The 113,493-nt window shown below is 68.8% G+C and carries 98 protein-coding genes and 1 pseudogene (2 of these 99 cut by a window edge); 41 read left to right on the top strand and 58 right to left on the bottom strand.

Going from position 1 to position 113,493, the window contains the following annotated elements:
- Positions 1 to 183 carry the end of a LysR substrate-binding domain-containing protein gene (locus tag LPA45_RS29825; protein WP_317921005.1) on the top strand. Its footprint begins 759 nt before the window's first position, so only the last 183 of its 942 coding nucleotides appear in the window; its start codon lies off the left edge, out of view; it ends in the stop codon at positions 181 to 183.
- Here LPA45_RS29825 and LPA45_RS29820 read toward each other — a convergent pair.
- The 7 genes from LPA45_RS29820 to LPA45_RS29790 form a co-directional block, all read right to left on the bottom strand.
- Positions 152 to 457 (bottom strand): DUF2917 domain-containing protein, encoded by a 306-nt coding sequence (locus LPA45_RS29820; RefSeq protein WP_317921003.1) that lies wholly within the window; start codon positions 455 to 457, stop codon positions 152 to 154. The genes LPA45_RS29825 and LPA45_RS29820 overlap by 32 nt on opposite strands.
- 112 nt (positions 458 to 569) lie before the next feature.
- Positions 570 to 1,604: a porin gene (locus LPA45_RS29815; protein ID WP_317921056.1), complete on the bottom strand. Its 1,035-nt coding sequence runs from the start codon at positions 1,602 to 1,604 to the stop codon at positions 570 to 572.
- A gap of 73 nt (positions 1,605 to 1,677) precedes the next feature.
- Positions 1,678 to 2,682 (bottom strand): tripartite tricarboxylate transporter substrate binding protein, encoded by a 1,005-nt coding sequence (locus LPA45_RS29810; protein WP_116321904.1) that lies wholly within the window; start codon positions 2,680 to 2,682, stop codon positions 1,678 to 1,680.
- A gap of 130 nt (positions 2,683 to 2,812) precedes the next feature.
- A complete protein-coding gene (locus LPA45_RS29805) occupies positions 2,813 to 4,012 on the bottom strand; it encodes an acyl-CoA dehydrogenase family protein (RefSeq protein WP_317921002.1) in 1,200 nt (399 codons plus the stop codon).
- 31 nt (positions 4,013 to 4,043) lie between these two features.
- Positions 4,044 to 5,267: an acyl-CoA dehydrogenase family protein gene (locus LPA45_RS29800; RefSeq protein WP_317921001.1), complete on the bottom strand. Its 1,224-nt coding sequence runs from the start codon at positions 5,265 to 5,267 to the stop codon at positions 4,044 to 4,046.
- A gap of 13 nt (positions 5,268 to 5,280) precedes the next feature.
- Positions 5,281 to 5,943, bottom strand: a complete 663-nt coding sequence (locus LPA45_RS29795; RefSeq protein ID WP_317921000.1) for an enoyl-CoA hydratase/isomerase family protein — start codon at positions 5,941 to 5,943, stop codon at positions 5,281 to 5,283.
- Positions 5,940 to 7,187 (bottom strand): CaiB/BaiF CoA-transferase family protein, encoded by a 1,248-nt coding sequence (locus tag LPA45_RS29790; protein ID WP_317920999.1) that lies wholly within the window; start codon positions 7,185 to 7,187, stop codon positions 5,940 to 5,942. Before LPA45_RS29790 ends, LPA45_RS29795 begins: the two co-directional genes overlap by 4 nt.
- A gap of 378 nt (positions 7,188 to 7,565) precedes the next feature.
- Between LPA45_RS29790 and LPA45_RS29785 the strand changes: the two genes are divergently transcribed.
- Entirely contained in the window at positions 7,566 to 8,819 is a 1,254-nt protein-coding gene (locus tag LPA45_RS29785) for an alkyl sulfatase dimerization domain-containing protein (protein WP_317920997.1), read from the top strand.
- A gap of 25 nt (positions 8,820 to 8,844) precedes the next feature.
- Here LPA45_RS29785 and LPA45_RS29780 read toward each other — a convergent pair whose 3' ends face one another.
- The 6 genes from LPA45_RS29780 to LPA45_RS29755 all read right to left on the bottom strand — a co-directional run bounded on the left by LPA45_RS29780 (position 8,845) and on the right by LPA45_RS29755 (position 16,724).
- Positions 8,845 to 9,846, bottom strand: coding sequence for a tripartite tricarboxylate transporter substrate binding protein (locus tag LPA45_RS29780; protein WP_376790685.1), 1,002 nt, complete (start codon positions 9,844 to 9,846; stop codon positions 8,845 to 8,847).
- Positions 9,847 to 9,848: 2 nt separating this feature from the next.
- On the bottom strand, positions 9,849 to 11,186 hold the full coding sequence (locus LPA45_RS29775; protein WP_317920995.1) for a DUF1254 domain-containing protein: 1,338 nt from the start codon (positions 11,184 to 11,186) through the stop codon (positions 9,849 to 9,851).
- Positions 11,187 to 11,199: 13 nt separating this feature from the next.
- A complete protein-coding gene (locus tag LPA45_RS29770; RefSeq protein WP_317920994.1) occupies positions 11,200 to 12,549 on the bottom strand; it encodes a DUF1254 domain-containing protein in 1,350 nt (449 codons plus the stop codon).
- Between the two features lie 46 nt (positions 12,550 to 12,595).
- Complete coding sequence (locus LPA45_RS29765) at positions 12,596 to 13,594, bottom strand: tripartite tricarboxylate transporter substrate binding protein (RefSeq protein ID WP_317920993.1); 999 nt, start codon at positions 13,592 to 13,594, stop codon at positions 12,596 to 12,598.
- A 93-nt stretch (positions 13,595 to 13,687) separates the two neighbouring features.
- Positions 13,688 to 15,865: an acetate--CoA ligase family protein gene (locus LPA45_RS29760; protein WP_317920991.1), complete on the bottom strand. Its 2,178-nt coding sequence runs from the start codon at positions 15,863 to 15,865 to the stop codon at positions 13,688 to 13,690.
- Positions 15,866 to 15,917: 52 nt separating this feature from the next.
- Positions 15,918 to 16,724 (bottom strand): IclR family transcriptional regulator, encoded by an 807-nt coding sequence (locus LPA45_RS29755; RefSeq protein WP_116321915.1) that lies wholly within the window; start codon positions 16,722 to 16,724, stop codon positions 15,918 to 15,920.
- Between the two features lie 163 nt (positions 16,725 to 16,887).
- Between LPA45_RS29755 and LPA45_RS29750 the strand changes: the two genes are divergently transcribed.
- From LPA45_RS29750 to LPA45_RS29740, 3 genes are all read left to right on the top strand, one after another.
- Positions 16,888 to 17,886, top strand: a complete 999-nt coding sequence (locus LPA45_RS29750; RefSeq protein WP_116321916.1) for a tripartite tricarboxylate transporter substrate binding protein — start codon at positions 16,888 to 16,890, stop codon at positions 17,884 to 17,886.
- Between the two features lie 22 nt (positions 17,887 to 17,908).
- Positions 17,909 to 18,907, top strand: a complete 999-nt coding sequence (locus tag LPA45_RS29745; protein ID WP_317920987.1) for a LysR family transcriptional regulator — start codon at positions 17,909 to 17,911, stop codon at positions 18,905 to 18,907.
- A gap of 160 nt (positions 18,908 to 19,067) precedes the next feature.
- Positions 19,068 to 20,585, top strand: coding sequence for a sensor domain-containing diguanylate cyclase (locus tag LPA45_RS29740; protein WP_317920986.1), 1,518 nt, complete (start codon positions 19,068 to 19,070; stop codon positions 20,583 to 20,585).
- A gap of 26 nt (positions 20,586 to 20,611) precedes the next feature.
- Here LPA45_RS29740 and LPA45_RS29735 read toward each other — a convergent pair whose 3' ends face one another.
- From LPA45_RS29735 to LPA45_RS29695, 9 genes are all read right to left on the bottom strand, one after another.
- Entirely contained in the window at positions 20,612 to 21,880 is a 1,269-nt protein-coding gene (locus LPA45_RS29735; protein WP_376790665.1) for a YihY/virulence factor BrkB family protein, read from the bottom strand.
- A gap of 296 nt (positions 21,881 to 22,176) precedes the next feature.
- Positions 22,177 to 23,211, bottom strand: a complete 1,035-nt coding sequence (locus tag LPA45_RS29730; RefSeq protein WP_116321920.1) for a LacI family DNA-binding transcriptional regulator — start codon at positions 23,209 to 23,211, stop codon at positions 22,177 to 22,179.
- 149 nt (positions 23,212 to 23,360) lie between these two features.
- Positions 23,361 to 24,344 (bottom strand): tripartite tricarboxylate transporter substrate binding protein, encoded by a 984-nt coding sequence (locus tag LPA45_RS29725; RefSeq protein ID WP_367395068.1) that lies wholly within the window; start codon positions 24,342 to 24,344, stop codon positions 23,361 to 23,363.
- A gap of 42 nt (positions 24,345 to 24,386) precedes the next feature.
- Entirely contained in the window at positions 24,387 to 25,490 is a 1,104-nt protein-coding gene (locus LPA45_RS29720) for a porin (protein ID WP_116321922.1), read from the bottom strand.
- A gap of 100 nt (positions 25,491 to 25,590) precedes the next feature.
- Positions 25,591 to 25,932, bottom strand: coding sequence for a cupin domain-containing protein (locus tag LPA45_RS29715; RefSeq protein WP_116321923.1), 342 nt, complete (start codon positions 25,930 to 25,932; stop codon positions 25,591 to 25,593).
- Positions 25,929 to 26,906 (bottom strand): zinc-binding alcohol dehydrogenase family protein, encoded by a 978-nt coding sequence (locus LPA45_RS29710; RefSeq protein WP_116321924.1) that lies wholly within the window; start codon positions 26,904 to 26,906, stop codon positions 25,929 to 25,931. The genes LPA45_RS29715 and LPA45_RS29710 overlap by 4 nt, the downstream gene beginning before the upstream one ends.
- 42 nt (positions 26,907 to 26,948) lie before the next feature.
- The gene (locus tag LPA45_RS29705; protein WP_317922402.1) at positions 26,949 to 27,833 is read right to left on the bottom strand and encodes a 3-keto-5-aminohexanoate cleavage protein; all 885 of its coding nucleotides are present in this window, start codon (positions 27,831 to 27,833) and stop codon (positions 26,949 to 26,951) included.
- Positions 27,834 to 27,880: 47 nt separating this feature from the next.
- Entirely contained in the window at positions 27,881 to 28,630 is a 750-nt protein-coding gene (locus tag LPA45_RS29700; RefSeq protein ID WP_116321926.1) for an SDR family NAD(P)-dependent oxidoreductase, read from the bottom strand.
- 41 nt (positions 28,631 to 28,671) lie between these two features.
- Entirely contained in the window at positions 28,672 to 29,607 is a 936-nt protein-coding gene (locus tag LPA45_RS29695; RefSeq protein ID WP_116321927.1) for a dioxygenase, read from the bottom strand.
- A 459-nt stretch (positions 29,608 to 30,066) separates the two neighbouring features.
- On the opposite strand from LPA45_RS29695, the gene cqsA reads away from it, so the two are divergent.
- A complete protein-coding gene (gene cqsA, locus LPA45_RS29690) occupies positions 30,067 to 31,371 on the top strand; it encodes an alpha-hydroxyketone-type quorum-sensing autoinducer synthase (RefSeq protein WP_116321928.1) in 1,305 nt (434 codons plus the stop codon).
- A gap of 3 nt (positions 31,372 to 31,374) precedes the next feature.
- Positions 31,375 to 32,712, top strand: a complete 1,338-nt coding sequence (locus LPA45_RS29685; protein ID WP_233528285.1) for a sensor histidine kinase — start codon at positions 31,375 to 31,377, stop codon at positions 32,710 to 32,712.
- A 19-nt stretch (positions 32,713 to 32,731) separates the two neighbouring features.
- Here LPA45_RS29685 and LPA45_RS29680 read toward each other — a convergent pair whose 3' ends face one another.
- Both LPA45_RS29680 and LPA45_RS29675 read right to left on the bottom strand, forming a co-directional pair.
- Positions 32,732 to 33,325, bottom strand: coding sequence for a uracil-DNA glycosylase family protein (locus LPA45_RS29680; protein WP_116321929.1), 594 nt, complete (start codon positions 33,323 to 33,325; stop codon positions 32,732 to 32,734).
- Between the two features lie 68 nt (positions 33,326 to 33,393).
- Positions 33,394 to 34,227 (bottom strand): IclR family transcriptional regulator, encoded by an 834-nt coding sequence (locus LPA45_RS29675; protein WP_376790684.1) that lies wholly within the window; start codon positions 34,225 to 34,227, stop codon positions 33,394 to 33,396.
- Positions 34,228 to 34,430: 203 nt separating this feature from the next.
- Between LPA45_RS29675 and LPA45_RS29670 the strand changes: the two genes are divergently transcribed.
- Complete coding sequence (locus LPA45_RS29670) at positions 34,431 to 36,089, top strand: GMC family oxidoreductase (RefSeq protein WP_116321931.1); 1,659 nt, start codon at positions 34,431 to 34,433, stop codon at positions 36,087 to 36,089.
- A gap of 116 nt (positions 36,090 to 36,205) precedes the next feature.
- Positions 36,206 to 37,522, top strand: a complete 1,317-nt coding sequence (locus LPA45_RS29665; RefSeq protein ID WP_317922397.1) for an MFS transporter — start codon at positions 36,206 to 36,208, stop codon at positions 37,520 to 37,522.
- Positions 37,523 to 37,547: 25 nt separating this feature from the next.
- Here LPA45_RS29665 and LPA45_RS29660 read toward each other — a convergent pair whose 3' ends face one another.
- The 3 genes from LPA45_RS29660 to LPA45_RS29650 form a co-directional block, all read right to left on the bottom strand.
- Positions 37,548 to 38,687: a DSD1 family PLP-dependent enzyme gene (locus LPA45_RS29660; protein ID WP_116321933.1), complete on the bottom strand. Its 1,140-nt coding sequence runs from the start codon at positions 38,685 to 38,687 to the stop codon at positions 37,548 to 37,550.
- 90 nt (positions 38,688 to 38,777) lie between these two features.
- Positions 38,778 to 39,524 carry a BON domain-containing protein gene (locus LPA45_RS29655; protein WP_116321934.1) on the bottom strand — a complete coding sequence of 249 codons (747 nt, stop codon included), beginning with the start codon at positions 39,522 to 39,524 and terminating at the stop codon, positions 38,778 to 38,780.
- Positions 39,525 to 39,662: 138 nt separating this feature from the next.
- Positions 39,663 to 40,322 (bottom strand): alpha/beta hydrolase, encoded by a 660-nt coding sequence (locus LPA45_RS29650; RefSeq protein WP_317922395.1) that lies wholly within the window; start codon positions 40,320 to 40,322, stop codon positions 39,663 to 39,665.
- A gap of 474 nt (positions 40,323 to 40,796) precedes the next feature.
- Between LPA45_RS29650 and LPA45_RS29645 the strand changes: the two genes are divergently transcribed.
- From LPA45_RS29645 to LPA45_RS29635, 3 genes are all read left to right on the top strand, one after another.
- Entirely contained in the window at positions 40,797 to 43,256 is a 2,460-nt protein-coding gene (locus LPA45_RS29645) for a DUF3772 domain-containing protein (protein ID WP_317922394.1), read from the top strand.
- 242 nt (positions 43,257 to 43,498) lie between these two features.
- Positions 43,499 to 43,855 (top strand): mechanosensitive ion channel protein MscS, encoded by a 357-nt coding sequence (locus LPA45_RS29640; RefSeq protein WP_317922393.1) that lies wholly within the window; start codon positions 43,499 to 43,501, stop codon positions 43,853 to 43,855.
- A 1-nt stretch (position 43,856) separates the two neighbouring features.
- Positions 43,857 to 44,441, top strand: a complete 585-nt coding sequence (locus tag LPA45_RS29635) for an SAM-dependent methyltransferase (protein ID WP_116319605.1) — start codon at positions 43,857 to 43,859, stop codon at positions 44,439 to 44,441.
- Positions 44,442 to 44,603: 162 nt separating this feature from the next.
- Here LPA45_RS29635 and LPA45_RS29630 read toward each other — a convergent pair whose 3' ends face one another.
- The 7 genes from LPA45_RS29630 to ilvC all read right to left on the bottom strand — a co-directional run bounded on the left by LPA45_RS29630 (position 44,604) and on the right by ilvC (position 54,988).
- Positions 44,604 to 47,720, bottom strand: a complete 3,117-nt coding sequence (locus tag LPA45_RS29630; RefSeq protein ID WP_116319604.1) for an efflux RND transporter permease subunit — start codon at positions 47,718 to 47,720, stop codon at positions 44,604 to 44,606.
- A 6-nt stretch (positions 47,721 to 47,726) separates the two neighbouring features.
- On the bottom strand, positions 47,727 to 48,887 hold the full coding sequence (locus LPA45_RS29625; RefSeq protein ID WP_116319603.1) for an efflux RND transporter periplasmic adaptor subunit: 1,161 nt from the start codon (positions 48,885 to 48,887) through the stop codon (positions 47,727 to 47,729).
- Between the two features lie 2 nt (positions 48,888 to 48,889).
- On the bottom strand, positions 48,890 to 50,368 hold the full coding sequence (locus LPA45_RS29620) for a TolC family protein (protein ID WP_317922392.1): 1,479 nt from the start codon (positions 50,366 to 50,368) through the stop codon (positions 48,890 to 48,892).
- 215 nt (positions 50,369 to 50,583) lie between these two features.
- Positions 50,584 to 50,985, bottom strand: coding sequence for a cobalt-zinc-cadmium resistance protein (locus LPA45_RS29615; RefSeq protein ID WP_233528123.1), 402 nt, complete (start codon positions 50,983 to 50,985; stop codon positions 50,584 to 50,586).
- A gap of 249 nt (positions 50,986 to 51,234) precedes the next feature.
- A complete protein-coding gene (locus LPA45_RS29610) occupies positions 51,235 to 52,203 on the bottom strand; it encodes a PDR/VanB family oxidoreductase (RefSeq protein ID WP_317922390.1) in 969 nt (322 codons plus the stop codon).
- Positions 52,204 to 52,286: 83 nt separating this feature from the next.
- On the bottom strand, positions 52,287 to 53,828 hold the full coding sequence (locus LPA45_RS29605; RefSeq protein ID WP_116319599.1) for a Rieske 2Fe-2S domain-containing protein: 1,542 nt from the start codon (positions 53,826 to 53,828) through the stop codon (positions 52,287 to 52,289).
- Positions 53,829 to 53,971: 143 nt separating this feature from the next.
- Complete coding sequence (gene ilvC / locus LPA45_RS29600; protein WP_317922404.1) at positions 53,972 to 54,988, bottom strand: ketol-acid reductoisomerase; 1,017 nt, start codon at positions 54,986 to 54,988, stop codon at positions 53,972 to 53,974.
- 90 nt (positions 54,989 to 55,078) lie between these two features.
- On the opposite strand from ilvC, the gene LPA45_RS29595 reads away from it, so the two are divergent.
- Positions 55,079 to 55,759 carry a GntR family transcriptional regulator gene (locus tag LPA45_RS29595; protein WP_116319598.1) on the top strand — a complete coding sequence of 227 codons (681 nt, stop codon included), beginning with the start codon at positions 55,079 to 55,081 and terminating at the stop codon, positions 55,757 to 55,759.
- A 44-nt stretch (positions 55,760 to 55,803) separates the two neighbouring features.
- Here LPA45_RS29595 and LPA45_RS29590 read toward each other — a convergent pair whose 3' ends face one another.
- Both LPA45_RS29590 and LPA45_RS29585 read right to left on the bottom strand, forming a co-directional pair.
- Complete coding sequence (locus tag LPA45_RS29590) at positions 55,804 to 57,120, bottom strand: MFS transporter (protein ID WP_116319597.1); 1,317 nt, start codon at positions 57,118 to 57,120, stop codon at positions 55,804 to 55,806.
- A 113-nt stretch (positions 57,121 to 57,233) separates the two neighbouring features.
- Complete coding sequence (locus LPA45_RS29585) at positions 57,234 to 58,076, bottom strand: class II aldolase/adducin family protein (RefSeq protein WP_116319596.1); 843 nt, start codon at positions 58,074 to 58,076, stop codon at positions 57,234 to 57,236.
- 162 nt (positions 58,077 to 58,238) lie between these two features.
- Here LPA45_RS29585 and LPA45_RS29580 point away from each other — a divergent pair, with 162 nt between their 5' ends.
- Positions 58,239 to 59,171 carry a LysR substrate-binding domain-containing protein gene (locus tag LPA45_RS29580; RefSeq protein ID WP_116319595.1) on the top strand — a complete coding sequence of 311 codons (933 nt, stop codon included), beginning with the start codon at positions 58,239 to 58,241 and terminating at the stop codon, positions 59,169 to 59,171.
- A gap of 6 nt (positions 59,172 to 59,177) precedes the next feature.
- Here LPA45_RS29580 and LPA45_RS29575 read toward each other — a convergent pair whose 3' ends face one another.
- The 3 genes from LPA45_RS29575 to LPA45_RS29565 all read right to left on the bottom strand — a co-directional run bounded on the left by LPA45_RS29575 (position 59,178) and on the right by LPA45_RS29565 (position 62,736).
- On the bottom strand, positions 59,178 to 60,806 hold the full coding sequence (locus tag LPA45_RS29575; protein WP_317922388.1) for a rhodanese-related sulfurtransferase: 1,629 nt from the start codon (positions 60,804 to 60,806) through the stop codon (positions 59,178 to 59,180).
- Positions 60,803 to 61,420, bottom strand: coding sequence for a cysteine dioxygenase (locus tag LPA45_RS29570; RefSeq protein ID WP_116319593.1), 618 nt, complete (start codon positions 61,418 to 61,420; stop codon positions 60,803 to 60,805). Before LPA45_RS29570 ends, LPA45_RS29575 begins: the two co-directional genes overlap by 4 nt.
- A gap of 104 nt (positions 61,421 to 61,524) precedes the next feature.
- Positions 61,525 to 62,736, bottom strand: coding sequence for an acyl-CoA dehydrogenase family protein (locus tag LPA45_RS29565; protein WP_116319592.1), 1,212 nt, complete (start codon positions 62,734 to 62,736; stop codon positions 61,525 to 61,527).
- Positions 62,737 to 62,974: 238 nt separating this feature from the next.
- Between LPA45_RS29565 and LPA45_RS29560 the strand changes: the two genes are divergently transcribed.
- From LPA45_RS29560 to LPA45_RS29535, 6 genes are all read left to right on the top strand, one after another.
- Positions 62,975 to 64,072: an LLM class flavin-dependent oxidoreductase gene (locus LPA45_RS29560; protein WP_317922386.1), complete on the top strand. Its 1,098-nt coding sequence runs from the start codon at positions 62,975 to 62,977 to the stop codon at positions 64,070 to 64,072.
- Positions 64,073 to 64,129: 57 nt separating this feature from the next.
- The gene (locus tag LPA45_RS29555) at positions 64,130 to 65,143 is read left to right on the top strand and encodes an ABC transporter substrate-binding protein (protein WP_116319590.1); all 1,014 of its coding nucleotides are present in this window, start codon (positions 64,130 to 64,132) and stop codon (positions 65,141 to 65,143) included.
- 3 nt (positions 65,144 to 65,146) lie between these two features.
- Positions 65,147 to 66,202, top strand: coding sequence for an ABC transporter permease (locus LPA45_RS29550; protein ID WP_116319589.1), 1,056 nt, complete (start codon positions 65,147 to 65,149; stop codon positions 66,200 to 66,202).
- The gene (locus LPA45_RS29545; RefSeq protein ID WP_317922403.1) at positions 66,196 to 67,185 is read left to right on the top strand and encodes an ABC transporter ATP-binding protein; all 990 of its coding nucleotides are present in this window, start codon (positions 66,196 to 66,198) and stop codon (positions 67,183 to 67,185) included. The genes LPA45_RS29550 and LPA45_RS29545 overlap by 7 nt, the downstream gene beginning before the upstream one ends.
- Before the next feature lie 31 nt (positions 67,186 to 67,216).
- A complete protein-coding gene (locus LPA45_RS29540; protein WP_367395067.1) occupies positions 67,217 to 68,392 on the top strand; it encodes a cytochrome c in 1,176 nt (391 codons plus the stop codon).
- Positions 68,393 to 68,523: 131 nt separating this feature from the next.
- Positions 68,524 to 69,435, top strand: coding sequence for a DMT family transporter (locus tag LPA45_RS29535; RefSeq protein ID WP_116319587.1), 912 nt, complete (start codon positions 68,524 to 68,526; stop codon positions 69,433 to 69,435).
- Between the two features lie 40 nt (positions 69,436 to 69,475).
- Here LPA45_RS29535 and LPA45_RS29530 read toward each other — a convergent pair.
- A pseudogene (locus LPA45_RS29530) lies at positions 69,476 to 70,321 on the bottom strand (sugar phosphate isomerase/epimerase family protein); the annotation flags it as partial.
- A gap of 134 nt (positions 70,322 to 70,455) precedes the next feature.
- On the opposite strand from LPA45_RS29530, the gene LPA45_RS29525 reads away from it, so the two are divergent.
- Entirely contained in the window at positions 70,456 to 71,223 is a 768-nt protein-coding gene (locus LPA45_RS29525) for an IclR family transcriptional regulator C-terminal domain-containing protein (protein WP_367395066.1), read from the top strand.
- A gap of 4 nt (positions 71,224 to 71,227) precedes the next feature.
- Here the strand turns inward: LPA45_RS29525 and LPA45_RS29520 are convergent, their stop codons facing one another.
- Positions 71,228 to 72,181 (bottom strand): LysR family transcriptional regulator, encoded by a 954-nt coding sequence (locus LPA45_RS29520; RefSeq protein ID WP_116319584.1) that lies wholly within the window; start codon positions 72,179 to 72,181, stop codon positions 71,228 to 71,230.
- A gap of 94 nt (positions 72,182 to 72,275) precedes the next feature.
- On the opposite strand from LPA45_RS29520, the gene aroQ reads away from it, so the two are divergent.
- Positions 72,276 to 72,749 (top strand): type II 3-dehydroquinate dehydratase, encoded by a 474-nt coding sequence (aroQ, locus tag LPA45_RS29515; RefSeq protein WP_367395120.1) that lies wholly within the window; start codon positions 72,276 to 72,278, stop codon positions 72,747 to 72,749.
- Between the two features lie 109 nt (positions 72,750 to 72,858).
- Here the strand turns inward: aroQ and LPA45_RS29510 are convergent, their stop codons facing one another.
- The 3 genes from LPA45_RS29510 to LPA45_RS29500 all read right to left on the bottom strand — a co-directional run bounded on the left by LPA45_RS29510 (position 72,859) and on the right by LPA45_RS29500 (position 76,258).
- On the bottom strand, positions 72,859 to 73,923 hold the full coding sequence (locus LPA45_RS29510) for a porin (RefSeq protein ID WP_367395065.1): 1,065 nt from the start codon (positions 73,921 to 73,923) through the stop codon (positions 72,859 to 72,861).
- Positions 73,924 to 73,987: 64 nt separating this feature from the next.
- Complete coding sequence (locus LPA45_RS29505) at positions 73,988 to 75,316, bottom strand: MFS transporter (protein ID WP_367395064.1); 1,329 nt, start codon at positions 75,314 to 75,316, stop codon at positions 73,988 to 73,990.
- Between the two features lie 108 nt (positions 75,317 to 75,424).
- Positions 75,425 to 76,258, bottom strand: a complete 834-nt coding sequence (locus tag LPA45_RS29500; RefSeq protein ID WP_116319580.1) for a shikimate dehydrogenase — start codon at positions 76,256 to 76,258, stop codon at positions 75,425 to 75,427.
- Between the two features lie 310 nt (positions 76,259 to 76,568).
- Between LPA45_RS29500 and LPA45_RS29495 the strand changes: the two genes are divergently transcribed.
- The 4 genes from LPA45_RS29495 (at position 76,569) to LPA45_RS29480 (ending at position 81,774) form a co-directional block, all read left to right on the top strand.
- Complete coding sequence (locus LPA45_RS29495) at positions 76,569 to 77,639, top strand: VOC family protein (RefSeq protein ID WP_317923070.1); 1,071 nt, start codon at positions 76,569 to 76,571, stop codon at positions 77,637 to 77,639.
- A gap of 372 nt (positions 77,640 to 78,011) precedes the next feature.
- Entirely contained in the window at positions 78,012 to 79,778 is a 1,767-nt protein-coding gene (xsc, locus tag LPA45_RS29490) for a sulfoacetaldehyde acetyltransferase (protein WP_317923073.1), read from the top strand.
- Between the two features lie 194 nt (positions 79,779 to 79,972).
- Positions 79,973 to 81,007 carry a phosphate acetyltransferase gene (gene pta / locus LPA45_RS29485; RefSeq protein WP_317923069.1) on the top strand — a complete coding sequence of 345 codons (1,035 nt, stop codon included), beginning with the start codon at positions 79,973 to 79,975 and terminating at the stop codon, positions 81,005 to 81,007.
- A complete protein-coding gene (locus tag LPA45_RS29480; RefSeq protein ID WP_116319577.1) occupies positions 81,004 to 81,774 on the top strand; it encodes a sulfite exporter TauE/SafE family protein in 771 nt (256 codons plus the stop codon). The genes pta and LPA45_RS29480 overlap by 4 nt, the downstream gene beginning before the upstream one ends.
- Positions 81,775 to 81,829: 55 nt before the next feature.
- On the opposite strand, the gene LPA45_RS29475 is transcribed toward LPA45_RS29480, so the two are convergent.
- The 10 genes from LPA45_RS29475 to LPA45_RS29430 all read right to left on the bottom strand — a co-directional run bounded on the left by LPA45_RS29475 (position 81,830) and on the right by LPA45_RS29430 (position 91,713).
- Positions 81,830 to 83,134 (bottom strand): MFS transporter, encoded by a 1,305-nt coding sequence (locus LPA45_RS29475; protein WP_116319576.1) that lies wholly within the window; start codon positions 83,132 to 83,134, stop codon positions 81,830 to 81,832.
- A gap of 42 nt (positions 83,135 to 83,176) precedes the next feature.
- Positions 83,177 to 84,625 (bottom strand): amidase, encoded by a 1,449-nt coding sequence (locus tag LPA45_RS29470; RefSeq protein WP_376790683.1) that lies wholly within the window; start codon positions 84,623 to 84,625, stop codon positions 83,177 to 83,179.
- 291 nt (positions 84,626 to 84,916) lie between these two features.
- The gene (locus tag LPA45_RS29465; RefSeq protein ID WP_147316210.1) at positions 84,917 to 85,153 is read right to left on the bottom strand and encodes a hypothetical protein; all 237 of its coding nucleotides are present in this window, start codon (positions 85,151 to 85,153) and stop codon (positions 84,917 to 84,919) included.
- 115 nt (positions 85,154 to 85,268) lie between these two features.
- Complete coding sequence (locus LPA45_RS29460) at positions 85,269 to 85,976, bottom strand: GntR family transcriptional regulator (protein WP_116319574.1); 708 nt, start codon at positions 85,974 to 85,976, stop codon at positions 85,269 to 85,271.
- Positions 85,977 to 86,046: 70 nt separating this feature from the next.
- Positions 86,047 to 87,057: a 2Fe-2S iron-sulfur cluster-binding protein gene (locus LPA45_RS29455; RefSeq protein ID WP_116319573.1), complete on the bottom strand. Its 1,011-nt coding sequence runs from the start codon at positions 87,055 to 87,057 to the stop codon at positions 86,047 to 86,049.
- An 8-nt stretch (positions 87,058 to 87,065) separates the two neighbouring features.
- Positions 87,066 to 87,545 (bottom strand): heme-binding protein, encoded by a 480-nt coding sequence (locus LPA45_RS29450; protein ID WP_013953475.1) that lies wholly within the window; start codon positions 87,543 to 87,545, stop codon positions 87,066 to 87,068.
- 27 nt (positions 87,546 to 87,572) lie between these two features.
- Positions 87,573 to 89,018, bottom strand: coding sequence for an aldehyde dehydrogenase family protein (locus LPA45_RS29445; protein ID WP_317923067.1), 1,446 nt, complete (start codon positions 89,016 to 89,018; stop codon positions 87,573 to 87,575).
- 25 nt (positions 89,019 to 89,043) lie between these two features.
- The gene (locus tag LPA45_RS29440) at positions 89,044 to 89,775 is read right to left on the bottom strand and encodes a TenA family transcriptional regulator (RefSeq protein ID WP_115690573.1); all 732 of its coding nucleotides are present in this window, start codon (positions 89,773 to 89,775) and stop codon (positions 89,044 to 89,046) included.
- A 177-nt stretch (positions 89,776 to 89,952) separates the two neighbouring features.
- Positions 89,953 to 90,894, bottom strand: coding sequence for an ornithine cyclodeaminase family protein (locus LPA45_RS29435; protein ID WP_116319570.1), 942 nt, complete (start codon positions 90,892 to 90,894; stop codon positions 89,953 to 89,955).
- Between the two features lie 63 nt (positions 90,895 to 90,957).
- A complete protein-coding gene (locus LPA45_RS29430; RefSeq protein WP_376790664.1) occupies positions 90,958 to 91,713 on the bottom strand; it encodes a sulfite exporter TauE/SafE family protein in 756 nt (251 codons plus the stop codon).
- 383 nt (positions 91,714 to 92,096) lie between these two features.
- Between LPA45_RS29430 and LPA45_RS29425 the strand changes: the two genes are divergently transcribed.
- From LPA45_RS29425 to LPA45_RS29410, 4 genes are read left to right on the top strand one after another with little or no spacing between them, the layout of a single operon-like run.
- On the top strand, positions 92,097 to 93,635 hold the full coding sequence (locus LPA45_RS29425; protein WP_317923066.1) for a hypothetical protein: 1,539 nt from the start codon (positions 92,097 to 92,099) through the stop codon (positions 93,633 to 93,635).
- Between the two features lie 58 nt (positions 93,636 to 93,693).
- Positions 93,694 to 94,029 (top strand): 2Fe-2S iron-sulfur cluster-binding protein, encoded by a 336-nt coding sequence (locus LPA45_RS29420; RefSeq protein WP_317923065.1) that lies wholly within the window; start codon positions 93,694 to 93,696, stop codon positions 94,027 to 94,029.
- 1 nt (position 94,030) lies between these two features.
- Positions 94,031 to 94,357, top strand: coding sequence for a ferredoxin (locus LPA45_RS29415; RefSeq protein ID WP_116319567.1), 327 nt, complete (start codon positions 94,031 to 94,033; stop codon positions 94,355 to 94,357).
- Between the two features lie 46 nt (positions 94,358 to 94,403).
- Positions 94,404 to 94,706 carry a 2Fe-2S iron-sulfur cluster-binding protein gene (locus tag LPA45_RS29410; protein ID WP_317923064.1) on the top strand — a complete coding sequence of 101 codons (303 nt, stop codon included), beginning with the start codon at positions 94,404 to 94,406 and terminating at the stop codon, positions 94,704 to 94,706.
- 2 nt (positions 94,707 to 94,708) lie between these two features.
- On the opposite strand, the gene LPA45_RS29405 is transcribed toward LPA45_RS29410, so the two are convergent.
- The 3 genes from LPA45_RS29405 to LPA45_RS29395 are packed head-to-tail and all read right to left on the bottom strand — an operon-like array spanning position 94,709 to position 98,370.
- Positions 94,709 to 96,454 carry a cobalt chelatase gene (locus LPA45_RS29405; protein WP_317923063.1) on the bottom strand — a complete coding sequence of 582 codons (1,746 nt, stop codon included), beginning with the start codon at positions 96,452 to 96,454 and terminating at the stop codon, positions 94,709 to 94,711.
- Positions 96,451 to 97,464: an AAA family ATPase gene (locus LPA45_RS29400; protein WP_116319564.1), complete on the bottom strand. Its 1,014-nt coding sequence runs from the start codon at positions 97,462 to 97,464 to the stop codon at positions 96,451 to 96,453. Before LPA45_RS29400 ends, LPA45_RS29405 begins: the two co-directional genes overlap by 4 nt.
- A gap of 57 nt (positions 97,465 to 97,521) precedes the next feature.
- Positions 97,522 to 98,370: an IclR family transcriptional regulator gene (locus LPA45_RS29395; protein WP_317923062.1), complete on the bottom strand. Its 849-nt coding sequence runs from the start codon at positions 98,368 to 98,370 to the stop codon at positions 97,522 to 97,524.
- Between the two features lie 334 nt (positions 98,371 to 98,704).
- Here LPA45_RS29395 and LPA45_RS29390 point away from each other — a divergent pair, with 334 nt between their 5' ends.
- The 8 genes from LPA45_RS29390 (at position 98,705) to pdeM (ending at position 110,223) form a co-directional block, all read left to right on the top strand.
- Positions 98,705 to 100,141, top strand: a complete 1,437-nt coding sequence (locus LPA45_RS29390; RefSeq protein ID WP_116319563.1) for an amino acid permease — start codon at positions 98,705 to 98,707, stop codon at positions 100,139 to 100,141.
- A gap of 60 nt (positions 100,142 to 100,201) precedes the next feature.
- Positions 100,202 to 101,773, top strand: a complete 1,572-nt coding sequence (locus LPA45_RS29385; RefSeq protein WP_116319562.1) for a PLP-dependent aminotransferase family protein — start codon at positions 100,202 to 100,204, stop codon at positions 101,771 to 101,773.
- A 161-nt stretch (positions 101,774 to 101,934) separates the two neighbouring features.
- A complete protein-coding gene (locus tag LPA45_RS29380) occupies positions 101,935 to 102,363 on the top strand; it encodes a nuclear transport factor 2 family protein (RefSeq protein ID WP_317923061.1) in 429 nt (142 codons plus the stop codon).
- 16 nt (positions 102,364 to 102,379) lie between these two features.
- A complete protein-coding gene (locus LPA45_RS29375) occupies positions 102,380 to 103,822 on the top strand; it encodes an FAD-binding oxidoreductase (RefSeq protein ID WP_317923060.1) in 1,443 nt (480 codons plus the stop codon).
- Positions 103,823 to 104,007: 185 nt separating this feature from the next.
- Positions 104,008 to 105,153 carry a ligase-associated DNA damage response exonuclease gene (locus tag LPA45_RS29370; protein ID WP_376790663.1) on the top strand — a complete coding sequence of 382 codons (1,146 nt, stop codon included), beginning with the start codon at positions 104,008 to 104,010 and terminating at the stop codon, positions 105,151 to 105,153.
- The gene (locus LPA45_RS29365; RefSeq protein ID WP_317923059.1) at positions 105,150 to 106,823 is read left to right on the top strand and encodes an ATP-dependent DNA ligase; all 1,674 of its coding nucleotides are present in this window, start codon (positions 105,150 to 105,152) and stop codon (positions 106,821 to 106,823) included. Before LPA45_RS29370 ends, LPA45_RS29365 begins: the two co-directional genes overlap by 4 nt.
- The gene (locus LPA45_RS29360; protein WP_317923058.1) at positions 106,820 to 109,519 is read left to right on the top strand and encodes a ligase-associated DNA damage response DEXH box helicase; all 2,700 of its coding nucleotides are present in this window, start codon (positions 106,820 to 106,822) and stop codon (positions 109,517 to 109,519) included. The genes LPA45_RS29365 and LPA45_RS29360 overlap by 4 nt, the downstream gene beginning before the upstream one ends.
- Positions 109,516 to 110,223, top strand: a complete 708-nt coding sequence (gene pdeM, locus LPA45_RS29355; protein ID WP_317923057.1) for a ligase-associated DNA damage response endonuclease PdeM — start codon at positions 109,516 to 109,518, stop codon at positions 110,221 to 110,223. Before LPA45_RS29360 ends, pdeM begins: the two co-directional genes overlap by 4 nt.
- A gap of 8 nt (positions 110,224 to 110,231) precedes the next feature.
- On the opposite strand, the gene LPA45_RS29350 is transcribed toward pdeM, so the two are convergent.
- The gene (locus tag LPA45_RS29350; protein WP_116319556.1) at positions 110,232 to 111,002 is read right to left on the bottom strand and encodes an SDR family NAD(P)-dependent oxidoreductase; all 771 of its coding nucleotides are present in this window, start codon (positions 111,000 to 111,002) and stop codon (positions 110,232 to 110,234) included.
- A 295-nt stretch (positions 111,003 to 111,297) separates the two neighbouring features.
- Between LPA45_RS29350 and tauA the strand changes: the two genes are divergently transcribed.
- The 3 genes in view from tauA to LPA45_RS29335 are tightly spaced (at most 35 nt apart) and all read left to right on the top strand, a layout consistent with a single transcriptional unit that may run on beyond the window.
- Positions 111,298 to 112,296, top strand: a complete 999-nt coding sequence (gene tauA, locus LPA45_RS29345; RefSeq protein WP_116319555.1) for a taurine ABC transporter substrate-binding protein — start codon at positions 111,298 to 111,300, stop codon at positions 112,294 to 112,296.
- A 35-nt stretch (positions 112,297 to 112,331) separates the two neighbouring features.
- Positions 112,332 to 113,108, top strand: a complete 777-nt coding sequence (locus LPA45_RS29340) for a taurine ABC transporter ATP-binding protein (protein ID WP_029044916.1) — start codon at positions 112,332 to 112,334, stop codon at positions 113,106 to 113,108.
- Between the two features lie 10 nt (positions 113,109 to 113,118).
- Positions 113,119 to 113,493 carry the 5' end (the start) of an ABC transporter permease subunit gene (locus tag LPA45_RS29335; RefSeq protein ID WP_116319554.1) on the top strand. Its footprint extends 510 nt past the window's final position, so only the first 375 of its 885 coding nucleotides appear in the window; its start codon is at positions 113,119 to 113,121; its stop codon lies beyond the right edge, outside the window.

The raw sequence follows: 113,493 nt of genomic DNA, 5'->3' as shown, positions 1-113,493 counted from the left end.
CTGATCGATGGCGGCCAGCTGGTGATCGTGCCGACGGCGCTGCAAGCGCCGCCGAGCCCTAACGCGTACTGGCTGGTCCATGCCTCGGACGATCCGCGCGAGGATGTCAGGCGCGTGGCCGAATGGATCTGCCTTGAAGCCGCGCACACCGTCAGGACGCCCGGGCGCTCCCCAGCCACCTGAATCGCCCGAGCCACGACGAACCGGCGCCGCGGGAGCGCGGCGGCGCTTCGATCTGGCACAACGCGGGGCCGGCGCCATGCAGCGCGGCGATGAACACGTCGGCGTCGCGATGCAGCCGGTAGCGCTCGCCGGGCGCGAGCATCACGTCAGGCGACGGCCGCTCCCCCGCTTCGAAGGTCAGCCACAGGCTGCCGCCGCGGCAGACCAGTTCCGCGCCGGCGCGCAGTCGCAGGCGCCGGCATTCCGCTTCCAGGAAAAGAATGCATGAGGACATGAAAGGCTCCGGTTGGCCTTTCCATTGTGCGAAGCGGCGTGCTGGCTTGCCATGAGCATTGTGTCGGCGTGGGATACCCGGACGGCATGCCATGCGCGCCGCCCGCCCACCCTCAAAACCGATGCCGCAACCCCACGCTCACCGACCTGGCATCGTCGCCACTGCCAGGATCGACCGCGATGCTGTTGATGCTGGCGCTGCCGCCCGGGCTGTTATGCACCCACACCGCCCGCATGTACGCCGTGGTGCGCTTGCTCAGGTCATGGTCCCAGCCGATGGTCATGGCCAGCGGCCGTTCCCCGCCGCCCAGGATCTGCCGCTTGATTGCCGCGGCCTTGAAGGTGTCGCGCGGCGTTACCGTCCAGCTGAAGGTCACGCCATAGTGGCGCGCCGAGCGGGTATCGGGACGGTTGCTGCTTGCCGCGCTGAACAGCAGGCCGACCTCCACCGGCCTGAAGCGGTAGGAGCCGCCGACAAAGTGGTTCGACGTCAGCGTCGGCGTGATCGGCAGGTTGGCGCCGGTGTACATGCCCTGGTAGCTGTAGAAGGCATAGGCATTGCCGGCCTCGTAGGTCGCGTTCATGCCGAAGTTCAGTCCCGAGCGCGGCGAGCCCGGCACCTCGCCCGGCGCCACCGCGGCGCCGAAAGCGAAGCCACCCCAGTTGGGCGAGAAGTACTGCACCGCGTTGTCGAAGCGCGCGCCGTAGGCCACATGGCCAGTGCCCTGCGATGCCGTGGCGCTGAGCAGGTTGAACGGCGACACCGCGCCGTTGAGCAGGAACGGGTCGAGCCGCAGCAGCGCATAGAACGATGGCGTGTACTGGCGGCCGAGGCGGAATTCGCCCCAGCCGTCGGACAGTCCCATGTAGGCCTGCCGCCCGAACAGCCGGTTATTGCCAAAGAACTCGGTGCCGTTGTCGATGTTGAAGCCCGACTCGACCAGGAAGTTGGCCTTCAGGCCGCCGCCCAGGTCTTCGATCCCGCGGATGCCCCAGCGCGACGCCGCCTGCTGGCCTTCGCGCATCCGCACCACGCTGTCGGAGCCCCTGGCATATTCGATCGACGCATCGACCACGCCGAACAGCTGCATCGTGCCCGCTGCCGCATTGCCGCCCGCCAGTGCCGCCCCTGCCATTCCCATTGCCATCCACTGTCTAGCCTTCACGCTGCTTGTCTCCCGTCCTCGTTGTTGTCCTCATTGTTGTCGTCGCGTGCGGCGTTCATTGCGCCTTCAGCCCCGCCACCTTCACCACCTCGCCCCACGCCGCCAGGTCCGCGCTGACGAGCTTCGCCAGTTCGGCCGCGCTGGCCGGCGTGGCCGGCTTCAGGTTCATCGCGGCGAAGCGCTCGCGGTCTTCAGGCGATTGCAGGATCCGGTTCACCTCGGCGTTGAGCCGCGCGACGATCGGCGCGGGCAAGCCCCTGGGCCCGAACAGCGCGACCCAGCTGGCTTGCTGGAACGGCACACCCTGCTCGGTCATGGTCGGCACATCCGGCGTGGGCAACAGCCGCTCCGGGCCGGAGACAGCGATGCCGCGGATGCGGCCGGATTTCAGGTGCGGGATGGATGAGACGGAATCGGTAATGCCGATGATCACGTGCCCCGCCGCCAGGTCGTTGCTGCACTGGGTAGCGGTCTTGTAGGGGATATGGCGCAGGTGGATGCCGGTCTTCGCCTTCAGGTACTCCATCGCCAGGTGACCGCCCGAGCCGACGCCCCACGAGCAGTACGCCAGCTCGGCCTTGCTGGCCTTCACATAGGCCAGCAGTTCCTGCAGGTTGCGCGCCGGCACGCTGGCGCTGACGGCAAGCAGGTTGCCGCCGGGCGCGCTGGGCCGCGCGATCGGCGTGAAATCCTTGACCGGGTCATAGGGCAGCGACGGCGTGGTCCAGGGGTTCACCGTCAGCGTGGCGGAATAGGTGAACAGCAGCGTGTAGCCGTCCGGCGCTGCGCGGGCCACGGTCTCGCTGGCGATGATACCGTTAGCGCCAGGGCGGTTGTCGACGACGACCGGCTGCTTCAGCGCCGTGGTCAGGCGCTCGGCGACCAGCCGTGCGGTCTGGTCGGTCACGGTGCCGGCGCCCGAGGGCAGCACCATGCGGATCGGTCGGTTAGGGTAGTTCGGGTAAGCGGCTTCGGCGTGCGCGCCAGTGGCGCCCGTCAAGGCCAGCGCCGCAACGAGGGCCGTGCCCGCCCGGCGGGCGCCAGTGTGATGGCTGAACATGCTGCTGTCTCCGTGCGGCGCATTGGCCGCGCTGTGCCGGTGCGTTGCCGGCTTTGCTGTGAACGGGCGCTCGCCGGCGCCCTGGGTAATGGTGCTCAAAGGGGGCTCAAATGGGGCTCAGGCTGGCGGCTCAGGCTGCGTGCGCCTGCGCCGCGTGATCGGACTTCGCGGACTTCGCGGACTTCGCGGACTTCGCGGAGTCCGCAAGCCGTTCGTAATGCCAGTCGGCATCGCCGAACAGGTTGGCCAGCGCGGCCAGCCGCTTGTAGCAGTGGCCGATTTCCATCTCGTCGGTCATTCCCACCGCGCCATGCAGTTGCACCACGTCCTCGCCAAGCGCCCTCGCCCCGACCGACACGAAGGCCTTGGCAAGCGAGACCGCGCGCCGGCGCGCGGGCGCGTCGCCGTGCAGCGCGGCGGCGGCGGCCTCGGTGATGGCGCGCGCCTGCTCGACGCTGACATACAGGTCCACCAGCCGGTGGCGGATCACCTGGTTGGCGGACAGCGGGCGGCCGAATTGCTCGCGCGTGGCCACGTAGTCGCGGGTCAGTTCGAAGGCGCGGGCCATGGTCCCGACGGCTTCGGCGCAGGCCATGGTGGTTGCATGGTCGATGGCGGCTTCGACAAGCGGCCAGGCACTGCCTACCGCGCCGATACGCGCGCTGTCCGGCACGCTGACACGGCGCAGCATCACCGTCGCGGTCTGGCGGCCGTCGTAGGTCGGCAATGCTTCGATGTGAATGCCGCGCGTGGCGGCGGGCACGGCGAACAGCGTCAGGCCGTCGCGGTCGCGGCGTGCGCCACTGGTGCGGGCCAGCACCAGCAGCACGTCCGCGCAGCCGCCGCCAAGGACCAGGGTCTTGCGCCCGTCCAGCATCCACTGGCCGTTGGCATCGTCGTGCTGCCGCGCGGTGGTGCCGACGTCGAAAGCGTCATAGCGCCCCTGCGGCTCCCATGCGGCCAGCGAGAGCAACGTGCGCCCCTCCGCCATCTCCGCGGCGGTGGCCGCATGCGCCGCATCGCCGCACGCGGCCAGCAGCGGCGCGCACAGCGCGGCATTGGCCAGCCACGGTTCGGCGGGCTGCGCGCGGCCAAGCTCCTCGGCCAGCAGGGCCTGATCGCCGGCATCGCCGAGGCCCCCGCACGTCTCGGGCAAGCCCACCGCCAGCCAGCCGAATTCGGCAAATGCCTGCCAGTGCCCGCGTGAAAAACCGCCCGGTTCGGCCAGCGCCGCGCCACGCTGCGCGAAGCCGTAGTCGCGTTCGACATAGCGCCGCACGCTTTCCTGCAGCATGCGGCGATCGTCCTGATTGTCCTGAAGGTCGCTCATGGGGTTGTTCCTGTTGTCGGCGGTGCGGGGACTAGAGCCCCAGCACCTGCTTGGCCAGCAGCTCGTGCTGGATCTCGCTGGAGCCGCCGGCGATGGTGTAGCCGCGGGTAACGAAGCGCCGTGCGGAAGCCGCCGGCGCATAGGCGGAATGCCCGGGCTGCGGCGCCGCCGGCTCGAAATGCGCGGCGCGGTCATAGGCCAGCGTGCCTGGCCCGATTGCGTCGACGGCCAGGTTCTCGATGTCCTGGATCAGCCGGCTGCCCAGCAGCTTGAGCATGCCGGTCTCCGGGCCCAGCCGTTCGCCGGCGCGCGCCCGCTGGCGGAAGCGCAGCACGGTCGCGGCCAGCGCCTCAAGACGCACCTCCAGTTCGCGGAACCGGCGCGCAAACCACGGCCGCCGCAGCAGCGGCTGCCCGCCCTCTTCCAGTTCGCCGGCGATGGCGCGCACCTTGGCCAGCCGGCGCCGGTTCTCGGCGACGCGCGCCAGGTTCAGGCGCTCATGCTCCAGCAGCGACTTGGCGATGGCCCAGCCGGCGTTCTCGTCGCCGACGCGGTTGCCGACGGGCACCTCGACATCATCGAAGAACACCTGGTTGAACAGGTGCCAGCCGTGGATGCCCACCAGCGGCCGCACGCTGATGCCGGAGCTGCGCATGTCGACCAGCAGGAAGCTGATGCCCTGCTGCGCGCGCGCCCCGGTGTCGGTGCGCACCAGGCAAAAGATCCAGTCCGCGTACTGCGCATACGATGTCCAGATCTTGCTGCCGTTGACCACGTACACCTCGGTGCCGTCGGGACGGGTCTTGCGCACGGCGCGGGTCTTCAGCGAGGCCAGGTCGGAGCCGGCGTTGGGCTCGGAATAGCCCTGGCACCACCAGTGTTCCAGGTTGAGGATGCGCGGCAGGAAGTATTGCTGCTGCGCCGGCGTGCCGTAGCGGATCAGGACCGGTCCGATCATCTCGATCGAGATGCCGCCGGTCTCCGGCGCGTGGGCGAGCACCAGTTCCTCCTGGAACACGGCGCGGCGCTCGGCGCTCCAGCCCTGGCCCTGCCAGTCGCGCGGCCAGTGCGGCGCGAGCCAGCCGCGTCCGGCCAGCCGGCGCTGCCAGTCGATCATCTCGTCCTTGCTCACTTCCAGGCCCAGGCGCACCTTCTCGCGCACGCCATGCGGCAGCGCCTGCGCGACGAAGGCGCGCACCTCGCGGCGGAAGTCCTGCAGCGAGGCTTCGCTGTCGGGGATATGGGAATCGCTCATGCGGGGTCTCCCTTCAGTGATGGATGTTGCGGCGGGTGGTGGCGGCGCGCATGCCGCCTTTGATCGCCGCTACGCCGTCGGCCGGGAAGCCGGCGATGGTCGCGGCGAGTTCGCGCGCGCGGCCAAGCACCTGCGCGTCGTCGGTGACTTCGGTGGCAATGCCCAGCCGCAACAGGTCGGCCGCTGGCACCCGGTCGCCCAGCAGGCACAGCCGCGCCGCCACCGCTTCGGAGTGCCGCAGCGCCAGCCACGCCGCGTTGCGCGGCGCGGCCATGCCGAGGCGGATTTCGCCGATCTGCAGGAAGGCGCCGGCGCCGCAGACCATCAGGTCGCCGGCCAGTGCCAGCGCCGCGCCGCCATTGACCGCATGGCGCTCCAGCGCGACGATCCAGGCCTTGCGGCTTTGCAATAGCGACTGGTGTACCCGTTCCCAGACCCGCGCAAACCCGGCCATGCCTTCGGGCTCGGCCTGCAGGGCCTTCAGGTCGAGGCCGGAACTGAAGGCACCATCGGCACCGCGCAGGAGCACCGCGCACGTTTCGGAGTCGGCATTGATCGTGTCGATGGCTTCGGCCAGCGCACGGGCCAGCGCACCATCGATGGCGTTGCGCAGCGCGGGCCGGTTCAGCACGATCTCGGCCCAGCCGGCATGGCGTACCAGCAGCACTTCGCTCATGCCGCCCCCCGTTGCCCGCAACCAAGGTCGATTGCACCGGCGCTGGCCAGCGCGTCGATCTGGGCAGCGTCGTAGCCAAGCTCGGCCAGCACCTCGGCGGTGTGCTGGCCGAGCCGTGGCACGTCGGGCACGTCGGGCATGTCGTCGGCCTTCATGTCGTCGGCCTTCATGCTTGCCAGCGTGAACGGCAGTCCCGGCAGCTCCAGCTGGCCGCCCTCGCCGTTGCCGACCACGCGCAGGATGCCGCTGGCGCGCACGTCGCCGCTGGCGCTGACCTGGTGGTAATCGCGCACCACGCCGACGACCACGTGATGGCGCTCCAGCAACGCACGCGCGGCATCGCCGCTGAGGTGGCGCAGCGCCGCGTGCAGGATCGCCAGCAGCGCGGGCCGGTTCTGCACGCGCAGCGCATTGCCGGCGAAACGCGGGTCATGCGCCAGCGCGGGCTGGCCGATGGCCTCGCACAGGCGGCTGAAGTGCTCGTCCAGGTAAGCCGACAGCACCACGTGCCCGTCCGCCACCGCGATCACGTCGGCCGCGGGCGCGGCCTTGGGCTGGCTGTTGCCGCTGCGCACCGGCAGCGCGCCGGAACACTGGTACTCCGCCCACAGCTGCGCCTGCAATTGGACGCCGACCTGCAGCAGCGAGGTCTCGATGCTCTCGCCCATGCCGGTGCGCAGCCGGCGGAACAGCGCCGCCAGGATGGCATTGGCGGCCGCCAGCGCGGTGGCCGCGTCGATCAGCGCGAAACCCGCCTTCAGCGGCTGTCCGCCGGCCTCGCCGGTGACGGACATCATGCCGCTTTCCGCCTGCGCGGCGATGTCGAGCCCGGGCCGCGAGCGCGATGGCCCGCGCGTGCCGAAGCCGCTGATCGACGCATAGACCAGATCTGGCTTCAATGCGCGCAGCGTGTCAGCGTCGAGACCAAGCGCTTCCATCACCCCGTGGCGGGTGTTGTGCAGCACCACGTCGCTGCCCAGTGCCAGCCGGCGCGCCGCCTCCGCGCCGCCGTTGGTGCGCAGATCCAGCGCGATGCCGCGCTTGCCGCGGTTGTACGCCAGGAACATCGGGCTCTGCGGGCTGGTGCCGTCGAAGCGCCGCGCGCTGTCGCCGCGCAGCGCTTCCACCTTGACCACGTCGGCGCCCAGGTCGGCCAGCATCATGGCCGCGCCCGGCGCCGCGATGAACTGCCCGAACTCCACTACCCGAATGCCTGCCAGAGGCAGGTCTTGCCGGCTTGCCATGCGATCCACTCCCGTTGCGATGATGCGAAAGGATCATGCGGCAGCCGCGCCTTTTGCGGCAGATGCCAGGATCGCGGGGGCGTAAACCCACGGTTAGCACCGGGGGTTATCCCGGGCATCGCTGCCGCCTTAGCGCGCCGCGCGACAACCGGGAACTGCCGCGCAACGCTGGCTGCTAACCACGGGTTCACACCGCGCCAGCGTGGTCGGCTCCCGCGCCGCGCCGGCGCTGGCCCGACGGGTGACGGGCGTCGGCTTGCGGGGAGTTTCCCCAATCCCCATGCGCCGCCCGTTTGCGCGACATTGCCGCTGAGGGCAAGCCGTATCCGTCCAGCGGATGGCGGCCTGCCGGACCCATTTTTTCTCAGGGAGTCACGCATGCAGGATCTCGAGGACAAGGCCGTCGCGCTGGTGACCGGCACGGGCATCGAACCGATCGACGACGGCGTCTGGCTGTTGCACGGGCAGGGACAGAGCTTTGTCGCCGACGTCGGCGGCGGACTGCTGGTGGTCGACAGCGGCCCCGGCGGCCGCGTCACCGCCGGCATGATCGAGGCGCTGCGCACGCAGACCAGCCTGCCCGTGCTGGCGATCTGCTACAGCCACGGCCATATGGGCTACAACGCCGGCGTGCAGCAATGGCTCGACCATGCCGCCGCGCGCGGCGAGCCGGCGCCGCGCTTGCTGGCCCACGTCAACGTGCTGGCACGCCAGGCGCGCTACCGCGACACCGCGCGCATGCAGGAGCGCATGGCGGAAATCCAGTTCCGCCGCCCGGCCGGCGCGCTGGCCGGCAAGCTAGGCCACACTGCGCCGACCGAGACCTTTGCCGAAGGCCTGACGCTGGGCCACGGCGAGCGCCGCGCTGAACTGCTGTGGGCGCCCTCGGAGACCGACGACGCGATCGCGGCCTGGCTGCCGGGACGGCGCGTGCTGTATGGCGGCCCTGCCGTGATCGACTCCATCCCCAATATCGGCACCCCCTTCCGCACGCTGCGCGATACCGTGCGCTGGGCCGAGACGCTGGAGCGCATGGCCGCGCTGCAGCCGCGTACCGTGGTGCGCGAGTTCGGGCCGACGTTGCAGGGCGCGGCGGAATGCGAACGCGTGCTGGGCCAGACTGCCCGCGCGCTGCGCTGGCTGCGCGCCGAGGTGGTGCGGCTGATGAACGCCGGCTGCAACGAGCGCCAGATGCTGGCCGCGCTGAAGCCGCCGGCGGAGCTGTTCGACCAGCCGTGGATGCGGCCGACATACGGGGATCCCAGCTATATCGCCCGCGATATCTACCGCTCGGAGAACGGCTGGTGGGACCGCAACGCGACCACGCTGCATCCGGCCGCGCCGCAGGATGCCGCCGCGGAAATCGCGGTGGCGGTGGCCGACCACGGCGCGCTGATCCGCCACGCGCAAGCCCTGGCCGGGCGCGGCGAAACGCAGCTGGCGCTGCATGTGATCGACGTGCTGGCGCTGGCGCCGGGCGACGCCCCCACGCTGGCCGAGGCGCGCCGGCTCAAGGCCGGGTGGCTGCGTACGCGCGCCGGCCAGGTCAGGAGCTATGTCTCGCGCAGCCTGTACGGCGCCGCCGCCGACATGCTGGAGCACGACACAGCCGACACCTTCGGCATCCAGTAAGCGCGTGCATGTGGCGTGTGTGCCGCTACTCCAGCACCACGCCACTGGCCTTGATCACCGCGGCCCACTTGCGCACTTCCGCGTCGATGAACCGCGCAAAGCCGGCGCTGTCCACCGGCTCCGGCTGCAACCCCAGCGCCGCCAGCTTGTTGCGCACCTCCGTGCCGGACAGCACGGCGCTGGCATCCTGGTTGAGCTGGCGCACGATGGCGGCGGGCGTGCCGGCCGGCGCCATCAGGCCGAACCAGCCGGAGCCAATCACGCCGGGAAAGCCCTGCTCGACGAAGGTGGGCGCATCGGGATAGACCGGCGTGCGCTGTTCCGACGCGACCGCCAGCACCCGCAGCTTGCCTGCCTTGATAAACGGCAGCGCCGTCGTGATGGCAGTCAGCGTGGCATCGACGCGGCCGGCCAGCAGCTCGGTGTAGGCAGTGGCATCGCCGCGGTAATGCACGTTCAGCACCTTGAACTTCGCCTGGGCACCGAACAGCTCCGCCGTCAGGTGCGGCCCGGAACCGGCGCCCGGCGAGGCGAAGGTCACGCCTTCCGCCCTGGCGCGCGCCAGCTTCACGAAATCCGCGACCGAACGCGCCGGCGAATCCGCCTTGACGATCAGGAACACCGGGCCGGCCACGCGCGGCCCCACCGCGACGAAATCCTTGTGGATGTCGTATTGCTGCGGCAGCCCGGCCGCCGTATTGATGGCAAACGGCGCGGCCGCCCACAGCAGCGTGTAGCCGTCGGGGGCGGCGCGCGCCAGCGTTTCATTGGCAACCCGGGTGCCGGCGCCGGGCTTGTTCTCGACCACGAACTGCTTGCCGTACTTGCGGCTCAGCGCTTCGGCCAGCAGCCGCGCCGAGGTGTCGTTGGACCCGCCGGGGCCATACGGGGAAATCAGCCGCACCGTGCGCGCCGGATACCCCTGCGCCAGCGCGGCCAGCGGCGCCAGCGCCGGCGCCGCGCCCAGCAGCATCAGGCCACGCATGCGGGCCAGCATGGCCCTGCGCGATATCGTGTCGGCGGTCATCGTCATGCCTCCGCGGACTGGATGCCCGGATACGGGAAGGTCTTGCCGAGGTGCGCCTCGCCTGGCACGTAGAGCCGCAGGGCCACGTAGAAGGGCCCCGCCGGCGCCGGCAGCCAGTTGCCGTGGCACGCCGCGTCGCGCGGCGCTGCGGCGCCCAGGCGCAGGCGCAGGCTGCCGTCCGGCTCATAGCGCAGGCTGGGCGAGCGGTCGCCCAGCGAGTAGCGGCCGATCGGGTTCTCCACCAGCATGCAGTCGCCCTTGCCGTACATGGTCAGCGACCAGAAGGCGCCCACCTGCGGCAGCTGGCCGGCTGGGAACACCAGCTCGTGCGGCTCGTTGCCGTCGAGCGGACGGCCGTGCGCGTCGCAGTCGGCGATGATGTACATGGCCTCTTCCATGCCCAGCGCGCCGATGTAGTTGCGCGCCACCTGCGCGCGCTCGGCATAGCGCGCGCCGAACGACGCGCCGATCTCGACCGGCAGGCTCCAGCCGCCGCCCAGCGCGGAAGGCATCGGCCGGGCCAGTTCAGCCAGCACCTTTTCCATGGCAGCGGCCAGCAGCATCACCTGCGTGTCGTCCAGCGCCACACCCTCGCACGCGGCACCGAGGCCCAGCGGCGCGAAGGCTTGCACGGTCGCCGCCTCGTCCGCAGGCGGCGGGTTCTCGCGCAGCGCGCGGTTCACCACTTCAGCGTAGCGCCGCACCTGCTGCGGCGACGCGCCGAGGTGTTCGTTGGGCTGCATGCCGACGTCGCAGGCGCGCACGGGGTCGCCGCCATCCGGCAGCGTCAGCCGGATGCGGTCCTGCAGCGCATGCACCGCGGGCAGGTCGTCCGCGCCGTCCACCAGCAGACGGCCCAGCAGCCACACCGCATCGGTCGGACAGGCGATGGCGGTGGCGCCAGCCGGTGCGTCGCCGTGCCAGCCGGGGCCGTGCAGCAGGAAGCGACCGGCCTGCGTGCCCGTGGTGCGGCTGCCGATGTAGGCAAAGGGATTGGTATAGAAATCGAGCAGCCCGAGCACGTAGTAGCGGCCGGCGCTGTCCGGCACCTCCAGCAGCAGCGGTCCCTGCGACAGGTCCAGCCACGCGTTGCTGTACAGCGTGTCGTTGTTGGGCGTGACCACCTGCCGGTGTTGCGGGCCAAGCAGCTGGCGCGTGTGGAAGAACTGGTTGACCCAGCGCAGCGTGCCGTCCGGGCGCCCGTCGGCAAAAGCGCCTTCACGCCGGCGGCGCGGGCAGGTGGCGGCGCGCATGCGCGCCATTTCGTACAGCGGCAGCGTGTACAGCACGGCCTCGCGGGCCAGCGCGGGCGTGCGGGAGTCAGCGTGGGATGGCGTCATGGGATCTCGCTCCTCAGGCAATGCGGCGCACCGGCGGAATGCGGTACTCGCCCGCGATAAAGGCCGGCGCGGGATGGTACAGGCGCAGGATCAGGTAGAACGGGCCCGCGGGTGCCGGCAGCCAGTTGTCGGCGTGTTCGGCGTGTTCGGCCTGTTCGGCCTGTTCGGGCCGGCGGTGCGAGATCGGGATGACCAGGCTGCCGTCGGCCTCCATGCGCAGGCCCGGCGTGCGGTCTCCCACGGCGTAGCGGCCGATCTCGTTGGCGCTGAAGAAGCGGTCCTCGCCGTACAGGGAGACCGACCAGAACGCCTGCGCCGGCGGCAGCATGCCGGGCGGGAAGCGCAGCTCGTACGCGTGCGCGCCATGCAGCGGCGCGCTGTCGGCATCGAAATCGGCCATCGCATAGATGGCTTCGTCGGCGCGCAGCGCGCCGAGGCCCTTCATCGCGGTGCAGGCGCGCTGCAGCCAGTCGTCGCCATAGAGGCCCAGCTTCAGGCTGTAGCCCCAGCTCTTGCGGCCCTGGCTGCGTGTGTGCGCCTCGATCAGCTGCATGGCCTGCCGATATGCGTTCTCCAGGCCGGTGCGGATCTCCGCGCGCAATGCCGTCACGTCAATATCAGCTTCCAGCTTCAGGCCGGCCTTGCGCAGCAACGTGAACGCGCCCAGTTCGCGCTCGGTGGGCGGATACTCGTGCAGCGCGTTGAACAGGTTCTGGAAGAAGTCGAGCGCCTCGCTGCCCGTGTGGCGCCAGTCGCGCACGCATTGCGGCATCGCCTTGCCCGGGGCGTCGAGCGCGAAGCCGCTTTCGAACGCATGGGCCGCGGCGAGGTCGTCAGGGCCCTGCACCAGCACGCGCCCCAGCAGCCACACCAGCGAGGTCGGGCAGGCCACCACATGCTCGCCTTCGGCGTGCTGGCCGGGTCCGATCAGCGTCACGGTGCCGCCTTCGGCCGGTACGTTGCGCGGCCCCAGGTTCTCGAAGTTGTTGGTATAGGCATCCAGTAACTCCACCACGTAGTAGCGGTCGCGCTGTGGGTCACACTGCGGCAGCGGCGGCACGCGCAGCGTGACCGGTCCGTCGGCCAGGTTGGCCCAGCCGCAAAAGTACAGCAGGTCATTGGCGGGCGTGACCACGTCGCGGTCTTCATGCGTCCACTGGCGCTCGCTCGCCGACAGCGTGTTGACCGGGGCGCGGCCATAGCCGGTGGCCTCGCTGACCGCGGTCTGCACCTTGCAGGTACGGATCGTCTCGACCAGCGGATAGCCGTAGATCACCAGCGGGATGGCTGCGGCGGCGACCAGCGCTTCCTGGCTGGAGCCGTAGACGGGTGCGGAGAAGAACTGTGGCGCGGGATGGTTCATGCAAGAGCTCCGAAGAATGTGAAGGAACAGGGCAACAGGTAGCGGCTCATTCCTGCGCCGCGCCGCTCGACTTGACCAGCGCGGCCCATGCGGGCACATCGCTGCGCATCTGCGCGGCGAAGGCGCTGCGCGGCTGGTGGGTGTAGCGCATGCCGAGCGCCTCGGCCTGCGCCTTGATGGCCGGGTCGCGCATGACGGCGTTCGTGGCGCGTTCGAGCTTGTCGACGATCTCGGCCGGCGTGCGCGCGGGAGCGAACAGCCCGAACCAGCTGTCGACACCGAACGCCACGCCGGCTTCGGTAAAGGTCGGCACGTCGGGCAGCGCGGGCGAGCGCTCGGAGCCGGTGACCGCCAACGCCCGCACCTTGCCGCTACGGATCAGCGGCAGCGTGCCGGCGAGGTCGGACATGGCCACGGGCAGCGTGCCGCCCATCACGTCGGTCAGCATGGGGCTGACACCTTTGTAGGGGATGTGGCGCAAGTGGATGCCACCCAGCACGTTGAGGCTTTCGCCGGCGAGATGGCCGCCGGAGCCGTTGCCCCACGAGCCGTAGGTCAGGTCGGCGCCGGGGCGCCTGGCCGCGGCGATCAGCGCGGGCAGGTCGCGGCCGGTAAAGCCGGGGCCGGCGATCAGCACGTTGCCGCCGTAGAAAAGCCGGCTGACCGGCACGAAGTCGCGCAGCGGGTCATAGGGCAGCCTGGGGAAGATCGCCGGCGCGATCGCATGCGTGGCGGAGATGCCCAGCACCAGCGTGTAGCCGTCGGGCGCGGCGCGCGCGACCTGGGCCGAGCCGATGGTGCCGGTGGCCCCGGCCACGTTCTCCACCACCACGGTCTTGCCAAGCTCCTTCGACAGGCCCGCCGCCAGCAGCCGGCCGACCACGTCGGTGCCGCCGCCCGGCGGGAACGGAACGACCAGCCGGATCGGCTTGTCGGGATAGGAGCCGGCGTGCGCGGGGGAAGCCACCCCGCACAGCGCCACGGCGAGCGCGCCCAGTGCGCGCAGCGCCATGCGCCGTGACGGCAAGTGCATGTGCATTTGCATGCTTGTCTCCAGTCTTGTTAGAGGTACTGCGTCCTGCCGCGGCGGCGGCGCCCGTCTGTGCGGGCATCCTGTCCACCGCGCTGCGCGCCGTCGCTATGCCGCGCTGCGGCGGTCCGGGCGAAGCGTGACCACCGCGTCGGCGGCAACCAGCCCCTGCGCGGTGACGATGAACGGATTGATTTCGAGCGTGTCCAGGCGCTCGCCCAGTTCGGCGGCCAGTTGCGATACCGTGGCCAGCACCTGCGCGGCGGCATCGAGGTCCACCACGGGATTGCCGCGATGCCCTTCGCACAAGGCGGCGGCACGGCTGTCGCGCAGCATCGCGCGCGCCTGGGCGTGTGACAGCGGCGCCAGCCCGCACGCGGTCTGGCGGAAGATCTCGACGGCGGTGCCGCCGATGCCCGCCAGCGCCACCAGCCCGAACACCGGATCGCGCCGCACGCCGACCATCACCTCGCCCCAGCCGCGCACCATGCGCGCCACCAGCACGCCTTCGAACGGCACCGGCGCGCCGCCATCGGTACGTGCATGCGCCACCGCTTGCGCCATGCGGGCGAAGGCATCGCGCACCGCCTGCGCATCGGCGAGGTTGAGGGCCACGCCGCCGACGTCGCTCTTGTGCAGGATCTCGCGCGAGCACAGCTTCACCACCACCGGATAGCCAAGGCGCCCGGCAATGCGCACGGCCTCGTCGACATCGTGTGCCAGACCATGCGCGGCTACCGGCACCCCTGCATCGGCGAGCAAACGCATCGCCTCGTATTCGGACAGCGCTGTCGCTTCGGGCGGCAGGTCGCGCAGCAGTCCATCGCGCATGCGCTGCCGCCCGGCGTCTGGCGACGTACCCGCACCACTGGCGGCCTCCAGCGCCGCCGCATGCGCCAGCGTGGCGACGGCCTCGACCGCATGGCCCGGTTCGCGGAACACCAGGCAGCCGCGTGCTTCCAGCCATGCGCGCTTGTCGTCGTCGACGATGCCGGCCAGCAACAGCGGTACGGCATTCGCGTCTTCGCTCAACGCGCCGACGGTCTGCTGCAGCTCCGGCCACAGCCGCGGCGCATTGGCGCCGCCAGCCAGGAAGGCCGCCACGCAGCCATAGGCGCCGCTGCGCGCCACGCCCGCGATGGCATCCATGAACACGCGCGGCTGCGCCACAACCTGCCCGGTCACGTCGATGGGGTTGGCGGTGCTGGCGAACGGGATCGCGGTGCGCAGCGCCCCGGCCGCGTCGTCCGGCATCGGCGGCAGCGGCAAACCCAGCTGTTCGGCGCGGTCGGCCATCATGATGCCCACCCCGCCCGACACGGTGACGATCGCCAGCGGCGTGGCGGCACCGGCGCCGTCCCCATCCGGGCGCTGCCAGGCCGCCGGCCACCGGCCGCGGGACAGCACGTAGCCGAGCCGGAAGAATTCTTCCAGCGTATGGGCCCGGTGCACGCCGTAGGCATTGAACACCGCCTGGTACACCGCGTCCTCGCCGGTCAGGCTGGCCGTGTGCGACTGCGCCGAGCGCGCGCCGGCTGCCGTGGTGCCGACCTTGGTCACGACCACCGGCTTGCCCGCCGCACGCGCCGCTGCCAGCGCCTGGCGCAGGCGCGCGCCGTCGCGGCAGCCTTCGATGTAGGCGAGGATCACGCGGGTGTTGGGGTCATTGGCCAGCCACTCGATCACGTCGGCCACCTGCAGCCCGGCCTCGTTGCCGGTGGTGACCCAGTGGCTCAGCCCCAGACCCGCCTCGCGCGCCAGCGCATACGCATAGGCACCGAAGGCGCCGCTCTGGCTGACCAGCCCGACTTCTCCGACCGGCGGCACCCCGCCCAGCGGGATCGGCGAGAAGGTGGCGAACATGCGTTCGCGCAGGTTCATCGCACCCAGGCAGTTGGGGCCCAGCAGCGTCACGCCGCCATCGCGCGCGCTGCGGGCCAGCATGTCCTGCATGCGCACGCCGCCCTCCCCGGCTTCCGCGAAGCCGGAAGTGAAGACTACCGCGGCGCGCGTGCCGTTGCCCGCAAGCTGCGCCATCACGTCCTGGCTGGCGCTGGCCGGCACCGCCACGATCGCCAGGTCGACGGGTTCGCCGATCTCCGCCAGCGAGCCATAGGCGCGCAGGCCCTGCACCTCGGCAGCGGACGGGTTGACCGGATAGAGGCGTCCCGCGTAGCCCAGTTCGCGCAGCAGCCGGATCGGCATCCCGCCCACCTTGTCTGGCTGGGTGGAAGCACCGACCACCGCGATCGAACGCGGGTACAGCAGGGAATTCAGGTCAACCATGTGGCAGTCTCCGGATCTTGTTTTCTGGATAGTTTCGGCCGGGCCTGGCCGGCTATTGCCGCAGGCCGGTGGCGGCCTCGATGGAACGGACCATCTCCATCAGCAGCGGCGCCACCTTCTTTTCCATCATTCCGCGCTTCACCTGCGAGCCGGGCACGGCGCAGTTGAACAGCAGCGGGCGGTTCAGGTACCTGATGCGCGAATAGACGCCCACGCCGTACACGCCGATGCCGGCATCGCCCTCGTTGAGCGCGAAGCCGCGCTTGGGGTAGTGCGCCACGTTGTGGCACAGCGTGTCGTAGAACGCCGCGTATTCCTCGGGCCGCTCCTCGCGGGCGGCCACCATCAGGCCTTCGAACTCCGCCTTCGACAAGGTGCACAGGTAAGCCCGGCCCATGGCCGTGCTTAGCACCGAGCGCACGGCGCCCGTTCCCGGCCGCGCCGGGGTGCCCTCGTTGTGGGTGCAGGACTGCAGGTAGGTCACGTCGAGCCGGTGCGCCACGCCCATCGACGCAGCGCCCTCGATACGGTCCGCCAGTGCCTGCATCAGCGGCCGGGCCACGTGGCGCACCTGCAGCCCGGCCAGGTACGGGTAGCCGAGCGCCAGCACCTGGGCGCTGACGAAGTACTTGTCGAGCTTGGGATCCCAGTCGAGGTAGCCCAGCTCGAACAGCGTGCGGCAGATGCGCGAGACGGTGGCGCGCGGCAGCTGCAGCCGCTGCGCCAGCTCGCCGTTGCCGAGCGGGCGCGGCTCGTCGATAAAGCAGCGCAGCAGGGCGAAGCCCTTGGCCAGCAGGCCGCCGAAGGACGGGTCCTCGCGGCGGCGTTCGGCGATGAATTGTTCGACTGGCAGGTTCATGGCGTTTTTCCTCTTTACCCAGTCTGGACAGCGCGCCATCCAGTGTCAAAAGGCGGAATCAATTTCCAAATATTGGAAATATAGGCCATCGTGTTGACCCTCACGGCGCACCGCCCATAAGGTTCTCCGGCATCGGGCACAGATTCGAAAAGGAGACAAGGACATGAAGAACCGCACCCTGGCCCGCCGGCGGCGTGCCTTGCTGATCACAGCCGCGGCGCTGAGCCTGCTGCCGTTTGGCGCAAGCGCCGACGATGCTTACCCGGCCAGGCCCGTGCGCCTGGTGGTGGCGTACCCCGCAGGCGGCCTGACCGACACGCTGGCTCGCGCGCTGGCGGAAGGTCTCGGCAAGCGGCTGGGCCAGACCATCGTGGTCGAGAACAAGGGCGGCGCGGGCGGCATCATCGGCACCGACCAGGCAGCCAAGGCGGCGCCCGACGGCTACACCCTGCTGCTGACCATCCCCGGCCCGGTCACCTCGAACCTGGCGCTGTACAAGAAGCTTCCCTACGATCCGCGCACCGACCTGCGCCCGATTTCGGACATCGCCACCGCGCGCACCGTGCTGGCGGTCAACGCCGGCGTGCCGGTCAAGACCGTTGCCGAACTGATCGACTACGCGAAGAAGGAACCCGGCAAGCTGCGCATGGGCTCGTGGGGACCGGGCACCCAGCCGCATACCATCCAGACCTACATGGGCAAGAAGTATGGCGTCGACATCCTGCACGTGCCGTACCGCGGCGAAGGACCGATGGTGACCGACCTGCTGGCCGGCCAGGTCAATGTGACCGTCGGCTCGGTCACCGCGCTGCAGCAACACTTCGCCGGCGGCAAGCTGCGGCCGATCGCGGTGACCGGCCCGCGCCGCGCCAGGTCGCTGCCCGACGTGCCCACCTTTGCCGAGGCGGGCTTTCCCGACGACGCCTACCGGCTGACCGGGCCGATCACGCTGATGGCCCCGGCCAGGACGCCCCAGCCCATCATCGACCGCCTCGGCCGCGAGGCCAGCGCGCTGGTGAAAAGCCCGGCCTTCGCCAGGCGCGTCGAGGACATGGGCGCCGAGCCCATCGGCAACACCCCGTCGGAGGCAGCCAGCGCCTACACAGCCTACCTGCCGGTGGTGCTGAAGCTGACCGCCGACACCGGGGTCACGCTGGACTGACGCCCCGACCGGAGCTCCTGCCATGCGCCTCAGCCAGATCCAGGACTTCATCGCGGTGGCGGAAGGCGGCAGCATCCGCGCCGCGGCCAGGACGCGCGACGTGTCGGCGCCCGCGCTGACCAAGAGCATCCGGCAACTCGAGGACGAGCTGCATGTGCCGCTGCTCACGCGCACCACGCGCGGCGTCGTGCTATCGAGCTACGGCGAGGCTTTCCTGCGCCGCGCGCGCCTGATCGCGGCCGAGGCCCGCAGGGCAACCGAGGAGATGACGCAGATGCTGGGCGCGCGCACCGGCACGGTCCGCCTCGGCGTCACCGGCGGACCGGCCCACCTGCTCGTGCCCGCGGCACTGAACCGCTTCCGGCGACAACACCCAGAGGTGCAGGTCTGCATCGACAGCGGCCGGTACGCGGTGCACCTGCAGGATTTGCGCGCGGGCCTGATCGACATGGCGGTGAGCCCGGTGCCAGACGAAGGCATCGACAACGACTTTATCTGCGAGCCGCTCTACAACAACGACTCGGTGGTGGTGGCGCACCAGGAACATCCGCTGCGCCATGCGCGCTCGCTGCGCGAGCTGGTGGGATCGGAGTGGATCCTGACGACCACCCGCATGCACGGCCCCGGCGCGGCCATCATGGATGCCTTCCGGGCACGGGCCCTGCCGTTGCCGCGCGTGGCGGTGCGCTGCGACACCTTCGGCATGATCCAGTCGCTGCTGCAGGACCGCAAGCTGCTCTGCATGGTGGCGCGCCAGCTGATGCAAGGCCGCGCGTCGGCATCGACCGGGCTCGCCGTCCTGCCGATCGAGGACGTCCTGCCCAGCCACACGGTATGCCTGATCTACCGCGCCGATTCGCCGATGCCCCCGGTCGTCGCCAGCTTCGCCGCGCAACTCAGGCGCGAGGCGCACTACCTGATCAACATGCCCGACAGTCCGCTGCGGCGTCCCCTCCCCCAGCCTCCTTCGCCATGCCAGGCGCCGCAGGGAAGTGACCGTATCAGTACTCCGGCATCCTGAACCGTCTCCATTCGCAAACGGTTGGCGAACTGCACGCGATTAACACCAGCAGTGACTCTTTTTTCACCCGGCCAACCTGGGGGGCCGCGGGCACTACAATGCTGCAAAAAATGCAACGGCAGCGCCCGCGTGTTCCATGATCGACTTTGCAAGACAACGCTTGCCTGTACGCCTGAATCCCGCCGGGATGATCGTTGCGGTGACCATCGCACTGGCCTGCGCCATCGCCGGGCTGGGCGCCGCGGCGCTTGCGCGGATGCGCAGCGACGCCCTCGCCAGCGCCAGCGAAGCCTCGGCCAACCTGGCGCTGACGCTGGAGCGCAGCATCTCGCGCAACCTGCATAGCTACGAGTTCGCCATTGCCGGGGTTGCCGATGCCATCCGCGCCCCCGAGGTGATGCAGCTGCCCACGGCATTGCGCCAGCGCGTGCTGTTCGACCGGTCGCTTAATGCCGAGGACATGGGTTCGCTGCTGGTGGCCGACGCCAGCGGCAACCTCGTGCTCGATTCGCACAAGTGGCCACCCCGCGCCGTCAACGTTGCGGACCGGGACTATTTCCAGGCCCACGCACACGACGCCCACGCCGGCACCTTCCTCAGCCAGCCGTTCCAGCCCCGAATCACGACGGAGAACAAATCCATCGGCCTGAGCCGCCGGATGCCGGCGCCGGATGGCAGCTTCGGCGGCATCGTCGTCGGCACCCTGCGCATCAATTATTTCCGCAAGCTGTTCAACGGCGTCAGTCTCGGCTCCGGCGGCACGCTGACGCTGCTGCGCACCGACGGGACCATCATCATGCGCCGCCCGTACGAAGATTCGTCGATCGGCCGCAATATTTCGGGTAGCTCTTCCTTCACGCCACTGCTGCGCGGCACCGAAGGCAGCTTTATCGGCGTCGCGGCAGTCGACGGCGTGCAGCGGCTGTACAGCTACCGGCGCCTGCCCGGCTTCCCGCTCATGGTGGTGGTCGGACTCTCGGTCCGCGACGTGCTGGCGCCCTGGTACAAGCGCGCCTGGTGGTTTGCCGGGCTGATCGCCGTGGTCGATGCGCTGCTCGTGGGACTGGCGGTGCTGCTGTCGCGCCAGTGGCGCCGCCGCCTTGCCATGGAAGCGCACCTGCGCCTGATGGTGAATACCGATGGCCTGACCGGCCTGGGCAGCCGGCGCGCACTGGATGACGCTGCCGACAAGGAATGGCGGCGCTCACGGCGCGACGGCCTGCCGCTGTCGCTGCTGATGGTCGATGTCGACCACTTCAAGCAGTTCAACGACCGCTACGGCCATCTTGCCGGCGACGATGCGCTGGCCGCGGTCGGCGACTGCATCCAGAGACATATCCGCCGGCCGGGCGACTATGCCGGCCGCTATGGCGGCGAGGAATTCGCGATCCTGCTGCCCGGCACGCCTGCCGCGGGCGCCGCAAGGGTCGCCGAGGCCATCTGCCATGCGGTGCAGGCGCTGGAACTGCCGAACGCGGCCAGCCCGCTCGGCGCGGTGACGGTCAGCATCGGCATTGCCACCAGCTCGGCCCGCGAGGGGGATGGCCCTGCGTTCGCGGACCTGCGCGCCTTCCTGCATGGTGGCGACCAGGCGCTCTACCTGGCCAAGCGCGACGGCCGCAACCGTGTGGTGGTGTTCGGCGAGACGGGGGAGACCGCGCCGACGTTGTCCGTCTGAGGCGGCGACGGCGTTTGCACAGCGCCTCAGCGAGTCCGGTGCAGACAGGCTTCGACGTAGCTCACGCCGAACTTGATCAGGTCGCGGGTATCGCCCGAGTGGTGGCCCGCCTCGGCGGACACCACCAGCGCCTGCGCCAGTTCGCGCAGGCGGTTTCGCAATGCCTGCTTGTCCGAACCCGCTGCGCTCCTGAAGTGAATGAAGGCCTTCTCCCCCGCATCCGCGATAGCGACCGCCGTTGCCTGCCCTTGCTCTCCCGCCTTGACGGCAGCCTTCACGATCTCGTCGACGTACAGCGCCACGATGGGCGTCACGCCCTCGTCGCCGGTCTTCACCGGATGGCGCGTCGCCTCGCCCCGGGCATGCTCGTCCACGACCACCTGCGCCCGCCCGCGTATCGGCGCGGTCGGCGGCGCAGGCTGGCCGCTGTGCCGCAGCGAGCCGAAGCGCTGGGCAAAATGCCAGGTAAATTCGGCACCCAGCAGGAAAATCTGCGCGGCGTAGTACACCCATAACAGCAACACCACCAGCGACCCGGCGGCGCCATAGCCGCTGGCCACACCGCTCTTGCCGATGTACAGGCCGATCAGGAACTTGCCCAGCGTGAACAGCAGCGCCGTGACGACGGCGCCAAGCCAGACGTCGAACCAGCGGATCTTGGTGCGCGGCATGATCTTGTAGATCATGGCGAACACCACGGTCGTCAGCACCAGGCTGATAGCGGTGTCCAGCGCGTGCCCGAACGCCTCGTCGATCCCCAGCAGCGGCCCCCACTCACGCCCCATCGCCGAAATGCCGGCACTGAGCAGCAGCGAGACGACCAGCAGGAAGCCGATGCCCAGGATCATGCCGAACGACAGCAACCGCGCGCGCAGCAGCGAAAACAGCCCCGAGCTCTTCTGGCGCTCCGGCACGCGCCAGATGCGGTCGAGCGCCGACTGCAGCTCGGCGAACACCGTGGTGGCGCCCACCAGCAATGCCACCACGCCAAGGACGGCGGTAATCGTGCTGGCGGCGGGTTCGCTGACCGCGATCAGCATCTCTTCGACCACCTCGGCCCCTTCGGCGCCGATCAGCCCGTTCAACTCGCCGACCACCTCGCCGCGCGCCGCTTCCGCGCCGAATATCACGCCCGCCACGGTGATGACGATCATCAGCAACGGGGCAATCGAGAAGACGGTGTAGTACGCCAGCGCCGCGCCCATGCTCGGGGCATAGTCGTCGATCCAGGAGTTGATGCTCTCCCGGACCAGCTCGAAGGCGGCACGCGGCGACACGGGGCCAAGGGATAGCATGCGAGCTCCTGTCGCAGGGTGTCCTGCTTGGCAACAGCAAGACCCATTCCAGAGCCATGGCGACGGCAATGCCGTGTCCGGCGGCCCTGCGTGGCGTGCGAACCCTGCAATGGGGTGCTGCCACATTTACCAGGCTTTGCCGTGCCTTCAGAGGTAGATGTATCCTCCGCTGCCTGCTTCGACTGGTTCTAGGGTGATTTACGCGCCCCTCATGCAGCCAAATCTTCGAACCGCAAAGCGGAAGGTCCTGGCCGGCAAGCGAACGTGGACGAGACGCGTCCTTACACCGTGGCCTGCTATGGCCTATCGGGTGGCGCCGCGGTGGAGCCGCGCACGATCAGCTGCGGCGTGAGCTGCACGGTGACCGCATCCGATCCCGGCTTGTCGATCTGCCGGAGCAGCAGCCGTGCTGCCTCCTCGCCCATTTCGTGGACGGCGATGCGCACCGTGGTCAGCGGCGGGGTCAGCGCATCGGCGAACGGCATGTCGTTGTGGCCCACCACCGAGATGTCGGCGGGGCAATCCAGGCCGCGTTCGCGCAGCAGGTCATAGCAGCCCATCGCCACCAGATCGTTGCCGGCGGCGATGGCGGTGACCGCCGGAAAGGCTTCCAGCAGTTGCGCGCACGCCAGCTTGCCGGCCTCGCGCGAATAGCTGGCGGCCTCGATCACATGCCAGGCGTCGCGGCGCAGGCGGTGCCGCTTGACCGCCTGGATAAAGCCCTCGCGCCGCAGGAAGCCGGTGGACAGCGAGGCCGGACCGGCGATATGGCCGATATGGCGATGGCCCAGGCCGGCCAGGTGGTCGACCGTCAGCCGCATCGCCAGCAGGTTGTCGCTGACCACGCACGAGACCCGTCCCGTCTCTTCGCCGCGGTTGACCGTGACGACCGGGATATGCTGCCGGATGCAGTAATCCAGGACCGCGTCTTCGCGCTCCGCCGTCGCCAGCACCAGCCCTTCGACCTGCCGGCCGATCATCTGGTCGATGATGAAGCGCTGCCGGCTCTTGTCGGTGCCGGCGTTGACGACGATGGGCACGTAGCCCTGCTGCGCCAGCACCGACTCGATCCCCGCCAGGATCGGCGGAAACACCGGGTTGGCGATATCGGGCAGCACCACGCCCACCAGCCCGGAGCGCTGCGTGCGCAGACCCGCGGCGATACGGTTGGGGCGGAAGCCGCGCGCCTCGGCCACCTCCAGGATGCGCGCCGCCACGTCCTGCGCCACCAGATGCCGCGTGGCCGGGTTCATGACCCGCGAGACCGTCGAGTAATGCACGTCGATCTCGGCGGCCAGGTCTTTCAGGGTAAGGCGCTTGCGCTCTGGCATGACGGCGGGTAGTGGGGCGGCGGCCCGGGAATGGGGGATGCGACATTTTAAGGTGCATTGCCCCTGGAGTTCCCGTTCTCCCCTCTCCGCTCGCGGGAGAGGGGCCGCGGGAGAGGGAGCACCCCAGCGGCGGTGCCACGGCCATGCCCCTACTCGCCAGCCCTGACGCCGGATTGCCGCACCACCGGCGCCAGCTTGCCGATTTCCGCCTGGATATACGCGGCAAATTCCTGCGGTGACGAGCGCCGGGGCTCGGCGCCCTGCGCGGCCAGGCGCTCGCGCACGTCGGGGGCGGACAGCGCCTTGCCGATCTCGGCATTGAGCGCGTCGACGATCTCGCGCGGCGTCCCGGCCGGCGCGAGGATGCCGAACCACGAATCGAAGGCATAGGCAGGGAAGCCCGACTCCGCGACGGTCGGGATATCCGGCAGCGCGCTGGCCCGCTTCGCCGTGGTCACCGCTAGCGCGCGCAGCTTGCCTTGCCTGACAAAGGGCAAGGCCGAAACGGAAGGCGCGAACATCATGTCGCCGCGGCCGGCCATGACGTCGGTAAGCGCTTCGCCGGTACCCTTGTACGGGATATGCGTGATGTCGATGCCGGCCTGCATCTTGAACATCTCGCCGCTCAGGTGCGTGGAGCTGCCGGAACCCGCGGAGTCGAAGTTGAGCGCGCCCGGCGTGGCCTTGGCCGCCGCCACCACATCGCGCACCGACTTGTACTTGCTGGCCGCGTTGACCACCAGCACGTTGGGCACGCTGGCCACCAGCGAGACCGGCGCGAAGTCCTTCACCGTGTCGTAGCCGAGCCTGGGATAGAGCGTGGCATTGATCGCGTGCCCGACCGACACCAGGATCAGCGTGTAGCCGTCCGGCGCCGCCTTGGCCACGCCGGTGGCGCCGACGGTGCCTCCCGCGCCGGGCCGGTTGTCGACGATCACCTGGTAGCTGCCGCCTTCGGCCATCTTGCTGCCGAGGATGCGCGCCAGGATATCGGTGGCGCTGCCGGCCGAGAACGGCACCACCAGCCGGATCGGCTTGCTGGGGTACTGGGGCTGTGCACTGGCGGCGGGGGCGGCCGCCAGCATCAACGATGAAGTCAGCGCCAGCACGGCGCCCTGGATGGATCGAATCATTCCTTGTCTCCTCACTTCCGGTCGGGACGCGTGTGCCGCGCCTCAGAAGAAATGCCGCATGCCGAGCGCGACGGTCTGCGGGTCGGCGCCCGCGCTCACGCCCAGCTCGTTGATGGCGAAGTCATAGATCGCGTTGCGCTTGTTGTTGATGCGGCTGTAGTACGCATACAGCGCCGTGCGCTTGGATAGCGGATAGTCGTAGCCCACCGTGACCTGCGTCGCGCCTGTCTCCGCGCCGCTGCGGAAGAAACCGACGGTCTCGGTGGCATTGCCGGCGCCGTTGCTGGCCAGGCCAAAGCCGACCCGCACGCTGCCCGGCCCCAGCTTCTGCACCACCGACGCGTAGTACCCATTGCGCGTCAGGTCGCCGGTGGCGGTGCGGTAGTGCAGCCGTTCATAGAGCAGCGCTACGGTGGTGCTGGGGAACTTGTAGGAAACGCCCGCCTTCATGGCATCATCGTTGCGCCCCGCGGTCTGGTAGTGCTGGTGGATTTCGTAGGCCAGCACCACGTTGAGCGGGCCGTTGTCATAGGCGGCGGAGAACGAGTACAGCCCCGGGTTGCGCGGCACCGTGGTCTTTTCCTCATTGACGCCCCACGCGGCCGCGCCGCTGAAGCCCGCCAGCGACGGCGTCTTGTAGACGATGATGTTTTTCTGCCGGCGGTCGAACGCGCTGGTGTCCTGCACGTTGTCAGAGCTGGACGTGGAGCCGTTGCCGATCAGCGCCATATAGCCCGCCGTGGTCGGGTAATACGGGTCGTAGGTCAGGGTCGCCTCGGTATAGGGCGTCTGCCAGTGCCCCATGAACAGCGTGCCGGCGCTGCCCTGCAGCCCGATGCGCGAGTTGCGCCCCGCGATCTGGCCCTGGCCGGTGTCGAGCGAGACGTTGCTCTCGATCTGCCAGATCGCCTTGAGACTGCCGCCCAGCCCTTCCTCGCCGCGCATGCCGAACACGGAACGGTTGTTGGTCAGGCGGCCGACTCCGCCCAGGCGCGTGCCGTCGGTCGCCGTATTGGCATAGGAATACTCCAGCGCGGTGTTGAGGCGCCCGTACAGCGTCACGGACGACTGCGCGCCCGCGTGGCCGCTGCAGGCCGCGCCCACCGCCAGCAGCAGCAAGCGGCACCGCTTGGGAACGGATCTCATTGGTCTACCCCTGTGGTTGTGATCATTCTTTTTGTAGTCACTTTTGTGGTCAGCGCCGTGCATTTCAGCGCTGCAATCGTTTGCATTCCAACGCAAGGAATCAGGCCTTCGGATACGGCATCGCCAGCAGCAGCAACGCCGGCCGGTTGCCCGGATTCGACACCTGACGCGCCTCCCCCGGGGCAAGCCGCACCGAGTCGTACTGTCCCAGCGTCACGGCCTGGTCCGGCGTGCGCACGCAGACTTCGCCTTCGAGCACGACGTAGTGCTTTTCCACCGGCGAGGCATCCAGCGCGGTATGGCCGCCGGGCAGCAGCACCGAGACCCCGAGCCACAGCGCCTCGGACGGCCCGGCCTCGTGTCCCTGCAGGCGCAGGCAGTGCATGCCGTCGTGGTTGGCCGGGAAATACGCCGGCGCCTGGGCAAAGCGGGTCGTGTTCATGGCTTGAGCACCACGCGCTCGGTCGCGCCTTGCAGGACCGCGCGGTAGGCGTCCTTGGCATTGGCCAGCGCATAGGTGTAGCCGGACAGCACCGGGAACGGCCGCAGCGCGCCCGAGGCAAACATCGGCGCAAGCTGGTCAAGGATCCTGGCGCAGGCGCCGCTGTCCAGCGCCAGCGTGTCGACGCCGACGTACGTATGCTGGCCGCGATAGAAGGCAAAGATGTCGAACGGCACCGGCTTCTCGATGGTCGAGATAAAGACCTGCGCCGCGCCGATCGCCATCGCCTGGTTGGCCTGCTCGAAGTACGGGCTGCCGACGGTGTTGTAGACGATGTCGGCGCCATGGCCGCCGGTCTCGTCGCGCACCACTTCCGCGATTGCTTCGCGGCTGGCGTCGATCATGCGCACCGCGCCGCTGGCGTGGCCGCGGTAAGCCTCGGCCGCGCGCTCGACGGCAAAGACGCGCGCACCGAGCGCCGTGGCGATCTGGATGGTGGCCTGCCCCACCTTGCCATTGCCGCCACAGACCAGCACGGTGCTGCCGGCCTGCGGCATGCCGGCGCGGCGCAGGCCTTCATACGCGGTGATGAACGGCACGCCGACGGCGCCGGCCTCCAGCAGCGACACCGACGCCGGCTTGGCGCGCACCGCGCTGGCCTGGATGCGCAGGTACTTGCCATGCGTGCCGTCGCGGCGGATGCCAAGCTCGCCGCCGCTGCCCCACACCTGCAGGCCCAGCAGCGCGGCGGGACCGTCGACCACCAGGCCGGCATAGTCGCGGCCCGGCGTGCGCGGCCAGATTGCATGCGGCATCAGGCCCAGCGTTGCCTTGACGTCGCTGGGGTTGACCCCGGCACTGGCGACTTCGATGATGCATTGGTCCGCCGCGGCATCGGGGCGCGGTACGCCGAGCAGTTCAAGTTGCAGCGCTTCGATATCGGCGGCTTTCTGGTTCACGCGGATGGTGTTCATGAGGTTTGTCCTTTCAGGAATCGGCAATACGGTTGGCGGGGCTCAGGCTTCGCGCAGCCCCAGCGTGCGGCGCGCCTCGGCCGGCGACGCGGTCTCGCCGCCAAGCGAGCGCACGATGTCGCGGGCCTTGGCGACCAGCGCGGCATTGCTCGGGGCCAGCACGCCCTTGTCCAGGTAGATGTTGTCTTCCAGGCCGACGCGCACGTGGCCGCCGGCCAGCCATGCCTGCGCCACGATCGGGAACTCGGCGCGGCCGATGCCGAAGGCCGACCAGTGCGCGCCGGCGGGCAGCATGTTGCGCGCGTAGAAGATGGTCTCGGGCGTGGGCGCGAAGCCGTACTTCACCCCCAGCACGAAGGTCCACAGGCCGGGCCCGTCAAGCACGCCGTCGCGGATGAAATCGAGCGCCATGTTGAGGTCGCCCGAATCGAAAATCTCCAGTTCCGGCATGACGCCGGCGGCGCGGATCGCGGCGGCCATCTTGCGCACGTTGGCGGGCGTGTTGATGACCACGTCGCCGCCGGAATTCATGGTATTGAGGTCGAGCGAACACACGTCCGGGCGCAACGCGGTGATGTGCTCGACGCGCTTGCCCGGAGGCAGCAGCGTGGTGCCCGGCGCCGACACGCGCGGCTCGTCTTCGCTTGGTACGAAGCGGCCGCCGGGACCGGTGGTGAGGTTGATGATCAGCGTGCGGTTGCGCGCGCGGATGCGGTCGATGACGTCGGCGTAGTACTCGAGCGCCATCGACGGGCGGCCGGTCTCGGGATCGCGCACGTGGATATGGGCGGCGGCAGCGCCAGCTTCGGCGGCTTCGAGCGCGGCGTCGGCGATCTGCGCGGGCGTGACCGGCAGGCCGGGATGCTGCTCGGGGGTGACGATATTGCCGGTCACCGCGCAGGTGATGATGGTCTTGCGTGCGTGCATGAGAGAACGTTGGTTAAGAACAAGAGGAAAAGGAGCGCGGCGCGGGGCTAGCCGAGCTGCCGGCCGCCGTCGACGACGATGGTGGTGCCGGTGGCAAAGCGCAGCGAAGTCGCGCACGCGGCGATGGCGTCGGCCACGTCCTGCGCCTGGCCGATGCGCTGCAGCGGCGTCGTCCTGGCGGCGCGCTCGTTGAAGCTGCTGTCGCGGCCGGGCACGAAGGCGCTGTCGACCACGCCGGGCGAGACGTTCAGCACGCGGATCTGCGGCGCCAGTGCGCGCCCGAGCGACATCGCCATGACGTCGAGCCCGGCCTTGGCCGCGCAGTACGCCACGTTGCTGCCCTGCCCGTTTCTACCCGCGATGGAGCCGACATTGACCACCAGACCGTCGCCGCTGGCGCGCAGGTGCGGCGCGAAGGCGCGGATTGCGGCGAACTGGCCGCGCCAGTTGATGGCGAAGAGTTCATCGATCAGCGCGTCGTCGAGTGCGTCGAGGTCGGCGTGCGGGATCGCCCGCGTAAAGCCGGCGGTATTGACCAGCATGTCGACGCGGCCGTAATGGCAGATGACTTCGTCGGCCAGCGCGCGCAGCGAGGCGCTGTCGGCGACTTCCGCGACGGCGGCAAGATGGTTGCCGGCCGGCAGCGCGGCCGCGGCGCTCGCCGCCTTGTCGGCGTCGCGGCCGGTCAAAACGATGCTCGCGCCGAGGCGGGCCAGCGTTTCACCGGCGGCAAAGCCGATGCTGCCGGTGCCGCCGAGGATCACGGCAACCTTGCCGGAAAGAGGAGATGCGCTCATGTTCGGAGTTGGAATTTGCGTAAAAGGAATTCGGCCAGTGTTCAGTCGATCGGCGGCTTGGGAAAGGTCTGCTGCCCCGGTTCCAGCGTGAAGTCGAAGTCCAGCGTGTAGAACGGCGCCGGCACGTCGCCCCACGGGCTGCGGCCCTGCTCGTGCAGTTGCAGCGTGCCGACCAGTTGCCGGTGCACGCCAAAGGTGACGTCCGAGGCCAGCTTGTCGGCCTCGTCGGCAAACACCTGCGTCACCAGCGTCCGGTATCCCGGCGCCGCGACGATGAAATGGATATGCGCCGGCCGGTACGGATGGCGCTGCTGCGCGGCCAGCAAGGCGCCGACCGGGCCATCGGTCGGGACGGGGTAGCCCGCCGGGCGCACCGTGCGGAAGTGGTAGCCACCGTCCGCATCGGTATGGAAGCACCCGCGCAGGTTGCGGTCGGGCTGGGTCGGATCCTGGTTGTCGTACAGGCCGACCGGCGAGGCCTGCCACACCTCCACCAGCGCGCCGGCCAGCGGCGTGCCGTCGGTGCCGCGCACGGTGCCGCTGACCAGCAGCGGCAGGCCGGGCGCGTCGTCCTGCACCACGCAGTCGCCGCAGGCATAGCGCGGCGCATTGGCGCGGTAGAACGGGCCGAGCAAGGCACCGGGCGTGCGGCCGTCGCGGGTGCTGTTGTTCATCACCGTCACCAGCGTCGACAGGCCCAGCACATCCGCCGCTAGCACGACTTCGTTGTGCTTGGCATGGGTCGCGTGGCCAAGGCTGGCGAGCCAGCCCAGCGCAAACTCGAACTCTTCGTCGGTCAGGCGCACCTCCCGCAGGAAGCCGTGCAGGTGCCGGACCAGCGCATCCATGACCAGGTGCAGGCGCGGGTTGGCGGTGTCCGCCATCGCGGCCTGGACGATGCCGGTGACCGAATGTTCGTCGTCTATCAGCGTGGGGCGCGGGGCCGGCGATACCGGCCGCGCGATCGATGTTTCCATGTCATGCCTCCTTTGCAAACGTTTGCAGTATTATCGGCGGCCGGCGCGGCAGGTCAAGGTGAAAGTTCGGACCAGCAGCCGCCCGATGCGCCACTCCCCGTCCGAAATCGCAATCAAAACAAGCCGCTAAGCCACGTATTCGGGACAAACCCTAGGCCGTCTCCGCCCACGCGGAGGGTGGCAAATGGCGTTCTGATTACCTATATATGCCTCAACAGGCACTAATTGGCGGCACCTGACATGCCGGCGAGCGCTGGCCGCGCCACAATGCATCCGCGGCGTGGCCCTTTGCGCTCACACAAGCGTTGAACTGGTGGAAGCCCGGTCACAATCGACACCCCGGACTTGGCACAGTGATCGCTACCGTGCGGACGCCCCGACTTGCCTGCCATGCCCAGGGACCTGGCAATGCTGCCAGCGATCCCCCCATCGACCCGCCTTACTACGCAAGGAAAACCGATGTTCTCCGCCGCCCAGCGTCCGCAGCCGACGCCCTCCGTTCCCTGCTTCCCCCGCAGCGTGGCCACGCCGCCGCTGCCGCAGTGGATCGCAGCCCGCATGTCTGAGCACTTCGATGCCCGGCTGGGCCAGCTCTGGGGCGGCGACCACCTCTTGCACGGGCGCAAGCCGGGGCCCGACGCGCTGCACCTGAGCAGCAACGACTACCTGTGCCTGCTGGGCGAGCGGCCATTGCTGGAAACGCAGGCCCGTGCCCTGCTGGACGAGCAGCCCGAACTGCTGATGTCGTCAGTGTTCCAGTACGGCGAGACGCCGCAGCGCCACGTCGAACGCAAGCTGGCCAACCTGATGCAGGCCGAGGACGGGCTGATCGCCCAGTCGGGCTGGGCCGCCAATGTCGGTCTGGTGCAATGCATCGCCGGGCCGGGCGTGCCGGTCTACATCGACATGAACGGCCACGCCTCGCTGTGGGAAGGCATTACCGCGGCAGGCGCGCAGGCCGTGCCGATCCGCCACAACGACGTGGCCCATGCGCGCCGCCAGGCCGAACGCTTCGGCCCCGGCGTGATCATGGTCGACGCGGTCTACTCGACCACCGGCAGCGTGGCGCCGCTGGAGCAATATGTCGCGGTGGCGGAGGCGTCGGGGTCGGTGCTGGTCGTGGATGAGTCGCACTCGCTCGGCACCCATGGGCCGTCGGGCGGCGGGCTGGTGCCGGCGCTGGGGCTGTCGGAGCGGGTGCATTTCCGCACCGCGTCGCTGGCCAAGGCTTTTGCCGGACGCGCGGGCTTCGTCACCTGCTCCAGCAGGTTCAAGGACTTCTTCGCGGTCGAGTCGCGGCCGGCCATCTTCAGTTCGGGGCTGCTGCGCCACGAGATTGCGTGGTTCGACGCCGCCATCGATTTCATCGCGGCGGCGGACCACCGGCGCGAACAACTGCATGCGATCACCCGCGAAACCCGCGAAGCGATCAGTGCGCTCGGCTACAACATCAGCGACGGCTCCGAGCAGATCATCGGGCTGGAGGCCGGCACCGAGCCGCAGGTGATGGTCCTGCGCAACGCGCTGCAGCGGCGCGGCATCTTCGGCGCGGTATTCTGCTCGCCGGCAACCCCCAAGAATCGGGCATTGATGCGACTTACCCTGCATGCGAAACTTAGCGCCGGTGAAATCGACCGGCTGGTAAGCGTCCTCGCCAGTATCCGCGACGAGGTACGTCTGGAAGAATGGTCATCGACGCGCCGCAGCCGGCGCAAATCCCTCAATCCCAAAGAGGAGCTCGCCGCAAGCTCCCGCGAGGAGTAGCCGTTGGAGATGGAAGCAGAGTTGGCCGACACAGGTGGCCGCAAGCGCCGCACCGGCCTTTCCGGTCTTTCCGGCCTTTCCGGGCTTGCGCGCCGGGCCTGGCAGGCGGTGTTCGATACCGCGGCGCGGGCCATCCTGCTTGACGAGGAAAGCGTCATCCGCCTGCGGCGGATCCAGATGGTGGGCGCGCTGGGGGTGATCGGGCATCCGCTCTACTACCTGATCTGGTCCTACGTGTTCCCGCAGCCCTACGAAAACCTGTGGCTGCGGCTGGTCTGCACCGCGCTGTTCGTGCCGCTGCTCTTCGCCAGCGCGTTCTCGCACCAGCGCTGGCTGCCGCCCTACGCGCTGTTTGCGATCACGGTGGGGATGCCGTTCGCTTTCATCTTCCTGTACCTGGAGAACGGCGGCTCGATGGCCTGGGCCGAGTCGGTCATCATTGCCGTGGTGATCCTCTACCACTTCAATACGGCGTTCGCGACCATCTCGCTGCTGTCCGGCGCGGCGGCGGCGGTCGCGCTGTTCGTGCTGGCCGGCAATTCCATGGGCGGGATCCCGTGGGAGCCGGTGCTGCTGCAGCTGCCGATCATCGGCTTCGTGATCTCGGTGCTGGTGGTGATCAAGCTCGACCGCCAGCTGCTGATCGAACAGAAGCGGCGCGGCATGGCGGCGGCGCTGGCCACCGTCGCGCATGAGCTGCGTACGCCGCTGACGAGCCTGAGCATCAGCGCGAGCGGGCTCAAGGCGCGGCTGCCGGCCGCGCTGGACCAGGACGCGCCGCGCCGCGAGGGGCTGATGCAGGCGGTCGCGCGCATGGAGTCCGACATCGCGCATATCAGCAACAGCATCGAACTGCTGGTCGCCAACTCCAAGAACCCGGAAAAGGCCACGCGCGAGCTGTTCGAGCTGGGCGGCGTGATCCGCGACACCATCGCCCGCTTTCCGTTCGATGAGCCGGGCCGCGACATCGTCACGATCGATGTGCCCGGGTCGGTGCGCGTGCTCGGCAACGCGCAGCTGTTCGGGCTGGTCATGACCAACCTGCTGAAGAACGCGCTCGAAGCGATCAAGCGCGCCGGCAAGGGCGATATCCAGATCCGCTGCGAGGTCCGGCCGGACGGGGTGCATGTCGCCTTCCGCGACACCGCGACCGGGGTGCCGCCACAGGTGCTGGCGCGCATGTTCCAGCCCTTCTTCTCCTACCCGGCACACCGCGGCACCGGCATCGGGCTGGCCTTCTGCCAGAACGTGCTGACCAGCTGGGGCGCCGGCATCAGCTGCCGTTCCGTCGAACACGAATTCACCGAGTTCGATATCCGCTTCCCGCACAAGGACCACTGAGAAGGACCACTGAGCGGCATCAGCCGGACAGCGCCAGCGCCACCTGTTGCCGCAGCAGCGGCAGCACGTCGGTATCGAACCATGGGTGGCGCCGCAGCCAGAAGCGGTTGCGCGGGCTGGGGTGCGGCAGCGGGAAGAAGCGCGGCAGGTACCCGGCGCATGCGGCCACGGTATCAGCCAGCGTTGCCCCGGCCCGGCTGCCGAGGTAGCAGGCCTGTGCGTGGCGGCCGATCAGCAGCGTCAGGCGGATGTCGGGCATGGACGCCAGCAGCGGCGCATGCCACAGCGGCGCGCATTCGCGCCGCGGCGGCAGGTCGCCACTCGCACCCTTGCCCGGATAACACAGCCCCATCGGCACGATCGCCACCTTGCCGGCGTCATAAAACTGCTCCGGCGTCAGCTGCAGCCAGCTGCGCAGCAGGTCGCCGGAAGGGTCGTTCCAGGGGATGCCGGTTTCATGCACGCGCCGTCCGGGCGCCTGGCCGACGATCAGCAGGCGCGCATGGGCGCCGGCCTGCACCACCGGCCGCGGTTCGTGCGGCAAGGCGCAGGCGCGGCAGCCGGCAATGTCGGCGAGGAGCCGGTCAAGCGTGGTGGATCGGGTACGCGGCAAAATCTGCGGGCTGGGCAATGCGGGGGCTCCCAGTGTAAGCGCTTTGCCCGGCAGGGCAGGTTCGCCCGCTACCGCGCACAAAGCACCCGCGCCATCTCGTCGGCGGCGCCCTGCAGCAGCGGCACCGCCTTGAGCAAGGCCTCCATCGACACGCGCGCCGTCGGCGCATGGCAGGCGATGGCTGCCACTACCTGACGTTGCCCCGGCTTCGATGGCTCCGGCCCCGGCTCCCGTACCGGCACCGCCACCGCGCACATGCCGCGCACGAATTCCTCATGGTCGACGCCGATCGCGCGCGTGCCCAGCCGGTCCAGCTCCGCCTCCAGCGACGCCAGGTCCGACAAGGTCCGCGGCGTGTTGCGCGTCAGCGCCAGGCGCGCCAGCATCTGGCGCCGCTCCAGCCGGTTCATCGCTGCCAGGAACAGCTTGCCGCTGGCGGTGCAGTGCAGCGGCACGTGGATACCCGGCGACAGCTGCAGCCGCAGGGGCTCGTGCGTCTCGACGCGCTCCACGTAGAGCACGCGGTCGCCGTCCAGCGCGGTGAGGTTGCAGGTCTCGCCCAGGTTCGCCACCAGGCGGGCCAGGATGGCCCGGCACTCGCGCAGCACCGGCGGGCTGCGCAGCGTCTGCAGCGCCAGCGCGCTGGCGCCGGGCCCGGGCACGAAGCCGCGCTCGGCCGGCATCCTGACCACGAAGCCGGCGCGCTCCATCGCGGCCAGCAGCCGCATCAGCGTTGCCTTGGGTACGTGCAGGCGCTGCGACAACTGCGACAGGGTCTGCGGATGCTGGGCGCGGGCCAGGCTTGCCAGCACCGTCAGCGCGCGCAGGCTGCGGGCATCGTCCTCGCCGGCAGCAGCCGCGCCCGCGTCAGTGGCCAGGTTTGTGGCCAGGTTTGTACCCAGCGCGCCGCCGGCGGCCTCTGCTGCACTGCGATTCTGAAACGGGATTGACACGTTCTGTTTCACAACCGGCGTCTCCTCGCGATTGGGCTTTCCATTCCACGTTTGAAAAATAAAATCCGGAACAGAACGTTTCAGATTATAGATCGAAGCCGGCTACAGATCCCTACAGATCAGTTCGCCGGCCATCAAAGGAGACAGCGACGATGTCGCAAAGCGTTGACTACATCGTGGTAGGCGCCGGCTCGGCCGGCTGCGTGCTGGCCAACCGGCTCAGCGAAGACGGCCGCCACTCGGTCTGCCTGCTCGAGGCCGGCCCGCCGGACCGCTACCCGTGGATCCATATCCCGATCGGCTACGGCAAGACCATGTTCCACAAGGAAGTGAACTGGGGCTTCTATACCGATCCCGACCCCAACATGATGAACCGCCGCATCTACTGGCCGCGCGGCCGCACGCTGGGCGGCAGCAGCGCCATCAACGGCCTGATCTACGTGCGCGGCCAGCGCCAGGACTACGACCACTGGGCCGGACTGGGCAACCCCGGCTGGGAATGGGACGCCTGCCTGCCCTACTTCCGCAAGCTGGAGAACAACGACCTCGGCGCCGGCCCGACGCGCGGCACCGCGGGCCCGCTGAACGCCACTTCGATCGACCGTCGGCACCCGCTGGTGGATGCCTTCATCGACGCCGGGCAGGCGCTGGGCCTGCCGCGCAAGACCGATTTCAACGACGGCGACCAGGAGGGCGCGGGCTACTACCAGCTCACCACGCGCAACGGCTGGCGCTGTTCCACCGCGGTGGCCTACCTGCGGCCGGCGCGCACGCGCCACAACCTGCGCGTCGAGACCGATGCCCACACCACCGCGGTGCTGTTCGAGGGCAAGCGCGCCGTGGGCGTGCGCTACGTCAAGGACGGCCAGCCCTATATCCTGCGGGCGCGCCGCGAGGTGATCCTGTGCGCCGGCGCGCTGCAGTCGCCGCAGTTGCTGCAACTGTCCGGCATCGGCCCCGCCCCGCTGCTGCAGGAGATGGGCGTGCCGGTGGTGCAGGCGCTGCCGGGCGTCGGCGAGAACCTGCAGGATCACCTGCAGATCCGCCTGATCTACGAAGTGGCGCAGCCGATCACCACCAACGACCAGTTGCGCTCGCTGACGGGCAAGGCGCGCATGGGGCTGGAATGGCTGCTGATGCGCAGGGGGCCGCTGGCGATCGGCATCAACCAGGGCGCCATGTTCTGCCGCGCGTTGCCGGAAAGCGCCACGCCCGATACGCAATTCCACTTCGCCACCCTGTCCGCGGACATGGCCGGCGGCAACGTGCATCCGTTCTCGGGCTGCACCTATTCGGTCTGCCAGCTGCGGCCGGAATCGCGCGGCACGGTACGCATCCGCAGCACCGATCCGTTCGAGCCGCCCTCGATGCAGCCCAACTACCTGTCCGCCGAGCTGGACCGGCGCTGCACCGTCGCCGCGGTCCGCTACGCGCGCCGCGTGGCGCAGGCCGAACCGATGCGCGCGCTGATGCGGCGCGAGTTCCGCCCCGGCGACGCGGTACAGAGCGACGACGAGATCCTGCACTTCTGCCGCGAGTACGGCGCCACCATCTTCCATCCTTCCGGCACCGCAAAAATGGGGCCGGCGCACGACCCGCTCGCCGTGGTCGACGCGCGCCTGCGCGTGCATGGCGTGGGCGGGCTGCGCGTGGTCGACTGCTCGGTGATGCCGACGCTGGTGTCGGGCAATACCAACGTGCCGGTGGTGATGATGGCGGAGCGTGCCGCCGACTTTATCCGCGAGGATGCGCGCCGCGAGCCGCTGTCGGCGGAAATAGCCGAGCGCGCGCCCATGGCGGCGGTCGCCTGATCTTTCAGCAAGCGCCACGGCCAGGCGCTGACAACGACAAAGGCCGGCCCTGCAGTGCACGCGGCGTCCAATACGACGATTAAAGCGGACGCCTCCCACCACCAGAGGAGACAGCAATGACAAGCCCCAATGAACAGGCGGTGCGCAAGGTAGCACTGGCGTCGGTGATCGGCGCCACCATCGAATGGTATGACTTCTTCCTGTACGGCGTGGTCGCCGGCCTGGTCTTCAACAAGCTGTATTTTCCCGGCGAGGACCCGCTGGTCGCGACCATGCTGGCCTACACCACTTTTGCGGTCGGCTTTGTCACGCGGCCGCTGGGCGGCGTGATCTTCGGCCACTTCGGCGACAAGGTCGGGCGCAAGAGCATGCTGGTGATCACGCTGATGATCATGGGCGTGTCGACCTTCCTGATCGGGCTGGTGCCTACCTATGAAAGCATCGGAATCGCCGCGCCGATCCTGCTGTTGCTGCTGCGCGTGCTGCAAGGCATCGGCCTGGGCGGCGAATGGGGCGGCGCGGTGCTGATGGCATACGAATACGCACCGCCGGAGCGGCGCGGCTTCTACGCCTCGCTGCCGCAGATCGGGCTGGCGATCGGGCTGTGCCTGGCCTCGGGCGTGGTGGCGCTGCTGTCGCTGACGCTGACCGATGCGCAGTTCCTGTCGTGGGGCTGGCGCGTTGCCTTCCTGATCTCGGCGGGGATGGTGTTCGTCGGCATGTATATCCGCCTGAACGTGAAGGAGACGCCCGAGTTCGCACGCATCAAGCAGCGCAATGCGGAAACGCGCATCCCCTTCGTCGACATGATGCGCCGCTACCCCGGCAATATCCTCAAGGGCATGGGCGCGCGTTACATCGACGGGGTGTTCTTCAATATCTTCGGCGTCTTTTCGATCAGCTACCTGACGCAGACCGTCAACATCAGCCGCACCGAAGCGCTGGTGGGCGTGATGGCCGCCGCCATCGCGATGTGTTTCTTCATCCCGTTCTTCGGCCACCTGTCCGACCGCATCGGCCGCACCCGCGTGTATTTCTGGGGCTCGCTGGTCACGGCGCTGTCGGCGTTCCCCGCGTTCTGGCTGATGCTCAACAGCGGGCAGAGCATGATGCTGCTGTGGCTGTCGATCGTGGTGCCGTTCGGCATCTTCTACGCCGCAGTGTATGGGCCCGAAGCGGCGCTGTTCTGCGAGCTGTTCGATGCGCGCGTGCGCTACACCGGCATCTCCTTCGTCTACCAGTTCTCGGGCATCTTCGCCTCGGGCATCACGCCCATCATCGCCACCGCGCTGCTCAGGTCCGGCGGCGGCAAGCCGTGGCAAATCTGCGCCTACGTGGCATTTGCGGGGCTGGTGTCGGCGCTGTCGGTCGCGTTGATCGGGCGGCGCGCGGGCGCCGCGCCGCTGCGCGAAAGCAACGCGCCGGCGCGCTAGGCGGACACGGAGGGCCAGGTCAGCGTCATCGGCTCAGGCCGCGCGCTTCGATGGCCCATACCGCTTCCACGCGCTCGCCGCGCACGCAGGCGTAGGCATCGTGCAGGTTGACGGTGGGATCGCAATGGCCCGGCACCAGCCACAGCCGCTCGCCCAGCAGGTCATGGCTGTCGGCGTCGGCCACCTTCAGCACGCCGTGCTCGTCGTTGGCCGCCACGTACTCCAGCGCGCCGTCGGCATCGCGCGGCCAGACATGGGGCAGGCCGGAATCGACCGCCACCGATTTCAGGCCGACATCGCACACGGCCACGCCGGCGCGCGCGGCGCTCATCACGGTCGATGCCACGAACAGGGAATGCAGCGGCCGCAGCGCGCCTTCCCAGTCGAGGGAGCCGTAGTGGCCGTCGAGAAACAGGTACGAGCCCGGCTGGATTTCGGTGTAGACGCCGCTTTCCAGGTCGAACTCGGCGGTGCCGGTGCCGCCTCCGGTCACCACGGGGCAGCGCAGCCCGCGCCGTTCCAGCGCGCGCACGTAGCCGGCGGTGGCCTCGGCGGCGCGCTGCGCGGCCTCGCGCCGCTGGGCCCATGCCTCGATATGCTGGATGCCACCGTGATAACCCTGCACGCCGACGAAATCCAGCGCGGCTTCGGCATCGATCGCGTCGATCAGCGCCAGCAGGGCGTCATCGGTGGCCACGCCGCAGCGGCCCTGCCCCACGTCCACCTCCGGCAACACCGCTATGCGCACGCCGGCGCGCGCCGCGGCGGCGCCGACCTGGCTGACCTGGCGCACATCGTCCACGCATATCGACAAACGCGTGTGGCGAGCCAGTTCGGCCGCCATGGCGGCCTTGTCGGCGCCGACGAACTCATTGCTCAGGTGGATGCTGCCGATGCCGGCCGCCGCAAAGGGATACGCCTCGGACAGCTTCTGGCAGCAGATGCCCACCGCGCCCGCATCGACCTGCCGCTGCGCGATCGTCACGGACTTGTGCGCCTTGGCATGCGGGCGCAGCGCAACGCCGGCGCGCTCGGCAAGTTCCGCCATGCGCGCCAGGTTGGCTTCAAAGGCATCGAGTTCGATCAGCAGCGCGGGCGTCGACAGCGCTGACAACGATTGTCCGGCCGCGGCGTGCGGCGGCCTCAGAACGCTGGCTTCATGCATGGTGTGGGGCCCGTTTGCGGCGGTGCTTGTTGTGGGCCCTCACGATAACACCGGCGTGCGCTTGCGCACAGACCGGCGTGCGCAACAACGCTAGCGGCGCGTGGCCAGCAGGCGGTAGCCGCGGCCGCAATGCTCCGACGCGGCCGCGCGGGCAGCATCAACATCGTCGAACAGTCCGGCCTGCGCGATCGACTTCACCATCACCCCCTCGCCACGGTCGGAAGCGAGGAAGCGACCGTCCCAGCCCTGCACGATGTACAGCACGTCGCCTGCCGGGGAGCCGACCGGCTGGCGCTGGCCGGTGGACTGGCCGACCCGCTGTTGGCTCCGCTGCTGGCCATCGTCGCCGGCACGCTCGCCGATTCCGCCATTGCCGCCGCGCTCGGCGCGGCTGCCCGGCCGCGCCACCTGGATGTTGTTGCGCACCTCACTGACGCCCAGCACATCCTCGGCCATTTCCTCGATGCGGACCTTGGCGTCGCGTTCCCGCACCGTGCCGGCCAGCGTGACGATGCCCGAGCCGACGTCGACCGTCACGTCCGAGACGTCGTCATCGGCATGTGCGAGCCGTTCGCACAAATCATCGCGAATGCGGGCGTCGGTGCGCTGGTAGCCCTTGGGCATGCGGCGCGAGCCCGCCTGCGTGGCCCAGCGCAAAGGGCGCGCGGGCCGCTCGTTGTCTTCATCCTCGATGCCATAGCGGGCCTCGCCATAGCCATGCGGCGAGCCGCCGGTGTTGCCGCTGCGCCAGTGGCGGGCCTCGCGGGTATCGTCGGGCTCACCATAGCCGCGGTGGCGCCAGGCTTCCCGGATTTCCGACGGTGGATAGTCTTTCATGGATTGCCTCCGATCTGACGTCCTATCCAAGTATCGGTAGCAGGAAATATGCCCTTGCGCGGTGCCAGCCGCATGGCGCCCCGGGCGGCGCCGCGGGACGCAGTTTTTACACGCTGCGCAACAACGTCATGCGCTTGGTCAAGCCGCGGCCGGACGGTCGAGGTACTGGCCGACGATGCGCACCAGCAACGGCAGCTTGCCGGTAAAGAAGTGATCGGCACCCGGGACCACCACCACCGGCAGCGCCTGCGGACGAGCCCAGTCGAACAGCGCGGACAGTTCCGCGCGCTCGTCGCGCTCGCCATGCACCACCAGGCAATCGGCGGGCACGGGCGGCGTGTCGTAGCTGCGATGGGCCTTGACCGTGCCATATGGCAGGCCGGTCAACACGAGGTGGCGGATCGGCACATCCTGCGCCGCCAGCGTGGCGGCCACCTGCGCCATCACGAACGCACCGAAGGAAAACCCCGCCAGCGCCAGCGGCAGGTCCGGGTGGAGCTCACGCAAGTGCGCCACCACGGCCAGCATGTCTTCGGTCTCGCCACGGCCCTGGTCGTGATCGCCGCCCGAGCCCGCCACGCCGCGGAAATTGGGCCGCACGCTCAGGTAGCCGCGCGCCAGCAGCGCCTTGGCCAGCTGGTGCGGCACCTTGTGCGTGGCCGAGCCGCCCAGCAGCGGGTGCGGATGCAACACCACCGCGATGCCGCGCGGCGTGCCGGCGGGACGGTCGACCAGCATTTCGATCGGCCCGGCTGCGCCGGCCAGTTGCGCCGCTTCCGTGGCTGACGGGACTCCCATGGATGCTCCTTGCAATATCGGTGCGGGCAGGCCGCGGCCCGCGAAGCCGTGATGGTAATGCGATTGTGGCGAGCATGCCGCCCGCGCCGCCGACGCGGGTGGCACCGCCGTGCGAAATTCTGGACCGTAGTGCCCTATGCGCCGCCTGTGCAGGGCATGTGACCTGAACGCTTCCGTATAATGGCCCCAACCGCGGCGGCCCCGGTAATGGGCACGCCACGATCGGTCAGCACGACCCGTGCCACGCATTGCCGGCCTGAGGCTTCGCCCCCAGGCCTTTTCTCGTGGCTGACCCAAATTCGCCGAAGCGGATGGCCTGCCTGCAGCATCCCTTCCCGTGTTCATCGCCGGTGACCCGGCCGTTCCGCAGTGGAATCGCGACGCAGCGCCATGTGGCCCTGCCCGCACCGTGCCTTGCCATTTCCATCCGCCGCCGGAGCGCCGCAAGCCGTCACCATCCGACGAGAATCCGCCATGAGCAAAGCTTCACGGCTCGCACTGGGCCTTGCGCTCGCTGCGCTATGCCACCTGATGCCGGCCACGCTGCCCGCCGTTTATGCCGCAGAAACCGCATCGGAAGCCCAGGCCGCCGAGCAAGCGCCCGCGCTGACCCACGCCGAGGCCACCGCCGAACTCAAGCGCCTGCAGACCGAGCAGGACAGCGTCAAGCAGCAGGCCTCGGACCCCGACGGCAATACCAAGCTGCACGACCTGCAAGAGACGCTGCAGCGCCTCGATACCGATGCTGACAAGCTCGGCGCCGCGCTGACGCCGCAGCGCGCCCAGCTCCAGGCGCAGCTCGATGTGCTGGGGCCGCCGCCCGCCGATGCCACCACCAAGGAAGCGCGCGCCGTGGTGAAGCAGCGTGCCGAGCTCAATGCGCGCCGCACGCAACTCGATGCCCAGATCAAGCAGGCGGCCGAAAGCAAGGAGAACATCGCCAACCTCAGCGACCAGCTGGGTCGGCTGGAGCGCGGCCACCTGAAAGACCAGCTTGCGCTGCGCTCGGAAAGCATCCTCAACCCGCAATTCTGGCAGCCGCTGTTCAGCCCGCCGCCGGAAGACCGGGTGCGCCTGGACGGGTTCCACGACCAGGTGGTGCCGATGGTGCAGCTGGCCTGGCAGCCGTCGCAGCGCGCGGCCACGGTGGCGCTGCTGCTGCTCGCGCTGGCGGTGTGGACCCTGGGCCGGCGCCTGGCCGAGCGCGCGCTGGCGTGGTTCTGCCTGACCCGGCTGCCCGAGACGCGCCTGCGCCGCAGCGCGCTGGCGCTGGCGACCACGATGGCGACGGTCTGCACCACGGGGCTGGCGGTGCAGCTCGTCTACCATGCCTTCGCGCGCAACTATGAACTGCCGCCTGACCTGATGGCGCTCTATGCGCAGCTGGTCAAGCTGACGCTGACCAGCGCACTGATCGTCGGGCTGGGGCGCGCGTTGCTGTGCACGCGGCATCCCAGCTGGCGCCTGCCCGCGCTGGCCGATCCGGTGGCGCTGGCGATGAAACCCTTCCCCGCCGTGCTGGCGGGCCTGCTGCTGCTGGCCGGCACGCTGGAGCAGATCAACCGCATCGCCGACACCAGCGTGCAGGTCACGCTGCTGGGCCGCGGGCTGGTGTCGCTGGTGGTGGTGCTGACCATCGGCGCGGCGCTGCTGCGCGCCAACCGCGTGCGCAACGAACTCGCCGCCGCGGGCGAACGCCCGGAGGCGCGCGCCACGCTGGCCGGCATGATCCACGCCGCCGTGACTGTGCTGGTGATCGTGTCGATGATCGCGCTGCTGGCCGGCTACATCAGCTTCGCGCGCTTCCTGACCTATGAACTGGTCTGGTTCGACATCGTGCTGTGCAGCCTGTACCTGCTGACGCAGGTCACGCGCGACGTGTGCGAAGCCGTGCTGTCGACCAACCACGCCAGCGGCCGCGTCATCAAGCAGCTGTTCGGCGTCGACGATTCGCACCTGGAGCAGGCCTCGACCATCCTGTCGGGCATCGGCGCCAGCGCGCTGCTGCTGGTGGCGGTGGTGGCGCTGCTGACCGGCGGTTTCGGCACCACGCCGGCGGACCTGCTCAACAGCCTGCTGACAGTCCTGGGCGGCGACAAGCTGCGCAGCCTGAACATCATGCCGGACCGCATCCTGAATGCGGTGCTGGCGCTCGGCGTGGGCATCTGGCTGCTGCGTTCGGTGCGGCGCTGGCTCGACGCCGAGCTGCTGCCCAAGGTGTGCAAGGAGCCGGGGCTGCGCGCGTCGCTGATCACGCTGTTCAGCAATGTCGGCTACGTGCTGCTGGTGCTGCTGACGCTGTCGCTGCTGGGCGTGCGCTGGGACAACCTGGCGTGGATCGTCAGCGCGCTGTCGGTGGGTATCGGCTTTGGCCTGCAGGAGATCGTGAAGAACTTCGTCTCGGGCCTGATCCTGCTGACCGAGCGCCCGGTCAAGGTCGGCGACATGGTCAGCCTGGCCGGCGTGGAGGGCGACATCCGCCGCATCAACGTGCGCGCCACCGAGATCCAGCTGGGCGACCGCTCTACCGTGATCGTGCCCAACTCGCAGCTGATCTCGCAGAACGTGCGCAACGTGACCATGAGCAACAGCACGCAGGGCGTGGCGTCGCTGCAGCTGACCTTCCCGCTCAATACCGATCCGGAACAACTGCGCGACCTGCTGCTCGATATCTACAAGGAAAACGAGTCGATCCTGGACGTGCCGGCGCCGTCGGTCATGTTCAGCCAGCTCGCGCCCAACGGCATCACGCTGTCGGTGACGGGCTACGTCGGCAGCCCGCGCATCGCCGCGACCACGCGCAGCGACCTGCTGTTCGAGATCCTCAAGCGGCTGCGCGCCGAGGACATCGCGCTGACCGAACCGCAATCGCTGCGGCTGGAGAACCTGCCGGCGTTCGGCGAAGCGCAGCAGCGCGCGTACGCGGCGGGGTAAGTCCGCCGGCCGGTCCGCCCGCAGGTCCGCCCGCCTGCGCAAGGCCGGGCGGGCTGGCCCAAACCCTCGGGGGCGATTTCGGACAGGGCGCGTGACAGGGGCCGTATTACGGCCTGTTAAAAAGCGGCCCCTGAAAAAAGCCCCGTTACAAAGCTAACAAGTCGGCCTCCGCGGCGAAACACCTTAGTGGGCAGTTTGCGTCCATCATTCAGGGACACAAGCTGCATCACAAGGAGTCCGACATGCGCCCCTCCACCCGAATCGTCGCCGCGGCCGCCCTGACCGTGGCCCTGGTAGCCGCCGGCCCCGCGTCCGCGCGCGGCCGCCATCACGGCGGCGGGTCGAATGCCGGCGCGGTGCTCGCCGTCGGCGCCCTGGTCGGCCTGGCCTTCGGCGCCGCCCTGGCCTCGGCGCCGGTGGTGGCCGCACCGGTGGCGGTGGCGCCGCCGCCCGTCACCTATGCCCCCGCGCCAGTCTCGTACGCGGCGCCGGCGGCGCCACCGGGCTATTGCTACAGCGACTATGACCGCGCCTACGTGCCGTGCGGCCCGCAGCCGTCCGGCTATTACCAGCAGCAACAACCGTACTACGGCTACTAGCATGCCAGTCGACCGCGACTACTTCAGCCGGCTGTATGGCCGGCACGACGACCCCTGGGGCATCGGCACGCGCTGGTACGAGGCACGCAAGCGCGCGCTGCTGATGGCCATGCTGCCGCGCGAACGCTTCTCGCGTGCGTTCGAGCCGGGCTGCGGCGGCGGGCATCTTACCGTCGAGCTGGCGCCGCGCTGCGACGCGCTGGTGGCCATGGAACTGGCCGACAGCGCGGCCGAACAGGCGCGGCAGCGGGCGGCGGAGTTTGCGCACGTGCAGGTGCTGACGGGCGAACTGCCGCAGCAATGGCCGGAAGGAACGTTTGACCTGATCGTCTTTTCCGAGCTGGGGTACTACTTCCCCAAGTCCGACTGGAACGATGTCGCAGCGCGGGCGGCGGGCGCGCTGGCCGAAGACGGCATCATCGTCGCCTGCCATTTCCGGCACCTGTTCGCCGAGCAGCAGATCACGGCGCAGGCGGTGCATGATGCGATCGATGCGCAGCACGGGCTGTACCGGCATATCCATCACCAGGAGCCGGATTTCACGCTGGACCTGTGGTCACGTCAGTTGGAGATGCGGCTGGCTTGAGGGGATGGCGCAAGGACGAAAAACGCCGCATGCGGTAAAGCATGCGGCGTTTTTTTACTTGAAGGTGTTGGCGAGCCCTCAGGCGTTTAACACTTGCCTGCTCCCTCTCCCGCGTGCGGGAGAGGGAGCAAACCAGCGGTTTCGGCGAACCGCCGCCGAGTCTTACACCGGCACATCCCTGGTCGGATCCGGCTTGCTGTCATCGAACCACCGGTACAGCGTCGGCACCATCACCAGCGTCAGCAGCGTCGACGTAATCAGCCCGCCGATCACCACCACCGCCAGCGGCCTCTGTACTTCCGAGCCCGGGCCGGTGGAGAACAGGAACGGCACCAGCCCCAGCATCGCAATGGTCGCGGTCATCATCACCGGACGGAAGCGCTGCGTCGCGCCCTGCACCACCGCCTCGTCAACCGACAAGCCCGAATCGCGCAGCGAGCGGATGTAAGACACCAGCACCACCCCGTTCAGCACCGCCATGCCCCACAGCGCGATAAAGCCCACCGACGCCGGCACCGACAGGTATTCGCCGGTGACGAACAGCCCGATGATGCCGCCGATCGATGCGAACGGCAGCACCGTGATGATCAGCGTGGCAAAGCGCAGCGAGTTGAACAGCAGGAACAGCAGGAAGAAGATCGCGGCGATGGTCACCGGCACGATGATCTTCAGGTGGCCCATGGCGCGTTCCATGTTCTGGAACTGGCCGCCCCACTCGAGGTAGTAGCCTTCGGGCAGCTTGACCTTGGATGCCGTGGCCTGCTGCAGCTCGGCCACGAAGCCGCCGAGGTCGCGGTCCTTGACGTTGATCATCACCACGACGCGGCGCTTGGCCATTTCGCGGCTGATCTGCGCGGGGCCGTCGTTGACCTCGATCCTGGCCACGCTCTGCAACGGCACCTGCGTGCCGTCCGGCGTGTTCACCAGCAGTTGGCGGATCGACTGCACGTTGTTGCGGAAGTCATCCGGCAGGCGCACGGCCGCCGCAAAGCGGCGCTCGCCTTCGAAGATATCCGTGGCGCGCTTGCCGCCGATCGCGATCTCGATAACGTCGTGGATGTCGGAGACATTGAGCCCGTAGCGCGCGATCGCCTGGCGGTCGATCTCGATCGACAGGTACTGCTGTCCCGAGACGCGCTCGATGCGGATATCCTGCGAGCCCTGGATGCCGCCGGCCACGCGCGAGATCTCGCCCGCCAGCTCGCGCAGCTTGTCCAGGTCGTCGCCGAACACCTTCACCGCCACGTCCGAACGCACGCCGCTGACCATTTCGTCGACGCGGTCCGAGATCGGCTGCGCCATCACGATCTGCACGCCGGGGATGGCCTTGAGCTTCTCGCGGATGGCGTTGGCGATATCGTCCTGGGTCCAGCCGTCGGGCCACTCGTCGCGGTCCTTCAGGCTGGCGATCGGGGTCGACTCGTTCTGGCCCTGCGGGTCGGCCGGGCTTTCGCCGCGGCCCACGCCGGACACCACGGACTTCACGCCCGGCACGCCCAGCACCAGCTTGTTGGCTTCCTTCTCCAGCTTGATCGACTCTTCCAGCGAAATGTTCGGCACGCGGTCGATCGCGGGAACGATCGAGCCTTCCTTCATCTCGGGGATGAACGAGGTACCCAGCAGCGGCACGATCAGCAGCGTGGCGACGAAGGCGCCGACCGCGCTGAGCACGGTCTTGCGGCTGTTGCCGAGCGCCCAGTGCAGCATGCGCAGGTAGTGGCGCTTCATGAAGGCAATCACAAACGTGTCATGCTCGGCGCCGCCCTTGAGCAGGTAAGACGACAGCACCGGCGACAGCGTCAGCGACAGGAACAGCGAGATCGCCAGCGCGATCGAGATGGTGAACGCCAGCGGCGCGAACATCTTGCCTTCCATGCCCGTCAGCGTCATCAGCGGCAGGAACACCAGGATGATGATGCCCACGCCCACGATCACCGGCGTGGCCACTTCCTGCACGGCCTTGACCAGGATCTCGGTCTTGGTCAGCCCAGGTTCCTTGTGGCCCAATCGCTCGAACGCGTTCTCGACCACCACCACCGAGCCATCGACCATCAGGCCGATAGCGATCGCCAACCCCCCTAGCGACATCAGGTTGGCCGACAGCCCCACCTCGTTCATCACCATGAAGGTCAACAATGGCGTCAGCACCAGTGTCGCCAGCACGATCACCGAGGAGCGCACGTCGCCCAGGAACAGGAACAGCACGATCACCACCAGCACCACGCCTTCGAGCAGCACCTTGGTCACCGTCCACAGCGCGGAGTCGACCAGTTCGCTGCGGTCGTAGTACGGCACGATCTGCAGCTTGCCGGGCAGCATGCCGCGTTCGTTGATCTCCGCCACGCGTGCCTTCACGCGGCTGACCACTTCCTTGGCATTGCCGCCGCGCATCATCATGACGATGCCGCCGACCGCCTCGGTCTGGCCGTTCTTGACCAGCGCGCCCTGGCGCACCTCATGCCCGATGGTGACGTTGGCCACGTCGCGCAGGTACACCGGCGTGCCGTTGACCTCCTTCAGCACGATGCTGCCGAGATCCTCGACACCCTTGGCCAGGCCCACGCCGCGGATCAGGTACTGCTCGGCGTAATGCGGCAGCACGCCGCCGCCGGAGTTGGCATTGTTGCGCGCCAGCGCCTGGTACACCTGCTGGATCGAGACACCGTAGTGGCGCATGCGCTCCGGGTTGACCAGCGCCTGGTACTGGCGCACGTAGCCGCCCTGCGAGTTGATTTCGGCCACGCCGGGGATCGAGCGCAGCAGCGGGCGCACCACCCAGTCCTGGGCGATGCGGCGCTCGGCCAGTTCTTCCTGGGTCAGCTCGCGGTTGCCGTCATCGGCGCGGTCCAGCGTGTACTGGTAGACCTCGCCCAGGCCGGTCGAGACCGGGCCCAGCACCGGCGACACGCCTTCCGGCATGCGCCCGCCCACTTCGATCAGGCGCTCCATCACCAGCTGGCGTGCAAAGTACACGTCGGTGGCATCGGTAAAGACCAGCGTGATCAGCGACAAACCCGCCTTGTTCAGCGAGCGCATTTCCTCCAGGCCCGGCAGGCCCGTCATCGCCATTTCCACCGGTACGGTGACAAAGCGCTCGACTTCCTCGGGCGAACGGCCCGCGGCTTCGGTCGCGATCTGCACCTGCACGTTGGTCACATCGGGGAAGGCGTCCACCGACAGCTTGGTGGCAGCGCGCAGACCGAAGAAGAACAGCACCACGGCAAGCACGCAAACCACCAGCCGCTGTTTGATGGCGGCTTCGACTAGGGATTTCATCATGGCGGCTTACCCTTGCTCGATGCGCTTGCGCTCGTTGTCCAGGTGGAAGGCGCCGTCGACCACGATGCGGTCGCCGGCCTTCACGCCGTTCTGCACCACGCGCATGCCGTCGCTCTCGGCGCCAAGCTTGACCTTGGTCAGGCGGAACTTGTTGCCCGGCATCTCGACGTAGACCAGTTCGTCGTTGCCTTCACGCACCACCGCGGCCGCGGGGATCACCAGCTGGTCCTGCGGCTTGCCGGCGATCAGCATGCTGGCGAGCATGGCGGGCTTCAGGCGCCCTTCGCGGTTCTCCAGCTCGGTGCGGACCAGCACCGTGCGCGACTGCGGGCTGACCGTGCGGCCCACGTAGATCAGCTTGCCGGTGATGGTGTTGTCGCCCTTGCCGTTGGCCAGCGACGGCACCTCGATCTCCACGCTCTGCCCTTCGGCCACCTGGGCGGCCTGCTGCTCCGGCACCTCGGCCACGACCCATACGCGCGACAGGTCGGCCACCGTGTAGAGGGCGTCGGCCGGCTGCACCACCTGGCCCTGCGCCACGTTGCGCTCGACCACGGTGCCGCTGATGCTCGAATACACCGGCGAATGCGAGTTGATGCTGCCGTTCTTGGCCAGTTCGGCGATCGAGCCCTGCGCCATGCCCAGCACGCGCAGCTGGTCGCGGTAGGCGCGCATCTCGGCGGAGGCGATCGCCAGTTCGCTCTCGCGGCGCTGCAACTCGCCTCGGCCGATCACGTCGGCGGCAAACAGCTGGCGCGCGCGCTCGGCGTTGCGCACCTGCAGGTCGTGCTGTGCCTCGCTCTTCAGGAACGACATCTGCGCCGCGCCCAGCTCGCTGCTGTGCAGGCGCGCCAGCACCTGGCCGGCCTTTACTTCCTGGCCCAGCGTGGCGTACAGGTCGGTCACGCGGCCAGTCACGCTGGCGCCGATGCGCGAGACGCGCTGCTCGTCGAAGTCAATGCGGCCGGCCACGCGCAGCATCTCGCTGAACGGGGACGTGGCTACCGGCGCCACCTTCAGCGACTGCTGCAGGTTGCCTTGCGGCTGGATCACGCCGGGCGGCAGCTTGGGCGCTTCGGCAACGGGTTCAGGTTTGTCGGAACAGGCCGCCAGGCTGAACGTCAGGACGGCGGCGGCCGTCAGCGAAAGCAGGAAATTGGGACGCATGGTTATTTCTGTTCGATGGTGGTGGTCGGCTGCAGGCCCGGCGCGGCAGTGGCGCCCGGGGCGGTCGACATGAGCTTTTCGATCTGGATGGCGGCCAGTTGCAGTTCGTACTGGGCGGCGATCAGCTCGTTGCGCGCGCCGCGCAGCACGCGCTGGGCATCGAGGTAGTCCAGGATGCCGCGCTCGCCGAAGCGGTAGGCGGACTCGGCCACGCCCAGCGCCGACTCGGCCTCGCGCACGATGCCGGACTCCAGCGCGGTCACCTGCGCCTGCGTGATCTCATACTGGCGGTAGGCGGTTTCCAGCTCCTGCGTCAGCTCGAACTCGCGCATTTCCAGCGCGCTCAGCGCCTGCGTGGCCTGCGCCGTCGCCTCGCCCACCGGGCCGCGGCGGCGGTCCCACAGCGGGATGGTCATCACCAGGCCGATCTGCGAGACGTTGTTGTCAGGCTGGCGGTCCGTGCTGGCGCGCACCGACACCTCCGGCCAGCGCAGCGAACGCTGGTAATCCACGCCCAGGCGCGCGCGCTCCAGTTCCGTGCGGCGCTGGACCAGCTCGGCGTTGCTCGCGGTCATGGTGTCGCGCAGCACCGGCAGCGGCGGCACGTCCGGCGACTGTCCCAGCGTGCCGGCCAGCGAGAACTGGCCGCCGGGCATCGCGCCGCCGACCTGCTGGCGCAGCGCGGCCTTGGTCTGGTTGACGCGCAGCTCGGCGGTCTGCTGGTTCTTCTGCGAGGCCAGCAGTTCGGTCTCGGCCTTGATCAGTTCATAGCGCGGCGCTTCGCCCACCTCCACGCGCAGCCGTGCGCGCGAATGGATCTGGCGCATCATCGCCAGGTCTTCCTCGGCGGCATGCAACTCGCTCTCGCGGCGCAGCACGTCGTAGTAGGCGGTCTTGACGCGTGCGGACAGTTCGGAGCGGAAGCCCTGGCGCGCTGCCTGGGTCGACTCCAGCCCGCGCGTGGCCATGGCTTCGCGCAGGCTGCGCTGGTGCGGGTAGTCCAGCTTCTGCACCACGGCGTAGCTGGGTGCATTGCCGCTGGTCACGCCCGGCTGCTTGCCGGACAGGCGGCCGTACATCACCTCCACTTGCGGATTGGGATAGGCGCGCGCGCTGCTGATGGCGGCGCTGGCGGCATCGACATTGGCCTCGGCCGCGGCGACACCCTTGTTGGTCGACTGCGCCATGTCGAGCAGTTGCGGCAGCGTGAACGCGGGGCCAGCCGCGGGGCCGGCGGGGCGTGCGGATGCAGCCTTGGGCACGGCCGTGGCCGCCAGCAGTTCGGCGCCGGGAGTGGGCGCCGTGGCGGCGGCAATCTTCGGAGAAGGCTTGGAGAGCGGTGCGGCCGGGGCAGCGGGTACGGTGCCCGTTGCCCCCGCGGCCTTCGCCGGGGTGGCGCCCTGCTCACCGGCATGGGCCGGGGCAGCGGCGAACGCGAGCAGCGAAAGCGACGCGATCAGGGTCAGCTTGGTTGTTGTCATGAGTCCGGAATGCAAGCAATACGACGCCTGCGCCATGCCGCCGCGCGCCCCGGCGCACGAGTCACGGCGGGACGGACAACGGCAGCGGCTTACCCGCGCGCGGTAGCGGCGGGCAGGCTGGCGATATCAGGCAAGGGGGCGCGGCCCGCGGCACGGCAACTGCGGAGGCAGCGCGTGCGCGCGGGGGAGCGGCAAGGCGTGTGAACGCCCGGCGCTCAGGAGCGGGAAATTGGCGGCCGGAAGAAGGCCGAAGGCGGCGGCTCGGCCCGGCCGTGGGGATTTTGCGCCACATCCCCGGTGGGCAGCAGCAGCTTCACGGGGGGCAAGGCAATGAGGGCGCTGGATTCCTCGATCTCATCGAGCAGGTCCAGCGGATCCAGCAGGTCGGCCGACCAGATATTGCAATACCCGGGCGGCGGGTCTTCGCAGATATCGTCGTCGGTCAGCCCATCGTCGCCGGGCGCGATGATGCGGCCCAGGTCGTCCACCGACTGCAGTGCGGCCAGTTCGGTGCTGGCCTGGACCTCCGGCTGCACGGACGCGCGCGCGTCCGCCACCGCTCCAAAGGAGAGCAGCGACAGGCACATGGCAGTCAGCAGCAGGAAAAACAATCGCATCGGTCGGGGGCTTGGGGCACGGGGCGAAAACGCCATTTTGGCAAGGCGCGCGCCGTGCTGCGGTACAGCATTGTAACGTAACGATTACGATTGACAGGGAATCGTTACGTTCGTTCCCCAGAGATGACGGTGGATGGAAGGTGGAAGATGGAAATTCAGCCCCTTCCCCGGCCGAGGGATGGCCTTCCGGGTTTACCCTCCGCACGCCATCTGGACGCGCCTGGCCAACCAGCGAACTGGCCCCTCCACTTACAAATCCAGCACCAACCGCCCACCGCACGCCCGCGACACGCACGGCGTCAGGAACGACTGCCGCTCCGTCTCGTCAAGGATGTAGTCCTGGTGGTCGACCTCACCGCTTACATAGCGAACCTTGCAGGTCCCGCACAGCCCGGACTGGCATGAGGTCTCCAGCGCGATGCCGGCGGACTGCAGCGCCTCCGCCAGGTTCTGTCCCGCGCCTACGGTGACTTCCTGTCCCGTGCTGGCGATCTGTGCGACATAGCCGCCGGTGGCAACCACAGCGCCGGTCGGCGCCACGGGCGCCTTGAAGTGCTCGCAGTGGACGGTGCCCGCGGGCCAGTGCGCCGAGGCTTCGCCGCAGGCTTTCATGAAGCCGCCGGGGCCACAGTAATACAGGTGCGTGCCCGCCGCGGGCTGCGCCAGCATGCCGGTAATGTCCAGTCCGTTGGCGGGATTGCCGCCGTCGAAGTGGTAGTGGACGTGGCCCCCGAGCCCTGACAGTTCCTCGGAGAACGCGGCGCAGTCCGGCGCCTTGGCGCAATAGTGGAGTTCGAAGCTGGCGCCGTCCGCCGCCAGGCTGTGCGCCATCGCCTTGAGCGGCGTCACGCCGATGCCGCCGGCCAGCAGCACGACCTTGCGCGCGCCGCCGGCCAGCGCAAAGTGGTTGCGCGGTGCGCTGACGGCAACGCGGTCGCGCACGCGGATGCGCTCATGCACCGCGCGCGAGCCGCCGCGACCGCCTTCGTCGCGCAGCACGGCAATGACATAGCGGTGGCGCTCGGCCGGGTCGTTGCACAGCGAGTACTGCCGCACCAGCCCGGACGCGACATGCACGTCGATATGCGCGCCGGCGGAAAACGGCGGCAGCGGCCGGCCATCGGGTTCGACCAGTTCATAGGCGTTGATACCGGCGGCTTCGGCGCGGATCTGCCGGACTAGCAGTTCGATCGGAGCGGATTCTGGGGTAGTGCTCATTTCGCTTTCCTTCACGGCTTGGGCTGTTGCGGGGGGCGGCGCGCACGCCAGGTGCGGCCGCCCGCCTGTTCACGCTGCGCGCATCAGGCGCGGAAGCTCTGCTCCAGGGCCTCGAAGCGGTCGCGCACGAACTTCGCCCGCTCCGCGCCCTTCAGGCTGTCGGACTCGTTCAGGATGGCCACCACCTCGCGTGCCAGCCGGCGGCGGTTGGCGACTTCCTGCTCGACGGTCCCGGCTTGGGGAATCGCGAACACATTGCCCGAGCAGAAGCTGTTGGGCTCGCCGCTGACCGCGCGCAGCCAGTCGGCAAACCCGCGCGCCTCGGATGAGACATTGGTGCCGCGCACCGCCTCGCGCAGCATCTTGCGGAAGGCAAACAGGCCGGCGTCGAACTTGGTCGGGTTTTCCAGCGCGTGCACGGCGATCGGGCGCTGGCTGATGATGGCCTCGTAGTCGCCAGGCGCGTATTGCGCGGCCTTGTAGTCGTGGCGCTCGCGGTGGTTGGGCGGGATCGGCGGCAGGTCTTCCAGCTTGTAGTTGCCGAACCGCTCCGGGCGGCGCATCGCCACCTGCCCTTCCAGGAAGTCGATGGTTTCATAGCCGACCATGCTCTTGTCGCCCACGCCGCGCGTGTCGATGCCGGGGCCCATCACGCGCCAGCCGATCATCTTGCTGTTCTCGTCGTCGACGGGCACGGTCCAGCGGATGATGTGGAAGCGGCTGAACAGCTTTTTCTCCGAGCCGTCCTCCGAGGTATAGGCGTGCAGGCTCAGGTTCGGCAGCACCTGGTGCTGCACGCGCAGGAACAGCTTGTCCTGGTCAACGCGGCGCGCGCCCGCGCAAGCCAGCCCGCGGCCCTGGTGCACCGGGATGAACTGCATGTCAGGCGCGACTTCCATCGACGCGGCCCCCACTTCATCGAAGGTCGTGCCCTGGTAGTTGCCGCCGACCACGTTCCTTGCCGCGTGCAGCGCGGTCGGGTGGAAGTTGTCGGCGGCATTGTCCTGGACCTGGAGCCAGTTGCAGTGCTGGAAGTTGCTGTACGGCACCAGTTCGTCACCCGGCAGCACCGTGAAGTCCGCCTCCCATTCGGGGAACGGCGGCTCCTCGTCGGGCGGGCCCATGTAGGCAAACACCAGCCCGTTGCGCTCGAACGCCTTGTACGCGCCCTGGCGGATCGAGCAGGCGTACTTCTCGGCCTCCTTCTCCTCGCCCTTGGGGAACGGCACATGCAGGCACGCGCCGTCCACGTCGAACACCATGCCGTGGTAGCAGCACTTGATGCCGTGCTCCTGGATCGCGCCGTATTCCAGCGACGCGCCGCGGTGCACGCAGTGCGCATGCAGCACGCCCACCCGGCCGCTGCCGTCGCGGAAGGCGACCAGTTCCTCGCCCAGGATCTTGAGGAAGCGCGGTGTGTCGGTCAGCTCCAGCGACATGCATACGGGGTGCCAGAAGCGGCGCATGTACTCGCCCATCGGCGTGCCGGCGCCGGTTTCAGTCAGTTCGGGGTCGTGGTCGGGAATGCGGTTGGCGTAGTAGCCGCCATAGGGAATCAGCTTCTTGGCAACGACATTGCCGCCGGCGGTGCGGGGCGTATCGAGCTTCTCGGACTTCTGGGTCATGACTTGTCTCCGTGAGGAATGAGGAATTCCGGTTTCGTTACCGGCTACCGAATTCTGAACTCTGTATACAGAGTTTAGGCGCGGACGGCGCCGATGCAAGTAAAGGTTTACCCCCGGGTGTTACGCCGGCCTGGTGGTTTGCCTCAGTTCCGGCTGCGGTCGACCAGCGCGCCTTTGCCGATCCACGGCATCATCGCCCGCAGCCGTGCGCCCACGGTTTCGATCGGATGCGCGGCGGTCAGGCGCCGGCGCGACTGCAGGGTCGGCGCGCCCGCCTGGCTTTCCAGGATGAACTGCCGCGCATACTCGCCGGACTGGATATCGTGCAGCACCCGCCGCATTGCGGCGCGGGTTTCGTCGGTGACGATGCGCGGACCGGTCAGGTACTCGCCAAACTCGGCGTTGTTGGAAATGCCGTAGTTCATCGTGCCGATGCCGCCCTCGTAGATCAGGTCGACGATCAGCTTGAGTTCGTGCAGGCATTCAAAGTACGCCATCTCCGGCGCGTAGCCGGCCTCCACCAGCGTGTCGTAGCCGGCCTTGATCAGTTCGACCGTGCCGCCGCACAGCACGGCCTGCTCGCCGAACAGGTCGGTCTCGGTCTCCTCGCGGAAATCCGTCTCGATCACGCCCGAACGGCCGCAGCCGATGGCCGAGGCGTAGGCCAGCGCGATATCCCGGGCGCTGCCGGAACGGTCCTGCGCCACCGCGATCAGCGCCGGCACGCCGCCGCCCTGGGTATAGGTCGAGCGCACCGTATGGCCCGGCGCCTTGGGTGCGACCATGACCACATCCAGGTCTTCACGAGGCACCACCTGCCCGTAGTGGATATTGAAGCCGTGGGCAAAGGCAAGCACCGTCCCCGGACGCATCGCCGGCGCCACCGATTCGCGATAGACCTGCGCGATGGTCTCGTCCGGGATCAGCAGCATGACGATATCCGCCCGTGCCGCGGCCTCCGCCACGGTCGCGACCGCCAGGCCCGCCGCGGCCGCCTTGCGCCATGAGGCGCCGGCTTCGCGCAGGCCCACCACCACCTCGACGCCGCTGTCGCGCAGGTTCAGCGCATGGGCGTGGCCTTGCGAGCCGTAGCCGATCACCGCCACCGTGCGCGCGCGCAACAGCGACAGGTCAGCATCCTTGTCGTAATACACATGCATGGTCATTCACTCCTGATTGAACTCCGTTGCCGGATTGACGGCGCGCGAGCGCGCCGTGTAGTCTGAATACAAAGTGCAGACTGCCCTACCATGACCGCCATCCTCCCCAAGATCCAGACCCGCCCCGACTATGTCGACGAGGTGTACAAGATGCTCCTCGACGCCATCAGCGATGGCACCCTGGCCCCGGGCACGCGCCTGACGCAGGAAGAGATCGCCGACCAGATGCAGGTGTCGCGCTCCCCGGTGCTGCAGGCGCTGCGGTTGCTGAAAAAGGACGGGCTGGTGCAGGACGCGCCCGGCCGCGGCGTGCTGGTAACCCCGCTCGACACGGCCGCGGTCGGCCACTATTACGAGGTCCGCGGCGCGCTTGACGCGCTGGCGGCGCGCCTGGCCGCCGCGCGGCGCTTCCGGGTCGACCCGGCGCTGATCGCGCACGGCCGCCGTGCCGCGCGCGGCAAGGACGTGAAGGCGATGATGGACGCCGACATGGCCTTCCACCACGCTATCTACGAGGCCGCCGGCAACCCGCTGCTGGCGCAGAGCGCCGAGATGTACTGGGTCCACCTGCGCCGCGCCATGGGTGCGGTGCTGCAGTCCTCGGCCCAGCGCGAGTCGATCTGGGACGAGCACGAAGCCATCGCCGAAGCCATTGCCGCCGGCGACGCGACCCGCGCCGCCGAGCTGACCGACCTGCACACTACCCGCGCCCGCGAGAACCTGACGCGCCGGCTTGGAGAGTTCCTGGGCGAGGCACGCCAGATCGCCTGAGCGCGCCCGCTCCTGCCCGGCACCTGTGTAGCGGCGGCCCATCATCAGTCCTTGCGCACGCCGCTGTTGACCAGCCGCGCCGGCACGGTGAACACCAGCATGCCGCCGATCACCAGGCTCGCCGCCAGCACCAGCACGCCGTTGCCGGTGGTGCCCGTGTTCGACTGCACCCAGCCGATCAGGTAAGGACTGATCACGCCCGAGATGCTGCCGACCGAGTTGGCCAGCGCAATGCCCGCCGCGGCGGCCGCACCACCCAAAATCGCCGGCGGCAGCGTCCAGAACTGCGAGATGGTGGTCATGATGCCCATGGTGCCGATGGTCAGCGCCAGCATCGCCAGCGCGGTATTGCCGGCATAGGCCACGCTCAGGCACAGGCCCAGCGCGCCCACTACGCCCGGCACGGCCAGGTGCCAGCGCCGCTCGCCACGCGCATCGGAACGCTGGCCGACCAGGATCATCGACACGGTCGCCGCCGCATACGGAATCGCCGAGAGCAGGCCGATATCGAGCGGATCCGACACGCCACTGGCCTTGACGATGGTCGGCAGCCAGAAGCTGACGCCGTACAGCCCCATGGTGAAGAAGAAATAGATCACGCTGAGCAGCAGGATGCGCGGGTTGGTCAGCCCGTCGCGCACGGAGTGCAGCGCATGGCCGCGGCTCTCGGCCGCGAGGTTGGTCTCGATCATGGCGCGCTGCTGTGCCGTCAGCCATTTCGCATCGGCCACCTTGTCATCCAGGTAGAAATACGCGATTACGCCCACCAGTACCGTCGGAATGCCTTCCAGCAGGAACAGCCACTGCCAGCCGGCCCAGCCGTGCGAGCCGTGCATGGCGCTCATGATCCAGCCCGACAGCGGCCCGCCGATCACGCCGGACATCGGGATACCCGTCAGGAACAGCGCGGTCACCTTGCTGCGGCGCGACGCCGGGAACCAGTACGTCAGGTACAGCAGGATCGCCGGGATAAAGCCGGCCTCGGCCACGCCCAGCAGGAAGCGCATGATGTAGAAGCTGGTGGGCGACTTCACGAACATCATTGCCGCGGAGATGATGCCCCACGTGACCATGATGCGCGCGATCCAGCGCCGCGCGCCGACGCGCAGCAGAATCAGGTTGCTGGGCACCTCGAACAGCAGGTAGCCGACGAAGAAGATGCCGGCGCCCAAACCATAGATGGCGTCGCTCAGGCCAAGGTCCTGCATCATCTGCAGCTTGGCGTAGCCGACGTTGATGCGGTCAAGGTAGGCGCACAGGTAGCACAGGAACAGGAACGGCAATAGCCGCCACATGACCCGGGTATAGGTTTCCGATTCGGTAGCGGCAAAGGGCGCCGCGGTTGCGCTGGGTGATTGCATGGTGTCTCCTGGGGGCGTCATCGCTGTGGTTGCGTGATCTGGCGGGGGAACTGCATCGGCGGCCGCCCGTGCCATGCGAGCACGCGGCGGCCGTGGCAAGCGGGCGTGCCCGCTCAGTCGAACATGTCGGGCTGGGTGGCGCAGAGGTGGTCCCAGATTGGCTGGAAGTGCAGCCAGCCGATGTAGTCGCTGCCGACGTGCTCGCGGCTGTAGCGCGCGCGATCCGGCGACACCAGGCGCGGCGTGATGCCGGTCGCCTCCACCATCAGTTGCTGCTTGCAGCAGCGCTCCAGCGCGATAAACCAGAACGCGGCCGACTCGATGCTGTGCCGGCTCGCGGTCAGCAGCCCGTGGTTCTGGTGGATCGCGGCCTTGACGCCCTTGAAGGCGTTGGCCACCTTGTGGCCGCCCTTGACCTCGACCGCGACCTTGCCGGCCTCGTCGCCGATCACCACGTGGTCTTCATAGAACGCGGCCGCGTCCTGCGTGATCGGCTCGATCGGCTTGCCCAGCGAGGCGAACGCGGTGCCGTATTCGGTGTGCGCGTGGCACATCGCCACGATGTCCTGGTGCATCTCATGCACGGCGGCATGCAGCACGAAGCCGGCGCGGTTGATGGCGTAGCCGCCTTCCACGACCTTGCCTTCATGGTCCGCGCAAATCAGGTTCGAGACCTTCACCTGCGCGAAGTGGATCGCCATCGGGTTGGTCCAGTACAGCTCCGGGTGCTCCGGGTCGCGCACCGTCAGGTGCCCGGCAAAGCCGTAGTCGTAGCCTTCCAGCGCAAAGGCGCGGCACGCCGCCACCAGCCGCTCCTTGCGGTACTGGCGCTCTTCGGCAAAGGAAGAGAACTCCGGGATCGACGGAAAGATCAGGCCGCGCTGTTCGGGCTGATAGATGGAAACGCGTTCTTCGTCGTTGAAGACCTGCGCGGTGCGTTCGAGGACTGCCGCCATGACTGCTCCTGTTGGGTTTCGAAGGGAACTGTTCTTGCGACGGCCCTGCCGGGTACACCGTCGCGCTGGAGGCATAGTCGCGCCGGGAGGATATGTTGACAAACGATGGGTGTTCATGAAAGCATGAACTGTATTCATGGATTCACGCGAGAGAAAACAGCCATGCGGCGGGTACCGAACTTCGTGCTATTGCGCGCCTTTGAGGCGGCAGCCCGGCTGGAGAGCTTTACGCTGGCGGCCAACGAGCTGCACCTGACGCAATCGGCAATCAGCCATCAGGTGCGCGAGCTGGAGGATTACTTCGGGCGCAAGCTGTTCGTGCGCCGCAACCGTCGGGTCGAGCCGACGCCCGAAGGCCGCCGCCTGCTGGAAAGCCTGTCGCGCGTGTTCGACGTGATCGAGGCCGCGTGCAACGAGGTCGCGCTGGCGCCGCAGGCGCAGGTGCTGGCGGTGTACAGCGCGCCCAGCTTCGCGGTGAAATGGCTGGGGCCGCGCCTGCCGGCGTTCATGCAGCAGCATCCCGACATCACCATCCGCCTTTCGTCCGGCGCCGAGCCCATCGACATGACGCTGGCGCGCGAAGTCGACCTGGCCATCACCTACGGCACCGCGCAGGCGCGCGCGGGCGTCATCGTCACGCCATTGGGCAAGGAGCGGATCCTGCCGCTGTGTTCGCCCCGGCTGCTCGACGATGGCTTGCCGGCGCGCGCGCAGATGCAGGCGCTGCCTTTGATCGATTCGCAGCTTAGCCGCGTGACCTGGCCCGACTGGTTCGATGCCAACGGCATGGTGTGCCCGACGCGGCCGCGCGCTTCATTCGACCGCGGCGCACTGGCGATCTCCGCTGCGGTCGATGGCATGGGCGTGGCGCTGGAAAGCATCCGCCTGGCCGAGCGCGAACTGGCGCGCGGTGACCTGGTGCCGGTCGGCGAAGGCGAGTTCCGGCCGGTGGCGCGTGAAACCCACTTCCTGTGCTACCGGCAGAATGAAGCGCACTTGCCGAAGATCGCAACCTTTGTCGCGTGGCTGTGCGCGGAGCTTGGCCTGGAACCAGGCCCGGGAGCGGGCGGCACGGGTACGCGCCGCCCGAAGTGAGGCTGCTCAGGCCACCCTGAAGCCGTGCGTGCCGTCGCGCTCCAGTTGCGCGATCAGCCCGAACTCCCAGTCCAGGTAGCCCTGCATCGCCTCGCGCGGGTTGTCGGTGCCTTCATACGGCCGGCGATAGCGGTCGGTGCGCTCTGACGCCAGGTGCGTCTCGCCGGACTCCAGCGGCAGCCCGGCCGCGATCCACGCCTGCGTGCCGCCGTCCAGCACCACCACCTCCGCATCGGTCAGCCGCTGCAGGTCGGCGGCGGCAAAGCGCGCGAGCAGGCTGGAGCCGCAAGTCAGCACGTAGCGCCGCGCCTGCGGGATACGTGTCAGCGCATCCGCCAGCTGTGCACGGATGACAAAGTACGCGCCCGGGATATGGCGCTTGACGTAGTTGGCGCTCGCGGTGAAGTCGAGCACGACGGTACTGCCCTCCGCGTCCTTGTCTAGCCACGCAGCCAGTCCGGCGGGCGCCACCGTCGGCACCGCCGGCGGCACAGGAACGCTGGCCGCCACCGCGCCGGTCTCGCCGCGCGCGGATGCATCGGCCGGCTCCACCACCCAGACGTCCCAACCCATCTGCGCCAGCCATGAGCCGGTCATGCTGGCGCGCACGTCGTCGTCATCGGCCAGCACGATGCGCGCGCCGCGCACCGGGACGTTGTGGTCGGTTTCCTGCACCAGCTGCCCGCCCGGCGCATTGACGAAGCCGGGCAGGTGGCCATCGGCAAACTCCTCGGGCGTGCGCACGTCGAAGCGGTACACGGTGCGGCCCGGCTCCTGCAGCGATGGCAACGCGGCTAGCGCGATGCGGCGCACGCCGGCGCGGTCGGCGATCTCGCGCGCGCCGCGGCGGGCGCTGTCGCGGTTGCCGCTGCTCACCTCGGCAGGCGCGCGGCGGCTGGCGCCGTGGTCGAGCTGCTGGCCCGCCAGCGTCCAGCCGATGGTGCCGTTGCGCAGCGCCGCCACCGGGTTGGGAATGCCGGCGTTGACCAGCGACTGCGTGCCGATGATGCTGCGCGTGCGGCCAGCGCAATTGACGATCACCTGCGTGCGCGGGTCGGGCGCCAGCTCGCGCACGCGCAGCACCAGTTCGGCACCGGGCACGCTGGTGGCCGTGGGAATGCTCATGGTCTGGTACTCGTCGAAGCGGCGCGCATCGACGATCACCGCATCGGCCCTGGTGTCGATCAGCGCCTGCACTTCCTCGGCCGACAGGGACGGCGTATGGCGCTTTGCCTCGACCACTTCACCGAACGACTTGCTCGGCACGTTGACGTCGCGAAACACTTCGCCGCCGCCGGCAATCCAGCCCGTCAGCCCGCCTTCGAGCCGGTGCACGTTGGTATAGCCCAGCGCTTGCAGCACCGACGCAGCGCGCGGTGCCAGGTCTTCCCCGGCGTGTTCGCCGTAGACCACGATCAGCGTATCGCGGCGCGGGATGCGCGGCCACGCCTCCAGCTCAAGCTTCGACAGCGGGAAGTTGGCGGCCCACAGCGGATGCTCCTGCGCGAAGGGCTCCTCCTCGCGCACGTCGATCAGCGCGATCTCGGCGCCGGCCAGCAGGGCCTGGCGCACCTGCGCGCGGGTGAATGTCGGGAGTGCCGTAGCGGCGGCTTGCGTGGCGTGCTGGATGGTCATGACTTCGAGACTTCGCGGGAACGGTCCCACAGGTTGGGCAGGGTCGGGTTGGAATACCCGGAGATAAAGGGCTTGCGCGTGCCGTCCTCGGCGTAGACCGAGCGCCGGACCGCGCCGATATTGGCGCCATACACGTGGATGCTGACCGAGACGCGGTCGTCATGCGCGTTGTTGACGCGATGGATGTCGCCCACCGTGGGGGACACCGCTTCGACCTGCCCGGGCACCAGCCGCACCGGCTCGCCGTGCGGCACGGGGCGGCCGGCGTCGTCGAGCACGAAGGGCTGCGAGTCCTCCGCGCCGCGCAGCATGCCGATCAGCCCCCAGACGGTATGGTCGTGGATGGGCGTGCGCTGCCCCGGGCCCCAGACAAAGCTGACGATCGAGAAGCGCTCGGCGGAATCGCAATGCAGCAGGTGCTGCTGGTAGTACTCGGGGTGCGGCTCGGCCCACGCCTCGGGCAGCCAGTCGTCGCGCGCCACCAGCCGCGCCAGCAGCGCCCCGCCCTCGCGCAGGATGCGCGGCTCGTCGGGATGCTGGTCCAGCAGCGCGGCCAGGCCGGTGATGAAATCGCGCAGCGGTGCGAGCCCGCTGGCTTCGGTGGAACTGCTCATGAAATGCCTCCGGGGGTGGTTCTCTGTTCGGGCCCTCTGTGGGGCGCTGCCGCTGCAAACATAACACGGCGCGGCGGCCGCGTTCATGCCTGCGCTGCATGCCCCTACAGCCCCAGGTGGTGCTTGCCGGCGGCGACCAGGATCGAATCGTTCTGCGGCGTATGGATGCGGCTGCACAGCACGTCGCGGTAGTGCCGCTCGAGCGGGTTGTTGCGGCTCAGGCCATGGTTTCCGGCCAGTTGCAGCGCCAGTTCCACCACGCGGATCGCATTGCCGGTGACGGTGAACTTGAGCAGGCCGCTGTCGGCGGCGGCGGGGGGCGCATTGGCGTCGGTGCGCGCGGCGGCATCGTCGAGCAGCACCTGGTTGGTCCGCAGCAGCGCGGCGATCTCGCCGATGGTTTCCTGCACGCGCGGCAGTGTCGCCAGCGGCGCGCCCAGGCTGCCGGGTGCGCGCTCGCGCACGAAGCCGCGCACCCACGATTCGGCGGCGCGCGCCACGGCGTCATAGAGGCTGCCGAGCAGCACGATCATCCACGCCTGCTGGTCGGCATTGGCGTCGAGGTCGGCCTGGCTCGCACCCGCCGGCGCCCACGCGGCGGGCGGGCGGATATCGACGGCGTGGTCGGGCGGGATCCAGATATTGTCGAGCACGGTCTCGTGGCTGCCCGAGGCGCGCAAACCCAGGTGGTTCCAGTTCTCCACGATGCGCACGCCGGCCACGCCCGCGGCCGGCCCCGGCACCAGGAACACGCCCACACGCGGCTGCGGCTCGTCGGTGCGTGCCCATACCGCCAGCCAGCGCAGCGCCGGGATGCCGGTGCTGTACAGCTTGCGGCCGCTCAGGCGCCAGCCATCGCCAACCTGCGTGGCAATGGTGTTGGGCAAGCCGCCGCGCGCCGGCGAGCCGAGTTCCGGCTCCACCCGCAGCGCGTTGACCAGCGCGCCGTCCTGCACCGCGCTGGCAAAGACCTGCTCGCGCACCACGTGCGGCCAGTGCGAATCGGGGCGCGCGATGGCGCGATGCTGCAGGTAGGTCATGGTCAGCACCAGCGCCGTGGCCGGGTCGCCACCCGCGACCGCCGCGATGATGCGGCGCGCCTGCGCCAGCCCTGCCCCGCCGCCGCCGTAGTCGCGCGGCACCACCTGCGCGATCAGGCCTTGCGCGTGAAGCCGGGCGAAGTTGTCGTGCGGGAAGCTGGCCGCGGCGTCGTGCGCGGCGGCGCCGGCGGCAAAGCGCGCCGACAGCTCGGCCAGCACTTCGCCAAGGCGCGCGTCGCTGGCGGGCAGGCGGCGCAGGGAAGACGTCGAAGACATGGAACGGAGCTCCGGGAGGGATGGCTGGCAAGGCAGACCGCTGTGGAAGCAGTCGGGGCCGATCGCCACGAATGCCGCATAGCGTAGCGCTGCCGCCGCGTTCCGAAAACGACGCTTATTGAATATGGTCCGTCGTTTTTATTCGTTAGTCGCGGCGCGCCGCTGGCGTACTTTGTTCCCCAGTCCATACAAAGCCCGGGTGGCACGCCGCCGCCGTCACCGATTCAGGAGAGTACGCATGAGCGTCGATTTCATCGGCATGATCCAGAGCCAGAAGCAGTCCGAGATCCATCCGCCTTCGGGCCCCGTAATCGACCGCGACTACGTGCGCGCCTTTGCGCAGGCGCACGAGCAGGCCGGCTTCGACCGCATCCTGGTGCCGCACCATTCGACCGGGCCGTCGGCCACGCTGACCATCGCCTATGCCGCGAGCGTGACCGAGCGCATCCATTTCATGCTGGCGCACCGGCCCGGCTTCACCGCGCCGACGCTGGCGGCGCGCCAGATCGCCACGCTCGACCAGTTCAGCGGTGGGCGCCTGGGCGTGCATTTCATCTCCGGCGGTTCCGACAGCGAACAGCAGCGCGACGGCGATTTCCTTGACCATGACCAGCGCTATGCGCGCACCGACGAGTACCTGGACATCCTGCGCCGCATCTGGACCGAGCCGCAGCCGTTCGACCATGCTGGCGAGTTTTACCGCTTCACGCAGGGCTTTTCCGAGGTCAAGCCGGCGCAGCAGCCGCATGTGCCGATCTATTTCGGCGGCGCGTCGGAAGCGGCGTTGAAGGTCGCCGGCAAGCATGCCGACGTCTATGCGCTGTGGGGCGAATCGCTCGAACAGGTGCGCGAGCTGACCACGCGCGTGCGCGCCGAAGCCGCGCAGCATGGCCGCACCGTGCGCTTCTCGGTCTCGTTCCGACCGGTGCTGGCCGAGACCGAAGAGAAAGCGTGGGCGCGCGCCGACAGCATCCTGGAACGCACCCGCGCGCTGCGCGTGCAGGCCGGCTACAGCCGTGGCGGCCCGCAGCAGAGCGAAGGCGCGCGCCGGCTGCTCGCCGCCGCCGACAAAGGCGACCGTGTCGACCAGCGCCTGTGGACCGCGATCGCGCGCGAGACCGGCGGGCGTTCCAACTCGACCGGCCTGGTCGGCACGCCCGGGCAGGTGGCGCAGGCACTGCTGGCCTACTATGAACTGGGCGTGACCACCTTCCTGATCCGCGGCTTCGACCCGCTCGAAGACGCCATCGACTATGGCCGCGAGCTGATCCCGCGCGTACGCGAACTGGTGGCGCAGCACGATGCCGCGCACCAGGCGGAACGCCGCGCCGCCTGATCACCGCAGCCGTACATCACAACAACACACCCACAACAAGAATCGGGGAGTATCGCCATGAGCCAGAAGCACAATGACACCGACCCGCGCCGCCGCGGCGTGCTGCGCCTTGCCGGCGCCGCCGCCATCGCGGCGCCGGCGCTGATCCTCGGCCGCCAGGCGTGGTCCGCGCCGCGCAAGCTGACCTTCGCCTGGAACCAGAATTCGTTCTGCCTGACGCCGATCGTGGTGGCGCAGGAGAAAGGCTTCTTCGAGAAAAACGGGCTGCAGGTCGACCTGATCAACTACAGCGGCTCGACCGACCAGCTGCTGGAATCGATCGCCACCGGCAAGGCCGATGCCGCGGTCGGCATGATCCACCGCTGGCTCAAGCCGCTGGAAGCGGGCTTTGACGTCAAGATCATCGGCAGCTCGCACGGCGGCTGCGTGCGCCTGGTGGGATCGAAGGCAGCGGGCGTGACCAGCCTGCAGCACCTGAAGGGCAAGACCGTGGGCGTCAGCGACCTGGCCGCGCCGGGCAAGCACTTCTTCACCATCCTGCTGGCCAAGAACGGCATCGACCCGGACAAGGACATCACATGGCGCCAGTATCCGGCCGACCTGCTCGGCGTGGCGGTCGACAAGGGCGAGATCCAGGCCATCGCCGACGGCGATCCCAACCTCTATCTGCTCGAGAAACGCACCAACGGCGCCTACGTGGAGCTGGCCACCAACCTGACCGGCGAATATGCGCGCAAGGTTTGCTGCGTGGTCGGCGCGCGCGGCGAACTGGTGCGCAATGACCGCCCCGCCGCCGCGTCGCTGGCGCGCGCCATCGTGCAGGCCACCGACTACGTCAACGAGAACCCCAACGAGGCCGCCAAGGTCTTCGCCAGGTACTCGCCCAAGATCAACCCGGAAGACCTGCGCAAGCTGTACGCGACGCTGACCTACAACCACCATCCGACCGGCGCCGACCTGCGCGAAGAGATCGCGTTCTACGCTGACGATTTCCGCCGCATCGGCGTGCTGAAGAAGAGCACCGATGCCAAACGCCTGGCGCAGCATGTCTACGCCGATGTCCTGGGGTAAGCGATGACGACAAGCCAACCTGCACTCGATGCGCGGCTGGCGCGCCAGCCGGCCGCCGCGGCTTCCGACGTACCCGCGCAGGATGCCGCCACGGCACGCGTGTGGCCCGTGGGCCTGCTGGCCGCGCTGGCGTGGGCCGCGTTCGGCGCGCTGACGTGGCGCTGGCCCAACCATGTGGTGGGCTTCAGCGACTGGGCCTATACCGAGGAACTGGGCCTGGCCGCGCTGTCGGCCGCCGCGCTGCTGGCGCTGCTTGCAGTGGCCGGCCAGCACGTGCGCGCGCTGCAACGGCCGCTGGCCGCGCTGCGCACCGCAGGCCCGTGGCTGGTGGCGGTGCCGGCGGTGCTGTCCGCATGGGAGATCCTGACCGCCAAGACCGCAACCCTGCCGACGCCTTTCTTCGCGCCGCCGCAGGCGCTGATCGAGGTCTATGCCGATGACTGGCGCCGGCTTGGCGACAGCGTGCTCAACACGCTCAAGCTGCTGGGGCTGGGCGTGGCGTATGGCGGGCTGGCCGGCTTCCTGGTGGGCGTTTCCATCGGCTGGTCGCGGCGCATCGGCTACTGGGTGCATCCGGTGCTGCGGGTGCTGGGGCCGCTGCCATCGACCGCGCTGCTGCCGCTGACCTTCTACTTCTTTCCGTCGAGCTATTCGGCGGCGGTGTTCCTGATCGCGCTGGCGACGGCATTTCCGGTGGCCGTGCTGACCTGGTCGGGCGTTGCCGGCGTCAACAAGAGCTATTACGACGTGGCGCGCACGCTGGGGGCATCCGGCTGGTTCCTGGTGTTGCGCGTGGCGATTCCCGCGGCGCTGCCGCAGGTGTTTGTCGGGCTGTTCATGGGGCTGGGGGCGTCGTTCTCGGTGCTGGTGACGGCGGAGATGATGGGCGTGAAATCGGGGCTGGGGTGGTACCTGACCTGGGCGCAGGGGTGGGCCTCGTACGTGAATATGTATGCGGCGCTGATCGTGATGGCGCTGCTGTTTTCCGGGGTGATTACGTTGCTGTTCGTGGCGCGGGACCGGGTGTTGTCGTGGCAGAAGGGGACGGTGAAATGGTGAGCGTGGTCGAGCGGTTGAAAGCCTCCAGGACTTACGGGCGCGCGCAGAAGGCTCCCCTCTCCCGCGCAGTGGGAGAGGGGTCGGGGGAGAGGGCAGGCGGTGGACCGGGTCCGGGCTTTGGTAGTGCTGCATACGCCAGCCCTCTCCTCCAGCCCCTCTCCCGCGAGCGGGAGAGGGAGAGGGAGAGGGGAGTCAGCGCGGCGGCAAGTGTTGATTCGGGAGTACTGACCGGCGCCCGTATCGACATCCACGGTGTCAGCCACTGGTTTGGCCATGGCAACGAGCGGCTGCAGGTGCTCGACGACGTCGACCTCAACGTCGCGCCGGGCGAATTCGTTGCCCTGCTCGGCCCCAGCGGCTGCGGCAAGTCCACGCTGCTGCGCCTGGTCGCAGGCCTGGACCAGCCCACGTCGGGCGAGATCCTGCAGGACGGCACGCCCATCACGGAGCCGGATCCGTCGCGCATCGTGGTGTTCCAGGATCCCACGCTGTACCCGTGGCGCCGCGTCTGGGACAACGTCGCGCTCGGACTGCAGGCGCAGGGCATCCTCGCGCAGCAGCGCCATCGCGTGGACGACGCGCTGCGCCGGGTCGGGCTGGAATCGTTCGCGCGCGCCTTCCCGCACCAGCTCTCAGGCGGCATGGCGCAGCGCGTGGCGCTGGCGCGAGCGCTGGTCAACGATCCGCGCCTGCTGGTGCTGGACGAACCGCTGGGCAAGCTCGATTCGCTGACGCGGCTGGCCATGCAGAGCGACCTGGTCGAGCTGTGGCAGCGCTCGCGCTTCTCGGCGCTGCTGGTCACGCACGACGTGGAAGAGGCGCTGTTCCTGGCGCAGCGCGTGATCGTGTTCAGCCAGCGGCCCGCGCGCATCACGGCGGAAATCAAGGTAGACCTGCCCTACCCGCGCCATCGCGGCGACCCGCGCCTGACCGAACTGCGGCACGAAGCGCTGCGCCACCTGGGACTGGACGCGAGCTGGTAATGCACCATTGCAGCACGTGGCGGGCCGCGTCATGAGCGGCCCGCCGCCCCAGGCGTGGCTGAACGCACTGCTTGTCCTGATCGAGAACTGCCAGCTTGGCCTGCTGTGGCTGTGGCATGTGCTGGGCCTGACCGGCACCAGCCATGGCCAGCCGGCCTGGCCATGGGCGCAGCGCATTGCCGGCGAAACGCTGCTGATCGACCTTGCCCTGGCACGCCAGGTCGGCTTCAGCCTGTGCGCGTTCGCCGTCGCCGTGCTGGCGGTCGCCGTCGCCATTGCCTGGCGCCGGGGCCGCCCGGTACTGCTGGCGTCTGCGGTGCTGGCCCTGCTGCTGGCGCCGTGGCCACGGGTGTCGCTGCTGCTCAGTCCCGCCAGCCCCACCAGCTTCCATACCAGCCCTACCCGCTTTGCCGTCGACGCCATCGTGCTGGGGCAGCGCGTCTACGCGCAGCATTGCGCCGCGTGCCACGGCAATGATGGCCGCGGCGAAGGACCGCTGGCCGCCAGCCTGCCCCAGTGGCCGCCGACGCTGGCCAGCCCCCTGCTCGCGCGCCGCGCCGATGGCGAGCTGTTCTGGCACGTGCTGTCCGGCATGCGCGACCGCCGCGGCCAGCCGACCATGCCGGCATTCCGCGGCCAGCTTGCCGATCGCGAGGCCTGGGCCGTGATCGACTACATGAAAGCGTTGTCGGCCGCCAACAGTGCCGAAGGCAACTGGCCGGTGCCGCTGCGGTTACCGGAGATGGCGATCCGCTGCGGCGACGCGTCCCCGGTGGCGCTGTCGCACTGGCGCGGCGAGCAGCGCGTGCGGCTGGTGGCGGTGGACGCAGCCGCCACTTCCCTGCCCTATGAAGACCCGCGCTTCCTGACCGTGCTCGTCACACCGGACGGCAGCGTGCCGGCGCAGGTACCGCGCTTCCGCGCCGGCTGCACGGCAGCGTCGGCCCAGGCCTGGCAAGCCGTGGCGGCGATTGCCGGGTTGCCGCCGGCACAGCTGGCGGGCACCCAGCTGCTCGCCGACCGGGCGGGATGGCTGCGCGCGCGCGGCACGCCGGGCAGCGCATGGTCCGATGCCGACCTCGTCTGCGTGTCCGGGCCGGCGGCCGCGACGCCGGCCATGTCCGCCGCGATCGATGGCCTGACGGCACTGTTGCTGCGCATGGATGCCGAGCCGGTACGCTTCGTCAAAGGCGGCTTTATCCATTAAGGATGGATTGTTCGCTGGCAGCGAATTCTGACTTTCCAGCCGCCGCCGCCATCGACCTCGTGCGGGACAGTACCCTCGGCTTCATGAAGGACCAGCCTGGACGCTGACATGTTGCGGTTAAGGATGGCGCCATGAGCGCCATGGGAAGTTCGCGGCCCCTGCAGGGCATCGCGCTGATGGTTGCCGCGGTGGCATGCTTTGCCGCGCTCGATACGATGACCAAGATCACCGGCGCCGCCGTCCCGGTGGTGATGGCACTGTGGGTCCGCTATCTCGCGCAGGCGGCACTGACCGGCGCGGTGCTGCTGCCGGCGCGCGGCCGCATCCTGCTGCGCACGCGCCGGCCGTGGCTGCAGGCCGTGCGCGCGGTGACGATGCTGCTGTCCAGCGCCTGTGCGTTCTTCAGCCTGCAGGTGCTGCCGGTGGGCGAGTTCACCGCGGTGGTCAGCCTGACGCCGCTGGCGATCGCGCTGGCGGCGGCGACGCTGTTCGGCGAGCGCATGTCTGCGCTGCGCTGGCTCTGCCTGCTGGCCGGATTTGCAGGCGCGCTGGTGGTGATCCGACCCGGCGCCGACCTGGAACCGGCCATGCTGCTGCCGCTCGCGGCGGTTTGCCTTAACGCCGCCTACCAGTTGCTGACCAGCGTGCTGACCCGGATCGACGGCGCCGGCACCACGCATTTCTATACCGGCTGCATTGCCGCGGTGCTGCTGTCGGCGGCGCTGCCGCTGGCGTGGACCTGGCACGTCGACGCGCTGCACTGGTGGCTGCTGGCGGGCATGGCGCTGGCCGGCTGCGCCGGCCATATGTTCCTGGTGCTGGCCTATGCGCGCGCGCCGGTTAGCGTGCTGACGCCCTATCTCTACCTGCAGATCGCCTTTGCCATGCTGGGCGGCTGGCTGGTATTCGGCTGGCTGCCCGATGCCTGGTCGCTGCTGGGCGTGGCGATGATCGCCGCCAGCGGCGTGGCCGGCACCGCGGTAGCAGCCCGCGAGCGTGCCTTGCCGGCACGGCCCGCGGCGCGGCAAGCGAGCGCGGTCTAGCGCTCTACCGTGCCGCGTGCGCAGCGCCGCCGGCGCGCGCTGCGGCCACTGGCGCGCCGTTGGTGACTGCCTCCAGCCATTCCAGCGAGCGCAGCCCATCCTGCGCAACCGGCAACGGGGGCGCCACACGGAAGGCATCGTTGAACACTTCCAGCGACAGCGGTCCGCAATAGCCCGCCCGGAGCACGGCACGCGTGAAGCCGACGACAGGCAGGTCGCCCTGGCCGGGGAAATTGCGGTGGTGGCGGCTCCAGGTGCGCACGTCCAGCGACATGCGTGGTGCGTCGGCAAGCTGCACGAAGAAAATCCGTTCGGCCGGCACGGCGTCTAGGCCGTGCAGCGTATCCCCCAGCGCGAGCGTATGGAAGCTGTCCAGCATCAGCCCCAGCGCGGGATGCCCGGCGCGCTGCACGATGTCCCACGCCTGCCGCCAGCGGCGCACATGGCGGCCCCAGGCCAGCGCCTCGTAGCCCAGGCGCAGGCCACGGCGGGCCGCGGCTTCGGCCAGCGCATGCAGGTCGGCGGCGGCGCGCGCGGGATCGTCGAGCGCCGCGTCCTGCACGTTGCTGCAGACCAGTGCCAGGTCCACCCCGAGTTGCTCCATCGCATCGAACTTCCGCTCGGCGCGGGCCAGCTCGGCGGCGGACAGGCGGCCCGGCATGGCCTCGAAATCGCGCAGCGGCTGGTAGAGCAGGATCTGCAGGCCCAGGTCGGCGGCCATGCGGCGGACCTCGGCGGGCGTGCCGGGGAATTGCAGCAGGTCGTCCTCGAAGATTTCCACGCCGTCGAAACCGGCGTCGGCAGCGGCTTGCAGCTTCTCCGGCAACGATCCCGACAAGGTGACGGTAGCGATCGATTTGCGCAGCGGGGCAGGAAAGAGAGTCATGGCGGTCAGTCGAGGTAGCGGCTTGGATTTCCCAAGGTTATGAGCCATCATTGCCCTCAACAACCGTCATTCGCGCGCGTGCGTGCGACAATCGCTCCAATGCGATCATCTATCGCGCGAAGCAAGGGTTAACCATGGAAAACGAACCGCTGAACCGGCGCGATTGGATCGCCGGGCTGGAGAAGGGCCTGGCCATCCTGGAGGCCTTCGACAACGACCACCCGCGCCTGACGCCCACGCAGGCGGCCGAGCGCACCGGCCTGACGCGCACCGCCGCGCGCCGCTACCTGCTGACGCTGGAGCACCTGGGCTATACCACCAGCGACGGCACGCTGTTCAGCCTGACGCCGCGCGTGCTCAAGGTGGGCTGGTCGTATTTCGATTCGGCGCGGCTGCCGCGCACGGTGCAGCCCTTCCTGCAGCAGATCACCGCGCAGCTGGGCGAGGCCGCCTACCTGAGCGTGCTCGATGGCTGGGAGCTGGTGTTCATCGCCCGCACCAGCACCAACCGCGTCATGAGCACGGGCTTTGTGCTGGGCGCGCGGGTGCCGGCACCGCTGGGATCGGCGGGCGTGATGATGCTGGCGTCGCAGCCGGAGGAACAGGTCAGGGCATGGCTGGAGAGCGTGGTACTGGCGCCCTACACGCCCTACACCATCCTGCAGCACGACCGGCTGCTGGAAGAGATCCGCAAGGCCGGCGCGCAGGGCTATGCGATGCTGGAGCAGCAACTGCAGACCGGCGTGCGCGGCGTGGCGGTGCCGCTGCGAGATCGCCACGGCAAGGTGATCGCCGCGCTGTCGGTCAACATGCCGATCGGCGACGAAACCCCGCAGCAGGCGCTGGACCGCGTGCTGCAGGTGTTGCAGGACACGGCGCTGCTGATCATGCGCGTGCTGTAGCGGCCTACCCTTCCAGCGAAGTCGCCAGCGCGTGCGGCCCCTGTGTCAGTTGCGCCTTCAGGAAGGCCAGGCACACGCGCATGCGCGCAGAGGCCGACGCGCGCGCGCTGGTCACGGCCCAGATGTCGGACGGATGCTGCCAGCCGGGCAGCACGCGCACCAGTTCGCCCGCGCGCACGGCGGCAGCCACGTCCCAGACCGACGCCATGATGATGCCGTAGCCCTCCAGGGCCCACTCGTGCGTCACGTCGGCAACATTCGATGCCATCGGGCCGGTGACTTTCGTGGTTTCCCAGCCGCCACCCTCCCCCTGCAGCCGCCACACGCCAAAGGCCTGGTCGCGCTCGCGCAACAGCAGGCAGTCATGGCGCGGCAGGTCGGACGGATGCTCCGGCATGCCGCGCCGCGCCAGGTAGGCCGGCGCCGCGCATAGCACGCGGCTGCCGGTGGCGATGCGGCTGGCGATCAGGTGCGGCTCCTGCACCTCGCCCACGCGGATATCGAGGTCGAACTGCTCGCCGATCAGGTCGACGCGGCGGTCGAGCAGTTCCAGCCACACCTCCAGCCCCGGATGCTGCTGCCGCAGCCGCGACAGCACCGGCGCCACGTGCCGCCGCCCCAGCCGCAGGCTGGTGGCGATGCGCAACTGCCCGCGCGCTTCGCCACCGGCACCGCCGACCGCCTCAAGCATGCCGTCCACGTCCTCCAGGATCTTCTGCGCCCACGCAAACGCGCTCTCGCCTTCGGCCGTAACGCTGACGCGGCGCGTGGTGCGGTGGAACAGCTTTGCGCCAAGCATGGCCTCCAGCATGGCGATGCGCTTGCTCACATGGGCCGGCGAGATGCCCGTCTCGTTGGCCGCGGCAATAAAGCTGGCGCGCCGCGCCACCGTGCAGAACAGCCGCAGGTCGCGCAGGAACGGGTCATTGTTCGCGCTGGGCGCATGCTGAGTTTCCATGGCAGTGGATGATGGGACAAGGGCTAAACGATAGGCTATCGGCCGTGGCCGCGCCAGCATCGGGGCCGATTACAGGGAACATGAAGGAGACATGATGAAGACAGTACTGGTGCTCAACGGGCCCAACCTCAACCTGCTCGGCACGCGCGAGCCGGCCGTCTATGGCAGCGAGACGCTGGCCGACGTGGAACGCATCTGCCAGCAGGCCGCGCAGCGGCTCGGGCTGCGGGCCGAGTGCCGGCAGAGCAACCATGAAGGGCAGCTGATCGACTGGATCCACGAGGCGGGCCCGCTGTGCGCGGGCGGCGAGATGGTCGGCGTGGTGCTGAACGCGGGGGCGCTGACGCATACCTCGATCGCGCTGCACGATGCGATCAAGGGGGCGGCGGTGCCGGTGATCGAGTACCACGTCTCCAACGTGCATGCGCGCGAGGCGTTCCGGCACAAGTCGTGGATTTCGCCGGTGGCGGTGGCGGTGATGGCGGGGCTGGGGGTGAAGGGGTATGGCTTGGCGGTGGCGGCCCTGGCGCAGGTGACGGGGACGCAAGCTGAGTCGCAGCTCGCTTAACGATATCAGCAATGCGTGTTGCGATGCGCCGGCAACTCCCGCAGGCCGGCTCCCTCTCCCGCGAGCGGGAGAGGGGAGAAAACCAGCGCGGATGGAAGGCTGTGAGCGCTCAGAACTTATGCCTGACCCCCGCCATCACTCCCACCCGCGTCTTGTTCCCATACGTATTCCCGCTGTTCACAAACGCCGCGCCGCTATTGAGCGCAATCCACTGGCCCTGCAGGTGGGTGTAGTCCACCTCCACATACACGTCGGTACGCTTGCTGAAGTTGTAATCCAGCATGCCCGCCGTGGTCAGCCGCTTGCCGCCCTGCCCCGCGTGCCGCAGCCAGTCATACTGGAACGTGCCGATAAACGCCAGCGCATCCGTCAGGTTGTAGCGCGTGCCGACATAGCCCACGTTGTTGCGGTAGTCCGCCACGTCGAGCCGGTTGTTGGTATAGCCCAGGTAGTATTGCGAGCGCGCTGCCTTCCACGTCCCGCCCACGCCCCACACCGTCTGCTTGCTCGCCTGCGCCGCCGGCACCGCGCCGAAAAAGGCCGAGGTGACGTTCTGCGTCTGCTGGTAGACCGCGCCGATCTCCAGCGGCCCCGAGCTGTAGACCAGCGACCCGGCCGCGGCCGAATTGGTCTTCATGCTGCCCGGCACTTCGCCGAAGGTGTAGGCCGCGGCCACCTGCAGGCCGCCAAAGCTCTTGATGTACTTGAGCGTGTTGTCGTAGCGCAGCCCCGTGTAGTTGCCGCCCTGGTAGCCGACGATCGAGTTGTTGGCAAAGGCCATCGCCTCGTACGACGACAGCACTTCATGCGCCAGCGTGTATTGGCGGCCGAGTGCGAGCTTGCCGTAAGGACCGTCGAAGCCGACCACAGCGGTACGCCCGAACAGCCGCCCGCCCTGCTGGCTGGTTCCGGTGTCGGGCGAGAAGCCCGACTCCAGGATGAACCACGCCTTGCCGCCGCCGCCGATATCCTCGGTGCCGCGGATGCCCCAGCGGCTGCCGGTCAGCACGCCGTCGGTCATCTGCGTGCGGCTGTGGCCGGCCGCGTCTTCGTTGGTGCTGTAGCGGATGGTGGTATCGAGCAGGCCGTAGAGCGTGACGCCACCGGAAGTCTGGGCGACAGCGGGCATGCTGCCCGCGCCCAGCGCGAGCAGCGCAATGAATCGTTTGTGCATCGGAGTGTTGTCCCGGTCTTTGTTGTCGTCTCGCGGCACAAGCCGTGCCGGCGAGGGATTGTTGTCAGACAGCCTCAGGCACCTTGCGCGGGGCGAGGAAGAACAGCCACGTCAGCGCGATGAAGTAAGCGCACGGGATCATCGTGAACAGCACCGCGTAGTTGTTGTTGGTCACGGTCAGCACGTAGCCCACCAGCTGCGTCATGAACATGCCGCCGATCGCGCCGATCATCCCGCCGAAGCCGAACACCGAGCTGACCACGTGCTTGGGCGTGTAGTCCATCACCATGCTCCAGATATTGGCGGTCCACGCCTGGTGCGCGCCGATCGCCACCGAGATCGCGGCCACGGCCATCCACAGGCTGCTGGCGCCGGCGGCCATCACCACCGAGACGATGCACACGGCAAAGACCAGCATCGACAGCAGGCGCGCCCGCACCGCGGGCATGCCGCGCGCGATCAGCCACGACGACAGCGCGCCCCCGCCCACGCTGCCCACGTCGGCGCACAGGTAAATCACGATCAGCGGAATGCCCATCTGCGTCACGCTGATGCCAAGCTGGTATTGCTGGTTGAGGAACGGCGGCAGCCAGTACAGGTAGAACCAGAACACCGGCGCGGTAATGGCGTAGGCCAGTGCAAAGGCCCAGGTGCCGCGCATGCGCAGGATCTGCGTGTAGCGGATGCGCTGGGCCGGCGGATCGATGTCGCGGGTAACGTGCGCCAGTTCCGCGTCGGTGACGGTCGGGTGCTGCTCCGGGTTGTGGTAGCGCGCGAACCAGAACGCCAGCCAGATCGCGCCCAGCGAGGCGATCACCAGGAACGCGGCCTGCCAGCCCCAGGCCTGCAGGATCAGCGGCAGCATGATCGGCGTCAGCATCGCGCCGACGTTGGTGCCGGCATTGAAGATGCCGGTGGCGATGGCGCGCTCGCTGGCCGGGAACCAGATGCGCGTAGTTTTGACGCACGCCGGGTAGTTGGCGGCCTCCGACAAGCCGAGGAAGAAGCGGCAGATCATGAAGCCGACCGCCGACGCCGCGAACGCATGCGCGCCGCAGGCAATGCTCCACAGCAGCACCGCCAGCGCGAAGGCGCGCTTGACGCCCACCAGGTCGATAAAGCGGCCCTGCAGCGCAAAGCCGATGGCATAGCCGACCTGGAACCAGAAGTTGATATTGGCGTAGTCCTGCGCGGTCCAGGCCATGGCCTTGGCCAGCACCGGCTGCAGCACGCCCAGCGCGGCGCGGTCGACGTAGTTCAGCGTGGTCGCGAAGAACACCAGCGCCAGCATGCCCCAGCGCACCTTGCCGAAGGCAAAGGCGGCGCGCACCTTGTCGCCGATCGAGTTGCCGAATGACGCGGCCGCCGGCAGCTCCTTGTGAGTCGTTGTCATGTTGTCTGTCTCCACCAATGGATAGGAAGTCTTCTTTGCCGGCGTGCCTTTTTGTGGTGGCCCGCGCGCGGCTTGAGGCAAGGGCTTGCGCCCCTGCCCGTCAATGCGTCAGTACCGGATCTGCGCCACCTCGCGCAGGGCGTCGGGCGTGGCCGTGCCGTACCCGAAAAACTCCAGGTAGGCAGGGATCATCTCGAACAGCATGTCCGTGCCCACCTGCACCTTGCAGCCGCGGGCCAGCGCGGCCTGCAGCAGCGGCGTGTATTCCTGCTTCATCACCACCTCGCCGACCATGGCGCCGGGGGCGATGCGCGCCACGTCGAACGGCAGCGGGTCGCCGGGCTGCATGCCCAGCGGCGTGGCATTGACCACCACGTCGAAGCCATCCGGGTCCGCGGAGCCGGTGCTGACGCGCAGCGCCGGGTAGTGCGCGGCAAGGCGCTCCGCCAGGGCGCGCGCGGCTGCCTCGCGGGCATCGAACAGCGCCAGCTCGGCTACGCCGGCCGCCGCCAGCGAGGCGGCGATCGCGCTGCCCACCCCGCCGCTGCCCGACACGATGGCGCGCGCGCCTTCGAGGCCGCAGCCCTTGCGCCGGATGCCACGCACGAAGCCCTCGCCGTCAAATTGGTCGCCGACCAGCGTGCCGTCGTCGCGCCGCAGCACGGCGTTGCAGGCGCCGGCGATGCGCGCGGCGGGCGTGAGTTCGTCCACCAGCTCCACGGTGGCGACCTTGTGCGGCATGGTCACCAGCGCGCCGCGGATATTGGTCATGCGGAACAGCGCGGGGAACACCGTGGCGTAGTCGTCCGGCTTGATCCCCATCGGGATCACGGCGGCGTCGATGCCCTGCCGGTCGAACCAGGGGTTGTAGATCATCGGCGCCTTGAACGATTCCGTCGGATAGCCGATGTGGGGGATTAGCATGGTCTTGCCGTGGATCATGATGTGCCTGGGTTCCGGTAATTCGCGCTTCCCGGACTCCGGCATGCGTGGCCGCTGGGGTGGGCCTGGCAGAGAGACGGGGGCGCGTCGTTGACCGGAGATTAGTGGTCGCCCGGCACTCAGCCAACGGTCTTATCTATCACTTTGCGCGATTAGTGAACGCATGTGCGCGATCAAGGCGCCGAATGCGGGTTTCTACGAGTCCGTTGCGAAGGGGGCAACGCGCGGGGAGCCGCGGCGCCGTTGCTACTATCGGTCGTCGCCGCAAGGCCCGCACCACCCCCGCAATGCCCAGACAGGAGCCATGACCATGAGCGCCGCACACGACACTTCCCCGCGCGCGGAGGATGCCCAACCGTGGGACAACCCGCTCGGCATCCGAGGCTATGAGTTCATCGAGTTCGCGTCGCCCGACCCGGCCGCGCTGGGCCGGACGCTGGAACGGCTCGGCTTCGCCGCCATCGCACGGCATCGGCACAAGGCGGTGAAGCTGTACCGGCAGGGCGAGATGAATTTCATTGTCGACGCCGAGCCGGACTCGTTCGCCACGCGCTATGCGGCGCGTTATGGCTTGTCGATCTGTGCGATCGGGATTCGTGTCGACGATGCGGCGGTGGCGTTCGCGCGGGCGCTGGAGGCTGGCGCATGGCCGTTCGAGGGTGGCACGGTGGGGCCGATGGAACTGAATATTCCCGCCGTCCAGGGGATCGGACAGTCGGTCCTGTACTTCATCGACCGCTGGCGAGGGAAAGAGGGGCGGCCGGGCGATGTGGGGGATATCTCGATCTACGACGTGGATTTCCGGCCGCTGCCGCCCGCCGGCGACATGTCCGACGCCGGCCTTCTCCGCGTCGACCACCTGACCCAGGCAGTCGATCCCGGCCACCTCGAAGAATGGCTGGAGTTCTACCGCAAGGTGCTGGGGTTCCGGGAACAGCGCAGCGGCGGCGCGTCACACGCGCTGGTATCGCCATGCGGCAGCATCCGTATCCCGCTGTACGAAAAGGGAACGCCGCGGCACGACCAGATGCGGCATTACCTGTCAGATCAGCACGGCGAAGGCATTCAGCACATTGCACTGGCCAGTGAGGACATCCTTGCCAGCGCCGCGGCACTGGCCGGCCGTGGCGTGCAGTTCGTGCAGCCGCCGCCGGCTTACTACGATTCCGTGCCTGCGCGCGTGCCGGGCCATGGGCTGGACCTGGCCGCCCTGCAACGCTACGGCATCCTGGTCGACGGCACCGGCCCTCGCGAGCGCTTCCAGCAAGCCTTCCTGAAACGCGAGGCGGGCGAGTTTTTCTTCGAGGTCGTCCAGCGTGACGGTCACCAGGGTTTCGGCGAGGGCAACCTGCCGGTACTGGAAGCGCTGTCGACACGCTGACCCCCTGCGCCGCCTAGGCGCGGCCCCCTCCTTCCTGCTTTCCCCCTGCGCCGGCCCTGTGCCGGCGTTGTCTTTGCCTCCCTCCCTTGCCGCTGCCAACGCCACTAGTGCCTCACAAGGCGCTTAGCATCGCATTTCGTCTCATTTTTTTGCTCAATTCATTCCGTAAACCAAAACTTCTTATTGACGTCGGCCGATCTTCCGCCTACATTTCGACCAACGCATCAATTTTCCGGAACGGACTGTTCCACTTTATAAGACCCCAACCAGGAGACACCCGCCATGCGCGACCTCGAAACCACCAAGCAGCCCGCCGTTTCCGGTGGCTCGGCCGCAGCGAAAGACAGCCAGGTTCCGGCTGGCCCGCAGACCATGACCCCGTCCGAAGCCTTCGTCGAGACGATGGCCGCCAACGGCGTGACCGACATGTTCGGCATCATGGGCTCGGCCTTCATGGACGCGATGGACATCTTCGCCCCGGCCGGCATCCGCCTGATCCCGGTGGTGCACGAGCAAGGCGCCGGCCACATGGCCGACGGCTACGCCCGTGTGTCGGGCCGCCATGGCGTGGTGATCGGCCAGAACGGCCCCGGCATCTCCAACTGCGTGACCTCGATCGCCGCTGCCTACTGGGCCCACAGCCCGGTGGTGATCGTCACCCCCGAAGCCGGCACCATGGGCATCGGCCTGGGCGGCTTCCAGGAAGCCAACCAGCTGCCGATGTTCCAGGAGTTCACCAAGTACCAGGGGCACGTCACCAACCCGGCGCGCATGGCCGAATTCACCGCGCGCTGCTTCGACCGCGCCATGTCGGAAATGGGCCCGACCCAGCTGAACATCCCGCGCGACCACTTCTACGGCAAGATCACCGCCGAGATCCCGCAGCCGCGCCGCCTCGACCGTGGCCCCGGCGGCGATGAAAGCCTGAATGAAGCCGCCGAGCTGCTGGCCAACGCCAAATTCCCGGTGATCATCTCGGGCGGCGGCGTGGTCATGGCCGATGCGATCGAGGAATGCAAGGCACTGGCCGAGCGCCTGGGCGCGCCGGTGGTCAACAGCTACCTGCACAACGACTCGTTCCCCGCCAGCCACCCACTGTGGTGCGGCCCGCTGGGCTACCAGGGCTCGAAGGCCGCGATGAAGCTGATCTCGCGCGCCGACGTGGTGATCGCGCTGGGCTCGCGCCTGGGGCCGTTCGGCACGCTGCCGCAGCACGGCATGGACTACTGGCCGAAAAACGCCAGGATCATCCAGATCGATGCCGACCACAAGATGCTGGGCCTGGTGAAGAAGATCTCGGTGGGCATCTGCGGCGACGCCAAGGCTGCCGCCATCGCGCTGACCCAGCGCCTGGCCGGCCGCACGCTGGCCTGCGACGCCACCCGCGACGCACGCGCCACCGACATCAGCAATGAAAAGGCAGCGTGGGAGAAGGAGCTGGACGACTGGACGCACGAGCGCGACCCGTACAGCCTGGACATGATCGAAGAGCAGAAGCAGGAGCGCACGCCCAACGGCGGCCACTACCTGCACCCGCGCCAGGTGCTGCGCGAGCTGGAAAAGGCCATGCCGGAAGATGTGATGGTGTCCACCGACATCGGCAACATCAACTCGGTGGCCAACAGCTACCTGCGCTTCGAAAAGCCGCGCAGCTTCTTTGCGGCGATGAGCTGGGGCAACTGCGGCTACGCCTTCCCGACCATCATCGGCGCCAAGGTCGCGGCCCCGCATCGCCCGGCCGTGTCGTACGCCGGTGACGGCGCCTGGGGCATGAGCCTGATGGAAACCATGACCTGCGTGCGCCACAACATTCCGGTGACCGCGGTGGTGTTCCACAACCGCCAGTGGGGCGCGGAGAAGAAGAACCAGGTGGACTTCTACAACCGCCGCTTCGTCGCGGGCGAGCTCGACAACCAGAGCTTCGCCGAGATCGCCAAGGCGATGGGCGCGGAAGGCATCGTGGTGGACCGCCTGGAAGACGTGGGCCCGGCACTGAAGCGCGCCATCGACCTGCAGATGAACCACGGCAAGACCACGATCATCGAGATCATGTGCACGCGTGAACTGGGCGACCCGTTCCGCCGCGATGCGCTGTCGAAGCCGGTGCGTCACCTGGACAAGTACAAGGACTACGTCTGATCGCCGCGTGCTCCCTCTCCCGCACGCGGGAGAGGGCTGGGGAGAGGGCCGGTGCTGCCACGAAGTGAAGCGCTTCAGCATAGCGACGGCCCGCCCTCTCGCCCTGCCCCTCTCCCGCACGCGGGAGAGGGGAGAACACCAAGGGCATAGCGCGAGTCGCTGGCCCTTTTTTCAGTTTTACCGAGCCAACCACCATGAAACCCATCCTCCGCATCATCGACCGCGCCCGCGCCGCCCCCCGCCGCATCGTGCTGTGCGAGGCCGAAGACCCGCGCATCCTGCAGGCCGCGCAGCGTGCCACGCAGGAAGGCATCGCCCGCATCGTGCTGGTCGGCAATCCGCGCCAGATCAACGCCGCCGCTGCCATCCACGGCATCGCGCTGGACGGCATCACGCTGGTCGATCCGTCCACCTCCGCGCTGACGCCTTCGTTTGCGCAGCAGCTCTACGCATTGCGCCAGAAGAAGGGCATGACGCTGGACGAAGCCAGGCGCGCGGTGCTCGACCCGCTGTGCTACGCCAACCTGATGGTGCGCCTCGGCCATGCCGACGGCTCGGTCGCGGGGGCGGAACACACCACCGCCGACGTGGTGCGCAACGCGATCCAGCTGATCGGGCTGGCACCCGGCTTCCGGCTGGTGTCGAGCTTCTTCCTGATGATGCTGTGCGAGCCCTTTCACACGCTCAAGGGCGGGCTGATCTTCTCCGACTGCGGGCTGGTGGTGAATCCCGATGCGGAAGAGCTGTCGGAGATCGCCATGGCCGCCGCCGACAGCGCCCGCGCCCTGCTGAACGACGAGCCGCGCGTGGCGATGCTGTCGTTCTCGACCAGCGGCAGCGCGCATCACGCCGCCGTGGACAAGGTGGTGGCCGCGACCGAGCGCGTGCGCGCGCAGCGCCCCGGCCTGGCCATCGATGGCGACGTGCAGCTCGATGCCGCCATCGTCGCCGAGATCGCCGCGCGCAAGGTCGCGCATTCGCGGGTCAATGGCCGCGCCAACGTGCTGGTGTTCCCCAACCTGGAGTCCGGCAATATCGGCTACAAGCTGGCCGAGCGCGTCGGCGGCGCCAAGGCCATCGGGCCGATGCTGCAAGGGCTGAGCAAGCCCGCCAACGACCTGTCCCGCGGTTGCAGCGCGGACGATGTGTTCCATGTCATCGCCGTCACCGTGGTCCAGGCGCAAGCCACCGCGGAACAGGGCACCAAAGGCGAGCAGGCGGCGGCATGAAAGCAGAATTGTTGTTGCCGCTGCTGGGGCTGCAGGCCCTGCTCGGCGCCGGTACCTACTTCCAGACAGTGACCGGCTTTGGCCTCGGCATGATCGTGATGGGCGCCACCAGCGGGCTGGGGCTCGCGCCAGTGGCCACCGTTGCGGCCGTGGTCAGCCTGGTGACGCTGGCCAACAGTGCCTGCGCGCTGCCCGGCAAGCTGGAGCATATCGACTGGCGCGCCGTGGGCGCGGCCGCCATCGGCATCCTGCCGTCGGTGCTGGTCGGCGTGCTGGTGCTGGAGTACCTGAGTTCCAGCGCCGCCACGCTGCTGCAGTTGCTGCTGGGCGCGGTGATACTGTATGGCGGACTCAGCGCGGCCTTCCGGCCGGAACCGCTGCCAAGGCGCTCCGGCGATGGCAGCTTCTTCATGAGCGGCGTGTTCGGCGGGCTGCTGAGCGGCATGTTCGGCGTGTCCGGGCCGCCGCTGATCTTCCAGTTCTACCGGCAGCCGATGAAGCCGGTGGAGATCCGCTGCGCGCTGATCCTGGTGTTCACCGTCACGTCCAGCGTGCGCACGTTGTTCTCGGCGTGGCAGGGCCAGCTCGATGCCGCGATCTGGCTGCAGGCCGCACTCGGCGTGCCGGTGGTGGTGATCGCCACGCTGCTGGGCCGGCGCTTTCCGCCGCCGTTCTCGCCGACCACGACGCGGCGCGTCGCGTTCGGCGTGCTGATCGGCATCGGCGTCAGCCTGATGCTGCCGGCGATCTCGGCATGGGTGCGCTAAGTTCGGAAAGTGCGGTAAGTGCGGCAAGGGCGCCGGCAGTGCCCTCCCCACTCGTTCAGGCGACCGTACCCGCCGGTTGCGCCAGCGGTGCGGTCTCTTCCTTCTCCCCGCTGCCCCCGGCCTGCCCCAGGTCCATGCCCGTGGTCTCCGGCAGCAATACCGCGGCAACCACGACCATGGCATAGCCGACTCCGGCCACGATGGCGATCGCGGTCGGCAGCGAAGTGTGCCCCGTACTCAGCCACCCGACCGACAGCGGGAACAGCGAGCCGATCACACGGCCGGCGTTGTACGAGACGCCATACCCCGTCGCGCGGATATCGTTGGGATACGACTCGGAGATGGTGGCGCCGATGCCGGCGAACACGCCCTGCATCAGCACCCCCAGCGGGAATCCCAGGAACAGCATCGACGTGTTCGACACCGGGATCACCATGTAGACCAGCGCGGCCACGAATGCCCCCGCCGCGAATACGATGTAGGTCAGCCGCCGGCCCCAGCGGTCAGTGGCGTAGGCCCCCGCCACGTAGCCGATCAATGAGCCGATGATGGTGACCGCCAGGTAGGAACTGGTGCCAAATACGGACAGGCCACGCTCGGTCTTGAGGAAGGTCGGCAGCCACGTGGCGATGGCGTAGTACGCCCCCAGCATGCCGCCGGAAAGCAGGCTGCACAGCAGCGTCTTCGCCAGCAGCGGCCCGCGGAACAGGCGGCCGAGCCCGGACAGCGCCGAGCCCTGCCTGCCCGCCGCGCGGCTCTTCAGGAAAATCTCCGGCTCCTCCAGGTTGCGGCGCAGGTAGATCACCACCAGCGCCGGCAGGATGCCGAGGAAGAAGCAGACGCGCCATGCCGTCTCCGCCGGCAGCACGCTGAACGTGATCGCGTACACGATCGCCGCCGCGCCCCAGCCGAAGGAATAGCTGCTGGCGGTAAAGCCCGAGTATTTGCCGCGGTGCGCCGGGTTGCGGATCATCTCCGTCACCAGCACCATGCACAGCGACGACTCGCCGCCAAACCCCAGCCCCTGGATCATGCGGAACAGCATCAGCTGCTCCGGCGACTGCGCCAGCCCGCACAGGAAGCAGGCGCCGGCGAACACGATGATGGTCCAGCGCAGCACGCGCACACGGCCGTAGCGGTCGGCCAGGATACCCGCGCCGATCGCGCCGACCAGCGACGACACCAGCGTCCACGTGACGATCGCGCCCGCCGTGGATTTGCTCATGCCCCACTGCCCCAGCAGCGTGGAAATGAGGAAGGAATAGATCATGAAGTCGAACACGTCGACGGCATGCCCCAGGAACGCGCCATAGAAACCCTTGCGCTCCATGCGCGACAAATCACGGAACCAATCGAACATGATCCCTCCCCTGTGGTGTGTGATGTGATTGTTGTGGTGTGGTTAGTCGTGGTGGTCCGCTGGCCGGGCGGCAGGCCGCGGCGGCGGCCGGCAGGCATGGCCCGCTTCCTCCAGCAGGCCGGCAAAACGCAAGGCAGTGAGATCCTGGTAGCGGCCGGCGACGATCTGCACGCCGACCGGCAGGCCGCTGGTGCCCGGCCCGATCGGCGCGACCGCCGAAGGCAGGCCGCACACGCCGGAATGGCCGGCCCAGAACAGCTGCGTGGTCATAGGCTGCGGGCGGCCGTTGACGGTGATGGTGCGCTGCCAGGGCTCGCCCGCCTCGTTCAGCGGAAATGCCGTGGTGGCGGCGGCCGGGCATAGCAGCACGTCGTAGCCGGTGAAGAAGCTGCGCCAGGCGGCGGCAAAGCGTTCGCGCGCAACCTGCAGGCGCAACCAGTCGCGATGGCTCAGCGTCGCGCCGGTGTACTGCAGGGTCGCATAGTCATCGTCGCCAGCCGCGGCGGTGGCGCTGCGGGCCAGCGCATCGGCGAAGGCGGCGTCGTCCATGTGCACCGAGGTGGTGGCGCGCAGCAGCGTCACGTAGACGTGCCATAGCTCGCCGGCGTCGAAGTCCGGCCGCACGTGCCAGTCGACGCGGGCGCCCTTGCCGGCCAGCCAGTGCCCAAGCTGTTCGATCTGCACGGCGACCTCGCCGTCGGCTTCCGCCTGGGCGTGGGTGGGCAGCACGGCGACACGGAAATCGGAAAGCTGGCGATGCGGGCATTCCGGCAACTGCAGCCGGTATGGGAACGCCTCGTCACCGGCCGGGCCCGCGATCGTGCGCAGCACCAGTTCCAGGTCCCGTGCGCTACGGGCCAGCGGGCCGGCGACATTGACGTCCTGTTCCCCGAAGCGCGCCGCGCCGGTGCCATGGCCCGCCAGCGGCACCAGCCCGTGGCTGGGCTTGAGCGAGAAGATGCCGCAGTAATGCGCCGGATTGCGCAGCGAGGAACCGATGTCGGAGCCCACGTCGAAGAACGACAGGCCCGCGCAGACCGCCGCGGCGCTGCCGCCGGACGAGCCGCCCGGCGTGCGGGACGGATCGTGCGGGTTGCGGGTCGTGCCGTAGATGGCGTTGTAGCTCTGCCAGTCGCGCAGGCCGAGCGGCACGTTGGTCTTGCCGAGCAGGATCGCGCCGGCATCGCGCAGCCGTTGCACCACCACGGCATCGCGCTGGGCTGCGTGCCCGCGCAAGGCGGGATTGCCGCAGGTGGTCGGCCAGCCGGCGACGTCGAAAGATTCCTTGACCGAGAACGGCACGCCGTCCAGGACGCCGCGTGCCTGCCCGGCGCGACGGCGCCGGTCGCTGTCGCGGGCCGCGGCGCGCGCGGCGCTGAAATCCGACAGCACCAATGCATTGATGATCCCGTGCCATGCCTGCCAGGCCGCCTCGCAGGCGTCCACCAGGTCCACCGAGGAAACCGCGCCGCTGCCGAGCCGTTGTGCCATCTCCCACAGCGGCGGAAAGCCGCCAGTCGTCCAGTCGGGCAGGTTCACATCGGCTCCTTGTCGTTATCCGCGCGGTTCAGGCACGGTGGGGGCGTATGAGGGGCTCAGGAGGTACTGCGGTTGCGTTGGTATACTATATTCCGTTTCACGCGCAGTGCAAGACTAATGTGCGTGCGGGCACCGCGCTGGCAGCGCAAGACCGATCGATTATGCGGGAGAGGCGGCTCGCAGGACGCGTGCCACGGGGATGGAAAGAGCGGCGCGATGCGCCGCCCGGTCATTCAGGTGGGATCAGCAGTGGCCACGGCGCGGCGCATGGCCGCCCAGCGCCTGGATGAAACGGCCGATATCGCGCAGGCGCAGCGGCATCAGGGGCGAGGCGTGGCGCACGGCGTCACGCGTTGCAAAGTGGCGCAGCAGCTGCTGGCCGACGGGTTGCGAAAGATAGCGTTGCTCGGGCGACAGCATGGTAAATCCCAATTGACCTTGAATGCCTACAGTATACACATTCTTGGTGCGGTGCGTCATCCGAGGGCACGCAATGCCCTGTTGCCGGGCATGCAATGGCAACGCGGGATTCGGGAAATATCGGCGGGAAATCTCAGCCGGCCACGGGCATGGGGCGGCGGGTCGCCGCCTTCGCTCAGGCCGCCTGCGCCGTGCCGTGCCCGTCCACCGGCAGGTCGGCCGCCTTGGCGGCGCTGTAGACATGGCGCGCGGCCAGCAGCGCGGCAAGGTCGGCGTCGCCGGCGATCACGGCTTGCAGGATCTGGGCGTGCTCGTCCCAGTTCTGGCGCGCCCGCACCACGTTGGCCGGGCCGAACAGCACCGCGGTGCGCTCGCGCAGCGAGCGCATCATTTCCTGCAGCACGCTGTTGGCGGCGATGGTGCCGAGCACCTCATGGAAGCGGGTATTGAGCGCGAGCAGCTCATCCGCGCGGCCCTGTGCGGCGGCCTCCATGCCCTGGCGCAGCACGGTTTCCAGTTCCGCCACCAGCGCCGGATCGCGCCGCTGCGCGGCGAGCTTGGCGTTGAGGCCTTCCAGCGTGGCGCGCACCTCCACCATCTCGCGCGCGATCACCGGCGACAGGCTCGCCACCGTCGCGCCGCGGCGCGGCTCGATCAGCACCAGCCCTTCGCTGGCCAGCGCGCGCAGCGCCTCGCGCACCGGGATGCGCGACACGCCCAGTTCCGCCGACAGCTTGTTTTCCACCAGCCGCTCGCCTGGCGCGTACTTGCCGTTCAGGATGCCCTCGCGCACCTTGTCGGTGACAAGGGCGAACAGCGGCGAGTGGCTGGCACCGAGGCTCAGCGGCTCGGCGGGCGCGGCAGGAGGCGGAGTGAAGGACATGGGTCGGCAGAGGCGTAGGCGGAAAGGCTGGCGTCATTGTATACCAGCCATCCCTGCATCCTGCCATGTCTTAACAAAGGTGCTGGAAGGTAAAGCTGTCCGCGTAGATGTGGTCCGCACTGGCGCCGCGCGCCAGGAAAGCGGCACGGGCGTCACGGATCATGTCGGGCGAGCCGCACAGGTAGATCGCGTGCTCGCTCAGGTCGCCCACGTCGCCCAGGTCGGCCAGCGCCGCGTCATGCACATAGCCGCGCCTGCCCTGCCAGTCAGCCCCGGCGCGCGACAGCACCGGGACGTACCGGAAGTCATAGAGCCGTTCGCCCCATGCCGGGATATCGCCGTGCAGGTACAGGTCTTGCGCCTGCCGCATGCCCCAGTACAGCGACACCGGCGGGCAGTCGGGATCGCCCATCAGCGATTCCAGGATCGCCTTGATCGGCGCCAGCCCGGTGCCGGTGGCCACCATCAGCAGCGGCCGGTAATCCCGGGCGCGATAGAAGAAGTTGCCGAGCGGCAGTTCCACGTCGATCGCATCGCCGGCCTTCATGCGCGGCAGGATGCCATCGGTAAAGGCGCCGCCCGGAATGCGCCGCACGTGCAGGTCGACGCGCCCGTCCCGCGGCACCGATGCCATCGAGAAGCTGCGCGCGAGCCCGTCGGCACTCAACAGCTTCAGGTACTGGCCGGGGCGATAGTCCAGCGCGCCCGCGTCCGGCACCTCCAGTTCGACATGCATGACGTCCGCCGACAGCGCGCGCACCGCCTGCACCACCGCTCGGTGCCGCGCGGGCCCGGCGCAGGCCTCGTCCTCGCGTGCGGTGCTGATGACGAGGTCTGCCAGCGGCTGCGCCTGGCAAGCCAGGGCGTAGCCGGCGGCGGCTTCGTCCGGCGCCAGTCCAAACGGCTCCTCGTCGTAGCGCACCTGCCCGTCGAGCAGGCGGATGCGGCAGGTGCCGCAACCGCCCAGCTGGCAATCGTGCGGCAAGGCGATGCTGGCCCGCCCGGCGGCCTGCAACAGGGTCTCGCCGCGTTCGACGAAAAAGACCTGCTGCGTTTCGGCGATCTGGATGCGGTACGACATGGAACCTCCTACTTCTTGATATCGGCCTGCACCAGCACCTTCAGGTCCTGCGGCGCCAGCAGTTCGGCCAGCGCCTGCAGCGCCGCCAGCCCGGCCTGCGTGTCCTGCTCGCCGTTGCCACCGGACAGGCCGATGCCGCCGATCACCTCGTCGTTGACCACGATCGGGAAGCCGCCGACGAACGCGGCGAACTTGCCCTCGAAGCTCCACTGGATGCCAAAGGCCTCGTTGCCCGGCAGCGCCGGCCCGTTGGGCGGCGTGGTGAACAGGTGGGTGGAGCGCTTGTGGCCCGCGGCAGTGAAGGCCTTGTTCCATGCGATCTGCGGCCCGGTAATGCGGGCGCCGTCCATGCGTTCGAGCGCGAGCGGGTAGCCGCCCTCGTCGACCACGCAGATCGACTCCAGCACGCCGATTTCCTCCGAGCGCCGGATCGCGGCGGCAACCATGTGGCGCGCTTCGCGCAGTTCCAGCTTGATGGCTTTCTTCATGTCTGTGACTCCTTGCGACGGCCGGGCTCAGGCGCCCCGGTAGACCGTCTTGACCTGCGTATAGAACTCCAGCCCGGTGCGGCCCGACTCGCGGAAGGTCGAGGTGCTCGACCGCTTGACCCCGCCGAACGGCGCGTTGACCAGGTTGCCGGTGGTGGTGCGGTTGATCTTGACCGTGCCCGCCTCGATGTCCGTGGCGAAGTGGTGGATGTAGCGCGGGTTGCTGGTGACAATGGCCGCGGCCAGTCCATACTCGGTGTCGTTGGCCTTGGCGATGGCATCGGCGTAGCCGGTGAAGCCGATGATGGCGATCACCGGGCCGAAGATCTCCTCGCGCGCGATCCGCATGGGTTGCGTCACGTCGGTGAATACCGTCGGTGCAACGTAGTAGCCCTTGTCATAGTCGCCGCCGGTCAGGCGCGCGCCGCCGCACAGCAGCGTTGCCTCGGACTTGCCGATGTCGATGTAGCGCAGCACCGTTTCCAGCTGCTTGTGCGAGGCCAGCGGCCCGAGATCCATGCCCGGCGTCATGCCGCTGCCGATCTTGAGCGTGGCGACCTTCGCCAGCAGGCGCTCGGTGTATGCCGCCTTGACGGATTCGGCCACCAGCACGCGGCTGGTGCCGGTGCACGCCTGCCCCGACAGCGAGAAGCCACCCTTGATGGTCAGGTCGACGGCGCGATCGAGGTCGGCGTCTTCCATCACGATCAGCGGGTTCTTGCCGCCCAGTTCCATCTGCGTGCGCGTGGTCAGCGGCGCCGCGCGGTGGATCTGCTCGCCGGCGCGCGACGAGCCGGTGAACGAGATCGCGCGCACGGCCGGCGCCTCGGTGATGGTGGCGCCAATCTCCGCGGCGCTGCCAGTGATGAAGTTCAGCACGCCCTTGGGCAGGCCGGCCCTGATCAATGCCTCGGCCAGCCGATAGCCCGACAGCGGCGCCTCGGACGACGGCTTGAACACCACCGTGTTGCCGGTCACCAGCGCCGGCGCGATCTTGCGCGCGGGGATCGATACCGGGAAATTCCACGGCGCGATCACCGTCACCACGCCCAGCGGCTCGCGCTGGCTGTAGACGAGCTGGTCGGGATCGTCGTTGGGAAACACCTCGCCGGTGAAGGTCTGCCCTTCCACGGCGTAGAAGCGCAGCGTCTGGGCCGAGCGCAGCACCTCGTCGCGCGCCAGCGCCAGCGCTTTGCCTTCCTCGCGGGTCAGCTCGGCGGCAATGCTGTCGGCGTTGGCTTCCAGGTGCTCCGCTGCGCGGTTGAGGATGGCGGCGCGCTTGCCGACCGGCGTTTTCTTCCAGCCGGCAAATGCCGCCGCCGCGGCAGCCACGGCCGCCTGCGCGTCCACCGCGGACGACGCCTGGAAGCGGCCCACGAGGTCGGCGCTGTCGGCCGGGCTGACGTTGTCGAAGGTGCGGCCCGACTGGCAGGCCGTCCATTCGCCGTCGATATGGTTCAGGAATACGGTCATCGTCGATCCCGTTGCGTGGCGGCGCTCAGGCGGCCATGTCGAGTTCGGGCAGCGGCAGCTCCTTCTCGACGTAGTCGTGGTAGAGCGCGGTCGTGTACAGCAGCCGCATCTGCGCGCCGATCTCGCAGATCTTCAGGCAGCGCTGCTGCAGCTCCGGCGTGTTGGCGTGCTCCAGCACGATCTGGTAGCCGCGCTCGCCATGGATCTCGTCCGAGACGATATGCAGGTCGAAGAACTCGACCTCCTCGTCGGTGAACTGGTACTTGTCGCGCAGCGTCGGCGTCTGCTTGCGGTAAATCGACGGCACCTGCGACTCCAGCCCGACCACCAGTCCGGCCACTGCCACGATCGGGTCTTCGCGCATGGCCACCGCATAGCACCAGCTCTGCAGGCCGCGCGTGGTGGGCGACATGTTGTCCGGGTCGATCACGCGCTCGCGCGTGGTGCCGCAGGCTTCGGCAAAGCGGATCAGCAGGTCGGTGTGGCGGTCGCCGCCGATCTCTTCCTCGTACATGTTGGCCAGCAGGAAATCCTTGGCTTCGGTATAGCGGTCCGGCGTACGGGCGTAGATGTAGCCGAGGTAATCCGCGAACGGGCCGACGTAGTGATAGTGGTTCTCGGCCCAGCGTGCGAGATGGGCGCGGGTCAGCTTGCCGCTGGCCCAGGCCACGCTGAACGGCGCCTTGTTGGCACTCTTGCCTTTGATGGCTTCTTCGAGGGCGGCACGGAAATCTTCGCGGTTCATCAGTTCGGCCATGACGGGGGCTCCTGGTTGGCGATGTGGGGCGATTCGGTGGGTTGGATGCCGGGGCCGGCTTGCAGACAGAATCGGCCTCGGCATGTTTGTATACTATATACAGTCAGTCAGAGACGACAAGTGCCTTGTTGACTAATCACGTCGGTGTTTACCCGGCGCTGAAGCGAGCGGCGGCGTTCAGGCGGCGCAACGCTCCGCCGAGCCGGCCCCGCCCGCCATGCGCGACCAGGCGAAGCCGGCCAGCGCCACGTCTTCCAGCCCCACGCCGACCGACTTGTAGATCACGATGTCGTCGTCGCGCTGCCTTGCCGACACCTTGCCGAGCACGACCTCAGCCAGTTCCACGATCTTCCCTGCCGGCAGCGCCTGCGGATCGGCCAGCACGATATCGCCGGCCTCGCGGGTGGATTGCTGCCGCCACTCCACCACCACCGCGGCGGCGCGGCGCAGCGCGGCGTCGTCCAGTTCGCGCGTGTGCGGCAGGCTGGAGCCGATGGCTGCCACGAAGGCGCCCGGGCGGATCGACGTGCCGGCGAACAGCGGCGTGGTCGCACGCGAGGCCGTGACGATAATGTCGGCCTCGGCCACCGCGGCATCGGGCTCGGCCAGCGCCACCGGGATGCCGCACTGCGCCGACAGCCGCGCGGGCATGCCGGCGTCCGCATGCGGGTCGGACACCAGGATGCGTTCCAGCCCCAGCGTGGCGCTGAGCTGGCGCGCGTGCTGCACGCCCTGCGTGCCGGCGCCGAACAAAGCCAGCGTGCGCGCGCCGGGACGGGCCAGCCGCTGCGCCGCCAGCGTGGTGCAGGCCGCCGTGCGCAGGCGCGTGATGGCGCCGGCGTCAAAGGAAGCCAACGGCCGGCCGTCGTCGGCCGAGAAGATCAGGATGACAAAGGAGAACTGGCCATTGATGGTGGTGTAGACCTTGGCCCCGGCCACGCCCTGCTGCGGGATGACCGCCCCCAGCGTGGACAGCTTGACGCCGCCGGCCTCGGTGCGGATGCGCTCCTGCATCGCGGCATCGCCACGCCCGAAGCTGGAAAACGCCGCCTCCATGACCTGCCGGGCATCTTCCGGGGTGACGTGGGCATCGATCATCGCGTCTGTGATGTGCTGCATGGGAACTCCGCTGGTTGGGTTGACCTGGAAAGCGAAAAAATCAGAAGCGCCGCGGGTGCGGCATCAGGCAAAGGCCGCGCGGCCGAGCACGCCCAGCGCGCCGGCCGCGCACAGGCCCAGGAGCAAGCGGCGCACCGCGGTGGGAGAAACGCGCCCGCGCAGCCGGTTAGAGAGCACGAAGCCGGCCAGCAGGAACGGGGCAAGCACCAGTGCCAGCATCAGTTGCGGCAAGCCAAAGCGCCCCGCCAGCGCCAGCATGGAGAGCGACAGCACGGCGCCGCCGGACAGGATGGTGCCCATGGTGGCGCGCATCGGCGCGGGCGCCATGTGCTGCATGACCAGCGCGAACGGCGGCGCGCCGGCCGAGGTGATGGTCCCCATGAAGCCGGACAAAGTGCCGGCAACGACCACGTTGCGCGAACTGGGCAGCAGGCGCCAGCCCAGCAGGCTCAACGCCACGGCGGCCAGGATCGACAACGAGAACAGCACCGCCAGCGGTCCCGGCGCCAGCCACGCGATGGTCAGCACCGCGGCGGCCCCGCCGAGGGCGCGGCCGGCCAGCGCAAAGCCGGCGATGTTCCAGACGATGGCCTCGCGCTCGCGCAAGGCGCCCATCAGTGACAGGCAGCAGCCCATCGCCAGCAGCGGCCCGGGCACCAGGTCGGGGAAGAAGATCGCGCCCAGCGGCGCCGACAGCATCGCAAAGCCGATCCCGCCCACCCCCTGCAGGCAGGCGCCCGCCAGGATGAGCGCCCCCATCGACAGGTAGTCCAGGACGGACAGGCCGGCGGGCAGCAGCGAGAGCAACGTGTCGGGCATGGCGGAAGGCAAGGTGGCAAGAAGGCAAGTGGCGGACGGCCGGGGGCGGCTCAGCGGCCGGAAACCCGGGCACGCGGGCACGCGTCCTGCTCATCTTGCGCGCTTGTCCGTCTGAAATCGATATAAAACGGTATACAGTCTACATATCGATGTGAAGCCAGGCAACCGGATTGGGTGTTTCATGCACCATCGGAAGGACTGCGGATCGCTTCAATTCCCAATAAATGTGCGGCCTGGAGCGACTTTGCACCGCACTCGCCTAGGCGTAATTCCCGATGAGAAAACGCTTGGCGGGGGGATGCACTGGAATATAGTATACCGAAACGGATGCGGCGCAGCCGATGCATCCTCCCCACAAAACCCTCCGCCCCCAGGGAGTCTTCATGTCACAACAAGTCGTGATCGGTGCCGCGCACTGGATCTATCTGTCAGGGGTAGCAGTCATCGTGCTGACGATGATCCTGCGCGCCAATGTTGTCGTCCCGTCGATCGTCGGCACCGCCCTGGTCGTCTTTGCGCTCACCGGCAGCCCGGTGTCGGCATTGGGCGGGGTGTTTTCCGCGAGCCTGGTTGCCGCCAAGGAGCTGTTCAATATCTTCCTGGTGATCGCCTTCATGACGGCGCTGCTCAATGCGCTCAAGACACTGCGCTCTGACATCCGCATGGTCGAGCCCTTCCGCGTGGTGATGAAGAACGGGCATTCGGCATTCTTCATCCTGGCGGGCATCACCTACGTCATTTCGCTGTTCTTCTGGCCGACACCGGCCGTGCCGCTGGTCTCGGCCATCCTGCTGCCGGCTGCCATCGCGGCGGGGTTGCCGCCGCTGGCGGGCGCGATGGCGATTGCCATTGCCGGGCAAGGCATGGCGTTGTCGTCGGACTACGTGATCGGCGTGGCGCCGGGCATCAGCGCCAAGGCCGCCGGTGCGGCGGTCAGCGCCGCGGTGGTGGCCGACCGAGCGCTGGCGCTGTCGATCATCACCGGCACCATTGCCCTGTGCCTGGCGTACCTGTCGATGCGCAAGCACATCGTGCCGGCCTGCGGCACCCTGCTCGACCGCTGGCAGGCGCAAGCCGGCGGCACCGCCGAGGCGATCGACGGCGGCATCACCTTCGACAAGGCCGAGATTGCCAAGGGCACCGCCCACGCCGAACCGCTCGCCACCGACAGCAATATCGAGGCAAGCCTGTCGATGGTCGCCAGGCGCCGGGTGAAGTGGTCGAAGTGCTTCGCCATCGTGACCCCCATTGCCTTCCTCGCGGTGGTCGCCGTGATGGTGCTGCCCAAGCTCGGCACCGGCGTGCAGGACCTCAAGGGCGGCGACGCGGCCGCCCTGGTCGGCGGCGTCGCGGCGGTGCTGATGATGCTGGCGACGCTGGCCGCCGAAGGCCCGCGCCGCATGCTCGACGTGTGCCCGGAGCACATCACCGATGGCTTTGTCTTTGCCTTCAAGGCGATGGGCTCGGTATTGCCGATTGCCGGCTTCTTCTTTGTCGGCGCCGGCGAGACCGCCGCGCAGATCCTCGGCCTGCCGCCGGGCAAGGCGCCGAGCCTGCTGTTCGAGCTGATCCAGGCCTACCAGCACATGATCCCGGACAACCACGTGCTGGTCGCCTTTGGCGTGCTGCTGGTCGGCATGATCACCGGCATCGACGGCTCCGGTTTCGCGGGCCTGCCGCTGACCGGCACGCTGGCTGGCGCGCTCGGCCCGGTGGTCGGCTTCGACCCGGCCACGCTGGCGGCCGTGGGCCAGATGGGCGCGGTCTGGACCGGCGGCGGCACGCTGATCGCGTGGTCGTCGCTGATCGCGGTGGCCGGCTTCGCCCGCGTGCCGGTGCTGGAAGCGGTGCGCGCGCTGCTGATCCCGGTACTGATCGGGCTGGCGTGCTCCACCGTGGCGGCAATGGTGTTGTGGTCGTAGCCGTTCGCAAGCACTGCTGCTGCAGCCAGATTTCCCTGACTTTCCCCCAGACCGAACGATGCCCAAAGTCACCTTCCACAAGCACGGCGAGACCTTTGTCGACGAGGTCAAGCCCCAGACCAACCTGGTCGTCCGCGCCGGCATCCGGCAGTTCCCCTACCCCAACCTGCGCTACGAGTGCGGCATGGGCAAATGCTCCAAGTGCGCCTGCCGTGTGCTTGCCGGCGCGGAGCAGCTGCCCCCGCCCAACTGGAAGGAAAAGAAGCAGCTCGGTGAACGGCTGGAGCAGGGATACCGGCTGGCGTGCCAGCTGTGGATCGAGCACGACATCGAACTGGCGCAGGACGATTTGCCGGCTCCCGCCGCGCTCGCCACGGCAACCGCGGGAGCCTGACATGTTCGTGCTGCTCACCAGCCGCCCCGGCCAGTTCCGCACCGAGCCCACCGCCGGCATGACCGCGGTCGAGGCCTACGACTACGTGTTCTACGGCAAACGTACGGCGCGCTTCATCATCGCCGAGCTGGCGGCCGGTACCACCGATACCAAGGTCCGTGTGCAGGAGGAAACCCCGCCCGGCATCGTCAACCTGGTCTCGACCAAGTTCCTCGACAAGTACGCCACGCTGGAAGCCGCCCGCGCCGCGCTGCGCGAGCTGGCCAGCTTCGGCAGCATGGACATCGCCCTCGTGCCCACGCCGGTCGCCGTGGGCGGCCAGTCCTGAAGCCCCACGCCCGCAAACTACGCCCGCACGTCACGCATTCATCGCCATGATCCAGATCACCTTCCTCACCAACCACGGCAAGACGGTCAGCGCGCCGGTCAACAGCAACCTGCTGCGCGTGTCGCTGCGCGAACAGGGCGGCATCCCCTTCAAGTGCGGCGGCGGCCTGTGCGGCACCTGCAAGTGCCGCATCGACAAGGGCCGCGAGCATACCGACGCGGTCAAGCCAAAGGAAAAGAAACTGCTGACGGAAGAAGAACTCGCGGGGGGCTTCCGGCTGGCGTGCCAGACGTTCATCGATGGCGATATCGCGGTGTCGTGGCAACCGCGCGAGGCAGTGCGCGCCTGAACTCAGCGCCGCCGCGCGGCGATCAGGCCCGCCACCTCATCCAGCATCGCCATGTCCACCGGCTGCGACAGGTCCAGCGCCAGCGTATGCCGGTAATACGGGCTGAGGTCCAGCCCGACGCCCAGCCCCAGCACCTCCACGTCACGCAACGCCTCATGCCGCGCCACCACGGCCTTGAGGTGGTTGTCGAGATAGCAGGCGTCGTTGGCCAGCCCGGTGGCGGTATCCATCGGGCTGCCGTCTGACACCACCAGCAGGATGCGCCGCGCCTTGCCGGTGGCGTGCAGCCGCGCGCAGGCCCACTCGACCCCCTCGCCGTCCACGCCTTCGCGGAACAGGTCGGCCTTGAGCAGCGCGGTGATGTCGGTACGGGCGCGGCGCCAGCTGCGGCTGGCGTCCTTGAACACCATGTGACAGGTTTCGTTGAGCCGGCCCGGGTGCGCCGGGCGGCCGCGCGCAAGCCAGTCGGCGCGGGCGCGGCCGCCGTTCCAGGCATTGGTGGTGAAGCCGAGGATTTCGGTGGCCACGCCGGCCTGGTCCAGCGCGCGCGCCACCAGGTCAAGCAGCAGCGTCAGCGGCTCTGCGTAGGCCTTCATCGATCCCGAGCAGTCCACCAGCAAACCCACCACGCAATCGGCATGCGCCTTGTACGCTTCGCGGCGGAACAAGCGCCGTTCGGCGGGCGAGCTGACCAGTTGCGCCAGCCGGCGGCCGTCGATGCGGCCGCTTTCCTCGCCGAAGGACCAGCCATCGATGCGCGGCTGCGCCAGCGCGGCGCGCAGCTTGCGTGCCAGCCGCGCCACGTTGACGCCGGCGCGGGCGATGCGGGCGTCGAGGCGCGTGCGGTATTCATCGAGCAAGGCGCGCCGTACCAGCGTGGCGGCGCGCACCTCGCGGTCGTAGCGCGTGGTGAAGATGCGGTAGCCGCCGGTGGCGTCGGCCAGCACGCGGCTGTGGCCGCTGTCGGCAAGCGCGAAGGCTTCGGCCGGCGTTTCGTCGAAATCGAGCCACAGCGCAAAACCCGCGCGCGCGGCGGAAACGGCTTTGTCGTCATCCTCGCCAGCACGTGGCGCTTCGCTGTGGACCATGTCCGCGACGGCACGTGCCAGCGCCAGCGCATGCACGGCAAACGCGGCCTGGTCGTGGCGATGTGCGCGCAAGCCGGCCAGCGATATGCCCAGCACGGGGACGATGGCGGCGCGCGTGGTCTCGATCAAATCTTCGGTGTCTTCGAGCACCGGCTCGCCGCTCAGGCGCGACCACGCCACCTGCGCCACGGTGTAGAGCAGGATGCCGAGATGGCCCTCGGTCAGGCCCGAGCGATGGAACGCGCGCGACCACGCCATGAAGCGGTGCCGCAGGTTGGCAGCCACGCCGGCCATGCCGCGTGGCAGGTGGGTTTCGCAGCGCAGTTGTTCGAGCAGTTCGAAAACCAGGCGCTCGACCGGATCGGTGGGACAGAGACTGCGGTGCAGCACGGCGTCGGAATGCACCTGCCGCAGCGCGGCGCCGTCTGCGGCGCCGCGCAGGCAGGCCGCCGTGTCGGTATCCGGATCGGTATCCGTATCGATATCCGGATCGATACGGAGATGCGGCGCATGCTGCGGCACGGGCCGCATCGCGCGCCATAGCTGGCCGTCGCGGAAATGCAGCGCCGCGTCGCCGGTCAGCGCGCGCACGGTGGCGCCGGAGAGTTCGTCCTGCCGCTGGCGCCGGCGCAGCTGCTGCGCTGCCGACGCCGCGGTCATCGCGCGGACTCCGACGCGGCTGCAACCGCGGCGGTGTCGCCGGGCAGTTGTCCGAAGCAACGCTGGTAATACTCCGCCACCACCGGCCGCTCGGCCTCGTCGCACTTGTTCAGGAAGGTCAGCCGGAACGCCAGGCCCGGATCGCGGAAGATCTGGCAGTTCTCGGCCCAGCTGATCACGGTGCGCGGCGACATCAGCGCCGACAGGTCGCCTGCCGCAAACCCGCGCCGCGTCAGTCCCGCCATGGCCACCATTGCGTCGACCAGCGCGCGGCCGGCTTCGTGGTCCAGCTCGGGCACGCGCGCGAGCACGATGCCCGCCTCTTCCTCGTGCGGCAGGTAGTCCAGCGTGGCGACCACGTTCCAGCGGTCGATCTGCGCGTGGTTGAGCAACTGGGTGCCGTGATAGAGCCCGTTGACGTTGCCGAGCCCCACGGTATTGGACGTGGCAAACAACCGGAACGACGGATGCGGCCGGATCACCCGGTTCTGGTCGAGCAGCGTGAACTTGCCGTCGCGTTCCAGGATGCGCTGGATCACGAACATCACGTCGGGCCGGCCCGCGTCGTATTCATCGAAGATCAGCGCCACCGGCCGCTGCAGCGCCCACGGCACGATGCCTTCCTGGAACTCGGTCACCTGGCGCCCGTCGCGCACGACGATGGCGTCCTTGCCGACCAGGTCGAGCCGGCTGATATGTCCATCGAGGTTGACGCGCACGCACGGCCAGTTGAGGCGCGCCGCCACCTGCTCGATATGGGTCGACTTGCCGCTGCCATGCAGCCCCTGCACCATCACGCGCCGGTCACGCATGAAGCCGGACAGGATCGCCAGCGTCACCTCCGGCTGGAAGCGGTAGGCCGGGTCGATCTCCGGTACGTGGTCGTCGCGCTCGCTGAAGGCCGGCACCATCAGGCCGGAATCGATGCCGAACACCTCGCGGACCGGAATCATCCGGTCCGGCTTGCCATACTGCTCTTGCGTCACCTCATGCTCCTCGTTGGTCGCCATGCCTGCTTTCACCCCGGCACCGCGACCAGCGGAGCAAACCGCGTGACGCCGTGCGCGCTATTCGTCCTCTTCGGCGCTTTCCGCACCTTCCGCGCCGCCTTGCCAGCTGCTGGCGCTTTCGGCCTCGATCGCCGCCAGCGCGCTGGCCGCGCGCTGCAGCGCGGGCAGCAACTGCACCACCTTGTCGCGCGCCACGCGCATGACCGGGGCCTGCAGCGCCAGCCCCAGGTTGGACTTGCCGCCGTCCACGGCCGGCACCAGCACGCCGATGCAGACCAGCCCGGGCAGGAATTCCTCGTCGTCCAGTGCGTAACCGTCGCGCTTCACGCGCTCCAGTTCCGCTTCCAGCTGCGCGTGGTCCGTCAGCGTGTTCTGCGTGTACCGCTCCAGCTCCGCATGCGCCAGCAGCCGCTGCCGCTGCGCCGGCGCCAGCTGCGCCAGGAACAGCTTGCCGGTGGCCGAGCAGTGCGCCGGCACGCGCGAGCCCGGATGCAGGTAGAAGCGCAGCGGCGCCGCGGTTTCCACGCGGTCCAGGTACAGCACCTCGCCGCCCGAGAACGCGGTCAGGTTGCAGCTCTCGCCCACCTCTTCCACCAGCCGCCGCAGCACCATATGGCGCGCGCCGTGCGAGGTGCTGTTGAGCAACAGGTTCTCCGCCAGCCGGCGCAGCCGCAGGCCGGTGCCGTATTGCCGCCCGTCGCCGTTGCGCTGGATCAGCCCCGCCGCCTCGAGCTGCTGCAGCATGCGGTGCAGCGTTGGCTTGGGCAGGCCGGTTTCTTCCACCAGCGCCTGCAGGTTGAAGGACTGGTCCTTCTCCGCGATGACTTCGAGCAGGCCGAACAAACGCAGTGCCGGCGTGTCTCCGTCGGGCTTGGCGTCACTTTTGGCGAGGCGCATATCGTTCATGCCTGGCTCCATCATAGGTAAGTTTCATTTTCAGAGTCAAATCATATCAATTATCGAAACTTCTGGTTGACCTTCCGCCGGGGAGGGCCTACATTCCGGTGAAACAATAATTTTTCGGAACATCTGGTTCCGGATTTTTAAGCAGACACCGGAGACTAGTCGACATGGACGGATAAGCATCCCGCACCCGGGATTGCAAACACTGAACCGACCACGGCCGCGGCTGGCGTTTCCCGCGCCGCCACCTATACAGAAGAGAAGCCGTGGCGCCTGCCAAAAACGCTGGTCTGGCTGCAAGTAGTACCGGCAGCACGCGCAGCACAGGAGACACACCATGATCCAACAACCCGAGTCCGGCAACGGACTATCCCACGGCCTCAAGCAACGCCACATGACCATGATCGCCCTTGGCGGCGTGATCGGCGCTGGCCTGTTCGTCGGCAGCGGCGTCGTCATCAAGTCGGCCGGCCCCGGCGCGGTCCTTTCCTTCCTGATCACCGGCCTGCTGGTCGTGCTGGTCATGCGCATGCTGGGCGAGATGGCGTGCGCGCTGCCCGGCACCGGCGGCTTCTACGAGTATGCCCGCGAAGCCTGGCGCGATCGCCCCGCGGTGGGCAACCTCGCCGGCTTCCTGACCGGCTGGATGTACTGGTATTTCTGGGTCATCGTGGTGGCGCTCGAAGCCGTCGCCGGCGCCGACCTGGTGCGCTACTGGCTGCCCGACGTACCCAACTGGATCATCAGCCTGGTGCTGCTGGTGATGCTGACGCTGACGAACCTGGTGTCGGTCAAGTCGTTCGGCGAGTTCGAGTTCTGGTTCGCCTCGATCAAGGTCGCGGCGATCATCGTGTTCCTGTTCGTCGCCGGCGTGTACGTGCTGGGCCTCGCTCCCGGCGCACAGGGCATGCAAGTGGCGAACCTGACCGTCAACGGCGGCTTCCTGCCGAACGGGATCGTGCCGGTGCTGACCGGCGCGGTCGCGGCCACCGGGTTCTACTTCGGCGCCGAGATCGTCACCATCGCCGCCGCCGAGACCGCCGAGCCGCAGAAGGCAGTGGCCAAGGCCACCAGCTCGGTGATCACCCGCGTGCTGGTGTTCTATGTCGGCTCGATCCTGCTGGTGGTATGCCTGGTGCCGTGGAACTCCAACAGCATCTCCACGCCGTACGTCAGCGCGCTGAACGTGATGGGCGTTCCCGCCGCCGCGCAGATCATGAACGCGATCGTGCTGACCGCGGTGCTGTCGGCGCTCAACTCCGGCCTGTACGCTTCGTCGCGCATGCTGTTCGCGCTGACCCGCCGCGGCGACGCGCCGCAGTCGCTGGCCCGCGTCAGCCGCAACGGCGTGCCGGTCCGCGCCATCCTGGTGGCCACGCTGTTCGGCTACGGCGCGGTGGTCATGTCCTATGTCTCGCCCGATACGGTGTTCGCCTTCCTGGTCAACTCGTACGGCACCGTCGCCATCTTCGTCTACATCCTGATCGCGATCTCGCAGCTGCGCCTGCGCTCGCGGCTGGAACGCGAAGCGCCGGGCCTGCTGCGCGTGCGCATGTGGTGCTTCCCGTATCTCACCTATGTCGCGATCCTGGGCATGCTGGGCATCGTGATCGCCATGGCCTTTATCCCCGACCAGCGCACACCGCTTGCGCTGGGGGTGGTCAGCCTGCTGATCCTGCTGATTGCCTACGGCGCGCGGCAACTGTTTCGCCGTGGCGCGGAGCCGGTAGTACCGCTGGCAGAGATGCCAGGGCCAGACCTCCACAAGTATTGATGTGCCACGCGGCGCGCCAGTGCAGTAAGCTGGCGCGCTGTGTCGTTTAGCCGCCGCAACATGAGCCTCAAGTCCCCCGCCACCATGTGGTTCCAGCTGTTCCAGCAGCACGCCCTGTCCGGCCTGAGCCTGCAGGGCAAGATCCGCCAGATGCTGGTGTCCGCGATCCTTGACCAGCAACTGCCGCAGGGCGAACCGCTGCCAAGCAGCCGCGAGTTGTCCGCGCAGCTGCGCGTGGCGCGCAACACCGTGGTGCTGGCGTACCAGCAACTGGTCGATGAAGGCTACCTGGTGGCACGCGAGCGCAGCGGCTATTTCGTCAACCCCGAGATCCTGGGCACGCGCGTCAGCGGCGTGGCGTCGCTGCGCGGCGAGCCCGTGCCCGCGCGCGGCGGCGAGCCCGACTGGGAACGGCGCTTCGTGTTCCGCCCCACGCAGCAGCGCAATATCGTCAAGCGCGCCAACTGGCGCGACTACCAATATCCCTTTATCTACGGCCAGTACGACCCCACGCTGTTCCCCACCGCCGACTGGCGCGAATGCTGCCTGAAGGCGCTGAGCGTGCTCGACATCCACGACTGGGCCCAGGACATGATCCTGCGCGACGACGAGTCCCTGGTGCAGCAGATCCGCACCCGCGTGCTGCCGCGCCGCGGCGTCTGGGCCGGCGCCGACGAGATCGTGGTCACCGTGGGCGCGCAGCAGGCGCTGTACCTGCTGGCCGACCTGCTGGTCAGCCCCGATACGCCGGTCGGCATCGAAGACCCCGGCTATCCGGATGCGCGCAATATCTTCGGCTCGCATACGTCGCACCTGGTGCCGCTGCCGGTCGATGGCGACGGCCTGGTGCTGTCCGACGCGCAGCGCGCATGCGACTACGTCTACGTCACGCCCAGCCACCAGTGCCCCACCACGGTCACCATGCCGCTGGCACGCCGGCAGGCCCTGCTGCGCCAGGCCGAGGAAGCTGACTTCGTGCTGATCGAGGACGACTACGAAAGCGAGAGCCGCTTCGAAGGCGATCCCACGCCCACGCTCAAGAGCCTGGACCGCAGCAACCGCGTGATCTACGTCGGCAGCCTGTCCAAGAGCCTGGCGCCAGGGCTGCGCATCGGCTATATCGTCGGGCCGGCGCCACTGATTGCCGAGCTGCGCGCGGCGCGGCGGCTGATGCTGCGCCACCCGTCGGCGTATATCCAGCGCGCGTTCTCGCTGTTCCTGTCATTGGGCCACTATGACGCGCACCTGCGGCGCCTGTCGGCCGCGCACCGCGAGCGCGCCGAGGCAGTGCTGGCCGCAATGGCCACCCATATGCCCGACTTCCGCCCGGTGCCGATCGCCGGCGGCGCTTCATGCTGGATCGAAGGGCCGTCCTGGCTCGACGCCAACGCGCTGACGCGGCTGGCCGAGCTGCAGGGCGTGCTGATCGAGCCCGGCAGCGTCTTCTTCATGGCCGAGCCGGCGCCGCGCAACGTGTTCCGGCTGGGCTATTCGTCGATCTCGCTGGACCGCATCGAGCCCGGCATCCGCGTGCTGGCGGCCGTCGCGCGTGAACTGCAGGCCACCGCCGGCGCGCCAGGCGCGGCTGCAGCGGACGCCGCCGTCACTTCCCGCACCCGCCCCGCGGCCTGAACGGGCCCGCGACCGGCTGGCCCCGTGCTGGCCCCATGCTGGCCCAAACGATTGTCCCGAACTGGCGCTACATCGCCGCGCCCGCCTTCCCTATCCTCGAGTCATGGCCGGTACCGCAGCGCGTTGCGCGGGCCGGTGGACAACACTCAGGAGACCAAGCCATGTCCGATCGCAACACCGCCGCCGGTATCGAACTGCTGCAAGCCTTCAACGACGCCTGGAACCGCCACGACCTCGAAGCCCTGATGGGCTTCATGGCCGATGACTGCGCCTTCCACGGCGTTGCCGGCAGCGAACTGCTCGGCCGCAGCTTCATCGGCCGCGACGCCGTGCGCGAAGGCTTCCAGCTCGCGTGGCAGACCTTCCCCGACGCGCAATGGGTCGATGGCGAGCATTTCGTCGTGGGCGACCGCGGCGTCAGCGAATCCACCTTCCGCGGCACCCGCGCCGACGGCGCCCGCATCGAGGCGCGCATGGTCGACGTCTTCACCTTCCGCGACGGCAAGATCGCGGTGAAGAATGCCTACCGCAAGGACCGCCCGCCCGTGGTGGCGCCCGCGGTGGCGCCCGTAGTGGCAGCGCAAGCCTGAACGCAGGAGACGCGCCATGGAAGCCGTAGTCCCCCGCAGTGCCCTGGGCGGCGAACACACGACCGCGCCGTCGCGTCCGTACGACCCCGCCTACGACCCGCTGCATACCCCCACCCCCGGCCAGGGCCGCGAGTACGCCCCCACCTACTGGATCGGCACCGCCGGCACGCCGCCCGCCGACGACGGCCCGATCACGCATGACATCGATGTCGACGTGGCCATCATCGGCTCGGGCTTTACCGGCCTGACCTGCGCGATCTTCCTGGCGGAGCAGTACGGCATCAAGGCCACCGTGCTCGAAGCCAACCGCGTCAGCTGGGGCTGCAGCACGCGCAACGGCGGCCAGGCGCAATGCGCGTCGGGGCGGCTCAAGCGCTCGCAGTGGATCCAGCGCTACGGGCTGGATACCGCGCTGCGCCTGCATGAAGAAGTCTGCGACGGCATGGAAACCTTCAAGGGGCTGATCAAGAACATCGACTGCGACCCGCAGCCGGGCGGCCACCTGTATATCGCGCACCGCGACAAGGTGATGCCCACGCTGGAGAAGGAAGCGAAGGTCCTGCGCGAAGTCTTCAACTACGACGCGCGCATCCTCGATGCCGCCACCGTGCGGCGCGAATACGTCGACGACAAGGAAGCCGCCGGGGCGATGCACGAGCCCGAAGGCATCGGCATCCACGCCGGCAAGCTGGCCTTCGGCTACCTGCGCCGCGCGCGCGAGCTGGGCGCCAGGGTGCATCCGTCCAGCCCCGTAACGGGCTGGGAAACGCGCAACGGCGTCCATTACCTGCGCACCCCCGGCGGCATCGTGCGCGCCCGCGCCGTGGGCGTGGCCACCGGCGGCTACACTTCGCAATCGCTGCACCGCGATCTCAAGAACCGGTTGTTCCCGATCCTGTCGAACTCGATCGTCACGCGCCCGCTCACCGCCGATGAACTGGCGGCGTGCAACTTCCGCACCACGCAGGTCATCACCGACACGCGCATCCTGCGCCACTACTACCGGCTGATGCCCGACGGCCGCCTGCAGATCGGCAGCCGCAGCGCCATCACCGGCAACGACGCGCCGCAGGACCAGTACAAGCAGAAGCTCATCGCCGACATGTACCGCAAGTTCCCGGCGCTGCGCGGCATCCAGATCGACTATTCATGGTGGGGCTGGGTCGACGTCAGCCACGACATGATGCCGCGCATCACGCAGCCGGACCCGTCGCAATCGATCTACTACGCGCTGGGCTACGGCGGCAACGGCGTGATGTACTCCGCGCAGGCGGGCAAGCGGCTGGCGGCCCTGATCGCCGGCAAGGAATCGTCGCTGCCGCAGCTGCCGATCTTCCGCTCGCCGCTGCCGTTCCCGAATGTGCGCGAGATGGTGGAGGCGCAGATGTTCGCGCCGTTCCGCCGGATGGGGCAGCGGGTGCTGTATCACTGGTATCACTGGAAGGATGATGTGTTTTGAGGGTGCGGCCGCCTTTCTCCCCTCTCCCGCTTTCGTCGCTTGCGGGAGAGGGGCGCAAACCGACCGCCAGCCCTACGGCTTGTCGGACCACCACCGACACCCAAACCGGATTCCACCGTCTCCACGGCATCCGAAGCGCCGCAGTATGATGCCCAAGTCTCCCGCCCCGGGAGCATCGCGACCGCATGCCGGCCGCAGTGCATCAGGAGGCACGCTTGGACCACCCCCGGCCGTTCCCGTCCGAACCCGCGCGCCCCGGCGACCTGGTCGTCGCCCGGCCTGAAGGGCTGTATTGCCCGCCCGGCGACTTCTATATCGACCCGTGGCGCCCGGTCGAGCGCGCGGTCATTACCCACGCCCACTCCGACCATGCCCGCTTCGGCCATGCGCACTACCTGTGTTCAGCGCCCGGCCGCGGCGTGCTGCTGGCACGACTGCCCGGCATCCACCTCAACACCCTGCCATACGGCGAACGCATCACCCATCACGGCGTCACGCTGAGCCTGCACCCGGCGGGGCACGTGCTTGGCTCCTCGCAGGTGCGGCTGGAATACGGCGGCCAGGTCTGGGTAGCGTCCGGCGACTACAAGCTGGAGGCCGACGGCACCTGCGACCCGTTCGAGCCGGTGCCGTGCGACACCTTCATCACCGAAAGCACCTTTGGCCTGCCGATCTACCGCTGGCCATCACAGCCAACGCTGATGGCGGAGATCTTCCACTGGTGGCAGGCCAATGCGCAGGCCGGCCGCGCCAGCGTGGTCTACGCGTACAGCTTCGGCAAGGCACAGCGCATCCTGCATGGGCTGCTGCACCATGCCGGCGTCGATGGCCTGCCCGGTCCGGTGATCGTCCACGGCGCGCTGACCACGCTGAACGCCGCGTACGCCGACGCCGGCGTGGCGCTGCCGCCGATGGCGCTTGCATCCGAGCTGCCGCCGCGCAGCCCGCTGCTGCGCCAGGCGCTGGTGGTGGCGCCACCGTCGGCACAACGCTCGACCTGGCTGCGGCGCTTCGGCGATGCGTCCGATGCCTTTGCCAGCGGCTGGATGCAGCTGCGCGGCACGCGCCGGCGCCGCGGCGTCGATCGCGGCTTTGCGCTGTCCGACCATGCGGACTGGCCGGGGCTGCTGCAGGCGATCGGCGCCACCGGCGCCGATCGCATCATCGTGACCCACGGCAACGTGCCGGTGATGGTGCGCTACCTGAACGAACGCGGCTGGCAGGCGCAGGCGTTCGAGACCGAGTACGGCGATGACGACGAATCGGCGCGCGCCGAGGCGCAGGCGGCTGAATCGGGCAGCGAAGCCCCCACCGAAGAGCCCGCCCCATGAAGGCCTTCGCCGACCTCTACGCCGCGCTCGACGGCACCACCTCGACCAAGGCCCGGCTGGCAGCGCTGGTCGACTACCTGCGCGTCGCGCCGCCGCAGGACGCGGCCTGGGCCGTGTACTTCCTGGCCGGCGGCAAGCCGCGGCAAATCGTGCCGGTGTCGGTGCTGCGCGAACTCGCGCGCGAGGCCGCCGGCCTGCCCGACTGGCTGTTCGAAGAAAGCTACCAGGCCGTCGGCGACCTCGCCGAGACCATTGCCCTGCTGCTGCCCGAACCGATGGACGCCGACCACGCTGGCCTGGCCGAATGGGTCGAGCAGCGCCTGCTGCCGCTGCGCGGCCTGCCGCCGGAAGCACTGATGCCGCGCCTCGATGCGCTTTGGCGCCCGCTCGACGCCCATGGCCGGCTGGTGCTGTTCAAGCTGATCACCGGCGCCTTCCGCGTCGGCGTGTCGCGCCTGCTGGTCACGCGCGCGCTGGGCGAGGTAGCGGGCATCGATCCCAAGCGCGTGGCCGAGCGCATGGTCGGCTATACCGACCTGTCAGCACGGCCCGATGCCGCTCGCTTCCTGGCCCTGCTCGCGCCGGAGAGCGACGACGACCGCCAGCTGCGCGCCGGCGGCCAGCCCTACCCGTTCTTCCTCGCGCATCCGCTGCAGGCACCCGTCGCGCAGTTCGGCGAGGTGCTTGGCGCCCCCGGGCGCTGGCTGGTCGAATGGAAATGGGACGGCATCCGCGCGCAGCTGGTGTGTCGAGGCGGGCAAACCTGGCTGTGGTCGCGCGGCGAGGAGCTGATCACCGAGCGCTTCCCCGAGATCGTCGACGCGGCCGCGGCACTGCCGGATGGCACCGTGCTCGACGGCGAGATCGTGATCTGGCAGGACGGCCGCGTGCAGCCGTTTGCGCTGCTGCAGCAGCGCATCGGCCGCAAGACGCTGAGCGCAAAGCTGCTGCGCGATGCGCCGGCGATCCTGATGGCGTACGACCTGCTCGAATGGCAGGGCGAGGACTGGCGCGTCCGGCCGCAGGCGGCGCGCCGCGCGCGGCTGGAGCATGTGGTTGCCGGGCACGTCCATCCCGTGCTGGAGCTGAGCCCGCTGGTCGAGGCCGACAGCTGGGAGCACTACGCGCGGCTGCGCGATGCCTCGCGCGATCTTGGCGTGGAAGGCTTCATGCTGAAGGCCGCCGATGCAGCCTACGGCGCCGGCCGCACCAAGGACGTCGGCGTCTGGTGGAAATGGAAGATCGACCCGTATTCGGTCGATGCGGTGCTGATCTATGCGCAGCGCGGCCACGGCCGCCGCGCCAGCCTCTATACGGACTTCACTTTCGCGGTGTGGAACGCGCCGCAGGGCACCCCGGACCGCGCGCTGGTGCCGTTCGCCAAAGCGTACTCCGGGCTGACCGACCAGGAAATGCGCGCGGTCGACGCCATCATCCGCCGCACCACCGTCGAGAAATTCGGCCCGGTGCGCAGCGTGGAGCCGACGCAGGTGTTCGAACTGGGCTTCGAAGGCATTGCGCGCAGCGGCCGCCACAAGAGCGGCATCGCGGTGCGCTTCCCCCGCATGCTGCGCTGGCGCACCGACAAGCCCATTGAAGAAGCCGACACGCTGGCCACGCTGGAAGCCATGCTGCCCGGTGCCGCCACACCGCGGGAGGACGCCGCATGACCCCGCCGCGTGCCGCACGCAAGCCGGCGGAGGACGCCGCCGCCGAGCCGCTCACTGTCGCGCAGGGACTGCAGGCGCTGTTCGATGCGCGCGGCTGGCAGCCGTTCGCGTTCCAGCGCGAAGCCTGGGCCGCCATCGCTCGCGGCCAGAGCGGCCTGCTGCATGCCACCACCGGCACCGGCAAGACCTATGCGGCATGGCTGGGCGCGCTGATGGCATTCGGCACGCCGCGCGCCGCGCCGTCGCACGACCAGCCAGCGCCGCCACTGACGGTCCTGTGGCTCACGCCGATGCGAGCGCTCGCCGCCGACACCACGCGCGCGCTGCAGGCGCCGCTGGCGGAACTCGATCTCGACTGGACCGTGGCGCTGCGCACCGGCGACACCGGCAGCGCCGAACGCGCCGCGCAGCAGCGCCGCCTGCCGACCGCGCTGGTGACCACGCCGGAAAGCCTGACGCTGATGCTGACCCGCGCCGACGCGCAGGAAACGCTGCGGCGCGTGCGCATGGTGGTGGTCGACGAATGGCACGAGCTGATCGGCAACAAGCGCGGCGTGCAGGCGCAGCTGGCGCTGGCGCGGCTGCGGCAATGGCAGCCGGCGCTGATGGTGTGGGGGCTGTCGGCCACCCTGGGCAACCTGCCGCACGCGGCCGACGTGCTGCTGTCTGGCGTGCCGGAGGACCAGCGCGTGCTGGTGCACGGCCACACGCCCAAGACGCTGCTGATCGACACGCTGCTGCCGGGCAATGCCAGCCGCTTCCCGTTTGCCGGCCACCTGGGGCTGTCGATGCTGCCTCACGTGGTGGAGGAGCTTGAGCACAGCGGCACCACGCTGGTCTTCCTCAACACGCGCTCGCAGGCCGAGCTGTGGTACCAGGCGCTGCTCGATGCGCGTCCCGACTGGGCCGGCCAGATCGCGTTGCACCACGGCTCGCTCGACCGCGCGGTGCGCGAGTGGGTGGAGTTGAGCCTGAAGAACGGCGAGCTGCGCGCGGTGGTCTGCACCTCCAGCCTGGATCTCGGCGTCGACTTCCTGCCGGTGGAGCGCGTGCTGCAGGTCGGCTCGCCCAAGGGCGTGGCGCGCCTGCTGCAGCGCGCCGGCCGTTCGGGCCATGCACCGGGCCGCGCCTCGCGCGTGACGGTGGTGCCCACGCACAGCCTGGAGCTGGTGGAAGCGGTGGCCGCGCGGCACGCGGTGCAGGCGGGGCGGATCGAGGCGCGCGAGTCGCCCGACAAGCCGCTCGACGTGCTGGTGCAGCACCTGGTGACGGTGGCGCTTGGCGGCGGCTTCCGCGCCGAAGCGCTGCTGGCCGAGGTGCGCACCGCCTGGGCCTACCGCGGCCTGACCGACGCCGAATGGCAATGGTGCCTGGACTTCGTGCGCCAGGGCGGCGCCACGCTGTCGGCCTATCCGGACTTCCGCCGCGCCGTGCCGGACGAGGAAGGCGTCTGGCGCGTGCCCGATGTCGGGCTGGGCCGGCGCCACCGCATGAGCATCGGCACCATCGTCAGCGACGCCACCATGCAGGTGCGCTACTGGAGCCGCGCCGGCAGCGGCGGCGCCTCGCTGGGATCGGTCGAGGAAGGCTTTATCGCGCGGCTGGCGCCGGGCGACTGCTTCCTGTTCGGCGGCCGCCTGCTGGAGCTGGTACGGGTGCAGGAGATGACCGCCTACGTGCGCCGCGCCACCGGCAAGCGCCCGGTGGTGCCGCGCTGGAATGGCGGCAAGATGCCGATGTCGACCGAGCTGGCCGAAGCGGTGATCGACACGCTCGAGGCCGCCGCCGCGGGCCGGCTCGATCCGCGCACCACGCCCGAACTGCCGCTGATCCAGCCGCTGGTGGACCTCCAGGCGCAGTGGTCGGCGCTGCCGACGCGCCAGACCCTCCTGGCCGAGGCGCTGCACTCGCGCGAGGGCTGGCACCTGTTCCTCTACCCCTTCGCCGGCCGCTCGGTCCACCTCGGGCTGGGCAGCCTGCTGGCATGGCGGCTGGGGCAGAAAGTGCCGGCGACGTTCTCGGTCGCCGTCAACGACTACGGGCTGGAACTGCTGGCCTCCGCGCCGCTGGACTGGGGCCACTGGCTGCCGCAGGTGCTGGCCGAGGAGCGCCGGCGCGACCTGGCCGCCGACGTGCTCGGCAGCCTCAATGCGGGCGAGCTGTCGCTGCGGCGCTTCCGCGAGATCGCGCGCGTGGCTGGGCTGATTTTCCAGGGCTATCCGGGCGCGCCCAAGAGCGCGCGCCAGCTGCAGGCGTCGTCGAGCCTGTTCTACGAGGTGTTCCGCAAGCACGATCCCGGCAACCTGCTGCTCGGCCAGGCCGAGCGCGAGGTGCTGATGCAGGAACTGGACGCGCACCGGCTCGCCGAAACCCTCGAGCGGCTGGCCGCGCTCAGGCTAGACCTGCACGAGCTGAAGCGGCCCACGCCGCTGTCGTTCCCGCTGGTGGTGGAATTTCTGCGCGAGAAGCTCAGCACCGAGAAGCTGGCCGACCGCATCGCGCGCATGCTGGCCGAGCTGGAACTGGCGGCGGGTCCCGAGCCGGGCGAAGCCGACGGCATGCAGGCCGCAGCGGTGGCCGATGCGGTGGCCGATGCGGCGCGCTTCGGCATGGCCGACCACGCCGGCCCGTCCGGCCGCACACCGCGCAAGCCACGCCGCCCGCGCAAACCCTCCAGACCCTTGCCGCTGCTATGACACCAGACGCCGGCACCCTGCGGGCCCACGGCGCCTGCGCCGTCTCGGCGGCGGGAGAAACGCTGTGGCTGCTGCCAGAACATGCGGTGTGGTGGCCCGCGGCGGGCATGCTGATGGTGGCCGACGTGCATTTCGGCAAGGCCGCGGCGTTTCGCGCGCTCGGGCAGCCGGTGCCGCACGGCACCACCGGCGACAACCTGGGCCTGCTGACGCAGCTGACGCGGCAGTTGCCGGTGGAGGAACTGGTCTTCCTTGGCGACTTCCTGCACGCGCGTGCGGCGCGCACGCCGGCGGTGCTGGCGGCGCTGGACGGCTGGCGCCGCAGCCTGCCGCCGCAGGTGCGCTGCACCCTGGTGCGCGGCAACCACGATGCGCGCGCCGGCGACCCACCCGATTCGCTGCAGATCCGCGTGGTGACGGAGCCCGCCGTGGCGAGTCCCTTCGCGCTGTGCCATCTGCCCGGCGCCTCGCCGCTGGGCTACGTGCTGGCTGGCCACCTGCACCCTGCCTGCCGGCTGCGCGGCGCCGGCGCCGACAGCCTGCGCCTGCCCTGCTTCCTGTTCGGCCCGCGTGGTGCCATCCTGCCCGCCTTCGGCGCCTTCACTGGGCACGCCACGGTGCGGCCGCAGCCGGATGAGCGCGTCTATGTGGTCGGCGGCGGCCGCGTCTGGCCGGTGGGCCGCGCGCCGCAGCACAGCGCTTAGAAGAGCGATTAGAACAGCGTATAGCCCCCGTCGATGACGAAGGTGTCGCCGGTGTGGTAGGCCGACGCCGGGCTCATCAGGTAGACCGCAATGCCGGCAAAGTCGCTGCCTTCGCCCCAGCGGCGCATCGGCACGCGCTTGTGCACCATCTCCTGGAAGGCATCGTTGGCCTGCGCGGCGCCGGTCATCTCGGTCTTGATCCAGCCCGGCAGGATTGAATGCGCGCGGATGCCCTTGCGCGCATATTCGACGGCCAGGCCGCGCATCATCGAGATCACGCCGCCCTTGGTGGCGGCATAGTGCTCGGTCCGCGGCGCGCCTTCGATGGCCGCAACCGAAGCGGTGCTGCACAGCACACCGCCCTCGCCCTGCACCAGCATCTGCCGCACCGCGGCGCGCAGCGTGAAAAAGGCACCATCCAGGTTGACGCGCATGGTCTTGCGCCAGACCTCCGCCGTCAACGTATCGAACGGGCCCTTGTTGCCGCCGATACCCGCGTTGGCAAAGCAGCCGTCGATCCGGCCCAGCGCCGCCACCGTGCGCTGCATCGCAGCATCGACCGCCTGCTCGTCGCCCACGTCGCACACCTCGGTGTGCACCCGGCGGCCGTGCTGCGCCAGCCGGTCGGCGGCGGCGGCGTTCTTGTCCGCGTTGGTGCCCCAGATGGCGATGTCCGCGCCCGCCGCGGCCAGGCCCTCGGCAATGCCCAGCCCGATGCCGCCGTTACCGCCGGTCACCAGGGCCACTTTTCCTGTCAGGTCGAAAGGGTGCTTGCTCATGTCTGTCTCCTCGGATGGTGGGGTCGCTGCCTCGACCGGACATTGTTGACCCGTCACGGCACAAAGCTCGTCGTCGGAACCGATGAGTTTGGATGCGCGCAGGCGCACTTCCGGGCGGCTAAGGATTTCCATGATTGACGCTTGCCCAGGCCACCGCTCCGCCCGGCCTGTCGCCATCTGCGGCCCTGCGCCGCGGCTGGCCCCAGCGAATCCGGCCAACTGGCCCTACAGGGCCGGATCGGCGCTCACCTATAAAGCCGTGACCTTCAACCCTTTCCTTTCGAGGAGCAGAACCATGCGGTGGATCAAGCGACTTGCGACGTATTTCGCCCTGGCGGCAGCACTGGCGCCAGCCGCCCACGCGCAAAGCAAGGATGTAGTGATTGCTTACCAGGACATGGTGGTGCCCTGGCGTTATGCGCAAGACATGAAGGAGCTGGAGAAGCAGACCGGCTACAAGGTGTCGTTCCGCCAGTTCGGCGGTGGCGGCGACGTAATCCGCGCCATGGCGTCGGGCCAGATCGCCATCGGCGAGGCGGGCACTTCGCCGATCGCCTCGGCGCTGTCGCAAGGACTGGACGTGGAGCTGTTCTGGATCCTCGACGACATCAACGCGGCCGAGGCCATGGTCGCGCGCAACGGCAGCAAGATCGCCAGCATCACCGACCTGAAGGGCAAGCGCGTGGGCGTGCCGTTCGTGTCGACCACGCACTACCACACGCTGGTCGCGCTGGAGCGTGCCAAGGTCAGTCCGAAAGACGTGCGCATCGTCAACATGCGCCCGCCCGAGGTCGCGGCCGCGTGGGAGCGGGGCGACATCGACGCGACCTTTATCTGGGACCCGGTGCTGGCCAAGCTCAAGCAGTCGGGCACGGTGCTGACGACCTCCGGCCAGATCGCCGCCGATACCGGCAAGGCGACCTTCGACGGGATGATCGCCAACAAGAAGTTCGCGCGCGAAAACCCGGAGTTCATGGTCAAGCTGGTGCGCGTGCTGGCCGCCGCGGACGACAACTACCGCAAGAACAAGGCGTCATGGACCGCCGATTCGCCGATGGTCAAGGCGGTGGCCAAGGTCTCCGGCGCCAAGGCCGAGACGGTGCCGGCCAGCATGGCGCTGTATGCCTTCCCGACGCTGGAAGAACAGGTCTCGGAGCGCTGGCTCGGCGGCGGCGCGGCGCGCGCGCTGCAGTCGGCGGCGCAATTCCTGAAGGAGCAAGGGACCATCCAGACGGTGTTGCCGGACTACGGCCAGGGCGTCAATGCGGAATGGGCCAAACGTGCGCTGCGGTAACGCGCGCGGTGTGTGGAACAGCAGCGGAAATCGTCATGAACAAACTTGAAATCGATAACCTCAGCGTGAACTACGGCGCCGCCGGCGGCGCCCGCACGCTGGCCCTGTCGCAGGTCAATCTCACCATGGAGCGCGGCGATTTCGTCGTCGCGCTGGGCGCCTCGGGCTGCGGCAAGACCACGCTGCTGTCGTGCATCGCCGGCTTCATGGAGCCGTCGGAAGGCGAGATCCGGCTCAACGGCAAGGCAGTGCGCGGACCCGGTGCCGAGCGCGGCGTGGTGTTCCAGAAGCATGCGCTGATGCCGTGGCTGAGCGTGGCCGACAATGTGGCGCTGGGCCTGCGCCTGCGCGGCGTGCCGCGCGCGGAACGCCTGCGTATTGCGCGCGAGAAGCTGGCCGCGGTGGGGCTGGAAGCGGCGGCTGCCAAGCCCGTCTACCAGCTTTCCGGCGGCATGCAGCAGCGCGTGGGGATTGCGCGCGCGCTGGCCTGCGATCCGGCGGTGATGCTGATGGACGAACCGCTGGGCGCGCTCGACGCGCTGACCCGCGAGTCGATCCAGGCGCTGATCCTCAGGCTCTGGGCGAAGGAGCAGAAGATCGTGTTCTTCATCACCCACAGCGTGGAAGAGGCGCTGTTCCTGGCGACGCGGCTGATCGTGATGACGCCGTCGCCGGGCCGCATCGCGCATACCTATGAACTGCCCTTCGCGCGCCGCTTCATCGAGTGCGGCGATGCCCGCCAGGTCAAGTCCGACCCGGAGTTCATCCGCTACCGCGAAGAGATCGTCGACCTGATCCATGCTACCGCCTGAGGAATTCAAGATGCCCGCTTCCGCTCAACGCATCGAACCCGCGCCGCGCGCCGCGCCTGCCGCCGCGCCAAGCTCCGCCCCTTCCAGCAAGCCGATGAAAGCCGTCTCGGGCTACCGCCTCCCCGGCGAGGGATCGAGCTCGAGCATCTCCACCATTACCGTGGTGAGCCTGCTGGCGCTGTGGTGGATCGCCAGCCACCTGCGCTGGCTGCCGCCGCTGTTCCTGCCCACGCCGGAGTCGATCGTCACCGCCTTCATCGATGCCTGGCAGGGCAACCTGCAAGGCGGCCAGCCGCTGACCGAGCACTTCACCGCGAGCATGGTGCGCGTGTTCGGCGCGTTCGGGCTGGCGGTGGCTACCGCGGTGCCGATCGGCGTGCTGATG

This window comes from Cupriavidus sp. Agwp_2 (assembly GCF_040784895.1).
Lineage (GTDB): Bacteria > Pseudomonadota > Gammaproteobacteria > Burkholderiales > Burkholderiaceae > Cupriavidus.
Note: the sequence above shows the minus strand (reverse complement) of the source record. Positions and strands in the feature narration are given on the sequence as shown.

Coding starts and splice junctions, on each gene's coding strand:
- LPA45_RS29395 (WP_317923062.1), bottom strand. CDS start 98,370: ATGAACGATATGCGCCTCGCCAAAAGTGACGCCAAGCCCGACGGAGAC.
- LPA45_RS29475 (WP_116319576.1), bottom strand. CDS start 83,134: ATGTTCGATTGGTTCCGTGATTTGTCGCGCATGGAGCGCAAGGGTTTC.
- LPA45_RS29750 (WP_116321916.1), top strand. CDS start 16,888: ATGAAGAACCGCACCCTGGCCCGCCGGCGGCGTGCCTTGCTGATCACA.
- LPA45_RS29635 (WP_116319605.1), top strand. CDS start 43,857: ATGCCAGTCGACCGCGACTACTTCAGCCGGCTGTATGGCCGGCACGAC.
- LPA45_RS29585 (WP_116319596.1), bottom strand. CDS start 58,076: ATGGCGGCAGTCCTCGAACGCACCGCGCAGGTCTTCAACGACGAAGAA.
- LPA45_RS29595 (WP_116319598.1), top strand. CDS start 55,079: ATGACCGCCATCCTCCCCAAGATCCAGACCCGCCCCGACTATGTCGAC.
- LPA45_RS29380 (WP_317923061.1), top strand. CDS start 101,935: ATGTCCGATCGCAACACCGCCGCCGGTATCGAACTGCTGCAAGCCTTC.
- LPA45_RS29340 (WP_029044916.1), top strand. CDS start 112,332: ATGAACAAACTTGAAATCGATAACCTCAGCGTGAACTACGGCGCCGCC.
- LPA45_RS29400 (WP_116319564.1), bottom strand. CDS start 97,464: ATGGCGACCAACGAGGAGCATGAGGTGACGCAAGAGCAGTATGGCAAG.
- pta (WP_317923069.1), top strand. CDS start 79,973: ATGAAACCCATCCTCCGCATCATCGACCGCGCCCGCGCCGCCCCCCGC.
- LPA45_RS29415 (WP_116319567.1), top strand. CDS start 94,031: ATGTTCGTGCTGCTCACCAGCCGCCCCGGCCAGTTCCGCACCGAGCCC.
- LPA45_RS29435 (WP_116319570.1), bottom strand. CDS start 90,894: ATGCAGCACATCACAGACGCGATGATCGATGCCCACGTCACCCCGGAA.
- LPA45_RS29420 (WP_317923065.1), top strand. CDS start 93,694: ATGCCCAAAGTCACCTTCCACAAGCACGGCGAGACCTTTGTCGACGAG.
- LPA45_RS29470 (WP_376790683.1), bottom strand. CDS start 84,625: ATGGCACAACGGCTCGGCAGCGGCGCGGTTTCCTCGGTGGACCTGGTG.
- LPA45_RS29465 (WP_147316210.1), bottom strand. CDS start 85,153: ATGACGCACCGCACCAAGAATGTGTATACTGTAGGCATTCAAGGTCAA.
- LPA45_RS29705 (WP_317922402.1), bottom strand. CDS start 27,833: ATGCACGCACGCAAGACCATCATCACCTGCGCGGTGACCGGCAATATC.
- LPA45_RS29625 (WP_116319603.1), bottom strand. CDS start 48,887: ATGCGTCCCAATTTCCTGCTTTCGCTGACGGCCGCCGCCGTCCTGACG.
- LPA45_RS29550 (WP_116319589.1), top strand. CDS start 65,147: ATGACGACAAGCCAACCTGCACTCGATGCGCGGCTGGCGCGCCAGCCG.
- LPA45_RS29555 (WP_116319590.1), top strand. CDS start 64,130: ATGAGCCAGAAGCACAATGACACCGACCCGCGCCGCCGCGGCGTGCTG.
- LPA45_RS29500 (WP_116319580.1), bottom strand. CDS start 76,258: ATGATCCACGGCAAGACCATGCTAATCCCCCACATCGGCTATCCGACG.
- LPA45_RS29670 (WP_116321931.1), top strand. CDS start 34,431: ATGTCGCAAAGCGTTGACTACATCGTGGTAGGCGCCGGCTCGGCCGGC.
- LPA45_RS29560 (WP_317922386.1), top strand. CDS start 62,975: ATGAGCGTCGATTTCATCGGCATGATCCAGAGCCAGAAGCAGTCCGAG.
- LPA45_RS29370 (WP_376790663.1), top strand. CDS start 104,008: ATGCCGGCCGCAGTGCATCAGGAGGCACGCTTGGACCACCCCCGGCCG.
- LPA45_RS29765 (WP_317920993.1), bottom strand. CDS start 13,594: ATGCAAATGCACATGCACTTGCCGTCACGGCGCATGGCGCTGCGCGCA.
- LPA45_RS29390 (WP_116319563.1), top strand. CDS start 98,705: ATGATCCAACAACCCGAGTCCGGCAACGGACTATCCCACGGCCTCAAG.
- LPA45_RS29430 (WP_376790664.1), bottom strand. CDS start 91,713: ATGCCCGACACGTTGCTCTCGCTGCTGCCCGCCGGCCTGTCCGTCCTG.
- LPA45_RS29350 (WP_116319556.1), bottom strand. CDS start 111,002: ATGAGCAAGCACCCTTTCGACCTGACAGGAAAAGTGGCCCTGGTGACC.
- LPA45_RS29780 (WP_376790685.1), bottom strand. CDS start 9,846: ATGACCGCCGACACGATATCGCGCAGGGCCATGCTGGCCCGCATGCGT.
- LPA45_RS29610 (WP_317922390.1), bottom strand. CDS start 52,203: ATGAGCACTACCCCAGAATCCGCTCCGATCGAACTGCTAGTCCGGCAG.
- LPA45_RS29810 (WP_116321904.1), bottom strand. CDS start 2,682: ATGTTCAGCCATCACACTGGCGCCCGCCGGGCGGGCACGGCCCTCGTT.
- LPA45_RS29745 (WP_317920987.1), top strand. CDS start 17,909: ATGCGCCTCAGCCAGATCCAGGACTTCATCGCGGTGGCGGAAGGCGGC.
- LPA45_RS29545 (WP_317922403.1), top strand. CDS start 66,196: ATGGTGAGCGTGGTCGAGCGGTTGAAAGCCTCCAGGACTTACGGGCGC.
- LPA45_RS29730 (WP_116321920.1), bottom strand. CDS start 23,211: ATGCCAGAGCGCAAGCGCCTTACCCTGAAAGACCTGGCCGCCGAGATC.
- aroQ (WP_367395120.1), top strand. CDS start 72,276: ATGAAGACAGTACTGGTGCTCAACGGGCCCAACCTCAACCTGCTCGGC.
- LPA45_RS29695 (WP_116321927.1), bottom strand. CDS start 29,607: ATGGAAACATCGATCGCGCGGCCGGTATCGCCGGCCCCGCGCCCCACG.
- LPA45_RS29650 (WP_317922395.1), bottom strand. CDS start 40,322: ATGGGAGTCCCGTCAGCCACGGAAGCGGCGCAACTGGCCGGCGCAGCC.
- LPA45_RS29580 (WP_116319595.1), top strand. CDS start 58,239: ATGCGGCGGGTACCGAACTTCGTGCTATTGCGCGCCTTTGAGGCGGCA.
- LPA45_RS29535 (WP_116319587.1), top strand. CDS start 68,524: ATGAGCGCCATGGGAAGTTCGCGGCCCCTGCAGGGCATCGCGCTGATG.
- LPA45_RS29805 (WP_317921002.1), bottom strand. CDS start 4,012: ATGAGCGACCTTCAGGACAATCAGGACGATCGCCGCATGCTGCAGGAA.
- LPA45_RS29815 (WP_317921056.1), bottom strand. CDS start 1,604: ATGGCAATGGGAATGGCAGGGGCGGCACTGGCGGGCGGCAATGCGGCA.
- LPA45_RS29565 (WP_116319592.1), bottom strand. CDS start 62,736: ATGTCTTCGACGTCTTCCCTGCGCCGCCTGCCCGCCAGCGACGCGCGC.
- LPA45_RS29760 (WP_317920991.1), bottom strand. CDS start 15,865: ATGGTTGACCTGAATTCCCTGCTGTACCCGCGTTCGATCGCGGTGGTC.
- LPA45_RS29480 (WP_116319577.1), top strand. CDS start 81,004: ATGAAAGCAGAATTGTTGTTGCCGCTGCTGGGGCTGCAGGCCCTGCTC.
- LPA45_RS29365 (WP_317923059.1), top strand. CDS start 105,150: ATGAAGGCCTTCGCCGACCTCTACGCCGCGCTCGACGGCACCACCTCG.
- LPA45_RS29575 (WP_317922388.1), bottom strand. CDS start 60,806: ATGACCATCCAGCACGCCACGCAAGCCGCCGCTACGGCACTCCCGACA.
- LPA45_RS29385 (WP_116319562.1), top strand. CDS start 100,202: ATGAGCCTCAAGTCCCCCGCCACCATGTGGTTCCAGCTGTTCCAGCAG.
- LPA45_RS29775 (WP_317920995.1), bottom strand. CDS start 11,186: ATGACGCCATCCCACGCTGACTCCCGCACGCCCGCGCTGGCCCGCGAG.
- LPA45_RS29630 (WP_116319604.1), bottom strand. CDS start 47,720: ATGATGAAATCCCTAGTCGAAGCCGCCATCAAACAGCGGCTGGTGGTT.
- pdeM (WP_317923057.1), top strand. CDS start 109,516: ATGACACCAGACGCCGGCACCCTGCGGGCCCACGGCGCCTGCGCCGTC.
- LPA45_RS29375 (WP_317923060.1), top strand. CDS start 102,380: ATGGAAGCCGTAGTCCCCCGCAGTGCCCTGGGCGGCGAACACACGACC.
- LPA45_RS29540 (WP_367395067.1), top strand. CDS start 67,217: ATGAGCGGCCCGCCGCCCCAGGCGTGGCTGAACGCACTGCTTGTCCTG.
- tauA (WP_116319555.1), top strand. CDS start 111,298: ATGCGGTGGATCAAGCGACTTGCGACGTATTTCGCCCTGGCGGCAGCA.
- LPA45_RS29590 (WP_116319597.1), bottom strand. CDS start 57,120: ATGCAATCACCCAGCGCAACCGCGGCGCCCTTTGCCGCTACCGAATCG.
- LPA45_RS29410 (WP_317923064.1), top strand. CDS start 94,404: ATGATCCAGATCACCTTCCTCACCAACCACGGCAAGACGGTCAGCGCG.
- LPA45_RS29615 (WP_233528123.1), bottom strand. CDS start 50,985: ATGCGATTGTTTTTCCTGCTGCTGACTGCCATGTGCCTGTCGCTGCTC.
- LPA45_RS29700 (WP_116321926.1), bottom strand. CDS start 28,630: ATGAGCGCATCTCCTCTTTCCGGCAAGGTTGCCGTGATCCTCGGCGGC.
- xsc (WP_317923073.1), top strand. CDS start 78,012: ATGACCCCGTCCGAAGCCTTCGTCGAGACGATGGCCGCCAACGGCGTG.
- LPA45_RS29520 (WP_116319584.1), bottom strand. CDS start 72,181: ATGGAAACTCAGCATGCGCCCAGCGCGAACAATGACCCGTTCCTGCGC.
- LPA45_RS29455 (WP_116319573.1), bottom strand. CDS start 87,057: ATGTCGTACCGCATCCAGATCGCCGAAACGCAGCAGGTCTTTTTCGTC.
- LPA45_RS29735 (WP_376790665.1), bottom strand. CDS start 21,880: ATGCTATCCCTTGGCCCCGTGTCGCCGCGTGCCGCCTTCGAGCTGGTC.
- LPA45_RS29725 (WP_367395068.1), bottom strand. CDS start 24,344: ATGATTCGATCCATCCAGGGCGCCGTGCTGGCGCTGACTTCATCGTTG.
- LPA45_RS29715 (WP_116321923.1), bottom strand. CDS start 25,932: ATGAACACGACCCGCTTTGCCCAGGCGCCGGCGTATTTCCCGGCCAAC.
- LPA45_RS29450 (WP_013953475.1), bottom strand. CDS start 87,545: ATGAAGAAAGCCATCAAGCTGGAACTGCGCGAAGCGCGCCACATGGTT.
- LPA45_RS29405 (WP_317923063.1), bottom strand. CDS start 96,454: ATGACCGCGGCGTCGGCAGCGCAGCAGCTGCGCCGGCGCCAGCGGCAG.
- LPA45_RS29620 (WP_317922392.1), bottom strand. CDS start 50,368: ATGACAACAACCAAGCTGACCCTGATCGCGTCGCTTTCGCTGCTCGCG.
- LPA45_RS29645 (WP_317922394.1), top strand. CDS start 40,797: ATGAGCAAAGCTTCACGGCTCGCACTGGGCCTTGCGCTCGCTGCGCTA.
- LPA45_RS29720 (WP_116321922.1), bottom strand. CDS start 25,490: ATGAGATCCGTTCCCAAGCGGTGCCGCTTGCTGCTGCTGGCGGTGGGC.
- LPA45_RS29570 (WP_116319593.1), bottom strand. CDS start 61,420: ATGAGCAGTTCCACCGAAGCCAGCGGGCTCGCACCGCTGCGCGATTTC.
- LPA45_RS29795 (WP_317921000.1), bottom strand. CDS start 5,943: ATGAGCGAAGTGCTGCTGGTACGCCATGCCGGCTGGGCCGAGATCGTG.
- LPA45_RS29445 (WP_317923067.1), bottom strand. CDS start 89,018: ATGACCGTATTCCTGAACCATATCGACGGCGAATGGACGGCCTGCCAG.
- cqsA (WP_116321928.1), top strand. CDS start 30,067: ATGTTCTCCGCCGCCCAGCGTCCGCAGCCGACGCCCTCCGTTCCCTGC.
- LPA45_RS29360 (WP_317923058.1), top strand. CDS start 106,820: ATGACCCCGCCGCGTGCCGCACGCAAGCCGGCGGAGGACGCCGCCGCC.
- LPA45_RS29665 (WP_317922397.1), top strand. CDS start 36,206: ATGACAAGCCCCAATGAACAGGCGGTGCGCAAGGTAGCACTGGCGTCG.
- LPA45_RS29605 (WP_116319599.1), bottom strand. CDS start 53,828: ATGACCCAGAAGTCCGAGAAGCTCGATACGCCCCGCACCGCCGGCGGC.
- LPA45_RS29655 (WP_116321934.1), bottom strand. CDS start 39,524: ATGAAAGACTATCCACCGTCGGAAATCCGGGAAGCCTGGCGCCACCGC.
- LPA45_RS29770 (WP_317920994.1), bottom strand. CDS start 12,549: ATGAACCATCCCGCGCCACAGTTCTTCTCCGCACCCGTCTACGGCTCC.
- LPA45_RS29440 (WP_115690573.1), bottom strand. CDS start 89,775: ATGGCCGAACTGATGAACCGCGAAGATTTCCGTGCCGCCCTCGAAGAA.
- LPA45_RS29460 (WP_116319574.1), bottom strand. CDS start 85,976: ATGTCCTTCACTCCGCCTCCTGCCGCGCCCGCCGAGCCGCTGAGCCTC.
- ilvC (WP_317922404.1), bottom strand. CDS start 54,988: ATGCATGTGTATTACGACAAGGATGCTGACCTGTCGCTGTTGCGCGCG.
- LPA45_RS29640 (WP_317922393.1), top strand. CDS start 43,499: ATGCGCCCCTCCACCCGAATCGTCGCCGCGGCCGCCCTGACCGTGGCC.
- LPA45_RS29820 (WP_317921003.1), bottom strand. CDS start 457: ATGTCCTCATGCATTCTTTTCCTGGAAGCGGAATGCCGGCGCCTGCGA.
- LPA45_RS29525 (WP_367395066.1), top strand. CDS start 70,456: ATGGAAAACGAACCGCTGAACCGGCGCGATTGGATCGCCGGGCTGGAG.
- LPA45_RS29505 (WP_367395064.1), bottom strand. CDS start 75,316: ATGACAACGACTCACAAGGAGCTGCCGGCGGCCGCGTCATTCGGCAAC.
- LPA45_RS29495 (WP_317923070.1), top strand. CDS start 76,569: ATGAGCGCCGCACACGACACTTCCCCGCGCGCGGAGGATGCCCAACCG.
- LPA45_RS29710 (WP_116321924.1), bottom strand. CDS start 26,906: ATGAACACCATCCGCGTGAACCAGAAAGCCGCCGATATCGAAGCGCTG.
- LPA45_RS29785 (WP_317920997.1), top strand. CDS start 7,566: ATGCAGGATCTCGAGGACAAGGCCGTCGCGCTGGTGACCGGCACGGGC.
- LPA45_RS29425 (WP_317923066.1), top strand. CDS start 92,097: ATGTCACAACAAGTCGTGATCGGTGCCGCGCACTGGATCTATCTGTCA.
- LPA45_RS29660 (WP_116321933.1), bottom strand. CDS start 38,687: ATGCATGAAGCCAGCGTTCTGAGGCCGCCGCACGCCGCGGCCGGACAA.
- LPA45_RS29800 (WP_317921001.1), bottom strand. CDS start 5,267: ATGAGCGATTCCCATATCCCCGACAGCGAAGCCTCGCTGCAGGACTTC.
- LPA45_RS29510 (WP_367395065.1), bottom strand. CDS start 73,923: ATGCACAAACGATTCATTGCGCTGCTCGCGCTGGGCGCGGGCAGCATG.
- LPA45_RS29755 (WP_116321915.1), bottom strand. CDS start 16,724: ATGAACCTGCCAGTCGAACAATTCATCGCCGAACGCCGCCGCGAGGAC.
- LPA45_RS29790 (WP_317920999.1), bottom strand. CDS start 7,187: ATGGCAAGCCGGCAAGACCTGCCTCTGGCAGGCATTCGGGTAGTGGAG.